The sequence below is a fragment of the Corynebacterium alimapuense genome (assembly GCF_003716585.1).
GTDB classification, from domain to species: domain Bacteria; phylum Actinomycetota; class Actinomycetes; order Mycobacteriales; family Mycobacteriaceae; genus Corynebacterium; species Corynebacterium alimapuense.
The window spans coordinates 115,343-230,685 of sequence record NZ_PTJO01000005.1; the positions used below are offsets into that span (position 1 = coordinate 115,343).

94 protein-coding genes and 1 tRNA gene (2 of these 95 running past the window's edge) are annotated in these 115,343 nt (G+C 56.4%); 34 read left to right on the forward strand and 61 right to left on the reverse strand.

Features of this window, described 5'->3' with window-relative positions; translation table 11 throughout:
- The 3 genes from C5L39_RS07630 to C5L39_RS07640 form a co-directional block, all read left to right on the forward strand.
- Positions 1-390: the 3' portion of a 3'-5' exonuclease gene (locus tag C5L39_RS07630; RefSeq protein ID WP_123048306.1), read on the forward strand. The gene continues 282 nt to the left of window position 1, outside the view; 390 of the gene's 672 nt are visible here — the last part of the coding sequence; the start codon falls outside the window, past its left edge; the stop codon is at positions 388-390.
- A gap of 62 nt (positions 391-452) precedes the next feature.
- Entirely contained in the window at positions 453-1,205 is a 753-nt protein-coding gene (locus C5L39_RS07635) for an ABC transporter ATP-binding protein (protein ID WP_123048307.1), read from the forward strand.
- Complete coding sequence (locus tag C5L39_RS07640; RefSeq protein WP_245974936.1) at positions 1,202-1,939, forward strand: ABC transporter permease; 738 nt, start codon at positions 1,202-1,204, stop codon at positions 1,937-1,939. Before C5L39_RS07635 ends, C5L39_RS07640 begins: the two co-directional genes overlap by 4 nt.
- A gap of 13 nt (positions 1,940-1,952) precedes the next feature.
- Here C5L39_RS07640 and C5L39_RS07645 read toward each other — a convergent pair whose 3' ends face one another.
- Together C5L39_RS07645 and mnmA are read right to left on the reverse strand one after the other, a co-directional pair.
- The gene (locus C5L39_RS07645; protein ID WP_123048308.1) at positions 1,953-2,948 is read right to left on the reverse strand and encodes a uroporphyrinogen decarboxylase/cobalamine-independent methonine synthase family protein; all 996 of its coding nucleotides are present in this window, start codon (positions 2,946-2,948) and stop codon (positions 1,953-1,955) included.
- Complete coding sequence (gene mnmA, locus C5L39_RS07650; RefSeq protein WP_123048309.1) at positions 2,945-4,030, reverse strand: tRNA 2-thiouridine(34) synthase MnmA; 1,086 nt, start codon at positions 4,028-4,030, stop codon at positions 2,945-2,947. The genes C5L39_RS07645 and mnmA overlap by 4 nt, the downstream gene beginning before the upstream one ends.
- A 188-nt stretch (positions 4,031-4,218) precedes the next feature.
- Here mnmA and C5L39_RS07655 point away from each other — a divergent pair, with 188 nt between their 5' ends.
- On the forward strand, positions 4,219-5,064 hold the full coding sequence (locus C5L39_RS07655) for a spermidine synthase (RefSeq protein ID WP_123048310.1): 846 nt from the start codon (positions 4,219-4,221) through the stop codon (positions 5,062-5,064).
- Between the two features lie 73 nt (positions 5,065-5,137).
- Here C5L39_RS07655 and C5L39_RS07660 read toward each other — a convergent pair whose 3' ends face one another.
- The 6 genes from C5L39_RS07660 to C5L39_RS07685 form a co-directional block, all read right to left on the reverse strand.
- On the reverse strand, positions 5,138-6,265 hold the full coding sequence (locus C5L39_RS07660) for a cysteine desulfurase family protein (protein WP_123048311.1): 1,128 nt from the start codon (positions 6,263-6,265) through the stop codon (positions 5,138-5,140).
- Entirely contained in the window at positions 6,265-7,215 is a 951-nt protein-coding gene (locus tag C5L39_RS07665; protein WP_123048312.1) for an electron transfer flavoprotein subunit alpha/FixB family protein, read from the reverse strand. The genes C5L39_RS07660 and C5L39_RS07665 overlap by 1 nt, the downstream gene beginning before the upstream one ends.
- A gap of 42 nt (positions 7,216-7,257) precedes the next feature.
- Complete coding sequence (locus C5L39_RS07670; protein WP_123048313.1) at positions 7,258-8,046, reverse strand: electron transfer flavoprotein subunit beta/FixA family protein; 789 nt, start codon at positions 8,044-8,046, stop codon at positions 7,258-7,260.
- A gap of 82 nt (positions 8,047-8,128) precedes the next feature.
- A complete protein-coding gene (locus C5L39_RS07675) occupies positions 8,129-9,283 on the reverse strand; it encodes a THUMP-like domain-containing protein (RefSeq protein ID WP_123048314.1) in 1,155 nt (384 codons plus the stop codon).
- A gap of 1 nt (position 9,284) precedes the next feature.
- Positions 9,285-10,088, reverse strand: coding sequence for an NUDIX hydrolase (locus tag C5L39_RS07680; protein ID WP_123048315.1), 804 nt, complete (start codon positions 10,086-10,088; stop codon positions 9,285-9,287).
- 62 nt (positions 10,089-10,150) lie between these two features.
- On the reverse strand, positions 10,151-10,987 hold the full coding sequence (locus C5L39_RS07685; protein WP_123048316.1) for an ABC transporter ATP-binding protein: 837 nt from the start codon (positions 10,985-10,987) through the stop codon (positions 10,151-10,153).
- A 113-nt stretch (positions 10,988-11,100) separates the two neighbouring features.
- On the opposite strand from C5L39_RS07685, the gene C5L39_RS07690 reads away from it, so the two are divergent.
- Both C5L39_RS07690 and glgB read left to right on the forward strand, forming a co-directional pair.
- Complete coding sequence (locus tag C5L39_RS07690; protein ID WP_123048317.1) at positions 11,101-13,131, forward strand: maltotransferase domain-containing protein; 2,031 nt, start codon at positions 11,101-11,103, stop codon at positions 13,129-13,131.
- Positions 13,132-13,246: 115 nt separating this feature from the next.
- Positions 13,247-15,451, forward strand: coding sequence for a 1,4-alpha-glucan branching protein GlgB (gene glgB / locus C5L39_RS07695; RefSeq protein WP_123048318.1), 2,205 nt, complete (start codon positions 13,247-13,249; stop codon positions 15,449-15,451).
- Positions 15,452-15,639: 188 nt separating this feature from the next.
- Here glgB and C5L39_RS07700 read toward each other — a convergent pair whose 3' ends face one another.
- Both C5L39_RS07700 and arsB read right to left on the reverse strand, forming a co-directional pair.
- Positions 15,640-16,056: an arsenate-mycothiol transferase ArsC gene (locus tag C5L39_RS07700; RefSeq protein WP_123048319.1), complete on the reverse strand. Its 417-nt coding sequence runs from the start codon at positions 16,054-16,056 to the stop codon at positions 15,640-15,642.
- Positions 16,049-17,134 (reverse strand): ACR3 family arsenite efflux transporter, encoded by a 1,086-nt coding sequence (gene arsB / locus C5L39_RS07705; RefSeq protein ID WP_123048597.1) that lies wholly within the window; start codon positions 17,132-17,134, stop codon positions 16,049-16,051. The genes C5L39_RS07700 and arsB overlap by 8 nt, the downstream gene beginning before the upstream one ends.
- Before the next feature lie 111 nt (positions 17,135-17,245).
- On the opposite strand from arsB, the gene C5L39_RS07710 reads away from it, so the two are divergent.
- Positions 17,246-17,593, forward strand: a complete 348-nt coding sequence (locus C5L39_RS07710) for an ArsR/SmtB family transcription factor (protein ID WP_123048320.1) — start codon at positions 17,246-17,248, stop codon at positions 17,591-17,593.
- Positions 17,594-17,609: 16 nt separating this feature from the next.
- Here C5L39_RS07710 and C5L39_RS07715 read toward each other — a convergent pair whose 3' ends face one another.
- The 19 genes from C5L39_RS07715 to rho form a co-directional block, all read right to left on the reverse strand.
- Positions 17,610-18,536: a tetratricopeptide repeat protein gene (locus C5L39_RS07715; RefSeq protein WP_123048321.1), complete on the reverse strand. Its 927-nt coding sequence runs from the start codon at positions 18,534-18,536 to the stop codon at positions 17,610-17,612.
- On the reverse strand, positions 18,537-18,848 hold the full coding sequence (locus C5L39_RS07720; protein ID WP_123048322.1) for a thiamine-binding protein: 312 nt from the start codon (positions 18,846-18,848) through the stop codon (positions 18,537-18,539).
- Between the two features lie 21 nt (positions 18,849-18,869).
- Positions 18,870-19,187, reverse strand: a complete 318-nt coding sequence (locus C5L39_RS10885; RefSeq protein ID WP_245974937.1) for a hypothetical protein — start codon at positions 19,185-19,187, stop codon at positions 18,870-18,872.
- The gene (gene nucS, locus C5L39_RS07730) at positions 19,188-19,880 is read right to left on the reverse strand and encodes an endonuclease NucS (protein WP_123048323.1); all 693 of its coding nucleotides are present in this window, start codon (positions 19,878-19,880) and stop codon (positions 19,188-19,190) included.
- A gap of 21 nt (positions 19,881-19,901) precedes the next feature.
- Positions 19,902-20,366, reverse strand: coding sequence for a DUF2550 domain-containing protein (locus C5L39_RS07735; RefSeq protein WP_123048324.1), 465 nt, complete (start codon positions 20,364-20,366; stop codon positions 19,902-19,904).
- Positions 20,367-20,548: 182 nt separating this feature from the next.
- Positions 20,549-20,920 (reverse strand): F0F1 ATP synthase subunit epsilon, encoded by a 372-nt coding sequence (locus tag C5L39_RS07740; RefSeq protein WP_123048325.1) that lies wholly within the window; start codon positions 20,918-20,920, stop codon positions 20,549-20,551.
- A 12-nt stretch (positions 20,921-20,932) separates the two neighbouring features.
- Positions 20,933-22,378, reverse strand: coding sequence for a F0F1 ATP synthase subunit beta (gene atpD, locus C5L39_RS07745; RefSeq protein WP_123048326.1), 1,446 nt, complete (start codon positions 22,376-22,378; stop codon positions 20,933-20,935).
- A gap of 3 nt (positions 22,379-22,381) precedes the next feature.
- Positions 22,382-23,359: a F0F1 ATP synthase subunit gamma gene (locus C5L39_RS07750; RefSeq protein ID WP_123048327.1), complete on the reverse strand. Its 978-nt coding sequence runs from the start codon at positions 23,357-23,359 to the stop codon at positions 22,382-22,384.
- Between the two features lie 56 nt (positions 23,360-23,415).
- Entirely contained in the window at positions 23,416-25,059 is a 1,644-nt protein-coding gene (gene atpA / locus C5L39_RS07755) for a F0F1 ATP synthase subunit alpha (protein ID WP_123048328.1), read from the reverse strand.
- Positions 25,060-25,118: 59 nt separating this feature from the next.
- Positions 25,119-25,937 (reverse strand): F0F1 ATP synthase subunit delta, encoded by an 819-nt coding sequence (locus C5L39_RS07760; protein WP_123048329.1) that lies wholly within the window; start codon positions 25,935-25,937, stop codon positions 25,119-25,121.
- A gap of 5 nt (positions 25,938-25,942) precedes the next feature.
- Entirely contained in the window at positions 25,943-26,512 is a 570-nt protein-coding gene (locus C5L39_RS07765) for a F0F1 ATP synthase subunit B (RefSeq protein WP_123048330.1), read from the reverse strand.
- A 40-nt stretch (positions 26,513-26,552) separates the two neighbouring features.
- The gene (locus C5L39_RS07770) at positions 26,553-26,792 is read right to left on the reverse strand and encodes an ATP synthase F0 subunit C (RefSeq protein ID WP_123048331.1); all 240 of its coding nucleotides are present in this window, start codon (positions 26,790-26,792) and stop codon (positions 26,553-26,555) included.
- Positions 26,793-26,890: 98 nt separating this feature from the next.
- The gene (atpB, locus tag C5L39_RS07775; protein ID WP_123048332.1) at positions 26,891-27,676 is read right to left on the reverse strand and encodes a F0F1 ATP synthase subunit A; all 786 of its coding nucleotides are present in this window, start codon (positions 27,674-27,676) and stop codon (positions 26,891-26,893) included.
- A 482-nt stretch (positions 27,677-28,158) separates the two neighbouring features.
- A complete protein-coding gene (locus C5L39_RS07780; RefSeq protein ID WP_123048333.1) occupies positions 28,159-28,617 on the reverse strand; it encodes a Cg1360 family ATP-synthase-associated protein in 459 nt (152 codons plus the stop codon).
- A gap of 36 nt (positions 28,618-28,653) precedes the next feature.
- Positions 28,654-29,835: an MraY family glycosyltransferase gene (locus C5L39_RS07785; protein WP_123048334.1), complete on the reverse strand. Its 1,182-nt coding sequence runs from the start codon at positions 29,833-29,835 to the stop codon at positions 28,654-28,656.
- Positions 29,836-30,495: an L-threonylcarbamoyladenylate synthase gene (locus tag C5L39_RS07790; RefSeq protein ID WP_123048335.1), complete on the reverse strand. Its 660-nt coding sequence runs from the start codon at positions 30,493-30,495 to the stop codon at positions 29,836-29,838.
- Between the two features lie 39 nt (positions 30,496-30,534).
- Complete coding sequence (gene prmC / locus C5L39_RS07795; RefSeq protein WP_123048336.1) at positions 30,535-31,368, reverse strand: peptide chain release factor N(5)-glutamine methyltransferase; 834 nt, start codon at positions 31,366-31,368, stop codon at positions 30,535-30,537.
- Positions 31,369-31,372: 4 nt separating this feature from the next.
- The gene (prfA, locus tag C5L39_RS07800) at positions 31,373-32,446 is read right to left on the reverse strand and encodes a peptide chain release factor 1 (RefSeq protein ID WP_123048337.1); all 1,074 of its coding nucleotides are present in this window, start codon (positions 32,444-32,446) and stop codon (positions 31,373-31,375) included.
- A complete protein-coding gene (gene rho / locus C5L39_RS07805) occupies positions 32,446-34,635 on the reverse strand; it encodes a transcription termination factor Rho (protein ID WP_123048338.1) in 2,190 nt (729 codons plus the stop codon). The genes prfA and rho overlap by 1 nt, the downstream gene beginning before the upstream one ends.
- A 351-nt stretch (positions 34,636-34,986) precedes the next feature.
- Here rho and C5L39_RS07810 point away from each other — a divergent pair, with 351 nt between their 5' ends.
- The 7 genes from C5L39_RS07810 to C5L39_RS07840 all read left to right on the forward strand — a co-directional run bounded on the left by C5L39_RS07810 (position 34,987) and on the right by C5L39_RS07840 (position 43,071).
- A complete protein-coding gene (locus tag C5L39_RS07810) occupies positions 34,987-36,729 on the forward strand; it encodes a long-chain fatty-acid--CoA ligase (RefSeq protein ID WP_123048339.1) in 1,743 nt (580 codons plus the stop codon).
- A gap of 85 nt (positions 36,730-36,814) precedes the next feature.
- Positions 36,815-37,882 carry a GTP 3',8-cyclase MoaA gene (gene moaA / locus C5L39_RS07815; protein ID WP_123048340.1) on the forward strand — a complete coding sequence of 356 codons (1,068 nt, stop codon included), beginning with the start codon at positions 36,815-36,817 and terminating at the stop codon, positions 37,880-37,882.
- 10 nt (positions 37,883-37,892) lie between these two features.
- Positions 37,893-39,137: a molybdopterin molybdotransferase MoeA gene (locus C5L39_RS07820; protein ID WP_123048341.1), complete on the forward strand. Its 1,245-nt coding sequence runs from the start codon at positions 37,893-37,895 to the stop codon at positions 39,135-39,137.
- Between the two features lie 28 nt (positions 39,138-39,165).
- Complete coding sequence (gene moaC, locus C5L39_RS07825; protein ID WP_123048342.1) at positions 39,166-39,642, forward strand: cyclic pyranopterin monophosphate synthase MoaC; 477 nt, start codon at positions 39,166-39,168, stop codon at positions 39,640-39,642.
- Positions 39,642-40,226: a molybdenum cofactor guanylyltransferase gene (gene mobA, locus C5L39_RS07830; protein ID WP_123048343.1), complete on the forward strand. Its 585-nt coding sequence runs from the start codon at positions 39,642-39,644 to the stop codon at positions 40,224-40,226. The genes moaC and mobA overlap by 1 nt, the downstream gene beginning before the upstream one ends.
- Before the next feature lie 60 nt (positions 40,227-40,286).
- Positions 40,287-41,144, forward strand: a complete 858-nt coding sequence (modA, locus tag C5L39_RS07835; RefSeq protein ID WP_245974938.1) for a molybdate ABC transporter substrate-binding protein — start codon at positions 40,287-40,289, stop codon at positions 41,142-41,144.
- A 7-nt stretch (positions 41,145-41,151) separates the two neighbouring features.
- Complete coding sequence (locus C5L39_RS07840; protein WP_123048344.1) at positions 41,152-43,071, forward strand: ATP-binding cassette domain-containing protein; 1,920 nt, start codon at positions 41,152-41,154, stop codon at positions 43,069-43,071.
- Here C5L39_RS07840 and thrB read toward each other — a convergent pair whose 3' ends face one another.
- From thrB to argS, 6 genes are all read right to left on the reverse strand, one after another.
- On the reverse strand, positions 43,072-43,998 hold the full coding sequence (thrB, locus tag C5L39_RS07845; RefSeq protein ID WP_123048345.1) for a homoserine kinase: 927 nt from the start codon (positions 43,996-43,998) through the stop codon (positions 43,072-43,074).
- A 14-nt stretch (positions 43,999-44,012) separates the two neighbouring features.
- The gene (locus C5L39_RS07850; RefSeq protein WP_123048346.1) at positions 44,013-45,356 is read right to left on the reverse strand and encodes a homoserine dehydrogenase; all 1,344 of its coding nucleotides are present in this window, start codon (positions 45,354-45,356) and stop codon (positions 44,013-44,015) included.
- Positions 45,357-45,473: 117 nt separating this feature from the next.
- Positions 45,474-47,768: a hypothetical protein gene (locus tag C5L39_RS07855; protein WP_123048347.1), complete on the reverse strand. Its 2,295-nt coding sequence runs from the start codon at positions 47,766-47,768 to the stop codon at positions 45,474-45,476.
- Positions 47,765-48,421, reverse strand: coding sequence for a response regulator transcription factor (locus C5L39_RS07860; RefSeq protein WP_123048348.1), 657 nt, complete (start codon positions 48,419-48,421; stop codon positions 47,765-47,767). The genes C5L39_RS07855 and C5L39_RS07860 overlap by 4 nt, the downstream gene beginning before the upstream one ends.
- Positions 48,422-48,642: 221 nt before the next feature.
- A complete protein-coding gene (gene lysA, locus C5L39_RS07865) occupies positions 48,643-49,971 on the reverse strand; it encodes a diaminopimelate decarboxylase (protein WP_123048349.1) in 1,329 nt (442 codons plus the stop codon).
- 7 nt (positions 49,972-49,978) lie between these two features.
- Entirely contained in the window at positions 49,979-51,631 is a 1,653-nt protein-coding gene (gene argS / locus C5L39_RS07870) for an arginine--tRNA ligase (protein ID WP_123048350.1), read from the reverse strand.
- Positions 51,632-51,996: 365 nt separating this feature from the next.
- On the opposite strand from argS, the gene C5L39_RS07875 reads away from it, so the two are divergent.
- Positions 51,997-52,069 (forward strand) — tRNA-Arg (locus C5L39_RS07875).
- Between the two features lie 211 nt (positions 52,070-52,280).
- Here C5L39_RS07875 and C5L39_RS07880 read toward each other — a convergent pair.
- A complete protein-coding gene (locus tag C5L39_RS07880) occupies positions 52,281-53,252 on the reverse strand; it encodes a hypothetical protein (protein WP_123048351.1) in 972 nt (323 codons plus the stop codon).
- A gap of 183 nt (positions 53,253-53,435) precedes the next feature.
- Here C5L39_RS07880 and C5L39_RS07885 point away from each other — a divergent pair, with 183 nt between their 5' ends.
- Positions 53,436-53,711, forward strand: coding sequence for a muconolactone Delta-isomerase (locus tag C5L39_RS07885; protein WP_123048352.1), 276 nt, complete (start codon positions 53,436-53,438; stop codon positions 53,709-53,711).
- A 10-nt stretch (positions 53,712-53,721) separates the two neighbouring features.
- On the opposite strand, the gene C5L39_RS07890 is transcribed toward C5L39_RS07885, so the two are convergent.
- Positions 53,722-53,949 carry a PspC domain-containing protein gene (locus C5L39_RS07890; protein ID WP_123048353.1) on the reverse strand — a complete coding sequence of 76 codons (228 nt, stop codon included), beginning with the start codon at positions 53,947-53,949 and terminating at the stop codon, positions 53,722-53,724.
- A 105-nt stretch (positions 53,950-54,054) separates the two neighbouring features.
- Positions 54,055-54,549 carry a MarR family winged helix-turn-helix transcriptional regulator gene (locus tag C5L39_RS07895; RefSeq protein WP_123048354.1) on the reverse strand — a complete coding sequence of 165 codons (495 nt, stop codon included), beginning with the start codon at positions 54,547-54,549 and terminating at the stop codon, positions 54,055-54,057.
- Between the two features lie 239 nt (positions 54,550-54,788).
- On the opposite strand from C5L39_RS07895, the gene C5L39_RS07900 reads away from it, so the two are divergent.
- Complete coding sequence (locus C5L39_RS07900; protein WP_123048355.1) at positions 54,789-55,325, forward strand: YceI family protein; 537 nt, start codon at positions 54,789-54,791, stop codon at positions 55,323-55,325.
- Between the two features lie 58 nt (positions 55,326-55,383).
- Here the strand turns inward: C5L39_RS07900 and C5L39_RS07905 are convergent, their stop codons facing one another.
- From C5L39_RS07905 to C5L39_RS07920, 4 genes are read right to left on the reverse strand one after another with little or no spacing between them, the layout of a single operon-like run.
- A complete protein-coding gene (locus tag C5L39_RS07905; protein WP_123048356.1) occupies positions 55,384-58,038 on the reverse strand; it encodes an AAA family ATPase in 2,655 nt (884 codons plus the stop codon).
- Between the two features lie 5 nt (positions 58,039-58,043).
- Positions 58,044-59,192: a metallophosphoesterase family protein gene (locus C5L39_RS07910; RefSeq protein ID WP_123048357.1), complete on the reverse strand. Its 1,149-nt coding sequence runs from the start codon at positions 59,190-59,192 to the stop codon at positions 58,044-58,046.
- Positions 59,189-60,019 carry an SWIM zinc finger family protein gene (locus tag C5L39_RS07915; protein ID WP_123048358.1) on the reverse strand — a complete coding sequence of 277 codons (831 nt, stop codon included), beginning with the start codon at positions 60,017-60,019 and terminating at the stop codon, positions 59,189-59,191. The genes C5L39_RS07910 and C5L39_RS07915 overlap by 4 nt, the downstream gene beginning before the upstream one ends.
- A complete protein-coding gene (locus C5L39_RS07920) occupies positions 60,020-63,100 on the reverse strand; it encodes a DEAD/DEAH box helicase (RefSeq protein ID WP_123048359.1) in 3,081 nt (1,026 codons plus the stop codon). It abuts the gene before it with no gap.
- Positions 63,101-63,341: 241 nt separating this feature from the next.
- Between C5L39_RS07920 and putP the strand changes: the two genes are divergently transcribed.
- From putP to C5L39_RS07935, 3 genes are all read left to right on the forward strand, one after another.
- Positions 63,342-64,919, forward strand: a complete 1,578-nt coding sequence (putP, locus tag C5L39_RS07925) for a sodium/proline symporter PutP (protein WP_123048360.1) — start codon at positions 63,342-63,344, stop codon at positions 64,917-64,919.
- A 71-nt stretch (positions 64,920-64,990) separates the two neighbouring features.
- Positions 64,991-65,632 (forward strand): HNH endonuclease family protein, encoded by a 642-nt coding sequence (locus C5L39_RS07930; RefSeq protein ID WP_123048361.1) that lies wholly within the window; start codon positions 64,991-64,993, stop codon positions 65,630-65,632.
- 61 nt (positions 65,633-65,693) lie between these two features.
- Positions 65,694-66,164 carry a DUF2269 domain-containing protein gene (locus tag C5L39_RS07935; RefSeq protein ID WP_123048362.1) on the forward strand — a complete coding sequence of 157 codons (471 nt, stop codon included), beginning with the start codon at positions 65,694-65,696 and terminating at the stop codon, positions 66,162-66,164.
- A 265-nt stretch (positions 66,165-66,429) separates the two neighbouring features.
- On the opposite strand, the gene C5L39_RS07940 is transcribed toward C5L39_RS07935, so the two are convergent.
- Positions 66,430-68,550: a DEAD/DEAH box helicase gene (locus tag C5L39_RS07940; protein WP_123048363.1), complete on the reverse strand. Its 2,121-nt coding sequence runs from the start codon at positions 68,548-68,550 to the stop codon at positions 66,430-66,432.
- Between the two features lie 1,861 nt (positions 68,551-70,411).
- On the opposite strand from C5L39_RS07940, the gene C5L39_RS07950 reads away from it, so the two are divergent.
- From C5L39_RS07950 to C5L39_RS07980, 7 genes are all read left to right on the forward strand, one after another.
- A complete protein-coding gene (locus C5L39_RS07950) occupies positions 70,412-75,163 on the forward strand; it encodes a DEAD/DEAH box helicase (RefSeq protein ID WP_123048365.1) in 4,752 nt (1,583 codons plus the stop codon).
- Positions 75,150-76,904 (forward strand): ATP-dependent helicase, encoded by a 1,755-nt coding sequence (locus C5L39_RS07955; protein WP_123048366.1) that lies wholly within the window; start codon positions 75,150-75,152, stop codon positions 76,902-76,904. Before C5L39_RS07950 ends, C5L39_RS07955 begins: the two co-directional genes overlap by 14 nt.
- A gap of 1 nt (position 76,905) precedes the next feature.
- Positions 76,906-80,130, forward strand: a complete 3,225-nt coding sequence (locus tag C5L39_RS07960; protein WP_123048367.1) for a helicase-related protein — start codon at positions 76,906-76,908, stop codon at positions 80,128-80,130.
- On the forward strand, positions 80,130-81,866 hold the full coding sequence (gene drmB / locus C5L39_RS07965; protein ID WP_123048368.1) for a DUF1998 domain-containing protein: 1,737 nt from the start codon (positions 80,130-80,132) through the stop codon (positions 81,864-81,866). The genes C5L39_RS07960 and drmB overlap by 1 nt, the downstream gene beginning before the upstream one ends.
- A 37-nt stretch (positions 81,867-81,903) precedes the next feature.
- Positions 81,904-82,986 (forward strand): DNA cytosine methyltransferase, encoded by a 1,083-nt coding sequence (locus tag C5L39_RS07970; protein WP_197714732.1) that lies wholly within the window; start codon positions 81,904-81,906, stop codon positions 82,984-82,986.
- 325 nt (positions 82,987-83,311) lie between these two features.
- A complete protein-coding gene (locus C5L39_RS07975; protein WP_123048369.1) occupies positions 83,312-84,601 on the forward strand; it encodes an NRAMP family divalent metal transporter in 1,290 nt (429 codons plus the stop codon).
- Entirely contained in the window at positions 84,601-85,398 is a 798-nt protein-coding gene (locus C5L39_RS07980) for a putative hydro-lyase (protein WP_123048370.1), read from the forward strand. Before C5L39_RS07975 ends, C5L39_RS07980 begins: the two co-directional genes overlap by 1 nt.
- On the opposite strand, the gene C5L39_RS07985 is transcribed toward C5L39_RS07980, so the two are convergent.
- From C5L39_RS07985 to C5L39_RS08025, 9 genes are all read right to left on the reverse strand, one after another.
- Entirely contained in the window at positions 85,395-86,015 is a 621-nt protein-coding gene (locus C5L39_RS07985; protein WP_123048371.1) for a GntR family transcriptional regulator, read from the reverse strand. The genes C5L39_RS07980 and C5L39_RS07985 overlap by 4 nt on opposite strands.
- Before the next feature lie 10 nt (positions 86,016-86,025).
- Entirely contained in the window at positions 86,026-87,771 is a 1,746-nt protein-coding gene (locus C5L39_RS07990; protein ID WP_123048372.1) for an acetyl/propionyl/methylcrotonyl-CoA carboxylase subunit alpha, read from the reverse strand.
- Positions 87,768-89,369 (reverse strand): 5-oxoprolinase subunit B/C family protein, encoded by a 1,602-nt coding sequence (locus tag C5L39_RS07995; RefSeq protein ID WP_123048373.1) that lies wholly within the window; start codon positions 89,367-89,369, stop codon positions 87,768-87,770. Before C5L39_RS07995 ends, C5L39_RS07990 begins: the two co-directional genes overlap by 4 nt.
- On the reverse strand, positions 89,366-90,124 hold the full coding sequence (locus C5L39_RS08000) for a LamB/YcsF family protein (protein ID WP_123048601.1): 759 nt from the start codon (positions 90,122-90,124) through the stop codon (positions 89,366-89,368). The genes C5L39_RS07995 and C5L39_RS08000 overlap by 4 nt, the downstream gene beginning before the upstream one ends.
- A gap of 199 nt (positions 90,125-90,323) precedes the next feature.
- A complete protein-coding gene (locus tag C5L39_RS08005) occupies positions 90,324-91,091 on the reverse strand; it encodes an ATP-binding cassette domain-containing protein (RefSeq protein ID WP_123048374.1) in 768 nt (255 codons plus the stop codon).
- Positions 91,088-92,128 carry an ABC transporter permease gene (locus C5L39_RS08010; protein ID WP_123048375.1) on the reverse strand — a complete coding sequence of 347 codons (1,041 nt, stop codon included), beginning with the start codon at positions 92,126-92,128 and terminating at the stop codon, positions 91,088-91,090. The genes C5L39_RS08005 and C5L39_RS08010 overlap by 4 nt, the downstream gene beginning before the upstream one ends.
- Positions 92,125-93,135, reverse strand: coding sequence for a substrate-binding domain-containing protein (locus tag C5L39_RS08015; protein ID WP_165858014.1), 1,011 nt, complete (start codon positions 93,133-93,135; stop codon positions 92,125-92,127). Before C5L39_RS08015 ends, C5L39_RS08010 begins: the two co-directional genes overlap by 4 nt.
- Before the next feature lie 174 nt (positions 93,136-93,309).
- Positions 93,310-94,683: an NAD(P)-binding domain-containing protein gene (locus C5L39_RS08020; protein WP_123048603.1), complete on the reverse strand. Its 1,374-nt coding sequence runs from the start codon at positions 94,681-94,683 to the stop codon at positions 93,310-93,312.
- 542 nt (positions 94,684-95,225) lie between these two features.
- Positions 95,226-96,455, reverse strand: coding sequence for an MFS transporter (locus C5L39_RS08025; RefSeq protein ID WP_123048376.1), 1,230 nt, complete (start codon positions 96,453-96,455; stop codon positions 95,226-95,228).
- 104 nt (positions 96,456-96,559) lie between these two features.
- On the opposite strand from C5L39_RS08025, the gene C5L39_RS08030 reads away from it, so the two are divergent.
- On the forward strand, positions 96,560-97,030 hold the full coding sequence (locus tag C5L39_RS08030; RefSeq protein ID WP_123048377.1) for a hypothetical protein: 471 nt from the start codon (positions 96,560-96,562) through the stop codon (positions 97,028-97,030).
- A gap of 27 nt (positions 97,031-97,057) precedes the next feature.
- Here C5L39_RS08030 and C5L39_RS08035 read toward each other — a convergent pair whose 3' ends face one another.
- The 4 genes from C5L39_RS08035 to C5L39_RS08050 form a co-directional block, all read right to left on the reverse strand.
- Positions 97,058-97,342 carry a toxin-antitoxin system YwqK family antitoxin gene (locus C5L39_RS08035; RefSeq protein ID WP_126268745.1) on the reverse strand — a complete coding sequence of 95 codons (285 nt, stop codon included), beginning with the start codon at positions 97,340-97,342 and terminating at the stop codon, positions 97,058-97,060.
- A 21-nt stretch (positions 97,343-97,363) separates the two neighbouring features.
- Positions 97,364-98,380 carry a serine hydrolase domain-containing protein gene (locus C5L39_RS08040; protein ID WP_165858015.1) on the reverse strand — a complete coding sequence of 339 codons (1,017 nt, stop codon included), beginning with the start codon at positions 98,378-98,380 and terminating at the stop codon, positions 97,364-97,366.
- Positions 98,381-98,418: 38 nt separating this feature from the next.
- Positions 98,419-99,255, reverse strand: coding sequence for a hypothetical protein (locus C5L39_RS08045; protein ID WP_123048380.1), 837 nt, complete (start codon positions 99,253-99,255; stop codon positions 98,419-98,421).
- Between the two features lie 67 nt (positions 99,256-99,322).
- Positions 99,323-100,936: a carboxylesterase/lipase family protein gene (locus C5L39_RS08050; RefSeq protein WP_123048604.1), complete on the reverse strand. Its 1,614-nt coding sequence runs from the start codon at positions 100,934-100,936 to the stop codon at positions 99,323-99,325.
- A gap of 19 nt (positions 100,937-100,955) precedes the next feature.
- On the opposite strand from C5L39_RS08050, the gene C5L39_RS08055 reads away from it, so the two are divergent.
- The 3 genes from C5L39_RS08055 (at position 100,956) to C5L39_RS08065 (ending at position 109,521) form a co-directional block, all read left to right on the forward strand.
- A complete protein-coding gene (locus C5L39_RS08055) occupies positions 100,956-101,774 on the forward strand; it encodes a shikimate 5-dehydrogenase (RefSeq protein WP_123048381.1) in 819 nt (272 codons plus the stop codon).
- Between the two features lie 126 nt (positions 101,775-101,900).
- Complete coding sequence (locus C5L39_RS08060; RefSeq protein ID WP_123048382.1) at positions 101,901-105,641, forward strand: ABC transporter ATP-binding protein; 3,741 nt, start codon at positions 101,901-101,903, stop codon at positions 105,639-105,641.
- 124 nt (positions 105,642-105,765) lie between these two features.
- A complete protein-coding gene (locus C5L39_RS08065) occupies positions 105,766-109,521 on the forward strand; it encodes a multifunctional oxoglutarate decarboxylase/oxoglutarate dehydrogenase thiamine pyrophosphate-binding subunit/dihydrolipoyllysine-residue succinyltransferase subunit (protein ID WP_123048383.1) in 3,756 nt (1,251 codons plus the stop codon).
- A gap of 206 nt (positions 109,522-109,727) precedes the next feature.
- On the opposite strand, the gene C5L39_RS08070 is transcribed toward C5L39_RS08065, so the two are convergent.
- On the reverse strand, positions 109,728-110,369 hold the full coding sequence (locus tag C5L39_RS08070) for a hypothetical protein (RefSeq protein WP_126268746.1): 642 nt from the start codon (positions 110,367-110,369) through the stop codon (positions 109,728-109,730).
- Between the two features lie 75 nt (positions 110,370-110,444).
- Positions 110,445-110,981: a YflT domain-containing protein gene (locus C5L39_RS08075; protein WP_123048385.1), complete on the reverse strand. Its 537-nt coding sequence runs from the start codon at positions 110,979-110,981 to the stop codon at positions 110,445-110,447.
- Positions 110,982-111,117: 136 nt separating this feature from the next.
- On the opposite strand from C5L39_RS08075, the gene C5L39_RS08080 reads away from it, so the two are divergent.
- The 3 genes from C5L39_RS08080 to C5L39_RS08090 are packed head-to-tail and all read left to right on the forward strand — an operon-like array spanning position 111,118 to position 114,125.
- Entirely contained in the window at positions 111,118-112,410 is a 1,293-nt protein-coding gene (locus C5L39_RS08080; RefSeq protein WP_123048386.1) for a magnesium transporter MgtE N-terminal domain-containing protein, read from the forward strand.
- Positions 112,403-112,969, forward strand: coding sequence for a DUF1003 domain-containing protein (locus C5L39_RS08085; protein ID WP_123048387.1), 567 nt, complete (start codon positions 112,403-112,405; stop codon positions 112,967-112,969). The genes C5L39_RS08080 and C5L39_RS08085 overlap by 8 nt, the downstream gene beginning before the upstream one ends.
- A 25-nt stretch (positions 112,970-112,994) precedes the next feature.
- The gene (locus C5L39_RS08090) at positions 112,995-114,125 is read left to right on the forward strand and encodes an Mrp/NBP35 family ATP-binding protein (protein ID WP_123048388.1); all 1,131 of its coding nucleotides are present in this window, start codon (positions 112,995-112,997) and stop codon (positions 114,123-114,125) included.
- A gap of 8 nt (positions 114,126-114,133) precedes the next feature.
- Here the strand turns inward: C5L39_RS08090 and tatB are convergent, their stop codons facing one another.
- The 3 genes in view from tatB to sigE are tightly spaced (at most 54 nt apart) and all read right to left on the reverse strand, a layout consistent with a single transcriptional unit that may run on beyond the window.
- Complete coding sequence (tatB, locus tag C5L39_RS08095) at positions 114,134-114,619, reverse strand: Sec-independent protein translocase protein TatB (RefSeq protein ID WP_123048389.1); 486 nt, start codon at positions 114,617-114,619, stop codon at positions 114,134-114,136.
- Positions 114,620-114,672: 53 nt separating this feature from the next.
- The gene (locus C5L39_RS08100) at positions 114,673-115,092 is read right to left on the reverse strand and encodes an anti-sigma factor family protein (RefSeq protein ID WP_123048390.1); all 420 of its coding nucleotides are present in this window, start codon (positions 115,090-115,092) and stop codon (positions 114,673-114,675) included.
- 54 nt (positions 115,093-115,146) lie between these two features.
- Positions 115,147-115,343 carry the final stretch of an RNA polymerase sigma factor SigE gene (gene sigE / locus C5L39_RS08105; protein ID WP_425453872.1) on the reverse strand. It continues 436 nt past the right edge of the window, so the window shows 197 of its 633 coding nt (coding positions 437-633); its start codon lies off the right edge, out of view; it ends in the stop codon at positions 115,147-115,149.

The window sequence follows — 115,343 nt, forward strand, 5'->3', positions numbered from 1 at the left end:
CTTATTGTGTTCAACGCTAGCTATGATCTGACGGTTCTGCGCCAACTCACCGGTGATTTCACGGTCACCGGCCCGGTGTTTGACCCTTATGTGGTGGACAAAGTCAAAGACCGCTACCGCAAAGGCCGCCGGACGCTGACCGATCTTTCCGCGCACTATGGCGTACGTCTAGACAACGCCCATGAAGCCACCGCCGACGCACTCGCCGCTGCGCGCATTGCCTGGAAGCAGGTCAAACAATGGCCGGAACTATCAAAAATGGATACCGGTGAGCTGATGGAGCTGCAAGCGGTGGGCTACTACGAACGCCAAATGGATTTCGCCAAGTATCTCCAAGGGCAAGGTAAGGATCCCAACACCGTCAATACCAGCTGGCCGATGCAGTCCTGATTGGGCAAAGGTCACCTTCTGGGGCTGTTGCTTGCCCCAGCAACTAGGCGTTCAATGAAGATATGACTCCTTCGAGAGCGCACTCGCAGCACCCAGCGGTATCGGCTAGCGAGATGTCGGTCACCCGTGGCTCTGGGCGACGAGCTACTCAGGTCCTCCATGAGCTCAGCTTCGATATCCCCGCCGGCTCCATCACGGGGTTGCTTGGACCTTCTGGCTGCGGAAAGACCACGCTCATGCGCGCTGTCTCCGGCCTCCAAAAGTTCACTGGTCGCTTGGAGGTCCTCGACCATGCGGCTGGGGAAAAAGATCTACGTGGCCGGATCGGCTATGTGACTCAATCTCCTAGCCTCTACCCAGAACTAACAGTGGAAGAAAATCTGCGCTATTTCGCGCTTCTCTCCGGAGGAGATACCGGCGAGGTACTGACTCGGTTAGGGCTCGAGGAAACCCGCCATAAACAGGTAGCTCAGCTATCGGGTGGGCAGCGCGGAAGGGCCTCCCTGGGTTGCGCTCTGGTGGGGGATCCCGAACTGCTGGTCATGGATGAGCCCACGGTTGGCCTCGATCCAGTCGTCCGGGCCGAATTATGGGAGCAGTTCCGCGAATTGGCTGATGCCGGGGACACGCTGTTGGTCTCTAGCCACGTCATGGAAGAAGCCTCCCATTGCGATCAGCTGATACTCATGCGCAAGGGCTTGATTGTCTGGCAAGGGACTCCGTCCGAACTATTAGCGCAGACCGGTGCGTCCTCTTATGAGGGAGCTTTCCTCTCCGCGATTGAATCCAGCCACGATAGCGAGGGGTCCACATGATCAATCCACGGCTGCTATTGGCTACTTCTGGCCGAGTACTTCGACAGCTCAAAGCCGACCCCAGATCTATGGCCATCCTCTTGGTCGTTCCGACGATGCTCCTCTTGCTGTTTTTCTATATTTATGAAAATAATCGGGAGCTGTTTAGCTTCATCGCGATCGGGATGACTGTTATCCTCCCGCTGTCGTTGATGTTCATCATCTCCTCGGTGACTATGCAGCGCGAACGCGCCAATGGCACTCTCGAGCGGCTTTGGACTACCCGTTTGCACCGAGCCGATCTCATCGGCGGCTATGCCGGTGCCTTCGCACTGCTAGCGGTTATCCAATCACTGCTCCTGGTAACCGTCATGGGCCTATTCCTCGATGTCCATACTCAGGCTTCGTGGTGGACCTTGACGATGATCGCGGTGGTGACCGGCGTGACGGGCCTCTCGCTGGGGCTATTCGGCTCGGCTTTCGCCCGCTCGGAGTTCCAAGCCGTGCAGCTGATGCCGGTGCTCATCATCCCGCAGATCTTATTGAGTGGTCTGCTCATGCCGCGCAATGAACTACCCCAGCTATTGGAGTGGATCTCCAATCTCTTGCCGCTGTCCTATGCCTTCGACGCCGCCACGGAAGCCTCTCGTTCAGGGTTCACCGGGGAGGTGGCCAAAGACATTGCTATTTGTTTGGCCTTTGCCGTTGGATTTCTGGTGCTCGCCTCTACTACGATGCCCCGGCGGACCTCATAAGGATTGTCCGGGGTTAGAGGTTTCCGGCATCGGTGCGCAGCATGGACTCCACGGCGACGGCCATGCGGTAGGCATGCGCGGCGTCGATAAGCGTTCCCTGGTTGATACCAGCGCGAGGATGGACATCGACTCGATCGATGAGCAGCAGGCGGTCTAGGCCAAGTTCATCCCAGAATCTGGCTACCTCCACTGCCCTAGCGCGTGGGCTCTCGCCCAGGGCATCGATGCGGTCAGTGGGATCGGTGATGCCGAGACCAATCCGAACCCCCGCACTCACGGCCTGGCCGAAGCCATCTAATTGCGCGGTGCCACGTACTTTGTCCACGTTCAACAATGTGGTGGATGCGCCAGAGAGCGTAGCTACCTCCCACAATGGGGCGTAGCCGGTCTGATTGAGCAGGACTTGCGGGCGCTCAATGCCAGAGACTACGTGTTCTAAGCGCTCGGCTAAATCTCGCTCATTGACTGGACGAATCGGGTTGAAATCACTGGCCCCCACGAGGTTGCCAGTGTTGATCTCCGCGAGAAGAGGTTCATCTAGCTGCACGACTACTTCGGCGCCGAATCGCTTAGCCACCTCGCGGGCATGAGCATTGGTGCCCTCAATGAGGGCGTCACTGAGATCTCTCACTGCCCCGCGATCAGTAATCACGCGATGACCACTGGCCAGCTCTACTGAGGCCGCCAACGTCCAGGGGCCAGTGACCTGGATTTTCAACGCTCCCAAGGACGTGCCCCAAGCCTCCTCGCACTCATCAAGATCACGAGCCATTTGGTCCCATGCGCGCCGGGTCAGTAGCTGCGGACGATCGCTCATAATCCAGGAGCGCGGCCCGCGATCAAGTGCAATCGATTCCAATAATCCAGCAGTAGCGCCAACAGCATCGGCGCCTAATCCTCTCGTTGGAAGCTGCGGAAGGTGCGGGAGATCTCCAGTCTCGCTGAGGATGACATCAGCTGCCTGCTTAATCGAGCCGCCAGGCAGCGGGCCTAGACCAAAAGCACTCACATGGACTCCGTATCAATGATGGTTCCCGATCCGATGACGATATCTCCCTGCCCATCTGGGTCCGGAAGATAAAGCACTGCCGCCTGACCCCGGGCCACGCCTTGGAGTGGGGAATGCAGGGTCAAGGTCATCGACTCCCCTTCGACTACCGCCCGGCACTCAGCGATGCCACCGTGAGCGCGAACCTGGACGATGGCTTCGAATTCTCCAGTCATCGCCGGGTGCAAGACCTTGAGCCGATCTGCCCGGATGAGGCCCACCGATAACGCTGAACGCGGGCCAACGGTGACTGTGCCCGTGGTGGCATCAATATCGGTAACATAGCGTGGGCGACCATCGCTGGCAGGATTGCGCAGGTCAAGCCCCTTGCGCTGGCCGATGGTGTAGTTAAAAGCCCCATCATGTTCTTTCAACTCGGTGCCATCGCGATCCACGACCATCCCTGGGCGCAAACCAATACGCGCGCCAAGGAAGGCCTGGGTATCACCATCGGGGATAAAGCAGATGTCATAGGAATCCGGCTTGGATGCGGTACTAAAACCATGCCGAGCGGCTTCTTCCCGAATCTGTGGCTTCGGGGTATCACCAATCGGAAATAGGCAGTGCTCCAGCTCCGTGCGGGTGAGCACGCCAAGCACATAGGACTGGTCCTTGTCCGGATCAGTCGAGCGACGCATATGCCCTTCGGCATCGAGAGTGGCGTAGTGGCCAGTGGCCACGGCATCGAAACCTAGCGCGATGCCACGCTCAAGCAGCGCTGCGAACTTGATCTTCTCATTGCAGCGCAGGCACGGATTCGGGGTCTCGCCGATGGCATAGGATTCCACGAAATCATCGATCACCTCCGCCTGAAAGCGCTCAGAGAAATCCCAGACATAGAAGGGAATCCCTAGTTTGTCGCACACCCGGCGCGCATCAGCTGAATCTTCCAAGGAGCAACAGCCCCTCGAAGATTCACGCACTGTCTGCGGATCCCGCGATAGCGCTAGGTGGACACCGATGACCTCATGTCCGGCCTCGACCATGCGGGAGGCTGCCACCGAGGAATCGACGCCGCCACTCATCGCTGCGAGTACACGCATGTTCGCCCTTTCTTAAAAAATATCTTGTCCTTAGAGTCAACACCGCAGAGTAATCGTCTACACCGGCAAGTACGAATCTTCTGCTGCTTGATCCGAGCTGCTTTTTGATACTGGTTCCCTGCTGCCTAGCTCAGTACTCAGGCTTGAGCGCTAGCAGTAGTACCAGGGTATGAGACGATCGAGGGATTATGGCACGCCGAAAATCCTCCCCCGCACCCGTTGCTGGCCTTCAAGCTGGCACTTTCGAGATTTCCACCGGTACCGCGGAGCTGGTGGCCGATGACTTTTATCCCAACGCTTGGACCCTCATGATCAATGGTGTGCCTTCCTCGCATATCCAGATCGGTCGGCCCGAGGAACTGGACTTTGAGTATATGCGCTGGATTGCCGCGATCATGGAGTCTTTTGTTGATGCCCATTTCGATCCTGCGGCACTACGAGTGACGCACTTGGGCGGCGCGGCTTGTTCCCTGCCTCGCTATTTTGCTCAACTCTGGCCCGATTCTCGGCACACCGTCGTCGAGCTCGACGCCAAGCTAGCCACTTTGGTGCGGGAATGGTTCGATATTCCGCGCTCCCCGACGGTAAAAATCCGCGTCGGTGAAGCCGGGGAGGTTACCCGTAGTTTCCTAGCTGGCAGCCGGGATGTGCTCATCCGCGATGTCTTCGCTGGGGCAGTCACTCCCCCAGATCTGACCACCGCCTCGTTTTTCCGTGCTGCGCATTCAAGCTTGGCCGCGGGTGGTCTCTACTTAGCCAATTGCGGAGACCATTCTGATCTCCAAGGTGCGAAGGCTGAATTGGCCGGCATGGCGGAGGTCTTTGAACATCTGGCCGTTATCGCAGATCCGCCGATGCTCAAGGGGCGTCGTTACGGAAATATCATTCTCATTGGCTCTGATCGTGAGCTTCCCGCCGAGGGCAGCCCCCAGGCCAGTGCGATTAGCCGGCGGTTGCTCAAGGGCGCGGTGCCTGCCCAATACAAGGATGAGGCGTGGACCCGGAAGTTCTTTTCCGGTGCCAAGTCTCGCTAGGTGCCAAGTCTCGCTAGGTGCCAAGTCTCGCTAGGTACCAAGTCTCGCTAGGTAGCAACTCTCGATAAAAGAGCTAGCCAGCCATCCCGGCCAAGCGTGCCCGCGTAGCTACCTCAGCAATAACCGCCAGCACCGCGTCCACATCGGCTCGAGTGCTCGTTCGCCCGAGCGTAAATCGCACTGCCCCGCGAGCATCGTGCTCGCTGACCCCGGCGGCTAAGAGGACATGACTGGCGCGATTGACCCCGCTAGCGCAAGCCGAGCCAGTGGAAGCTTCGATGCCAGCATGGTCTAGCAGCATGATCAAGCTATCGCCTTCCGCGCCGGGGAAGGACAGATGAAGGTGCCCGGGCAAGGCTGGCTGCGTGGTGTGGACTAGGACGTTATCGACTTGGGCCACAATCCCGGCGAGTAAATCATCGCGAAGTTGGGCGATCCGGAGCTGTTCGGCTTCCAACTCCCCGACGGCCTCAGCTAGTGCGGCGGCGGTGGCTGCGGCACCGGCCACATCGATGGTGCCCGGGCGGATGCCTCTTTCTTGGCCGCCACCGTGGAGTACTGCAGCGGGTGCCGGAGAGCGTCGCGCCAACAATAAACCGGAGCCTCTCGGACCGCCGAATTTATGAGCGCTGGCGGCCAGGGTGGTGGCCCCCAACTGGTGGAAATCTACCGGTAGATGACCGACGGCTTGCACGGCATCCACGTGGACTGGAGTGCCTGAAGCACTAGCCCGTTCGATGATTTCATGCAGCGGCATGATGGCGCCGGTTTCGTTATTGGCCCACATGCAGGTGGCTAATGCGGCTGGTTTAGCTAGTGGCTCATAGTCATCGACTCGCCCATCACTACCAACTGGAAGTAGCTCAATATCCGCCCCAATCAAGCCTAAAGACTTGATAGTTTCGAGAACTGCCGGATGCTCAACAGGAGTCGAGATCACTCGATTAGATGACCCCGCCTCATAGAGGCCTCGGATGGCAAGGTTATCCGACTCGGTCCCAGAGGCGGTGAAGATGACCTCGACGGGGTCAGCGCCGAGCAAGGAAGCGATGAGTTCGCGGGCGTCGTCAAGCACGCTGCGAGCCTTGCGCCCGGCGGAATATTGCCCGCCTGGGTTGAGCTTTCCAGCATGTTCAATCCAAGCCTCAACCGCCACCTGCCGCATGGGCGAGGTGGCGGCGTGGTCGAGAAAGCGTGACATTAGCGTTGCGCGTTAATCTCGTTGATCAAGGCGGGGACAACCTCGAAAACATCTCCGACGACGCCGAGGTCGGCGATCTGGAAGATCGGGGCATCCTCATCATTGTTGACCACGATGATCTTACGAGCGGTCTGCATTCCGGAGGTGTGCTGGATCGCTCCCGAGACTCCGAGCCCAATGTAGAGATCCGGGGAAACGGTTTGGCCAGTCTGGCCAATTTGATAAACCCCGTCGTAGTACTCCAGATCCACGGCGTCGCGGGTGGCGCCAACAGCGCCGCCGAGAGCATCAGCAAGCTGCTCGGCCAGTGCAAAGCCCTCGGCAGAACCGAGTCCTCGTCCGCCGGCGATGACGACCTTGGCCTGAGTGAGCTCCGGACGGTTGCCGCGGATAGCCGGGGCAAATCCAGTGACGGTGACATCTTTGGTGGTGGCACCCGGCAGAGGGAAAGCAGTAAGCGCACCAGCGGCCGCGACCGGAGCAGCCTCAATAGCGCCGGGACGAACGCTATAAATTGGGCTAGCCCCGCCGACGGCCGCCGAGATCTGGATTGAGTCGCCGAAGACGGATTGTGAGGCGGTGCGGTCGGCATTGATGCCGACGACATCGCAGAGCACACCAGAAGCCAAGCGGGCGGCTAGCCGGCCAGCGATTTCGTTGCCAGTGGGCCCAGCAGCAACGACGATTGGACCTGGGGTGGCAGCGGCGAGCATCGAAAGAGCATCAACCTGCGGAAGAATCAGGCGGTCAGCCAGATCGGCAGCTTCTGCGGCGATGACGGCTTCGGCACCAGCCTCGGCTAATTGTGGAGCCAACGTTCCGGCGATTCCAGGCGCTGCGATGACCACTGCAGTGACCTCCCCGAGGGGACGCGCAGCGGTGATCAGTTCTTTGGTGACATCGGTGATGGTGGCGTCATCGTGCTCGACCAGTACATAAACGGTGGACATAACTGTCGTAGATCTCCCTAATGGTTTCGGGTCGGGCCGGATTTAGAGGAACTTCTCAGCGGAGAGGTACTCGGCCACGCGGCCGGCAGAATCCTCGCCACGGATGACTTCACCAGCTACTCGGGCCGGGCGCGGGGCAGCGGCAGTAACAGCAGTCGCAGAATGCGCAAGGCCAACCTGCGCTGGGGCTACTCCAATAGCTGCGAGATCCAGCACGGTGATCTGGTGCTTCTTGGCAGCCATGAGGCCCTTGAAGTTGGGGAAGCGCGGCTTAGCTGCCTTATCAGTCACGGAGACAATCGCGGGCAAGGAAGCACTGAGCTCGTGCCGGCCTTCGGTGGTCTCTCGTACTGCGCTGAGCATGGTTCCGGAAAGTTCAACCGAGGTGAGGTTGGTCAGTGCCGGAATCTGGCGATATTCAGCCAGGATTCCCGGGACCGCACCCATGGCGCCATCGGAGGAAGCACCACCAGTGATGATGATCTGCACATCCTCGATCTGGTTGAGCGCGTTGGTCAACGTCCACGAGGTGCCTAAGACATCGGAGCCAGCCAGCGCATCATCGAGCACGTGGATCGCATCATCTGCGCCCATAGCCAATGCCTTGCGCAAGGTGGCATCGGCTCCGGCGGCTCCGACGGTCAGTGCGATGACGCGCCAACCGGCATCCGGCTGCGAATCCCTCAACTGGAGTGCTTGTTCCATGGAGTATTCGTTGACTTCATCGATCACGGAATCGACATTGACGCGGTCGAGAGTGTTGTCTGGCTCTAGTGTCTTTGCGGACCAGGTGTCCGGGACATGTTTGACCAGCGCGACGATCGTGGGCATCGGTGCTATGACCTTTCGACGGGGATACTCGGTGTGATCCGACAGTCTACGCTAGGGTTCCACACCGGCGGTAAGGCAAACCTCACTCGGAAAACTCGCGGGCGCTACAGATCAGCGCAACACCCTGACGTCCGATTCTGGTGCAGACCACCGCCATCGGCCTATCCCCCGCTAGCCGGAGCTTTTTCCGCAGCGCATCGGGGTCAATGTCCACCCCGCGAACCAAGATTTCTAGACTGCCGGCACCGTGAGCGTGCAGTGCTGGGCGCAGCTTCTTCAGTGGTACCTGCTCGATGAATCTAAACCCGCTTCGACCCTGCGGAATCCGATCCCCGGTGAGGTAGGCGATGCGTTCGTCTAGCATCCACAGCCCCTCCCGGTGTGCGTAATGGCGCACCAGTCCAGCGCGTACTACTGCACCATCGGGGTCAATAATCCAAGTGCCCGGTGCTGCTGCTGTTACGTCATCCGGACCAGCGTCAGTGATGCGATCGATCTTCTCGCCGGTGATCATCGCAGCCTCCCGGGATGCTCCTTCACTGAGGCCAGGTGTGTAAAGACAAGCTTCTTTGACCCCACCGTCGACGCTGACCAAGCTCACTAGACCATCCCATTCGGAAAAATCCAGCCCTGGTGCGCACTTGACGGCTAGTTCCTTCCCTGCCCAGGCTTTCAGTAGGTCCGGCAGTGGCGGCAGCAATTGGTCGGGGTGCACGATTCTGCGCCCACCTGCCCGGCGCGCCGGATCAGCGACGATTGCTTGTGCCCCGCTACTGATGGGCTCAAGCGCATCGGCTTGCGCCAGCCAAGCACGGTTGCCGAGGTTGTGGCGCGCCATGGCTAGACGCACTCGGTCAAGGTCACTGCCTAGATAAGCCATCCCTGCGGCGCTTATCGACGCCCCCTCTGTCCCCACTGAGCACGTTACGTCATGGATCAGCGCGTCTTGCCCAAGATGGTCCAGCAGGCGTTGTGCACGCAGATCAGCCACCCGAGCCGGGGTAGCTTGCTGCGCAGAATCTACGTCAACAAGCCAAGAGTCAGGCACTTTGCCACGAGCTGACTGCCTGGCTCGGGCTAGTTCAGCGACGGCGCGACCATGTTCACCGAAGATGCCGCGCAAGGCAGTGGCATCGGCGAGCACGGTTGTCGGTTTAAAACTCAGCTCTGCGGTGGCATTGACGATCTCGTCTGCATGAGTGGAAAGAAATCCCACTTCATCAAGAGTGAAAGACATCTCAGATCCGATCGATCGGCCGAGCAGTGAAGTACTCCTGGTAGCGCGGATCATCGATAGGATCGCCTACGACTGGAGTCAGATCAGCTGCCGAAGCCGCGGCAATAGCATCAGCGCTAGTAGAAAACTGAGCCAGGAAGCGCATCTGCGCCCAGGTAGGAATGGCCAATCTCACTAAGCCATGTTTCCATCCCTCCAGCAGCAGTGCGGGAGTAAACCAACCGGCATCATCTGCCTCTGAGGTATCTCCATCTGGGCCTTGACCGGGCGGGGTGACTGCCAAAAAGGAGACGGTGTCGAACCAGTGATGTTCACGCCAGCCGCCGACCCATCTAGCCCAGGGATGCAATAGATCCGATCGCACCCGCAGCCCACGGTTACTCAACATGTCAGTCAAGGAAATGCGGTGGGAGATCAAGTCCTCGCGGTCCTGCTGATAGGGCGAAACATCCTCGATGCTGGAGCCGTCTTCATGGACTGCCAAGAGAATGCCGGTTTCTTCAAACAACTCCCTGACTGCCGCAAAAACGACAGCATGAGTCTGCTCATCGGTCATTTCCAGGCGATCTGACATCTCTTGGAGTGGCGCTCCAGTCCACAGCGCTGCTGGGTCCCACTGCCCCGTGGGACAATCGCGGCGATCGACGCCGCCACCAGGAAAGACCGTCATCCCCGGATAGTTACGCATCGTCGAGACTCGTTCTTGAGCCCACACTTGCAAGGTTTCCGCATGATCTCGAACAAGAATGACCGTGGTCGACAGGCGGGCTTGTCCATGCCCTAAGGGCGCTCCAGGTAAGGGCATATGCCCGCTCGCCTCCTTTAAAAAACTCGTTCGCTGTCCGAAAAAGTGTTGGATCTATCTTTTTAGTCTAGATGTGATCCGCGTCGGTGATTGCCACCCCGACGCACTCGATGTGCGAAGTAGCGATCGCCGATCCGAGAAACCTCAATGGGTTGATGGAACGCTCGGGAGAGATTCTCGCTGTTGAGCACAGAATCAATGAGCCCTTGGGCAACTACTTCGCCCTCATCGAGCAGCAGAGCGTGAGTAAACCCGGAAGGAATCTCTTCCACGTGGTGAGTAATCATCACGATCGCAGGAGCATCTGCATCCATGGCCAGATCACTAAGATAGCCCACCAAGTCCTCTCGCCCACCAAGGTCCATTCCCGCGCCGGGCTCATCAAGAATCAACAGCTCCGGGTTCGTCATCAAAGCCCTGGCGATCAAAACTCGCTTTCGCTCACCTTCTGAGAGCGTGCCCCACTCACGATCCATGAGGTGATAGGCGCCGACCTGCTCAAGGATTTCATGAGCTTGCTCGAAATCAACCTCTTCGTATTCCTCCCGCCACCTGCCCAAAACTGCATAACCGGCCGAGACGACTAGGTCTCCAACTTTCTCTCGGGGCGGGATGCGGTTTCCTAGAGCTGCGGAAGACACCCCAATCATCGAACGCAGATCCCGCATATCGGTTTTTCCCAGGCGCTCGCCCATCACATGGGCAGTACCAGAGGAAGGGAATTCCTCGGCGGCAGCCATCCGGATAAGGGTGGTCTTGCCTGCACCATTGGGGCCGATAATGACCCAGCGCTCGTCTAATTCAACCTGCCAGGACACCGGACCGACGAGGTTTTGTCCACCGCGCCGAAAAGTCACGTCCTGAAAATCGACCAGCAGGTCCTGATTGATCTCATCCATATGTTCAGTCACTCCCCCATTGTGTCCGATTCTCTCAGTCCCCGGTGAAAGTGACACAGCTCGACTAGGATTCGGGAGGACTAGAGAGCCCATACTGTGGAAGGTGAGACCTAATGACCGGTCGACTCGGAATTGACGATATCCGCCCTCAGATAACTGGAGGCCGCTATCCAGCCAAGGCAGTGATCGGCGAGGTTGTTCCGGTATCGGCGCTGGCATGGCGTGAAGGCCACGACGCAATCGCAGCATCATTAATGGTCACCGGCCCCGGAGCTGAGGAAGCAATCGCTATCCGGATGACGCCGGAAGAACTAGACCAGGACCGAGTTCACGCCGTCTTCGTTCCCGATACCGCCGGTGTATGGACTTTCCGGGTTGATGCCTGGTCAGATGTATTCGCCACCTGGACCAATGCAGTAACCAAGAAACGCGCTGCTGGCCAGAGCGTAGAAGAACTGGCCAATGATCTCGCCCACGGCGTCGAGCTCTTTGAGCGGGCTCGCGCGATCGCTCCCGCCGAGGTCTCCGCTAGCCTCAGCGCCGCTGCTGCTGCACTGCGCGGTGAGTCGCTGGATCCGGCAGACGTCGATGGACGCCTCGCCCCAGCGTTATCTGCCGAGGTCACTGAGATCCTTAGCCGCTACCCGCTGCGGGAAATGCTCGAGCAAGGGCCGCAGTTCCAGGTCAAGGTCGAGCGACGCGACGCCTTGGTCAACTCTTGGTACGAGCTCTTTCCCCGATCCACCGGCGGCTGGGATGCAGAAGGCAAGCCGGTCCACGGCACTTTTGCCACCACTGCACAGGCGCTAGACCGAGTCGCCGCCATGGGCTTTGACACCGTCTATTTCCCCCCGATCCATCCGGTCGGCGAGGTCAACCGCAAGGGTCGCAACAACACCTTGACCCCGGAGCCGGAAGATGTCGGCTCTCCGTGGGCCATCGGCTCCGCACTCGGCGGCCATGACGCTTTCCACCCAGAGCTGGGCAACGAGGCAGATTTCCAAGCCTTGCTTGCCCGGGCGAAGGAATTGGACTTGGAGATTGCCATCGACTTGGCCCTCCAGGCAGCTCCCGATCACCCCTGGGCAACTGAGCACCGTGACTTCTTTACTGAGCTGGCTGATGGCACCATCGCCTACGCAGAAAACCCGCCGAAGAAGTACCAAGACATCTACCCACTGAACTTCGACAACAACCCGAAGGCGATCTACGAAGAGGTCTACCGGGTAGTCAAGTACTGGACGGATCTGGGTGTTCGGACCTTCCGCGTGGATAACCCGCACACCAAGCCCGCGAATTTCTGGGAATGGCTCATCGCCCGAATCCACGAGACCGACCCGGATGTCATTTTCCTCGCCGAAGCGTTCACCCGTCCGGCACGTCTCTATGGCCTGGCTAAGGTTGGTTTCAGCCAGTCTTACTCCTACTTCACCTGGAAGATCACGAAGAAGGAACTGACGGAGTTCGCTACCGATATCCGCGACTCTGCGGATATCGCCCGACCGAACTTGTTCGTCAATACTCCCGATATTCTCCACGAGTCGCTCCAAGTTGGTGGCCGAGCAATGTTCGCCATCCGCGCGACTTTGGCAGCGACCATGTCGCCACTGTGGGGTGTGTACTCCGGCTATGAGCTCTACGAGCATGAGGCAGATGCACCGGGCTCAGAGGAATACCTCAACTCAGAAAAGTACGAGCTGCGCCCACGCGATTTCGCAGCCGCAGTAGCTTCCGGAGACTCCTTGGAGCCTTACTTGGCGCTGCTGAATAAGGTCCGCCGAGACAATCCTGCTCTTCAGCAGCTGCGCAATCTCAGCTTCCATGAGGTCGATAATGACCAGATCTTGGCCTACTCCAAGGTTGATCCCATCACCGGCAATACCGTGCTCGTGGTCATCAACTTGGATCCGCGTAATGCCCAAGAGGCTACTGTCACCCTCAACTTCGCTGCCCTTGGTCAGCCGGCCGGAACGAATCTGCAGGTCCACGATGCAATCTCGGATGAGGTATGGACCTGGGGCGAGCGCAATTTCGTTCGTTTGATGCCTTGGGGCGATGTTGCACACGTCTTGGTCCTGCCTGAGGTACCCATCGAGCGTCGAGAAGCAATCGCTTGGCGCGAGATCACAGATTACCGGGCATAATCACACACCAAACTTCCCGCACCCACCCATCACACTCAGGTACCGTCAATGGTGTGATGGGTGGGTTTTTTCCTGCTCTCTGACGGATTGTACTTTCCACTTGTGAGGACTAACCATGAACGACGCCCCTGACGGCATCGACCAGAACCTTCTCATCCCCGGCCAGGACTTGGAGCGCCTGCGTAATTGCCAACACCACGCGCCCCATGACTTCTATGGCTGGCATGCGGTCGAAGGAGGTTCGGTCATCCGCACCCGCCAGATCGGGGCGAGCAAGGTCGAGGTGTTGATCCACAATGAGGAGCTCGAGGCTCACCCGATCGGCGATGATATCTGGGTTCTTGGACTCTCGGATGTCTATTCCCCCGGTTACCGCCTGCGCGTGACCTGGCCCAGTGGCGCCAGCACCTTGGACGCAGATCCTTATCATTTCTTGCCTACCTTGGGCAGCCTCGATCTGCACTTGGTCAGTGAAGGCCGCCATGAGCGCCTCTGGGAAGTCCTTGGCGCCAATGTCCATGCCTATGACACCGTCCTCGGATCTGTCACCGGTACCGCCTTCGCTGTCTGGGCACCCAATGCCTCCGGTGTTGCCGTGGTGGGCGACTTCTGCGGTTGGAATGCCTCTCAGTACCCAATGCGCTCCCTGGGATCTTCCGGAGTCTGGGAAGTATTCATCCCCGGCGTGGGTGCCGGTGAAGCTTATAAGTTCGCCATCCAAACCCCCGAGGGGCATCGCCGCGACAAGGCTGATCCCCTAGCTAAGGCGACTCAAGCTCCCCCAGAGACCGCCTCGGTGATCGTTGACTCCCGCTATGACTGGCAAGACGGTGAGTGGATTGCTGCCCGTGCTGGCAGCAATATCGATACCGAGCCCATGTCGGTCTACGAGGTTCACCTCGGCTCGTGGAAAGTCGATCATGGCTACAAGGAGCTGACCACAGAACTGGTCGACTACGTTGCTGAGCAGGGCTTCACTCACGTCGAGCTGATGCCGGTGGCCGAGCACCCCTTCGGCGGATCCTGGGGCTACCAGATCTCCGGCTACTACGCCCCCACTGCTCGCTGGGGCAGCCCGGACGAGCTGCGTGCGCTGATCGAGGCCTTCCACCTTCGTGGCATCGGCGTGATCGTTGACTGGGTACCCGCCCACTTCCCCAAGGATGATTGGGCTCTGGCGCGTTTCGACGGCCCCGCGCTCTACGAGCATCCCGATTGGCGCCGCGGTGAGCAGAAGGACTGGGGCACCTATGTCTTCGACTTCGGTCGCCACGAGGTCCGCAACTTCCTCGTTGCTAACGCTTTGTACTGGATCGAGGAGTTCCATATTGACGGCCTGCGTGTCGATGCCGTCGCCTCAATGCTCTACCTTGATTACTCCCGCGAGGAGGGCGAGTGGGAGCCTAATCAGTATGGTGGGCGCGAGAACCTCGAGGCGGTGCAGTTCCTCCAGGAGATGAATGCCACCGTTCACAACGCCTACTCCGGTGTCCTGACCATCGCCGAGGAGTCCACCTCTTGGCCTGGCGTGACTGCACCTACCCAGGATGGTGGTTTGGGCTTCTCGCTCAAGTGGAACATGGGCTGGATGAACGACACGCTGGAGTATTTCAAGCTGGATCCGATCCACCGCGAGTACCACCACGGTGAGGTCACTTTCTCCATGATCTACGCCTACTCCGAGAAGTTCGTCTTACCCTTCTCCCATGATGAAGTCGTCCACGGCAAGGGCTCCCTCTGGGGACGTATGCCAGGTGATGATTGGAACAAGGCCGCTGGCCTGCGCGCCCTCTACGGCTACATGTTCTCCCACCCGGGCAAGAACCTGCTATTTATGGGCCAGGAATTTGGCCAGACCGGGGAATGGAATGAGGCCTACTCCATTGATTGGTCCAACCTGGAAGGTTGGGGCCATGAGTTCCACACCGGCATCCAAAATCTAGTTAAAGATCTCCACTATGTTTACCGATCCCACCCCGCGCTCTACACCCAGGATTTCGATTCTTCCGGTTTCCAGTGGATCAAGGGCGACGCCGCCACCGAAAACCTCTTGGCTTATGTTCGCTGGGGCAATGACGGCTCGGCAGTTCTAGCGGTGGCCAACCTCTCGGGTTCCACTCATGCCAACTACACCATGGGTAGCCCCCGAGCTGGCCAATGGGAATTGGTGCTCAACACCGATAGTCACCGCTACGCAGGATCGGGTACTGAGCTTGATGCCACCGTAGCTACCGCAGATATCGGTTGGGATGGCTTCGATCAGTCCCTGAACCTGCACATCCCGGCCAACTCTGTGCAGTGGTACCGCTGGATCGGCTAGCTCTGTGATCTAGCGTTGTCCTCATGTGATCAGGCTGGGGACAATGAGCTTGCTCCCCCGCTGGAGCTCTCGCAGATAGAATGCGAGAGCTCCAGCGGGGGAGGTTTTTGCTTAGCTAACCAGAAAAATATCGCCCACGGAACGCAGGCGAGAGGATTTCTCGGGGTCGGGGGGCAAACCCGTATGGGCTAGCTGTTGAGCGAAGCGATCAGTCCACGCACCCGAGCATCGATGTCGTCGCGTACTAAACGCATGCGCTCAACGCCGGTAATTCCGCGAGTGCTGGGCTCATCGGTTACCCAACGCTCGAGGGTGCCTCGAGCTTCTTCAGGCAGCTCTAGGGCAGCATCAGCGCCGAGGATGACAACTCGATCGGCGTCGATAAGCAGCTGCGGGTCAACGCCCTTGGGCTGGCCGCCGGACATATCAGCACCAATCTCAGCGATGGCGGCGACGGATTCGGCATTGAGCTTGGTACCCGGTTTGGTGCCTGCGGAGTGGATCTGTAGATCCTCACCGGCGTGGTGCGCAGCCAAGGCCGCTGCCATCTGAGACTTACCGCCGTTGCCGACGCAGACGAACAGGATAGAAGGTTTGTTAGACATGGCTGGAATCCTTTTCCATGATGGTAGAAGAAGAAGCAGTTGCGGGGAGAGTGGGATCGCCGGGAAAAAGCTTCGGACCGACCCACAGCATGAAGTAGACCAAGGCCACTAGGACCGGTACCTCGATGAGCGGGCCAATGGTCCCGGCCAGTGCCTGGCTAGAGGTCGCACCAAAGGTACCGACGGCCACAGCGATAGCCAGCTCGAAGTTATTGCCAGCGGCGGTAAAGGAGACGGTGGCTGAGGTGGCGTAGTTAAATCCAGCTAGTCGGGAGGAGATCAGCGCGATAGCAAACATGATCAGGAAGTAGGCCAGTAGCGGTAGCGCCACTCGGGCCACGGTCCACGGTTGGCTGGTGATCTGTTCACCTTGCAGGCTAAAGAGCAAAACGATCGTGTACAGCAGGCCAATGAGTGCGAAAGGGGAAATCCTGGGTAGGAAGGTCGTCTCGTACCAGTCGCGGCCCTTGAACTTCTCGCCGAGCACTCGGGACAGCACTCCGGCTAGGAGCGGAATCCCGAGGAATACCAGAACAGAAATCACGATGGACATGATGGAGAATTCGGCATCAGTGACCGGCAGACCCAGCCAGCTCGGAAGGACTTGCAAGTAGAACCAGCCCAGTGCTGCGAACATGAGAATCTGGAAGACGGAGTTGACCGCCACCAAGACAGCAGCGGCCTCGCGGTCACCACAGGCTAGGTCATTCCAGATCAAGACCATAGCGATACAGCGCGCAAGGCCAACGATAATCAAGCCGGTGCGCAGTTCCGGCTGATCGGGCAAGAACACCCACGCCAGCAGGAACATCAAGGCGGGGCCGGCGATCCAGTTCAGTGCGAGGGATACTGCCATCAGGCGACGATCCGCAGCGATCTCCGAGGTCTTGTCATAGCGAACCTTGGCTAAAGGCGGGTACATCATTACCAGCAGGCCAAGAGCGATCGGCAGGGAGATGCCGCCGACTTCCATGGCTCCGAGGGTGTCGCCGATACCGGGGATAATTCTTCCGATCAGCAGACCGGCAACCATCGCGAGGAGAATCCAGGCAGGAAGCCAACGATCGAGGAAGGACATTCTGGGTGGGTGGTTGCTAGGGGTGGTCACGCGAGACCTTTCAGCAGTTCGATGGTTATCGATATGAAAGATACTCGTGTTATTGATAGTCGTCAATATATACTGGATAGCATGACCACCAGCCCGATCCGCCCGCTCGACGACCCTGCTACCTGTTGCTCATTAGGCTCAGGAGTGTTGAATGCTGAAGAAGCTGCACGCTACACCAGCCTATTCAAAGTTCTCGCGGATCCGGCCCGGCTACGGATCCTCTCCCACATCACCGATGACGGCTGCAATCCGGTCACTGCCAGTGAGCTGACGGTTATTTTGGGGTTGGGCCAATCCACCATCTCCCACCACCTCAAAAAGCTCACCGAGGCCGGGATGCTCGAGCGCCGCCGAGTCGGAAGAACTGTGCAGTACCACGTGCTTCCAGAGCTGTTTGCTGAACTACGGACAGTCCTGCAAACAGACTAAGCAAAAGCACCCGACTCTAGAACAGTGCACTGGCCATCTTCGTCCGCGCGGCGCTGACCCTGGGATCGGCGGCGTCGAAAAGCGCGAATAGCTCCAGCAAACGATCGCGCACCCGGGCCTTTTCTTTACCCGCAGCCGTGGTCATCGATGCAATCAGTCGATCAAAAGCCTGCTCCGGGGTGCCAGCAACTACCTCTGCATCTGCAGCATCCAATTGCTTATCGACGTCGCCTAGGTCCGCATCCGCAGCCATCACCGGATCTTCAGTGCGCCCGGCTGGGTTCAGCCTCTTGAGCAGCTTGGCGGTATCACGAGCCTGTTTGATGTCTGAGTTGCCTGGCTGGGAAGCCAAGATCTCATCATAGGTAGCAATAGCAGCATCAAAATCGCCGGCATTAATGGCGCTAAGCGCGGCCTCAAGCCGAGGGTCGGCTGGCGGTTGTTCTTCTGCTCCCTCATCCTGCTCGGACTCGCTCGATAGACCTTGGAGCTGCGGGCCTACCTGTTCGACCAACGCGCCGACCCATTGCGCGAGCACATCGCTGGGCTGAGCGCCTTCGAATTGCTGCACCGGTTGGCCACCAGCAAGTGCGACAACGGTAGGCAGTCCCTTAATGCCAAAGGCCTGAGCGATCTCCGGAGTGACATCGGCATCCACATAGGCAACGAGAAAAGACAATCCGCCTTGGGCAGACAAACCCTCCAGATCCTGCCGAAGCTGCTCAGAAGCAGGGCTACGGCTGGTTCCTACCAAGACGACGACGGGGACCTGCTTGGAGCGGTGGACGACATCTGATTCGAAGTTATCCGGGGTAACAGTAAAAAAGGCGACAATTCCCGACTGCCCAGCCGGGGCGGCTGCAGCTTTCTCGCGGGCTTCAGCCTTGGCCTTGACCTCAGCTAGATCGATGGCGCCAGAAACATAGCGGTGCGGGGTAGTCATTTAGCGCTCACCGCCTTCCAGTCGATCTTCCACTGAGCGGACCTTCTGGTGAAGCTGATCGCTATGGCCCGGGCGGATATCCGCCTTCAGAACCAGCGAGACTCGTGGGGAGACCGCCAAGACGGCATCGGTGGCAGCCTTGACCACAGCCATCACCTCATCCCACTCCCCTTCCACAAGGGTGAACATGGCATTGGTTTCATTGGGAAGTCCTGATTCACGCACGATGCGCACGGCCTCAGAGACAGCATCTGCCATCTCCGCGTCAGGAGTCGCCGTAGTGGCGGGGGCTACAGAAAAAGCGATAATCATATTTCCCAGGGTACTGAACAATCAGTGTCGTCGGTCCCAGCAATGCCGATGCCAATGACGACGATCTTCCGCTCCCCGGCCACTGTCTTTGGGCCAGGCGACAATATGAGCCACCCCGGGCGGAATATTCTGATTACAGCCAGGGCAGAGATAGAATTTGGTCGCCGCGGCAGCACCCATCAGCCGAAAGAGATAAGGCTCGCCGTGCGTCCATCGTGGTCCCTCAGTGACCTGGGTTCCATAAAAGCCCGCCCCATCGCTAGGCAGAGGGCGTGGGGCCTTGGTCTTACGAGTCTCCCGGCGGCTGCTTGATCTTCCAGGATGATTCTTTCTTCCCATTTAGAACAACCGCAGTTCATTGCTCTCAATGCCACGCAAACCCTGATAATCCAGAATGACGCAGCGGATTCCACGATCTTCAGCCAATGTGCGTGCCTGCGGCTTGATCTCTTGGGCTGCGAAGACACCTGAGACTGGACGCAGCAGCTCATCTCGGTTCAACAGCTCTAGATAGCGGCTGAGCTGCTCGACGCCGTCAATGCCCCCTCGGCGTTTGATCTCCACTGCCACACTCGCGCCATTGGCGTCGCGGGCCAGTAGATCAACTGGCCCGATCGCCGTTGGAAATTCCCGACGGATCAACTCATAACCCTCCCCCAAGGTGACGATGTGTTCTGCAAGTAGTTCTTGGAGATGGGCCTCGACACCGTCTTTAACTAGGCCGGGATCCTGACCAAGTTCCATAGCAATCTCGTGTTCTATCGACTCGAGAGTGATCCGCAACTGTTCGCCCTTGGAGTTCTCCACGATCCATAGTTGCTCACCGGTGTCCTCACCATCAGCGTCAGTGATCGATTGCTCTTTAAGAGTGCAGGGTGGGGTCATCCAGTTCAATGGCTTATAAGCACGGTCATCGGCGTGGATGGACACCGAGCCGTCAGCTTTGATCATGAGCAGCCGATTGGCCATGGGAAGGTGTGCTTCAAGCCGACCAATGTAGTCGACGGAGCAACGGGCGATGACAAGACGCATGGGTTACATGGTAACCGGAAGCTATTTTCCGTTGTGCCCGCGGGTGATCCTGTTGCGCAGACGATTGAAATCGGTGCGCTCTTGGCGGGCACTCGGTGCAGATTCCACCCAGGCAGTCAGCGCCATCAATCCGCGCGGATCAAGGGCCATTTCATAGTGATGACCATCTTGGCACAGGGTGGTAACTGTCAGCCGGGAGGTCATAAACGCGGACTCCGGCTCGGAGATTTGGCGGTTTTCATGAAAGTCCAACGATTGGCGGTTGAGCACTAGATCAGCCACCGGGGAAAGGGAACGAAGCTGGAAAAACTCCAATTCTTCGCCGTTATATCGCACCGAACCATGCCGCCATCCGTGGGCGCCAACAGCGGGCAATCTTCGCATAATAACTGAGGTCCCGCGGGAACGGAACATTAAAAACCGCCACAACGCGAGCGCAATCGCTACGACCACAGCGATAATCAGTACCCAAATCAGGATATCCACAAGTGTTCTCCTTCTGGAATTTAAAGCGCCTCCGAGGAGCGTTAGGTCTAGATTCTAGACCGTTAACCGACGATCGCCTAACAGTTCAATGACTACATCGATCAAACATGCAAAAAACACCGCACCCGCCTTCCAGTTTCTGGGATGGCGGGTGCGGTGTTGAAAAGAGCAGAGACGGTGCTTTAGGCGTCGGCCTTACGGCGTACGGCCCGAAGACCTGCCTCAGCGCGAGAGCGGGTCAGCTCGTCCGTGGACTGCAAGTCAGATTCAGCCACGGAGGAGTCAACCTCGTCGGCCCAGACCGCGTAGTCCGCGAGGATAGTGACCTTCTCCGGGGAAACGGAGAAGAAGCCACCCTGGACGGCTGCAATAAGCTTGTCGCCGTCGACCGGACGAATGGTCACGACCCCGTCCTCGACCAACTGGCCGAGCATGGGCTCGTGTCCGGAAAGCACACCGATCTCACCCTCGGTGGTCTGCGCGGTAACGATGCTGGCCTTTCCAGTCCAGAGCAAACGCTCCACGGAGACCAGTTCCACGGTGATGTCAGCCATGTGCGTCTCCCCTTACTTTTCGGTGAGCTTCTTGTAAGCGGCTTCGACGTCGTCGAGTCCACCAAGGCCGTTGAAAGCCTGCTCGGGGTAATGATCGAACTCACCATCACAGATACGCTCGAAAGCCTCAATGGTGTGCTCAAGTGAGACATAGGAGCCCGGAAGACCGGTGAACTTCTCTGCGACGAAGAAGTTCTGCCCCAAGAAGCGCTCCAGGCGACGTGCGCGCTGAACCGTAATCTTGTCTTCCTCGGACAGCTCATCCATACCAAGGATGGCAATGATGTCCTGGAGTTCCTTGTTCTTCTGCAGAATGCCGATCACGCGCTGCGCCACGGCGTAGTGACGCTCGCCGACGATCGACGGCTCGAGGATACGAGACGTCGAGCTCAGCGGGTTCACGGCCGGGTAGATGCCCTTGGAAGCAATGCTTCGGTCGAGCTCGGTGGTGGCATCCAGGTGGGCGAAGGTCGTCGCCGGGGCCGGGTCGGTGTAGTCGTCGGCAGGCACGTAAACGGCCTGCAGAGAGGTAATCGACTTGCCTCGGGTAGAGGTGATTCGCTCCTGAAGAACACCCATCTCATCAGCCAGGGTCGGCTGGTAACCGACGGCAGAAGGCATACGACCCAGCAGAGTCGAGACCTCAGAGCCGGCCTGGGTGAAACGGAAGATGTTGTCGATGAACAACAAAACGTCCTGGTTTTGAACGTCGCGGAAGTACTCAGCCATGGTCAGGCCGGACAGTGCGACGCGCATGCGGACTCCCGGCGGCTCATCCATCTGGCCGAACACGAGTGCGGTATCCGGGAGAACGCCCATCTCTTCCATTTCGAGGAAGAGGTCGGTGCCCTCACGGGTGCGCTCGCCGACTCCGGCGAACACGGACGTTCCGGAGAACTCACGGGCGATACGGGTAATCATCTCCTGGATGAGGACCGTCTTGCCCACGCCGGCGCCGCCGAACAGGCCAATCTTGCCGCCCTTAACGTACGGGGTCAGCAGGTCGATGACCTTGATGCCGGTTTCGAGGATCTCGGTCTTGCCTTCGAGCTGATCGAAGGCCGGCGGATCGCGGTGGATGCCCCACTGCTCGCCGTCGCGGCCAAGGCCTGGCTCGTCGAGGCAGTCACCGAGGGCGTTGAACACGTGGCCCTTGACGACATCGCCGACGGGAACCATGATCGGCTTACCCGAGTCCACGACCTGGCTACCGCGAACGAGTCCGTCGGTGGGGGCCATGGAGATGGCACGAACGAGGCCGTCACCCAAGTGCTGGGCAACCTCGAGCGTGATGGTCTTTGCGACTGCGGCGAGGGTGACCTCGACAGTCATGGCGTTATAAAGGGCCGGCAGTTCGCCGCGCGGGAATTCCACGTCGACGACCGGTCCAATGACACGCACGACGCGGCCGGCGGTAGACGCCTGCTGCGTGTTCTGCTCTGCGAGAGCTGTAGTCATTTTTTAGTCACTTTCTCCGCTTTCGGCGAGCGCGCCAGCGCCACCGACGATCTCTGTGATTTCCTGGGTGATCTGCGCCTGACGTGCCTGGTTGGCCACGCGCGAAAGGTCCTTGACCAATTCGCTTGCGTTGTCCGTCGCAGACTTCATCGCATTTCGACGCGACGCTGACTCAGAGGCCGAAGCCTCGAGGAACATCGCGAACAGGCTACGGGAGACATACTTCGGAAGCAGCTCGGCGAGCAGAGTATCTGCGTCCGGCTCGAAGTCGTAGTCCGGGCCGATAGTGCTTTCGGCGTCGGCCTGCATGCTCTCGCCCTGCTCGAAGCTCTCATCGATGGGGATCGGCTCGATCGGCAGCAGCTGGTGTACACGAGGTACCTGGCTGAGCATGGACTCGAATTCGGTGTACACCACGTGCACCTGATCGAAACCACGAACCGGAGTGCCCTCCGAGTGCAAGCCCTCACGGTGCTTGGCCTCGGACTTGGAGCTAGCGACAAATCCGTCGACGAGGTGGCGTCGAGCATCATGGGTGGCTTCCCAGGACGGATCCTGGGAGAAGCCGGTCCATGATCCAGCGACAGGGGCCTCACGGAACTTGTAGTAGCCAACACCCTTGCCACCGGTGACGTAGCGAACGACCTCGTAGCCGGACTTCTCGAGCATCTTCTCTAGCTCAGCAGCCTTCTTCAGCACGTTGTGGTTATAGCCACCACACATGCCGCGGTCCGAGGTGATCACCAAAACTGCGGCAACCTTGCCATCCTCACGCTCGTGGAGCATCGGATGGTCGAGGGAACTCGCCGACGCGAGACGCTCCATGACACGGGATAGCTCATGGGCATAAGGCAGTGATGCCTCAACCCGGGCTTGGGCCTTGGTGATACGCGAAGTCGCGATCAGCTCCTGAGCCTTGGTGATCTTCTTGGTCGAGTTGACGGACCGGATACGGTCACGCAATTCGCGAAGATTAGCCATGGTTCACATTCCTCCCTTCCTGATAGTGGACGGTTTCAGATTCGGGCATCAGAGCCCTACTTCTTAGCCGTCTTGCGGGAGACGTTGAGCTGAGACTTCTTGACCTCGGAGCTCGAGAGCGCATCGACATCAGCTTCGTTGATGACGTTGTGCCCCTCGGTGGTCTGGAAGGTACCGGCGAACTCGTGGTTCGCAGCCAGCAGGGCTTCCTTGGACTCATCCGAAAGAACCTTGCCACCGGCGATCTGCTCGTAGACCTGAGGGCAGTTCGCACGGGCGTACTCCTGCAGCTCAGTCTCGTAACGGCGGACGTCCTCAACGGGAACGACGTCGAAGACACCTTCGCCGGCGAGCCAGATCGAGACGATCTGGTACTCAACGTGCTGCGGAGCATTCTCAGACTGCTTAAGCAGCTCGACGAGACGCTGTCCACGCTCGAGCTGAGCCTTGGACGCAGCGTCCAGGTCAGAAGCGAAGGTAGCGAAAGCCTCGAGGTCACGGTAAGCAGCCAGGTCCAGACGCAGGGAACCTGCGACCTTCTTCATGCCCTTGGTCTGAGCAGCGCCACCGACACGAGAGACGGAGACACCGACGTTGATAGCCGGGCGAACACCCTGGTTGAACAGGTCGGACTCTAGGAAGACCTGGCCGTCAGTGATCGAAATAACGTTGGTCGGAATGAAGGCCGAAACGTCATTTGCCTTGGTCTCAATGATCGGCAGAGCGGTGATGGAACCCGCGCCCAGATCATCGGAGAGCTTAGCTGCACGCTCAAGCAGGCGGGAGTGCAGGTAGAACACGTCGCCTGGGTAAGCCTCGCGCCCCGGGGGACGACGCAGCAGCAAGGAAATCGCGCGGTAAGCCTCAGCGTGCTTGGTCAGATCATCGTAGATGACCAAGACGTGAGCGCCCTGGTACATCCAGTGCTGAGCAAGGGCGGCAGCGGAGAACGGTGCCAACCACTTAAAGCCAGCGGAGTCGGAGGCCGGAGCCGCGACGATGGTCGTGTAATCCAGAGCGCCCTGTTCTTCGAGCGTCTTACGGACCGCTGCGACAGTGGAGCCCTTCTGGCCGATGGCGACGTAGACGCAGCGAACCTGCTTCGTCTTATCACCGGACTCCCAGTTGGTCTTCTGGTTAAGGATGGTGTCGATGCAGACCGCGGTCTTGCCGGTCTTACGGTCGCCAATAATCAGCTGACGCTGACCGCGGCCGATCGGAGTCATTGCGTCGATGGCCTTGATGCCGGTAGACATCGGCTCTTCGACGGGCTGACGCTCGAGGACGGAGGGTGCCTGAAGCTCGAGGACGCGGTCCTCTTCAGCCTCGATGGCGCCAAGGCCATCGATGGGGGCACCCAAGGGGTTGATTACTCGGCCGAGGAATTTCTCGCCGACCGGAATGGAAAGGACTTCTCCTGTCCGCTTTACTTCGTCTCCCTCTTTGAGGGAATCGAAGCTACCCAGGACCACGACGCCAATGGAATTGGTGTCAAGGTTCTGTGCGACGCCGATGACGCCGCCCGGGAACTCGAGCAGTTCGTTCGCCATAACCGACGGGAGGCCCGAAACCTGGGCAATACCGTCAGCTGCCGAAATAACCACGCCGACCTCTTCACGGGAGGCCTCCGCGGAGTAGCTCGAGGTGTAGTTCGCTATCGCGCTACGGATCTCATCGGAGGAGATCATCAGCTCCGCCATGTTGTTCCTGCTCTCGGTTGTATCTTCCAGCATTAATAATAACGTTGTTTAGTCGTGTACTAGATCAGGTTCGACCGCAGTCGGGCGAGCTTGCCCGCCAGGCTGCCATCAATGATCTCGTCGTCAACGCGGATAGTCATACCACCGAGGAGGCTGGGGTCGACCTCAGAATGTATGGACACCGCACGACCGTAGATATGTCCCAGCTTGTCGGCGAGCGCCGCCTGCTGGCCATGGTTCAATTCTTCCGCAGAGACGACCTTTGCCACTGACCGATTCTGCAGCGATGCTGCAATATCAACCAAAGCGGCGACGTCGTCGATTGGGTTGTGCTCTGGGCGTCCGATGGCCTGAAGCGCTAGCGCCTCAGTAAACATCGAGACCTTGCCATAGAGCACGCTCGCCAGCAGTTCACGCTTACGCTCCACACCGGTGGTCGGGTCGGAGAGCAATTGAGTCAGCTCGCTTTCCCGATCTAGCAAGCGGGAGAGCCGGAACAGCTCATCTTCGACTTGGCCCAACTGACCTTGTCCCTCAGCGCCACGCAGAAGTGCGCGACGGCCAAGAGCAACCAGTCCCGTGCGGAACTCGCGCGGATTGGACCAAGCACGGACGGCGGCCTCGTCGAGCACCGAAAGAGTGCTATCAGAAACTTTTCCGCCGAACACTGCCCGGATCAATCCGGTACGCTGCTCGGATGCTGCCGCAGGATCAGCGACAGCGACGCGCAGTGGGCGGTCGGCGTCGAGGATTTCTACGGCCTCAAACAGTTCAGTGCCGGTTTTGGCGGACACTGCGACGGCATCGTCTGCACCGAGGACAAGACCGTCCAAGTGCGACTCAACCTGTGCTAGTGCTTCGCGGCTCGCTGCGTGCATGGCGCTCACTTTCCGGCCGGTGCCACGGTATCGAGATCGGACAGGAATGCGTCGATCGTGCCGGAACGCTTGGTGGAATCAGAAAGCTCGCCACCGAGCAGACGCTCGGCAAGGTTGATCGAGTTCTGTCCCATTTCCTGGCGAAGCTCCGCGACAACCTGCTCGCGCTGAGCTACTAGCTGCTTTTCTCCGGAGGCAACAATACGGTTGCTCTCCTCGGCTGCCTGTGCCTTCATATCAGCTTCAATGAGCTTGCCCTTTTCACGGGCCTGCTCACGGATCTCGGCTGCCTCGGCGCGAGCTTCGGCAAGTTGCGCGTTGTACTTCTCAAGCGCAGCCTTTGCTTCGGCCTGTGCAACCTCGGCACGCTGAATGCCACCCTTGATCCGGTCCTCACGCTCGGTCAGGACCTCCTGGAACTTCGGAAGAACGAACTTCCAGAAGATAATCAGGATAACCACGAGCGGAATGATGGACCAGACGATGTCGTAGCTCTTGGGTAGGAGGATTGAGTTGCCGCCTTCCAAAGGAAGGGTCTCAGCCTCCGCCGCAAGATAATTAATGACGTTCGTCATGAGTCTCCAGTCTTAAAGGGATGTTGTTTCCGCTCGGAAACTAGAACAGGAAGCCGGCAACCAGGCCGATGAGGGCGAGGGCCTCGACGAAAGCGATGCCAAGGAACATGGTGGTACGCAGCTGGCCGGCCATCTCGGGCTGGCGAGCCATGCCTTCGAGGGCCTTGCCCACGAGGATGCCGATGCCCAGGCCCGGGCCGATGGTGGCGATGCCGTAGCCAATGGTACCGAGGCCAGAGATGGTGGTGGTGGCGTCCTGAGCCAGGATGATCTCGTTCATGAAAGTCGTTCCCTTTCTTGGTGCCCGGTTCCGTTCACCGGGACTTGAAGTGATAATTCTGTGGGGTTTTTCTTTTTAGCCGCGAGGTTCGCGATTTGTCAGTGCGAGTCCGCATGCAGCGATAGCTCGATGTACACCGCAACCAGCAGAGCGAAGATGTACGCCTGCAAGAAGATGATGATGCACTCGAAGAGAGTGAATGCAATCGCTGCGACGGTGGTCACACCTGCCAACGCGGTCCAGCCGTTGAGCTGCCAGAAAAAGAAGTTCGTGGCGGAAAACAGCAAAACCAAGATGAGGTGCCCCGCAAGGAAGTTCGCCATAAGACGAAGTGCGAGAGTGACCGGGCGCATGACGAACGTTGAGAAGAACTCAATCGGCACAACCAGGATATGAAGTGCTGGTGGAAGATTCGGAATGACCAGCGAGGACTTCATGAATTTGCCGAAGCCATATCGCTTGGAACCCGCGTAGATCATCGTGACGTAGCCCAATACCGCCAAGACGATCGGCATGCCGATACGCGCGTTAGGCGAAATGTTCATACCAGGAATGATCGTCGGGACATTCGTTATCAAGACGATGAAGAAGATCGTGGCGAGCACCGGCAAGAACCGACGCCCTTCCTTCTTCCCCAAGATTTCTTCAGCAATGTTGATGCGGACGAAATCTACAGCAAGTTCTGCGAAGTTCTGCAGACCTGAAGGAACCAGCTTCGGGTTCCGGAAGGCGATAAGAAGAAAGACCGCGAGGATGGCCGTCATCAGCAGACGGATCAAAATCAGTCGGTCCATAGCGAACCACCCGTTGGCGAAACTCTCGAAAAGCATCTCCTCCGGGAAAAATTCTGAATCCAGGTCGGGTGGGTGGAATTCACCTCTCATGGACAGTGTTGTAACGCTCAGCGTTCTCTCCCGTGTTCGGGCCGTGTGGAGAGTCATCTCCTAGCACGGTGCGATGGACGTCTGAAAACTCTTCTGACACCACCACGGACTCCGTCGCACATCAGCGAGGCGGTGACAGGGGATGAACCTCAGACCGAAAGCGCGTCTCCGGAAATTTCCGGTGGATCCCACCAGAAACGCGCTGAACTTACCGGGGTAACCCGGATAGAAGCCTAGCAGGCTCCCGATCGTTTCTCGTGCACGGTTGAGACCTGCTTTCTACCCATCCCAGAACGAGGTTCCACCAATCGCCAAAAATGCGCCATATCAAGCAATTTCATGGTTTCGTAAGGTCAGTCACAAGGTGGCATAAAAGAATCAATGCGGGGGTAACCACCCCCGCAAGAATGCCCGTTAAGGCATAGCTCAATCAGAAACGTATCCGCGGCCTTAGGAATCCTCCCCCGCAGGAATCACAACGATTAGTTGATATAAGTCACCTTGGAGGTGATCACACCCCACACCTCAGTGCTCAGGACCACTACCAGCGCCAAGACCGTAGTTACGAGAAGTGCCGAGCGGTCGTAGAAGGTCAGATCCTGGATCAACGCCAAGACAATGATGAGTACGACAATTTTGAGCAGCCAGCCGCCCAGAACCACCGCTCCAGTGGTAGCTGGGTTGGTAAATGACGTTAAAAGAACACTCATGGCAGTTAGCAGCACGAAGCCACCACCGATAGCTGCGCCGATGAGCACACCCCAGATACCAGGAAGGCCGCTTAACCAACCCCAAATCATCAAAGACAAAACCGTGATCACTAGCAGCGCGATCGAACCAAGTTTCAAAGCTCGTAGGAGGGGACGACGTGGATCGTCATACTTCGAGCGTTCTTCGGGTCCGGCAGGATCAGCGGGTGTGTTGGCAGCAGAGGAAGTCACGACGGAAATCCTACCTGGGATGCTCCCCTACCTAGGTCATGGACCGACTTCCGGCTCTCTGGTGGCGACAATCCGGGTAGGCCGACTGTGTCGGGCTTTCCGCGCTTCTTGCAAGGGAATCCTGGTTACGAGGAAGGCAAGAACCAAACCGATGAGCGTAAACCCCACTGCGAATCTAGTTGGGAAGATGGAAAAGCTCACGGCGCCAAAGGCGACCACGCTCACCCACATGTAGAGGACCAATACCGTTCGCCGATGAGTATGCCCCAGGGAAAGCAGCCGGTGATGCAAGTGCAATTTATCGGCTTTGAAAGGCGAGGTTCCCTGGGCCAACCGTCGAACCACTGCCAAAACCAGATCGAGCACCGGAACAAAGATTGCAGCTGCGACCACGATGACTGGACTCATTAACGCCACAAAGTCCACTGTGCCGTAGAGCGACATGTTGATTTTTCCGGAGGCCGAGGTCGATGCCGCCGCCAGTAATAATCCGATAAACATCGAGCCAGAATCACCCATGAAGATTCGAGAAGGCTCGAAGTTATGAGGCAAAAATCCTAAGCAGGCCCCCACCAGTCCTGCGGCGATAATCGCCGGAGGATAGGCAGAAACTGCACCACCCTGATCATGGAGCACCGTCAATGAGAACAACAAGATGGACCCGCCGGCGATCATTCCCAAGCCAGCGGCCAAGCCATCAAGTCCGTCGACAAAGTTGATGGCATTAACTAGCGCGACGGTGAATATGGTGGTCACGATCGTGGCTTGAACTTGGTCAAGCACCACCGTGGTGCCTTCTCCAAAAGGCAGGTAGACCAGAGTCCACGACAACCCCAATACGCTGAGCAAGATTGCCGATACCACTTGTCCGATGAGCTTGGTGATGGCATCGAGCTCATAGAGATCATCGATGACGCCAACGATCACGATGGCAAATGCCGCCCAGATCACGGCATTCATTTCCGGGGTGATGGGCATGAATCCTCTGGTCAAAGCAGGAAGCTGAGCGGCGAGGAAAACTGCAGCCAAAAAGCCGGAGAACATCGCCGCTCCCCCGAGTCGCGGAGTGGGCTGGGTATGAACATCTCGCTGACGGATCTCGGCCACCCGGCCAGAACGAACCATCACCGAGCGAACGATTCCCGTGGCTAGGTAGGTGATCGCCGCAGCGACCAAAATAACCAGGCCCAACTCCCGCAGCGGGACGCCGGCACCCATCTACTTAGTGCCCCGAATAACCTCCGGAGCGACCTTTAAGACCTCACCGATACGTTCTGCAGAAATTGCCCCTTCCCGCAGCAGGTGCGGTACGGGTCCGGATAGATCAATGATCGATGAGGGTTCTCCGACTGGAGTTTGTCCGCCATCGAGATAGACTGCCACGCTCGTGCCTAGCTGCTGTTTAGCTGCAATGGCAGTGGTAGGCGGCTGGTGGCCGGAGATATTGGCCGAAGACACTGCCATCGGACCGACCTCTCTCAAGAGCTCGATAGCCACCGGATGCAAAGGCATCCGCAACATGACGGTGCCCCGAGTATCTCCCAGGTTCCACGGCAATGAGGGCGCCTGCGGAACAACGATGGATAGACCACCTGGCCAGAAGGCCTCGATCAATGCTCCCGCCTGAGGAGTGAACTCCCGGACCAGTCCTTTGGCGGTGTCCCAAGAGCCAACGAGCACCGGTACGGGCATATCCGGGCCTCGGTGTTTTGCCGCGAGCAAACTCGCTACAGCGGCGTTATCGAAGGCATTGCAGCCGATGCCGTAGAGGGTGTCAGTGGGCAACACCACCAGTCGTCCGCTACCGGCTGCTTCAACGGCCGCGCGGATGCCCTCGGCACGGGAGGCCTCGTCTGCGCAAGAGTGGATACGGCTCACAGGGGCTGTCCTCGATCCTTATTGCTGGGGTTTGGGCTGTCAGACTGACACTTTACTCGCAGTGACAAACCTGGCCCGCCCCGCTAAGTCAGTCAGGACTGTCACAGTGTCGAATCCGCCGTGGGTTAGCAGCGCAGATTGCACCGCATCTGAGGTGGTGTCATCGTGTTCAATACCGACCACGCCCCCTGGAATGAGCAGATTATAGATCAGCGGCAACATGGCATCAATGACATCCATACCCGTATTACCAGCGAAAACTGCTTCGGGCGGATCTAGATAGACTTCTGGATCCAAATCTTGGGTCAGCGGGACATAAGGCGGGTTGGTCACCACAAGATCAACGCTGCGATGCCACTCAGACAATGTGTCTGGGTCAGTAACGTCCCCGCGCAGCATCTCTACCCCAGTGCCCTCTGCGTTGCGAAGCGCCCATCTCAGTGCGTCGTCTTGCTTTTCGACGCCCGCGATCCGCGCCGAAGGGCACGCATCGGCTAGGTAGAGAGCCAAGGCGCCGGAACCAGTACATAGATCGACAATGCGGGGATTCGCGGCGTCGATACGCTTGAGTTGGCCTACCGCCCAGTCCGCGAGAACTTCAGTCTCCGGACGCGGGATGAAGACTCCTTCGCCCACCTGAAGATCAAGCGGGCCGAAAGGCGCGCTTCCGAGAATATGCTGCAGGGGTTCCCGCAGCTCACGACGGCGAACTGCCTCCCAGAAGCCCTCCGGCACCGTGGAACGGCCAAACAACTCCAATGGGCCGACTCCGAGCAGACCTGCGGCAAGCAAGCGGGCGTCAACCTCCGGAGAGGGCACACCTGCCGACCGCAGGATGTCTGCGGCGTCGCGGAGTGCTTGGTTCAAACTCACCTATCTACTCCGCCTCGAGCCGTTCAGCACGCTCAGCGTCCTGCAGAGCAGAAAATAGGTCATCCATGTTTCCATCAAGCACCGAATCAAGGTTGTTGGCCTTGAAACCAATCCGATGGTCGCTGATGCGGTTTTCCGGCCAATTGTAGGTGCGGATCCGCTCGGAACGGTCCATGGTGCGTACCTGTGCGGCACGCCCCTCGGAGGCTTCTGCGTCTGCCTTCTCTCGTTCCATTTGTTCCAAACGCGAAAGCAAAACCTGCATAGCTCGGGCCTTGTTTTGGATCTGAGAGCGTTCCTTCTGACAAGTCACCACGATGCCGGATGGCAAGTGGGTCAACCGGACAGCGGAGTCAGTGGTGTTAACACCCTGACCACCTTTACCGGAGGAACGATAGACATCGACGCGCACGTCCTTGTCATCGATCGAGACGGCTTCCGGTTCCTCGGTCTCGGGAAAGACCATGACCCCGGCAGCCGAGGTCTGGATCCGCCCTTGAGACTCAGTTACCGGTACGCGCTGGACGCGGTGGACGCCACCTTCGAATTTCATCAGGCTCCACACTCCGTCTGGAGAGGGGGACTTCATTCGGAAAGACAAGGTTATGTCCTTGATTCCGCCGAGATCAGATTCGGAAAGACCCAAAGCCTCCCAAGCGATGCCGTGCTTATCGGCAAAGCGTTCGTACATCCGAGCCAGATCGCCAGCGAAAAGTGCGGCTTCCTCTCCTCCGGCACCAGCCTTGATCTCCATGATGACATCATCAGCATCATGAGGGTCACGGGGAGCCAGTAGATCGGCGAGTTTTTCTTCCAGCTCGACGGCTTCTACCTCCAGCCGTTGCGCCTCATCCGCGAACTCTTTGTCCTCGTGTGCCATCTCGCGTGCTGCCTCTAGGTCACCGCGGACCTCAACGAGGTCGTTGTTGACCCGAATGATCGGCTGCAGTGCGGCATAGCGCTTAGAGAGCTTCCGAAACAACGACTGATCGCCAGCGGTGGCTGGATCCGCCATCTGTGCTTCAATGCCCTGATATTCGGAGACAATATCGTCTACTGCCGAGACCCGATTACTCATTAGGAATACTCCTCCTCATTCTGAGTTCCGGCCATCGGCGCGGAAGAGGCGACCTGCATCAGGAACTCGCCATTAGAATTACTCTTCTTGAGCTGCTTGATCAACAGGTCGATGGCCTGCTGCGGGTCCAGCGCGGAGAGAATACGACGCAGCTTGTGCATAACTCGGACTTCGTCCGGAGCTAACAGCAGCTCATCTTTTCGCGTACCAGAGGGGTTAACATCCACGGCCGGGAATACCCGACGCTCGGAGATCTTTCGGTCCAGCTTGAGCTCGGCGTTACCGGTGCCCTTGAACTCTTCGAAGATCACGGTGTCACCAGCGGAGCCGGTCTCCACCATCGCGGTGGCAATGATGGTTAGCGAGCCACCATTTTCGATATTGCGCGCAGCACCCAAGAAACGCTTCGGCGGGTAGAGAGCGTTGGAGTCAACACCACCGGAGAGAATGCGACCTGAGGCCGGCGAAGAGTTGTTATAGGCACGACCCAGACGGGTAATCGAGTCGAGCAGAACCACGACATCCTTACCTTGCTCTACCAGACGCTTGGCGCGCTCAATCGCCAACTCCGCGACTGCGGTGTGCTCCCCCGGCGGGCGGTCGAAGGTCGAGGAAATAACCTCACCATTGACCGAACGCTGCATGTCGGTGACCTCTTCCGGACGTTCGTCAACAAGGACGACCATCAGGTGGCACTCCGGGTTATTGACCGAAATTGCGTTAGCGATATTCTGCATGATCGTCGTCTTGCCAGCCTTAGGCGGAGAAACGATCAAGGCTCGCTGGCCCTTGCCGATCGGCATGATCAAGTCGATCACACGGGTGGTGAGGATGCGCGGATCAGTCTCCAAACGCAAACGCTGGTTCGGGTACAGCGGAGTCAGCTTGGCAAACTCTGGGCGAGCCTTCGCTTCCTCAACGCTCAGTCCGTTGATCGAATCAACGCGGACCAACTGGTTGTACTTCTGGCGGTTACGCCCCTGCCCATGTGCCTGTGCTGGGCCCATCTTGACCTGACCGGTCACTGCATCGCCCGAGCGCAGACCGCTGCGGCGCATCAACTGAATGGGGACGAAGACATCTGCCGGCGAGTTGTGGTAGCCGGTGGTGCGAACGAAAGCGACGTTTTTGTCCACGACATCGAGGATTCCTGCAACATCCTGCAGATCAGCATTGTCGTTGTGCTGATTCTGGTTGGACTGCCGGTTCTGCTGGTTGGACTGATTTCCGTCGTTATTGTTGTTCTCTGTATTCGGACGGTTGCGACGGTTGCGACGGTTGCGGCGACCACGACGGCCCTCACCGTCGTTATCGTTATTGCGGCTGTCATTCGTGCGATTGTCACCGTCACGGTTGTCATTACGACGGTTGTTGTTATTGCGGCGGTTATCCCGGTTATCCCGGTTATCCCGGTTGTCGCGATTGTCGCGATTGTCGCGATTGTCGCGATTGTCGTCATCGCCGTCGTTGTTGTCGCTATCGTTGTTGCGACGGTTGTTATTGCGACGGTTGCTGTTGTCGTTATTGCGACGGTTGTCGCGATCATTGTTACTGCGCTCGTCGCGGTTTCTTTCGTCGCGGTTTCGCTGCTCGTCTCGGTGAGAATCATCGCGCTCGGCGCGCTCTTCACCATCGTTAGTGCCCTGCGACTCTTCGCGGTCCTGAGACTCGGTGCCATCTCCCTGCACCGTGCGTGCTCGGTTGCGACGTGCCCGGCGCGCTGCCGAGCGGGATTCATAGCGCTGGTCATCAGAATCAGAGGCGTTATCTGCGCTCTCGTTTTGCTCCGAGTTCTCAGCACCAGTGGTATCAGTTCCGCGACTATCCCGACGCGGGGATTCATGACGGCGTTGTTGTGCTGCGCCTTCGGACTGCTTACGAGAGTCTGCCTGTGGCTCCGCTTCTTGGGCGGGCTGCTCCGGAGTCTTTTGTTCGGCATTCTCCGAGCTCACGCGCGTTTTAGCGACGGCGGCTGTTTTACCAGCGGTTGACTGCGCCTTAGCGGGCACAGAACCAGTCTGGATCGCGGTGATGAGATCTCCCTTGCGCAGACCGGAGACGCCTCGCAGGCCTTTGTCGGCGGCAATCTTACGCAGATCGCTCAGCTTCAAAGATGCAAGATTCTGCTGAGTGCTTCCTCCCGCGGTGGTACCGGCTGCAGAAGTACTGGCGGTGTCCGTATCAGTCACGGATGTCCTTTCGTTGCTTGACCAGCCGAGTCTGTGGTGATGCTGTGCGGTACGCGCACGACTGGAAGCCTTGTGTGGAGTTGAACAACTCGACGTCTATCTGCCGCAGGTGACAGGCCAATGCCGTCTGCGACACGTGGGAACGGAGTCATACTTCGATGGAGATCAGACCGGACCGGAGCGGGCACCTCACTACGTGCACACAATTATCCAATGAGAAAACTGTGGAGTGTGGGCGGACGCTTAGCCCGGGGAAACGGGGGCTTCGAGAAGCTTCCTCGTTGATCTTCGAACAGTGTAGCGCATAACAGAGCCCCATCTAGCGACACCCACCAGACTAGAGTGTTGGGCATGCTCTCCACCATGCAGAATGTGCCGCTGTCGATCGCGCGGATCCTGGAGTACGGATCCTCCGCCCACGCGACGACCAAAGTGACCACGTGGCGGACCGATTCCGCGGAGGAAACCACCTTCGAGGACATCCGTGCACGTGCCGCAGCCTTCGCCCACGCCCTTCATGACGATCTTGGGATCACCGGCGATCAACGGGTTGGTTCCTTCCTCTATAACTGCGCCGAACATCTAGAAGTACAGTTCGCAGTTCCCAGCATGGGGGCGGTATTTGCCCCGCTCAACAAACAGCTGATGAACGACCAAATTCGGCATATCATCAACCACGCCGATATCGAGATCATCGTCGCTGATCCTCGTCTAGCGGCACCTCTGAGCAAAGCACTCGAGGGCTGCCCAGGTGTCCGAGCAATTGTGTTCACTGGTCAAGGCCTCATCGATTCACTGGTAAAGCAACTCCCCGAAGGTCTAGCAGCATATTCCTATGAGGCTCTCCTCGATGGGCGCTCCACCAGGTATGACTGGCCGGTACTTGATGAGAACACCGCTGCCGCGATCTGCTATTCCTCGGGCACCTCAGGGGCCCCAAAGGGGGTGGCATACTCACACCGATCCCTCTATCTACAGGCGATGTCACTGCGGACCACAGACTCCCTAGCGGTGTCTCATGGTGAGTCTTTCCTGTGCTGTGTGCCGATTTATCACATCTTGTCCTGGGGAGTGCCCTTCGCTGCCTTCATGTCTGGCACTCCCCTAGTGTTCCCGGACTCCGATGTCTCTGCCCCTACGCTTGCTCGTTTGATCTCCGCCACTCATCCCCGAGTTGCCAACGGCGTTCCTACTTTGTGGATTCAGCTCATGGTTCACTACCTGCACCATCCCCCAGAGCGAATGTCCCTCACCGAGCTCTATGTTGGCGGTTCCCAAGCCCCTCCTATCTTGATCAAGCTCTGGGAAGAGCGCTACGGCGTCGATGTTGTCCATCTATGGGGCATGACCGAGACTTCATCCGTTGGTACCGTCGCCCGCCCACCATCTGGGTCTTCGGGAGAAGCTCGTTTCGCCTACCGCGTCAGCCAAGGGCGATTCAGCCCGATGGTGGATTATCGCGTGGTCAATGACGGCCAAGTGGTTTCCTCCACTGACCGCAACCAAGGTGAGATCCAAGTCCGCGGCAATACCGTCACTGGTTCCTATTATCACTCGCCCAATGAGGACAATCACGGAAAAGCCAGCGTATTCCGTGGCGCAGAAGTCACAGTTGTCGAAGAACAGTTCACTGCTGATGGCTGGCTGCGGACCGGGGATGTGGGATCGGTAACCGCCGATGGTTTCCTCACCGTCTCTGACCGAGCCCGCGATGTCATCCGTTCCGGTGGTGAGTGGATCTACTCGGCGATGCTGGAAAACCTCATCATGGATGCCCCAGAGGTCGTCGAGTGTGCAGTAATCGGCTACCCAGATGACAAATGGGGCGAACGCCCCTTGGCCGTGACTGTCCTCTACGAGGAGGTCCCCGCAACCAGCGAAACTGCCGAAAGCCTGCGTGATCGCCTGCGCAGCAATCTTCCTAGTTGGATGTTGCCGGAATACTGGACCTTCGTCCGCGATATCGATAAGACCTCAGTGGGCAAGTTCGATAAAAAGGACCTGCGCAAGCATCTAGCCAATGGCGATTACACCGTTACGGCCCTCAAAGGGCCGGGCCAGAAAAAGAAAGAACCTGAGGAATTAGACTCCTAAAGAGCCTTCAACTCCGATAAGAATCGAGGCATTCCACACGGCGGGTGTTGGCTTTGTCGCCTGAACTTCCTACTATGGACGACTAATGAGCACCAGACTTCCTCTGCCGACCACGCCTCCCAGGATCGAAGGCAGCACCACCCTCGCTGATGCCTACGGCCGAGTGGCCCGTGACCTACGTGTCAGCCTTACCGATCGATGCAATCTGCGCTGCACCTACTGCATGCCGGCCGAGGGTCTCGAATGGCTGCCTACCGCCGACACTCTCAATGATGATGAAGTCATCCGCCTGATCACCATCGCAGTGACTCGTTTAGGCATCCGCCAAGTCAGGTTTACTGGCGGTGAACCGCTGCTGCGGAAATCTCTGGCGCCGATTATCGCAGCGACCACTGCCCTACGCAGCGATCAAGATAAGCCCATCTCTACGGCTCTCACTACCAACGGTCTAGGGCTGGTCCACCGCATCGACGAATTGAAATCAGCCGGACTTGAACGAGTCAATATCTCCCTCGATACCCTTGATCCGGTGCGCTACGCACAGTTGACCCGGCGCGATCGTCTCGCTGATGTCCTATCAGCGATCGAAGCCGCAGTGGCGGCTGGTTTGTCCCCGGTCAAAGTGAATTCGGTAGTTATGCCGGGAGTCAATGAAATTGACATCGTCCCGCTAGCTCGCTTCTGCCTGGAGCACGGAGCGCAACTGCGCTTCATCGAGCAGATGCCCTTGGGCCCACGAGATCGCTGGGATCGTTCTGGAATGGTCACCGCGGAGGCCATCCTAGAGCGGCTACAGGGTGCTTTTGAACTGACATCGGCAGCTGAGGCAAGGGGTGCCGCCCCAGCCGCACTGTGGGAGGCCACCGCAATCGACAATCCTGAGGTACACGGGAAGATCGGAGTCATCGCCTCGGTTACCCGTCCGTTTTGCGGAGATTGCGATCGGACCCGGTTGACCACCGATGGGGCTATCCGAAACTGCTTGTTCTCTCGTACCGAGACCTCTCTGCGCGACCTCATGCGTGCTGGGGCAACCGATGATGAGTTAGCGGGTGCTTGGGCGAGCGCAATGTGGGGAAAACTCCCCGGCCATGGCATCGACGATCCAGGTTTCCTCCAGCCCGAGCGGCCTATGTCCGCCATTGGTGGCTAACCTCATAGCTATGTCCCCCCGCTCAGTTTCTGACCATCTCGCGGCAGTTGTAGAGCATGCGCTACCCAGATCGCCTATTTCCCTGGACCTGTCCAAGGCTCACGGGCTCGTCTTGGCCAGCGATGCTCAAGCCTCCTTGCCCGTGCCGCCCTTTTCTAATTCGGCGATGGATGGATTTCTAGTCCACACGGCAGAATTGGTCGGAGCTGGCCCATGGAGTTTTCCGGTGATCGGCGATGTACCCGCCGGAGCTAGCCCAATTGAGCTACCTGATAATGCGGCAGTGCGCATTATGACTGGAGCGCCAGTTCCCGAACCTCACCACCAGCTACGCGTGATCCCAGTGGAAAATACCAATATCACCCCAGGCCCGGGCCCGCTGCCGGATTATGTCACTATTAACCGCGTACCTGGCGAACGCACCCATATCCGGAGCGCAGGAGAGAATATCTCCCCAGGTCAAGCGGTCATGAGTGCTGGTAGCCGCATCGATGCTGGCGCGGTTGCTGCCCTAATCTCCGCCGGAGTCGACCAAGTAAGTGTGTATCCACTGCCCCGAGTCGCCGTAATTTCCTCCGGTGATGAATTGGTTGAGGCCGGAGTCGCCCCAGGTGCTGGCCAGCTACCCGATTCCAACCGGCCGATGATCGCCTCGCTGCTGGCAGAACTGGGTATCAAACACGTCACGCAGTTTCATGGCGATGATCAAACCGGTGATTTTCAAGCCCTGTTAGCGCAGGTTTGTGACACCCACGAGCTAGTGATTACTACCGGCGGGGTCTCGGTTGGTGCCTTCGACGTCGTCCGCGCCGCCACTGATGGCAAGGACATGTGGTTTGGTTCGGTCGCTCAACGCCCAGGATCTCCTCAAGGTTTAGGGACTTGGCACTCCACTACCTTGATGTGTCTGCCCGGAAATCCGGTCGCGGCCTTTGTCTCTTTTTGCCTCTATGGCCCGCCATTGCTGTGGGCTATGTCTGGATCTACACCCCAAGCTGGGCTCTGGGAGCGCCCCTATGTCGTGGCCCAGCTGGCGGCGGGAACGGAGCTTTCTGGGCCACCAGCTCGAACGCTGCTAAGCCCAGTGCGCCTGAACTACTCCGCTGCTGGAATCACCGCGACTCCCTTCCATCACCGAGGACCCGGCTCCCACTTGGTCGCCTCACTCGCGGATACTGATGGCATCGCAGTACTTGATCCCGGCGCGGATACCTCTGCTGGTGACCCGGACATCCGTGTTCTACTCCGCCCCTAATTTTTCCTCGATTTAGAAGGTAGCCTTCATGAAATTCACCCATCTCAACGCCGCAGGAACTGCCTACATGGTGGATGTCACTGATAAGACCCCCACGGTCCGGGCGGCCACTGCTCAAGGCGAGGTGGCTTGCTCATCAGAGGTACTAGCTGCGTTGCGCGATGGCACCGTGCCCAAGGGAGATGTGTTGGCAGTAGCCCGCATCGCTGGCATTTCCGCAGCGAAGAAAGTCCCGGATCTACTGCCGCTAGCCCACACCATTGGGGTCCATGGCTGCGCCGTCGATCTGGTCATCGAAGATGACCACGTGGCTATTGAAGCTACCGTGCGCACTGCGGATCGCACCGGAGTAGAAATGGAAGCCCTAACAGCGGTAACGGTGGCGGCGCTAGCTGTCGTCGACATGGTCAAGGGAGTCGATCGTTCCGCGTATCTCCGCACCTGCGGCATCACTGCGAAATCTGGTGGCCGATCGGGCGATTGGTCGCGGAAGCTGCCACGTTAATGCTCTCAGTCATCATCTTGGCCGGTGGCCGCGGCACCCGGATGGGCGGGGTCGATAAGGCTCAAGCCACCGTCAACGGCACACGGCTCATCGATGTGATCTTTGATGAGCTATCGGCGTTTTCTCCACACCAGGTCGTTGTCGTATCTTCCCGCGCTCCCGAAGTAGCCGCAGAGGTCACGGTGGTCTCCGAGGATCCGCCCTTTGGCGGTCCGGTGGCCGGAATTGCCGCCGGAGCTAACGCTCTACCGAAAGAGGGGCTCGTCGCTGTTCTTTCCGTCGATGCGCCAGCTTCCCCAAAACTACTGCCACGCCTCATCGAGGCTCTCGAGTTAAACCCTTCAGCTAAGGTCGCGGTAATCCGCGCCGCCGATGGATATCTCCAACCACTCTGCGCACTTTGGCGATCCCCTGTCCTAGCTAACGCACTCAGTGGCCTGGGCGAATGCGATGGTGCCTCAGTACGACACCTGCTCGGCGCCGTCGAGCAGGTCATTGAGGTACCCGGCGATGGTTCTGAGCAAGACTACGACACTGTGGCAGAGCTCAACCGGTTTGCTCAATCGCAGATTAGCGGGCACTAGGCCAGATATCTCCACGGCTTCATTTTCAATCCGCACCTTTAATTTTTCAGGAAGATCCAGATGATCATTGGCATTCTCGTGCTCTTCGTCCTTGGTCTGCTCATGATTGCGCTGGTCAACAATGGTGTTCTTGCCAGCTCCGCTCGAGTTGCTTCCGGCGCTCAATCACAGCGGGAGCACACTCGCCGCAGATGGGCCGCTCCCCTATCAATCATGGTGCCGATCATCAGCATCGGGTTAGTGAGCTCGTGTGCCAGTCCGCAGACCAGCGGCATCACCGTATTGGGTGCTGCCTCGACTCGGGTGCTCAATGATGATCTTGAGACGCTTTCTGAGCAACCTCTCGCCTTCATCAACGCTGGCTCTTCCACCTTGGTTCAACAGCTTGCCGACGGCGCCCCCGGCGATGTCCTGATCACCGCTGATCAAGCCAGCATGGATATCGCACTGGCCCAAGATTCCATAAGCCAACCGCAAGTGCTGGCCACCAATTCTCTGGTCATGGTCGTTCCCGCCGGCAATCCCGGCGAGATCGACTCAGTGACGGATCTACCAGGGACAGTGTTAGTTCTTTGCGATGTTCAAGTCCCCTGTGGGGCGGCTTCAGCTGCACTTGCCCAAGACAACAACATCGAGCTTGCCCCCTCGTCTCTCGAGCATTCGGTGTCAGATGTTCTAGGAAAAGTAGTCTCTGGTCAAGCAGACGCTGGCTGGGTTTATCTCACCGATGCGGCTGCTGCAGGGGACGCGGTAGAAGTCATCGAGATCCCAGGCGCAGATCATCATCACACCGAGGTCGTCGCAGCGGTAACTACCTCAGCCGAAGATGTCGCCGGAGCCAACCGCTTCCTGGATCTTCTCACCTCTGCTGAGATGTCCCAGGTATGGCTCGATCATGGTTTCGGCCCGGTAGATTAGCTTGTCAATGTCCACTACCTCTTCTGCCCCTGCACCAGTAGCCGCCCCTAGCAGGGTGCCGCGGATTGTCTCCGCTCTAGCGCTAGTGTCGCTGGCATTGATCCTGGGGCCAGTGATAGCACTGAGCATTCGAGTTCCCTGGGCGCATTTTGGAGAGGTCCTCACCGATTCCGCTACTCAGGAGATGCTGAGGGTCACGCTGCCTGCTGCGTTGATCTCCACGCTGATCACAACCGTGCTGGGGGTTTGCCTAGCCCTATTTATCCAGCGACTTCGTCGTGGTGGTCATCTCCTGCGACTGTTGGTCCTACTGCCATTAGCGATGCCCCCGGTAGTTGGCGGTCTGGCGTTGACGGCGGCCGTCGGCAGGCGGGGTCTGACTTCACCGCTACTTGACGCCCTAGGTTTAAACTTCGCCTTCGCTTTCCCCGGGGTGGTCCTGGCACATGTGTTCATCGCGCTGCCCTTCGTCGTGGTTACCGTCGATGCGGCGCTGCGCCAGATCGACTCAGAGATCCTCCACAGCGCCGCGGGAGTGGGCATGCGCCCCGGGGAGGTCCTTCGTCGCGTGGTTCTGCCAGCATTGTCACCGGCGGTTGCCACCGGCGCAGGATTAGCCTTCGCTCGCTCCCTAGGCGAGTTTGGAACCACCTTGACCTTTGCTGGTTCCATGCCCGGAGTCACTCGCACCATGCCACTTGGGATTTATCTCGAACGAGAAATCGATCAGGATCGTGCCTTTGTCCTCGGCGCGATCTTGATCCTGCTAGCAGTAGGTGTCCTAGCTCTGGCGGCTGTGCCCACGCTGCTGCGCCGCGAACCAGTCCCCAGCCCGCGGCCCATTGGCCCACTCGATGCCGATCGTCTGCGCGCGCTCACCGCAGCGAGGGCTGGCGGTGTCGAAATATCAGTCTCGGGGACAAAGTTCCCGGCCAGGGTAATCACCGCCGTCGTGGGTCCCAATGGTTCGGGCAAAAGCACTCTGATGGGGGTCATTGCCGGACGATTGTCTGGACCAGAAGTCGCGATAGCTGGACGCGCTGTAGCTGGAGTCGGTGTGAAGTTCTGTCCTCCTGCACAGCGCGGGGTGGTACTGCTGACCCAACGGCCCGGACTTCCCCGCACCGCTACTGTCGCCCAGGCAATAACAATGGCCACTCGAGATCAAGCACTAACTACAGAGCTTCTCGACGCCGCCGGACTGCGCGAGCTCACCGATGTTGCCGTTCCTGCGCTTTCTGGCGGACAAGCAGCCCAAGTCGCGCTGGTGCGGGCACTGGGAGTTCGGCCAGCTGTGCTCATCCTTGATGAGCCATTGGCGTCGATAGATCATGCTTCCGCTGCTAGGTGGCGGCGATTGCTCCAGATAGCAGCTGCTGATCGCACCACTATTTTAGTCACTCACGATGCCCTTGATATCGCGGGCCTTTCCACCTACTTAGTCGTGCTCGAAGATGGCGAGGTCTTCGCCGATGGTCCAACAGCGGAGTTATTAGAGCTTCCCCCCAATGACTTTGTTTCCGGACTGGTGGGACTCAATCGACTACCGGGAATCATCACCAGGAAAGAGATTGACACCGTGACCCTGCATACCGGTGAGCTAGAGATCACCGGTATCAGTGTGGATCACCAGCAGGCTGTTTCGGGTAAACCTGCGGTGGCTACTTTCGAACCAGAGGCGGTCACGTTGAGGCTTGGCGGTAGTAGACCGCACACTCAGCAATCCGCACGCAATAGCTGGCCGGGAGTAGTCGAATCGGTTTCTGCTGCAGCAGTGGGCTCCGGGACAATCGTCACCGTAGATATCGGGCCTCACCTGCTTAAAGTTCCTATCACCCGCAGCTCCGTGCTGAGTCTAGGAATTGCACCCGGGGTGGAGCTTGATTGTGTTGTCAAAGCAACAGCAATCACTATCCACCCTGTGTGATCAGGCGGTGGAGACCTCCACGCGAACCGGACCGGCTACCTCAAGCTCGATGACTCGAAGTTCTGCTTCTCGTGCTTGTTCCAGAATCTTCTCCTCCACGGGACCGGTGGACAAGACCATGATGGTCGGCCCAGCACCAGAAAGATAAGCAGCATAGCCACGGTTGCGCAGCCGGTTGACCCATTCAGCCGTTACCGGCAATACCTCTGCACGGAAGGTCTGATGCAGCCGATCCCTTGTGCCCTCCCAGAGCAGTTCTGGATGGTTTTGCAGCGCGACGGTCATTACGGCAGTGCGGGAGACATTAAAGCGCGCGTCGGTATGAGTGACATGACTGGGTAGAACGCGCCGCACTGCTTGGGTGGACGCATGAAAATTCGGTACCAGCGCAGTCGCGCGGATGCGCGGATCAACCGGCAAAGGAACTGCCCGGTATTCCGGCTGGGAGCCATCAACCGGCACGGTTGTCCACGACACAACCGCAGCACCAAGCACGGAGGCTGACGCATTGTCTGGGTGTCCCTCAAAAGCCGAGGACAGCTGCACCACTTGTTCGGTGGTTAGCGGGGAGCCTGCCAGCGCATTAGCCGCGACGACACCTCCCACAGAAGCAGCCGCCGAGGAGCCCAAACCACGCGATTGCGGAATGGAGTTGGTGCACACTACGCGCAGACCAGGTGCCTCAACATTGGCGGCTTTCAGCCCAGAGCGGATGGCTTTGACCACCAAGTGGGAGCCATCGCGAGGAAGGTCCTTTTCCCCTTCGCCATAGACCTCAACCTCAAGGCCAGAGTCAATGACCTCGACTTCGATGGTGTCGAAAATGCTCACAGCTAAACCCAGGGTGTCAAACCCCGGACCAAGATTGGCTGAAGAACCGGGGACGGTGACGGTGGCCTTGGTACCCACCTCGAGCTGAATGCTCACTGGTTAATCTCCTGCTAGAACAGTCGGATGACGCTGTTGACAGCCTTGACATCGGGGGAATTGGTCAGTTCATCGACCGTGGCGGACAGATCGGATTCCAGGGCGCTATGGGTGACCACGATGAGCCGGGAGTGCTCACCGGATTCTTCCTGGCGAACGGTTTTCAAAGAGATCCCACGCACAGCGAACTTCGCTGCCAATTCAGCAAGCACGCCGGTACGATCAACGACATCCATGTCGATGTGGTAACGGGTATGCACTGCGCCAAAGTCGGCCACCGGCAGGTTGGCATAGGTGTTCTCGCCTGGAGCACGGCCACCGTGGACCTTGTTGCGGGCGGCGCCAACCATGTCGCCGAGCACCGCGGAAGCAGTGGGTGCTCCACCGGCACCGTTGCCGTAGAACATCAGGCGACCAGCTGCTTCGGCTTCAACGAAGATGGCATTGTAGGACTCGTTGACGCTAGCCAAGGGATGTTCCTTGGGAACCAATGTTGGGTGCACGCGGGCAGAAACAGCCTCGTTGCCTTCCGCATCAGTGATGCGCTCACAGATAGCCAGCAACTTGATGACATAGCCAGCGCTGCTGGCTGCGGAGATGTCATCCGCAGTGATCTTCGAAATGCCTTCGCAGTGGACGTCATTGAAATTGACTCGGGTGTGGAACCCCAGGGAGGCGAGAATCGCAGCCTTGGAGGCAGCGTCGTGGCCTTCGACATCAGCAGTCGGGTCAGCCTCGGCATAGCCCAAGCGGGTGGCCTCAGCCAATGCGTCACCGTAGGCGGCACCAGTGGACTCCATGGCATCCAAGATGAAGTTAGTGGTGCCGTTGACGATGCCAGAGATTCGCTCGATCTGGTCACCAGCGAGGGAACGGCGCAGCATGCCTACTACCGGGATAGCGGCGGCAACAGCAGCTTCAAAGTAGAGGTCAACATTTGCGGCATCAGCCGCTGCAGCGAGTTCATCAGCATGAGCGGCCACGAGTGCTTTATTTGCGGTGACCACAGATTTACCCGCTTTGAGGGCGGCCAAAACCACCCGGCGCGGGTAATCGATACCGCCGATGACCTCAACGACGATGTCAACGTCATCGCGGTTAATCAGGGTCATCGCATCATCGGTGAGCAGTTCTCTAGACACTCCGAGGCGAGGCTTCTCCAGATCTGAGACGGCCACTCCGCGCAATTCCATCCGGCCACCGATTCGGTGAGCCAAAGAATCGGAGTGCTCCTCCATCAGGCGCAGAACCTCTGAGCCAACGGTGCCGTGGCCAAGGATGGCGATACCGACGGCCTCACCGTCTCCCCTCCCTGGGTTATGAGTAGTGCTTTCAGGGTGAGCGGTGCTCGAGGTCATGATTCTCCCGTGGTTATCGTCCGTCTACTGGTAACTGATATCTATCTAGGCCAGCCTACCGGCCCAGTCATCTCCGGCCATTGTAGACCACTCGGTTCATCTTGGCTTCCCTACGGTTCAGTCAAAGACTTCACGGCGTGAATCATCTTCCCCAGCGATGACAATGGTGGCGTAGTTCGCACGGCCGGCCGGGACGATGCGGGCAGTGATTGACCCATGGGAACAAGAGTCCAAAATCTCTTGGAGTCGCAGATGAAGGGCAGCGAGCCGCGGATCGGCACCTACCCGATTAGGAAGGCTAAGCCCTGAATAGCGATCGTCGAGTAGCCGGACGTTCACTCCTCTAGCACGTGCCTCCCAGACCGCACGATTGACTGGAGTGACATCGAACAATGGAGAACGAATCGAATCCCGCAGCCTAAGCTCCAGCACATGGGCATTGCTCCGGCACACCTCTCCGTCGAAACTAGGATCAAGCACTGCCGCGACGCGGGAATCAATCCACTCCCTGGAATCAGTCAGGAAACGACGCTGGGTAGCCGCCACCTGCAACGCCATGGCCTGGCTTTGATCAATAGACAAACCCAAGGGAAGTCCCCTCGTGGTCACTTTGAATAGGCGAGAAATGAGCATTGCCGGTAGCAATACAATGCTCTTAGTAGCCAGATAGGCAGCACCGACTTCTGAAGGACCGAATCCAGACCTGGCCATCATCTCCGCCAAAATTAGACAACCTCCCCAAAGCGCCCAGGCTTCCCAAACCCTGTCCCGAATGGCCAGGTACGTACACATCAAAATAAGTACCCACGGGTACCACAGTTCAGGCCAATAGCTGACGGCTGGAGGATTATCTACTGATGCAGCAAGGAAAAAGACCACTACTGAACCCATAGTTACCACAGTGGGCCTGGCTGGCAGAGTCAATTCTTGACCTCTCAACAATGCCCACACCCCCACTGATACAGCCAGCAATGACACCACGTAGAAGAAGGGGCGAGGATGACTATTGTTCAAGCTCATTGCCAAAAAAAAGATAAGTACGGCAATTGCACTGCTTGGACGGAAGATCCTGTCTATTCCGACCATCTCGTAGGCGGAGGGAACCGCAATGTGGCCAAAGTCCGGTGGTTCATCCTCGCCTGTCGTTTCATGCCAGACCAGAGCAACTGAAGTTCCTTGCCCTGGCGCGGTCTCAATGTCTACGCTGCATCCATCAACAACCTGCATCCTTCCGGTGATAGCCACGCGGACCCCTGCCCGGCTACCAGGGATGCGAGCTAGGTCGAATCCAGGCCCATCGTCTCGGATAACTACGCTAACCCCCTGGCAGACTCCTTCAGAGGATTCCACCGAAAGCTGGCAGTCTACCTGGGCACCAGGCGCGTGAGAGGTAGTATTTGACGCTGCTTCTAGAGCAGCTTCCGACAAAGCAGCTGCCACATCAGCGGAAATCGTCGCGGTTTCTGGCAAGCTCTCTGGAGCAGTGATATCAATGTTCGGCGCGACCATCCGCAGCTGAGCTACTAGGTCGTGGAGCACTCCTGCCAGCAACAACCTGCGGGAATTCCTTGGGATCTCTGGAGTGAGTATCTTGACTCTGGCTGCGGAATCAGCTGGCGAAATCACTCCGCGACTGACGCCGTCTAGGTAAGTCAAAACCCGATCATGGACATGACCCAGGAAGCTAGTTTCTACTTCGTGCAAGGTTTTTAATCTAGCTACCTGTGACGCACTGTTTCGAGCGCGAGAGGCCGACTCATCGATAGCATGCGAGGCCTTAATCCCAGATTGCAATAGCACCAAAAAAGGGAGCATAAAAGCCAACGAATGGGATATCTCAAGCACAGTATTAAAACCCAGCGGGGTTCCAAGATTGACCACGGCGCAGGCTCCGATAACCACAATAGCCAGCAGCAACCCCCAGGTAGTAGGAAATACCATGATGAGCATGACCATCGGGATTCCGACAAAATCACCCAAGTAGATTTCGGTCAACGGAGACTGCCCAAAAATAGCCAGCAAGAGAAGGTGTCCAGCCACAACGACCACAAAACTCAAGCTGGCAAACCCCATGGCCAGCTGGTAAACCCGCTCACGGTGAATGAACCCTGCTGCGAAAACTCCAAGTATCGCGACAGTAAAGAGCAACGACACCATTGACTGAAGAGATTGGGTAGGCGAGACCAGCCCGCTCCGATAGTATTCCGAGCCATTGGCTCCGATAGCCATGAGCAACAGCCACGTCACGCTCGTTGCGAAAGCAACAATCCGCAGCATCGCCAGCGTGGCAATGGGCGAATAGATCTGTGATGTCGGTGCCTCTAGCTCGGAGCTTCTGGATGAGTGGATTGGGGCTGGCCGGTGAAATCCTGCGGGTAGAAACTCACTACTGACTGCAGTGGAGAACATCATCCCTCCCGTGGACCGGGAATGAAACCATCTTCCTGAGCCCTGCGGAATAGATCCACTTTGGTGTTGGCAGGACGTCCAGCCAGTGCGTATTTGCTCCGAATTCGACCGAGATAGTCCTGCACTGTGTCGGTGGATAAACCCGTCAACCGGGCTACCCGTTTAGCGGATTCCCCCATCGCATAAAGCTCGAGGACTTCTCGTTGACGCTGGGAGAGATTCACTGCGTGAAGCACTGGGTCGGAATCAATAATCCCAGCCCAGTCGGCGGTGGCATAGATCTGACCTTGCGCTGCCATCTGGATGGCGGTCACTAGATCTTCACACCGTGAAGACTTCTCTACTAACCCAGCTACTCCGGCGTGAAGCGCGCGCCTAATAAGAAAAGGGCTCTCTAAAGAGCTATAAACCAAGACACGCACTCCTGCTTCCTGGAGCTGGGTGGCGTTGACAAAGGGGTCACTGGCATCTGCAAGCCGTAGATCAAGCAGAACCACATCAACTGTGGGTTTAGCTGGACCCTTGATAAAAGAAAGAACCTCACCCACAGTGTTGTAGGTACCGACGAGATCAATCTCCTCGGCTGCGGCGAGCAGTTGTCCGAGTCCAAGAAGGGCAATCTCGTGGTCATCAATGGCGACCACATTTAACTTCATTTTTATGAATCTAACAGTTCGCACTAGCCATTATCGATGGAAATGACATGAAAAGCTCAAGCACCCCCATTTCGTTATGACTCCCTGAGAACCTTAAATAAAGTCCTACGTCAGTTGAGTGAAGCCAGCAGCTCTAGCTGCATAGGATTATTCGACACCGCAAGTACTCAGGCCATGGGTTTCAAAAACAAAACTATCAACCAGCGCTGCTCCGGCAGTTACTAGTCTTCCAAGGACAAAATGTCCTCGATGGTCTCTCGACGTAGCATCTGCCGAGAGCGACCGGCGCGGACGCTGACCACTGCCGGACGGGTGAAGGCGTTGTATCTGCTGGACATGGCGTAGCAATAGGCGCCAGTAGCAGCCAGCGCCAAGTAGTCACCGGTGGCGATGTCATTGGGAAATTCAGCATCCCGAACGAGGATGTCTCCGGATTCGCAATGGGAGCCGACTACTCGGGTAGCTATCTCGTCGCCTTCGCTAAACCGGGAGATTAGGCGAGCGTCATACTCTGATCCATAAAGTGCCGGACGAATATTATCCGACATGCCGCCATCCACGCTGAGGTAGCGGCGAGTGGTCTTCTCATCAACCGTGACATCCTTGACGGTGCCAACCTCATAAAGAGTCACTCCGGCGGGGCCGGCGATCGCACGGCCGGGCTCAACTAGGACCACGGGGGCGTCGATACCCAGCTCAGCTGCGGTCTTGGCCACGGCACTGAGCAGGTCGTGGGCGACCTCATCAACGTTGAGCGGCTCTTCGTCAGCGGTGTAGGCGATGCCATAGCCACCGCCTAAGTCCAGCATCGGTAGGTCAACGCCCAGCTCATCGTGGATCTTGGAATAGAGCTCAAGGACACGCTCAGCTGCGAGAGTAAAACCGGTGGCCTCGAACACCTGGGAACCGACGTGGCAATGCAGGCCAATCAGCGTGAGGTTCTCGGCGTTGGTGGCCGCTGCGGCTGCTCTAAAAGCAGAACCCGAGGCCAACGAGAAGCCAAATTTCTGATCTTCATGGCTGGTGGCAATAAATTCGTGGGTATGGGCCTCAATGCCCGGCTTGACCCGGATGAGCACCTCTTGGCAGATGCCTTCGGCAGCGGCGACGAAATCCAACAGCTCCAGCTCTTGCTCGGAGTCGAGCACGATATGCCCCACGCCTTCTTTCACACAAGCACGCAAGAAGTCGACGCTTTTATTGTTGCCGTGGGCGGTGATGCGTGCAGCAGGAAATTCAGCTGCCAGAGCAATGCGCAGCTCACCGATAGAGGCGACGTCGAGAGACAACCCTTCTTCATCGACCCAGCGAGCCACGGTCTTACTCAGGAAGGCTTTGGAGGCATAGTGAACATTCCCGGGATTCCCGAAGGCCCGAGCCATGTCTTGGCAGCGGGAGCGAAAGTCATCTTCGTCGATGACAAAGACTGGGGTGCCATATTCTTCGGCGATCTCTGGCAGTGGGACACCTGCAATGGTGACCACTCCGTCTTCTTGGCGTACGGCATTGCGCGGCCAGACATGGGCTGGGAGTTCGTTGAAAATCGTCATCTATCCCTTACATCCTCTCCGGGGCGTTCACGCCAACCAAAGCTAACGCATTGGCGAGAGTCTGTCGGGTGGCAGCAGCCAGCGCCAAGCGTGCCGAATGAATAGGCGCGGCAGTTTCATCCGACTTGGGCAGAATCTGACAGGTGTCATAGAAGCGGTGGAAAGTACCGGCGAGTTCTTCGGCGTAGCGGGCTACACGGTGCGGCTCACGCAGCTCTGCGGCGGCATTGACCACTGCGGGAAACTCACCCATGGTGCGAATGAGATCGCCTTCGCGGTCTTCGGTAAGCAGGGAAAGATCTGCCCCTTCAATCGAAACACCCACTTCAGCGGCCTTGCGCGCCAAAGAGCAGAGACGGGCGTGCCCGTATTGGACGTAGTAGACAGGGTTATCTGAGGACTGAGAGGCCCAAAGTGCCAAGTCGATGTCGAGAGAAGAATCCACCGAGGAACGGATCAGCGAGTAACGGGCAGCATCGATGCCAATAGCCTCAACCAGATCGTCGAGGGTGATCACCGTGCCGGCGCGCTTGGACATCCGCATGGCCTGGCCATCACGCACTAGGTTAACCATCTGACCGATCATGACCTCAACCTGCTCGGGGTCATAACCCAAGGCTGCCGCGGCAGCCTTCAGACGGGCGATATAGCCGTGGTGATCAGCACCAAGCATGTAGATGCACAGGTTGTGGCCGCGGTCGAATTTGTCCTTGACATAGGCGATATCGCCAGCGATATAGGCGGCCTGCCCATCGGACTTGATGACGACGCGGTCTTTATCGTCGCCGAAGTTAGTGGAGCGCAGCCACCAAGCGCCCTCGGACTCATAGAGGTTGCCGTTGTCTTTCAGGGTGGTTACTGCACGCTCGACTGCGCCGGATTCGAATAGCGAGTTCTCGTGGAAGAACACATCAAAGTCGGTGCCAAATTCGTGCAAAGAAGACCTGATGTGTTCGAACATCATGTCCACACCAATGGCGCGGAAGGTCTCTTGGACCTGCTCAGCGCTGCCGGTCAGTGCATCCGGCTGCTGAGTAAGAATCGCTTCGGCGATCTCTCCGATGTAATCCCCACCGTATCCATCCTCTGGGGTCGGCTCCCCCTTGGCGGCAGCTACCAAGGAACGCGAGTAACGGTCGATTTGTCCGCCATGATCATTGAAGTAGTACTCACGAGTAACCGTGGCACCCGCAGCAGTGAGCACACGACCAAGCGAATCGCCGACGGCTGCCCAGCGGGTTCCGCCGAGGTGGATCGGGCCGGTCGGGTTCGCGGAAACGAACTCCAAGTTGATCCGCTGATCGGCAAAACGCTTCGAGGTGCCGAAGTTGGCGCCTTCTTCGAGGACTTTGCCCACGATCGCGCCTTGTGCGGCCGCTGCCAGGCGGATGTTAATAAAACCGGGACCAGCGATCTCAGCGGTCTCGATGGCGGCATCCGTAGCCAATGCCTCGGCTAGCCAGGTAGCTAGCTCTCGAGGGTTAGTACCGACCTTCTTGGCCACCTGCAGGGCCACGTTGGTGGCATAGTCGCCGTGTTCAGGATTACGCGGTCGCTCGACGACCACCTTCGACGGAAGCACGGAGGTATCTAGGTCGCGGGAGGCGAGAACGCCGGTGGCGGCCTGGTGAATCAGGGTCGCGAGATCTGCAGGTGTCATGGCGGTCAAGTCTAGTGCACACCTAGCCGCTACCCACATCTGACCGGAGCTGTTATTGAGCAACTAAAAGTTCAGAACCAGATCGACCCTAGTGAGATTTCGACGAGAACCTGGCAATGTACGCAATGCACCTTGCTGGCTAGACCAGCTGCGGGCGTGGTTTTTGCCCAAAGCGTCGGCGGTTAGCTAGCTCACAGTGAGGCTTCTGCGACCTTCTGATCCGCAAACCTCATGATCTAGAATGTGGTAATAAAATGGCGCTCACCAGCTAAAAATGGACAGTAACCCCCGGCGATTCGGTTGCTATGATGGCGAGGTGTTAGACTCTGCACGTTGTCATTAACGGAGCAATCCTAGTGTGACGGGTCTTCGTAGCTCAGGGGATAGAGCATTGGTTTCCGGTACCAAAGGTCGCAGGTTCGAATCCTGTCGAGGACACATTTTTGGGCAATACTAGCCTATTTGCCCAGCTGGTACTACAAAAAAGCGACTCTGTTGTGAACTACTAAATGTAGCCACAACGGGGTCATTTTTTATCGCAAAGAACATCACTCCCCCTGCAACGGTGAAATGACTCCGCGGGCAAACTCCCGCGCGAGATTCTGCTAGCTGACTACCTGAGCAGACTAGCCATAGATTCGGCTCAATCTCAGTCGTTGACCTGATAGTGAGATCCCAGCAGCAGTGCTTCCACCCCATTGGCAGCGTCATAAACTAATGCCCACCGGAGGTCTTCTGGCGCTGGAATCTCCGGCGACATCAGCCAGTCTGTAGCCGCTGGCCCTGGAGAAACCTCCACGCGCAAGCGCCTAGCGGCCAACCACACAATCAGATCGAGCTCAAGTGGACTGATCTGTGCCTCAGGGGTGGCTTCGCCTTCCTCCTCATATCTTTCCTCCTCAGCTTCCCCACTCTCGTTTTCTGCATCCAGCACACCGGTTAGATAAAGCACGGTCAGTTGAGCGACCATACCCAGCACCAGCTGCATTACATCCTCGTTGCCAGTATCAAGGTTGACGTTGAGGAGGAAGAGAATCTCACAGTCATAGAGCCCAGTGCCCAGCACGTCCTCGGCGTCAAAATTTAGCTCACAGGATATTCCCTCAGCCAAACCTAAATCCCAGCGCACGAGACCACCAGATTCTAGGATCTGGCCAAACATCTTCCGTTCTTGGACTCCCACATGGTCAGCAAATTCGGAGAACTCTGGAACCGAAATCTCTGGCGAGCGAACTTCTCGATGTTCGATTGGATCGATCAGGTCATCCAGAGCAGCCCCAGTTATATCCTCGGCCAAAAAGAGCTCCACCGGTTGCCCATGAGAGCTCGGCACCACGATGGGACGGGCACCGTCTGCCAGCCAGCATGCAGAGATCGACCACTCAACTTCCGGATACAGCGGCCTCCGACACAACTGATCCCATGTGAGCTCGTCCGCAATCACCTCGTACCCATAGCGCTGCGCGAGTTGCCCAGCTGCCACCATGGCCTGATTGGTACCGAGTCCGACGTTTTCCGCGGTGTACTCCAGTATCCAACGCTCGACTGCAGCTCGATGCGCCGGTTCCGCGATCTCCCCGATCTCTCGGGCAGCCGCTACGAGACTTTTCACCATGTCCATGAGCGTGATTCCAGCACACGCACCCGACATGAGCTGGATATATCCCCTAACAACACCGAACACACATGCGCTAGAAGTGCCCCTTTTTATCCGCCGAGGATGAAAGAAGAAATCAACCACTCACAACTGTGAGACTAAACTAGCCGATTGCCCCGTTCGACGCGCAACAGACAAGGCCACACCATGCTTTTCCTGGCACACCTGGATGTATCATTACCCGAATCTCTGGCTCCAGAGCTATTCGAAGACTTTCAACTCCGGGAGCAGAAGTATGCCCGAGATCTGCAGGGGGCTGGCATTATCACGGGGCTGTGGCAAGAAGTGGGCCAAGCCTCGAGTTATTGCCTCATTGAGGTATCAGATACTGATCAGTTGCAAGAAGTCCTCAGCGGATTTCCGCTCTACAGATACTTTGATGTCCAGATCACGCCTCTGACGCAACACCCCAACGCAGTCTAAAGGGGTCAATTCAGCTACGCGGCATAATCAGCCACGCGATGATATAGGCAATAAACTGCGGGCCAGGAAGCAAAATCGAGGCGATAAAGATCAATCGAACGAGAGTGGAATTCCACTCATAGGTCTCAGCGATGCCACCGAGAACACCCGCGACGTATTTATCAGTCGTCGACCGGTGTAGTCGGCGCTGTTGCCTCGGAATGCTGATATTTTCATCGGGATTATATGGGTTAGCCATGAGAGATCTCCTGCAGCATTGAGACAGTGGACTGGTACTTAAAGTCCATTGTCCCCCATTTAAGGCTCCAAGGGCATCGGGGTTTCCCCTGAAACAATCCCAAGTTTAGCCCTCAGGGTGGGAACAAAAATCTGGCTCTCCAGGCAGATTATTAACATCAAGCACGCCTTGGCAGAAGTCGCGGAGACTTTCAAACTGCTCTCGACTCATGTGGTCGAATACCACCCGTCGAACGCTTTCGACATGGGCAGGAGCTGCGGACTCTAAGCGCTCGGCGCCTTCTGGGGTCAGATAAACCTCTACGCCTCGGGCATCGCAGGCACTTGGGCGTTTACCCACTAGACCGCGGCGTTGCATGCGGGTGATCTGGTGGGACGCTCTAGACCTGTCCCAGTCCAACATGCAGCACAGATCACGCAACCGCAGCACCTGTTCGGGAGCCTCGTTCAGCGAGACTAACACCGCAAACTCCGGCGTAGAGACCTCACTATTTGCTAGCAGGGTCTCATCCAAGATTCGGTCAATCTTCCGGTTCGCTGCAAGCATGAGCCGCCAAAAGGCCTGCTCTTCGTCATTGAGCCAATGCGGTTGAGTAGCCATGCAAAAACTATAGCCGGTGAGGTTGTGACATCAACAATCCTCGAGTCTTCTGTAGCTTGCCGTGGACCAATTTTTCTGACCCACAATCTGGACCCACTACCAGCAGATTCAATATTTGAATGCACTTCAATCACAATATATGTTGACGCGTCACCAACTTGTGTTAGGGTCTCCCTCAACAACGAAGGCATCGGGAATTCCCGATTCCGCAAAATCAACTACCTAAGGAGCTTTTTTCCATGAATAACCTCAACGGCACCTGGATCCTCGACACCTCGCACACCGCGATTGGCTTCAGCGCCCGCCATGCCATGGTCACCACCGTCCGTGGCCGCTTCGCTGAATTCGACAGCACCGTGGTCATTGACAACGAAAACCCAGCAGCCAACTCGGCCACCGCCGTTATCAAAACGACCTCGATCGATACCGGCAACGCCGACCGTGACGGCCACGTCCGCAGCGCTGATTTCTTCGACGTGGACAATCACCCGGAGATCACCTTCGCGGCTAAGGGATTCGACATCGACGCAGACGAGGGCACCGTTACCGGTGACCTAACGATTAAGGGCATCACTAAGCAGGTCACCCTGGACGTCGAGATCGCCGGCGTCGAGGAGGATCCCTTTGGCAACCTGCGCATCGGTTTCGAGGCCTCCACCAAGATCAACCGCAAGGACTTCGGCATCGATTTCCAGGCCCCACTGGGCTCCGGCGGCATCTTGGTTTCCGAGAGCATCAAGATTCAGATCGATGGTTCCGGTATCAAACAGGACTGAGACTGCACTAACATACACCTCCCATTGATCGCTCAACGATCAATGGGAGGTGGTCTTCTTAAAGCAGCCTGCCGGTAGCTTTAAGGTCCGCGATCGCAAATTCCTGGCGCCCGACAACTCGGTCATAGCGCTGGGGCACGCAAGTCAAAACAATAACCTGGCTAGTTTTTCCCATCTCGCTAAACAGAGTTGCCATCAGCTGTAAGCGCGAGGGATCAGTAGAGCCCAAGGCATCATCGATGACCACCGGTACTGGTACCTGCCCATCATCGGATTCTCGAGATACCAATCCGGCGATGGCGAAACGAGTGAGAATGGCCAGCTGTTCTTTGGCACCTCCGGAGAGACTCTCCAGATCGACGGTGCTAGCGCCAATACTGCGGTGAGTCACCGCCAAGTCTTCTGAGAGTCCGAACTCCACATCATGGCCGAAGACGGTGCGAGCCAACTGCGAGAGCTGATCTGCAAACGGCTGAGCGTAGCGGGCACGCACGATATCTCGGTGACGGTGCATACTCTCTCGCAAAAGCCTCGCTGCCTCCGCGCGGCGAGTCACCGAATCCAGCCGATGGGTCGCTGCCTCAAGTGCAGATTCTGCTTTCTCCAAGCGTTCAGCCGCACCAGTAGCAAGACCAATACCGCCGCTGAGCTTAGCCAGCTCGTTGTCGCAGCGAATTACCGAATCTCGCAGACTAGCTACCCGAGCTAGCGCACCTTCATGAAGATCACTAGCCAACTTCGGATCAACAGCAGCCACCTTCTCCTGTGCCAGAGCCAACTGCGCGATCAAATCATCATGAGCCAAGCTGGCTTTCTCTACTCCCGCAGCCAAGTCCTCGGCGCTGGCTTTAAGATCGGTGGCCGCCAGCCGCCGCTTTGCCACAGCCAAGGTCTCCTCCGCCGCCTCAATACGAATCTTGAGCTCGCTATACGCTTGAGAATGGCGTCGCTGACGAAAGGGACTCAGCGCTGCAGCTAAGGTGGCGGCTTCCTCACCAGCGGCATCTTGTTCTTGTTCAGCCTTGGCCACCACTACCGCGGCAGCCGCCGCATCGAGGTCTTCCGGTAGTTCTGCGTCTTGGTCTAGATCGGCGAGTAACCGCTTGTGCTCGGCAGCCAGTTCCTCTGGATCTTTCCCCGACAACAAGGCAGACCGTTGCCTATTGAGCGCTGCAAGCTGCTCTGTTGCCTCGCGCGCTGCATCTCGCAGGTCCCGAACTCCCGCTAAATCCTGAGCTCCGAAGGTCTCCAGCAGCTCCTCGAGCACATCTTGGGCGCTAGCCACCAGATCTGCACCGGAGCCAGACTCAGACAAACCGGCCAGATAACGGGCACTGACTCCAGCAATGACCACTTCCATGCCATCTTTTAGCTCTACTGCCACCGATTCTTGGCCAAGCTCTACTGTTTCACCATCGACGGTGATCGAGGTGCCAGTAGTCGCGGTTACTTCTAGCTTGGCAGCAGCCTGGGCGTGCAGCTGTTGCTGGACTAGGAGATCCGAGGAGGCCTCTTCTACTTTGCGAACATCATCATCGGTGACCTGATAACCACTGGACTGTACTAATAACCGCTGAATGTCTTCATTAAGCTCATCTAACTGAGCCAGTTGATCGGCCAAGTCATCCCGGCGCGCGCTGGCTTCAAGCAGACGGGCCTGCTTTCTGGCCAGGCGTAGATCAGTTCCTGCTTTGTGCTGCCTAGTGTGAGCATCGGCTAGTTGTTTTTCCAATAACTCCAGTTGAGCGCTTTCCTGCTCAGCGGCGGCAGCTGCTTCTTCCAACCCGGAGGTCAGCTCAGCTAAGCCCTCATTAGCCGTGTCGATCTCTTGGGCCAGCAGTTTTCGGTTGGCGATGAGCTCTTGGGCGTGTGCTAGATCTTCGGCAGCACGTGCTACCTCCGCACACAAGGCATCCGCCTGCGCTTGTGCTTTGGCCGCTAGCTCGGCCTTCTCGCCTAGTTCTGTGGCCTCTGCTTCGGCGGCCGGAAGCTCATCCTTGGCCAACTCCCGGTCCCGAGTCATCCGATCAAAGCGAGAGACAAACTCGTTGAGCTCGGCGTTATCCGCCGCTGCTTGGCTCCATTCCTCCTGCGCGGCCTCGCAAATCTCGCGTGCCTTCTTTAGTTCACCGGTCTCTTTGCCCGCAGCTGCGGTGAAATAGCGCAGGTATTGCTTTTCCACCGCTGCCATGAGAGCTAGATCCTCGGTGCCGGGGGTGTCCTTAGTAGCAGAGCTCCCATCAAGCGCCTTGCTTAAAGTAGGTATTCCGGCTGCTGCCACACTCGCCCCGAGATCGTCTTGGCGCAGAAACAACGTGGAGAATAAATCTTGGTCAAGGTGTTCACTAATGATCTCCTCAAGCCTGGCTTCGGCTTGTTCGCCGGTGAGACTCTCGCGTTGCGGTGAGGTGATCTGAAGACGTGCACTTTTTCCTTTGAACCACGTCTTTTCAATGGTGAAGCTCACCTGCCCCATGCTCGCGCTCAACGAAACGGCTGGAGAGGCATCGCGGTGGACCGGCCGGAGAGGTTTGGTGTACTTATTGTTGGCCCCATGTTTCTGGGTGAGCACGATATTGATCGCATCCAGGATGGTGGATTTACCCTGCTCATTGTCACCATGGATGACAATGACCCCGGTGGCCGGCAGCTCAGTGAGCTCCAAATGCTCGATGGCGCGGACGTTATCGATGGTCAAAGAGTGAATACGCATCAGCTTTAAGCCTCCTTGGCCAGTCGAAAGAAGAGATTGACAGCATCGCGAGCAGTTGGATCGGTTTCTGCTTGCTGAGCCAACTCCGCCAACGCGGCGGCCGGGTAGCCGCCAATGCCCAGATCAGCGAGCTCTTGCTCGTCTGGTTCCAAATGCAGATCATTGAGCCGCTCACGCTCAAAAAGCGCAGCAAATACTGGGCGATGTGTCTCCAAACCTTTTTCCAGCGTCCTGGTTGCCGCAATATCGAGGGTGCCGCGCAGGCTGTATTTAATGACCGTTCGATCTTTATGCGGGTAAGCCTCAAGGGCAGTGAGAAATTCCGCTACGTCTTCGGCGGATCCTAATTCCCGGTCAATCGCCTCAAAAACCCACTCCCCCACGGCCACTTCATCAACCTCTACGGTTGCATCCAGTGTCGCCGTTTTAGTCACAGTGACTATCAGTGCGTTGCCCGAGTTATCCTCACCTCCAGTGTCGCCTGCGGCTAGATCATGGAAATCGGTGGTCTCCGGTGCCCCAGAAAACCACACCCGCCCAGAGTTACCCACCGGCCGAGCAGAGTGAGTATCACCCAGCGCCAGGTAGTCCACGGTTCCTGCTGCCAGAGCTTGCTCAACATAGGACAGGTCAATCAAATCGGGATGATGCTCATTGCTGCGGGCTTCGGCCTGCCCATGTCCGACGAGAATGCGAATATCAGCAGTAGGTTCCAACGGCTCCAATGCCTGACGAACTAGATCCGTGGTCGCGTGTTTGCTCAACAGCGGAGCCCCGACTATTTCTACGCCTTCACTCACGGCTACCGGAGTGCTATCTCCTAAAATATGCACCCCAGCAATATCTCTGGCTTGATAAAAGATCGAATCCGCCACCAGTGGATCGTGGTTTCCCGGCAGCAAAAACACTGGCACAGGCAGTGCACGTAGCCGTTCTTTCACCCGGCCAGTTACTCGTTGTGAAAGCGAATTATGTTCAAATACATCACCGGCGATGACGATGAAGGCGCAATCTCGCGCCTGAGCGATCTGCCCCAACCGGTCAATGGAGCGCAGACGAGCATCATCGAAACGGCCCTGGGCTTCATCATCAAGAAACCAGCGGGTCATCCCTAACTGCAGATCAGAGGTGTGCAGGAAACTAATCGAGGTCATGGTTCAAGATCTAGCACGCCACCCCGACACAAATGATCATAAAGATCCTCCAAGTCCGATACTGCTCGCAGCTGTTCGATATTGGTATAGGAAATAGTGCGCATCGCTTTGTGTAAGAGATCGAGGTCCGAATCCTCTAGAGCTGGCGCTACCTTCGGATTAGGTAGGTCTGGAAAATCTCGGCCCGTCCAGAACTTCTCCGGGTCTGATTCAGATTCCCGGGAGGCATTCTGAGCTTGCGCCATCACCGCTTGTTCGAGGGAGACTAAGTTCATCCCGCGCAGCTCAAAGAGCATGAGCGGATCAGCGTCGATCTTCGCTGCCAGCTTTTCGACGACCGCGACCTTGTGTTTACACACCGGTGCAGAATCCGGGCAATCACACAAGAGTCGAATATCATCCAGATCCTCGGCTAAGAGGACTTCCAACAAGCTCTCCGAGACTTCTCCCTGCCTGGCGCGGCGCAGCCCATTAGGTGTGCGGGCTAATTCTGCTGCCACCCCGGCAATATCATCGGTTGAGCGATAGGGCAGCTGGATTGTGACATTAAAGGGCTCGTTTTGCGAGCCTGCGACCTGACCGTGGACTCTCCCAGAGAGAATCTCCAGGGAGACCACGTGCCCACCGGTGGCATATTGCCGACCACGGGTCAGCCGGCCGGAATCGGCGCGGTTAGTCACGACGTCGATAAGCAATTGGGCAGCTGGTGCCATCGCCGGTCGCGGGCGTCGCGGAGTGGACTTGGATACCTCTGTCGGCCCAGAGACCCTGGTGCGCGAGCCGAAATTGGCGTAGATGACATTGTCTTCTTGTGGTCGCTGCGACATCTACTTCTCCATTCCGCGGTAGCTCATCAACTCGGCCAGCTGATCTGGGCCGAGCTCCGTGATCCAGCCTTCGCCTTCACCGATGACCGCACCTGCTAGTTCGGTCTTGCCATCCAAAATATCCTGGATGGATTCCTCCAGCGTGCCGGCAGTAATCATCTTGTACACCGCGACGTTACGCTCTTGGCCGATCCGGAAGGCGCGGTCGGTAGCCTGGTTTTCCACCGCGGGGTTCCACCAGCGATCCATGTGCACCACGATGCTTGCAGCGGTGAGGTTGAGTCCAGTACCACCAGCTTTGAGCGAAAGAATCATCGCTCGAGGACCATCATCAGCTTGGAATCCAGCCACCATTCGATCACGCCCGGTCTTACTCACCCCACCATGTAAGAAAGGAATGCGCTCCCCGAGTCGTTCGGAAAGATAGGGTGCCAAAAGGTCACCGAAGGCTCGGTACTGGGTAAAGATGAGCATCCGCTGATCAGATTCAACAGCCGCATCAATCAGGCGGATCAATTCTTCGACCTTGCCCGAGCGATGTCGCCCCTTCAGCGTCACGGAGGACCCATCCCCCAAGTAATGCGCAGGGTGATTACAGATCTGCTTGATTCTGGTGATGGTAGCCAGCACTAGCCCGCGCCGAGCCATGCCGTGGCGCTGCTCCAATTGCAATTGCACATCATCAACCAGAGCTTTGTAGAGAGCAGCCTGCTCAGCGGTCATCTCGACGGTGATAATCTCCTCGTTTTTCTCCGGCAGATCATCAATGATGGTGGGATCAGTTTTCAATCGGCGCAGAATAAACGGCGCCGTAAGCTGGCGCAGCCGCCCCGTCATCGCTTCGTCTTGTTCACGCTCAATGGCCTTGGCAAAGTGATTACGGAAGAAACTGGTGGATCCGAGCACCCCTGGGTTACAGAAATCGAGGATCGAGCGCATCTCACTGAGTCGGTTTTCCACCGGAGTACCAGTCAGCGCAATGCGATGCCGGCTAGGCAGCGAGCGCACTGCCTTAGATGAACGGGTAGAAGAGTTCTTAATAGCCTGAGCTTCATCGAGGACCACTCGGTCCCAGTTGATCTCGCCGAGCTCTTGAAAATCCCGACCCACCACTCCGTAGCTGGTGACAAATAAATCAGTCTGAGCCAATGCCTCAGTCAACTGCTCACCGTGGAGGCGGTCGGGACCATGATGGACCAACACGCGCAGGGAGGGAACGAAACGAGCTGCTTCCTTGGCCCAGTTGCCCACCACCGACGTCGGAGCCACCACCATGGTGGGAGCTGGGGCTTCACCGCGATCATGTTCAACTGCCAACATGGCCAGAAGCTGCAGTGTTTTGCCTAGCCCCATGTCATCTGCCAGCACCGCGCCGAGATTATTGCGTGACATCCAGTAGAGCCAATCCACTCCGCGATGCTGGTAGTCACGCAGTTGCGCATGAACCGTATCGGGCAGGTCAATCCGCTCTGGAGCTGGTGCAGATGTCCCGCCGAGCAAGGAGGAATGCCAGCCTGAGCCGGTAAATTCCACTGGTTCCTCGGCCATTGCTTCCACGGCTAATTGGCGCAGCTCAGCCAAAGTGACCTCGCCAGCCTCGTGCTGACCCGAGAAGTCTTGATTGAAGTCCTCGCGGCGGGCATCAACATCGGCGACCAAGGCTTCCCAACCTGGTTGCTCGGCCACCCGTGCGCGTTCGGCCACCGCAGCAGATTGCTCTAATTCCTTGAGCCGGCGTTTCCGGGAGGTAGCAGCCAGCTCATCCATATAGCCGGTAATTTTGCCCAGGGCCGTGGCATCTGCCATGACCCATTCTCCGCGAAGTCGAATCAGCCCAGACTTGGAGTTGACCAGCTCAGCCATCTCCTCATCACTGAGCTCAACATCGCCGACCGATAGCCGCCAGTTGTATTCGACCAGCTGATCGAGCCCGATATGCGCCTTGGTCGCGGCTACCGCTGGGTCACGGATTTCGGAAGTCTCCAAGTGCGCCTTGGTCTCATAGCTCGACCACGCCTTGGGCAACATCACATTAAAACCAGCGGCCTGCAGGCGAGCAACATCCCGCGAGACCAAATCGACGATCTCAGCGGTGGTCAGGTGAACGTCCCAATCACCGGCCTGGTTGCTGTGATATTCGGCAAACCGAGTCCGCTGCGCCGGATCAAGCAACTCGCTCACCGCGATTGCTCGGCGTTGTGATTCCCGCAGCTTTTCGACGCTCGCTCGGTCAAGCTCCTCAACTTTGATCGGCCGCGGTGCGTCAGTGCCCGAACGAACCTGCACGCGCAACGGCCAGGTTGCATCATCGGCGTCGGTGATCTCCACGGCATTTTTTGGTGGTTCCTCGACGATGATCACTAACTGGAGATCAACGGAGGTAATCGAGTCCTTCCACTCCTTGATCGAGCGAAGCAAGGTTGGCCCACCACGGCGCAAGGGGGTGGAATGCAGAATCGAATCAGCAAAATCATGCCAAGGATAAGGACGAGTGGAATCTGCTACTTCAGACAAGAGAGCTGAGGCGTTCCAATGAATCAAACTGTCAGCGATCTCATCGAGACGACGATTATTAGCTGTCAGAATCCCTGGCGCGGCAGCGATCATTTCCGCTAGCCAGCCCCGCTCCCCCAATCCGGAGGCCAATTGCCACTGCGGCCACCACTGGCCGTCTTCAAAAGCGAGCTTGGGCACCACTCGGCCAGCGGCGGCAAACCGGGTCATCCCCAGATTCATGCGCACCAACCATTCCAGATCCGGCGCGATGCTCTTTCGCTGCGACTTCGTTGCGGCAGCACCCGGTTCTAAGAGAAAAGCTAGCTGGCTTAAGACTGTCACTGCTTGTTCTGGGGCATAGGCCGCGGTGGGGATACCCAGAGTGACTTCTTTGCCCTTGGGAGTGCGCAGCTGCACGCGCAGGGGATGACGGAACGAACGATCGTCGAGAAGCGAACGCGCAGCGGGAGGGAACGCATCCTCAGGTGCAGAAGAAGGCAAAATCACGCGGTGGCCTTGTACCTGCTCGACCCAAAGGTGGAGACCAGAGGTCATCCAGAGGCCGTGCAAGAGGAAAGAAGGCATAAGGATAGTTCTACCACCCGAGCCCTCAAAGGCCACGGCGCGGACCAAACCTTAAGAAAAATCGCCTTCGTTATAGTTTTGTTATTACGAAGGCTACTCCCAGGTTACTGCCCGGATATTCCAATGTTTGTTCCGAATGTTCGACAGAAATCAGCCTTTTTGAGGTTGGGCAGCGGGCCTAGGCACGTTAACGTGCGGTAAATACCGGAATGTACAGACTCAACCAACTGGAGGATCGGCTATGACCGAAACAACTTGGTTCATTATTGCCATTGTGCTTTATATGGGGTTGATGCTTGGCATCGGCTATTGGAGCTTTACCAAAACAGATAAGTATGACGACTATGTTCTAGCCGGCCGTGGGCTCAACCCATTCGTGGCGGCGATGTCAGCCGGAGCCTCAGATATGTCTGGCTGGCTACTCATGGGCCTGCCAGGTGCACTCTTTGTCACCGGCTTTTCGGAACTCTGGATCGCCATCGGCTTGCTGATTGGCGCTTGGGCAAACTGGAAGTGGATCGCGCCTAGACTGCGTGCCTACTCTGAGGTAGCCAATAACTCCATCACTATTCCCAGCTTCTTCGAGAACCGACTCAATGACCGTTCACGCGTCCTGCGCATCGCGGCATCGGTCATCATCATCATCTTCTTCACTTTCTACGTTTCCTCCGGCATGGTCGCTGGTGGACGCTACTTCGAGGCCACCTTCGGCGGCGCTTACATCAACGGCCTGCTCATCGTCGCAGCCGTCACCGTTGCATACACCTTCATTGGCGGCTTCCTGGCCGTGTCCTACACCGATGCGGTGCAGGGAACGATCATGTTCGCTGCCCTGATCATCGTGCCGATCATGGCGCTGCTGACCTTGGACAACCCTTCCGATATCTTCTCGTGGGCTGCCAGCAACGACTACGGCCCCTACACCGAAGGTGTTGGCAACCCGGGCTACTTCAACATGATCGCCGGTGTTTCCGCTACTGCAATTATCGGCAACATGGCCTGGGGCTTGGGCTACTTCGGCCAGCCCCACATCCTCGTCCGCTTCATGGCACTGCGTAGCCCGGCTGAGGCTAAGCAGGGCCGCTGGATCGGTGTTGGCTGGATGTTCCTGTGCATCGTTGGCGCTACCTTCACCGCCATGATCGGCACCGTGTACTTCTCCCAGAACCCGGATATTGCCATCACCGACCAGAGTGCCTTCGAGACCATCTTCCTGGATATGGGTCGCATCCTGTTCCACCCGCTGCTGGCCGGCTTGGTCCTGACCGCCGTGCTCGCGGCCATCATGTCCACCATGTCCTCCCAGCTGTTGGTTGTCTCTTCCTCCCTGATCGAGGATCTGTACAAGATTGTGTCCAAGAACCTGCCGGGCGAGAAGGTCCTGATCAACCTCTCGCGCTCCGCAGTGGTTGCTGTCGCCATCATCGGCGGCGTCTTGGCTGTGAACCCGAACGACTCCATTCTTGGTCTGGTTGGCTTCGCTTGGGCAGGCTTCGGCGCTGCCTTCGGCCCGCTGGTAATCGCTTCGCTCTACTGGAAGCGTCTGAACGTACCGGGTGCTATCTCCGGTATGGTCACCGGTGCTGTGGTCGTCATTGCTTGGGGCAGCTCGGCTGCCGGCGACATCATCTACGAAATGGTCCCAGGCTTCATCCTGGCCACCATCGTGATGGTCGTCGTTACCTTGGCTACCAAGAAGCCCTCCGATGAGACCGTCGAGGTCTTTGACCGCGCTTCTCACCTGTCGGATGTCTCCGCTAAGCACGAAGACCTCGACATTGAGACTGCAGCTGTCAAGGCTGATCGCGGCGAGCTCTAGCTTGTAGTAATCCCCTCCCCCAAGCACCACCACGGGGAACCGAAAGGGGCCTTGCACCAGTCCAATCTGGTGTGAGGCCCCTTTTTTGGTACCTAATCCTGCTTACCGTCGCCACCCTAGCGCTACTGCTACCCCACCTCCTTCCGCGCTCCGGGCCTGGACTGCCTGCTCTCGACGCCGCCTTGATCCAGGTCCCCGTGAGCCCTCAGCGTGCTCGAGTACTCGGTTATGAGCGCTCTGAATTCGGCCCCGGGTGGGCACACTCCGGTGCCTGCAGCATTCGCGAGGAGATGATTGTCACCCACCTTCAGCATGCCCAGCTTGAGGACTGCCGCGCGGTGGGCGGGATGTTGCATGATCCCTACACCGGCCACCAGGTCATCCTCCCAGCGCCAGTGGAGATCGACCATATCTTCCCACTCGCTGCTGCCTGGGATCTAGGGGCTCATACGTGGTCAGATAGTCAGCGTGTGGCCTTTGCCAATGATCCGGCCAACCTGGTGGTCACCGCTCAAGCGGCCAACCGCGAAAAGTCCGACCTACTGCCGGCCGAATGGCTGCCACCTGATCGCTCCGCCAGATGTTGGTATTCCCACCGTCTGGCGGTGGTAGCCGGATCCTATGGTCTCGCACTGCCTGACGAGGACATCTCCGCTATGAGGGGAAGCTGCCGGGGGTTATTGGAATGGACGAGTCTCGACACCACTGGATAGGCTAAGCGGTGAAATCAGCTAGTTTCTACCGCGTTTGTACTGAAAGGTACCCACCACACCTATGATCACGATCCTCATCGTCCTCCACGTACTAGCCGCCGTGTTGTTTATCGGCCCAGTCACCGTGGCAGTCTCCAGCTTTCAGGTTCAAGCCACCCGTGCCCATGAGGGTGATAGCAGCGCCGCTGGTGCCGCCACGGTCCTACACAAGATCACCACCACCTATGGTGTCTTGGCAGCCTTGGTCCCGCTGTTTGGTGTGGCCATCATGTTCCTCGATGGTGGTTATTGGCGCGAAGGCCGCTACCATGCTGCCATCGCCCTCGCGGTGATCGCTTGGGTCTTGCTACTGCTGGCTATCATTCCTCGCCAGAAGAAGATGATGGGCGCCTTGGGTCTACTCGATGCCGGCGACTTCGATCCAGAAAAGGATGCGGTGGCCAATTGGGCCAAAACCAAATCTCAGCTGTCCATGTTTGGCGGAATCTTCTCCCTGCTCTGGATCATCATGCTCGTCTTGATGTACCTCTAAGCTCTCCGCAGTCTTAAACCCACAACGCGGGCCTCGCACTCGTACCTAAGTTCCTCTTGGAACTTTTAGGTGCGTGCGGGAGCCCGCGTTTTGCTATCTCTCGGAATTTCCACCGAGATAGCTTGGGCGATCTCAAGCTCGAACAGCGTAGACAGGTCTCAGCCTTCCTTTTCCAGCGGACCTAGACATAGCAAAAGACCTCCACTGCCCGATCTCGCATCTGCGAGTCAGAAAGTGAAGGTCTTTGAAAAGACAGCGCTAGTGGCTAGTTCTGCCAGCCGCCACGGTCGTTGTTGCGTCCGCCACGGTATCCACCGCGGTCGCCGCCACGATCGTTGTTACGGCCGCCACGGTATCCACCGCGGTCGCCGCCACGGTCGTTGTTGCGTCCGCCACGGTATCCACCGCGGTCGCCGCCACGATCATTGCCACGAGGCGGGTGCACAGCACCGGAATCTGCCTCGATGTTGATCAGCTGACCGGAGATGCGGGTATCAGACAGGCGGTCCAGAACGGACTTGTCCATGCTCTTGGGCAGCTCGACCAAGGTGTGGTCAACGGCGATAGTGATACGGCCGAAGTCCTTGCTGGTCAGGCCACCTTCGTTAGCAAGTGCACCAACGATAGCGCCCGGGCGAACGTGCTGGCGCTTGCCAACCGCGATGCGGTAGGTAGCAAAGTCACCATTGCGCTCGAAGCGAGCACCGCGGTCGGGGCGATCTCCGCGATCGTTACGGCCGCCACGATCATTGCGGTCGAAACGGCCGCCACGATCATCACGATCACGACGACGCTCCGGCGGGAGATCCTTCATCAGGAAGTCCGCGCCAGCCTGCGCCTGGGAAGCCAAAGCAGCTGCGACGTCCTCGATCGGAACCTCGTGCTCATCGGCGTACTGCTTAACCAAGGTACGGAACAGGTTAATCTGCTTCGATTCCAGGGAATCGGTGATGGAGTCAGCGAACTTAACCTTGCGGGATTCGTTGACTGCATCGACGCTCGGCAGATCCATCTCGGTCAGCGGCGCATTGGTGGCGCGCTCGATGGCCCGGAGCATACGACGCTCACGAGGAGTGACGAACAAGATTGCCTCGCCGCTACGGCCTGCACGGCCGGTACGGCCAATGCGGTGAACGTAGGACTCGGTGTCATTCGGGATGTCGAAGTTCAGCACGTGGCTGATGCGATCAACGTCCAAGCCACGGGCAGCAACGTCGGTGGCAACCAGGATGTCCAGCTTGCCGCTCTTGAGCTGATCGACGGTGCGCTCACGCTGGTTCTGCGCGATATCACCGTTGATGGCGGCCGCAGAGAATCCACGGGCGCGCAGCTTCTCGGCGATTTCTTCGGTCTCGTGCTTGGTACGCACGAACACGATCATGGCCTCGAACTCAGTGACCTCAAGAATGCGAGTAATCGCATCGAGCTTGTTGCGGTGCGCGACGTTGATGTAGCGCTGGGTGATGTTAGAGGCAGTGCGAGTCTCAGACTTAACTGAGATCTCCTGCGGGTTGTTCAGGTACTGCTTGGAGATCTTGCGGATGCCGTTCGGCATGGTCGCAGAGAAGAGAGCGACCTGCTTCTCATTCGGGGTGTCCTCAAGGATGCGCTCAACATCCTCCTGGAAGCCCATGTTCAGCATCTCATCGGCCTCATCGAGAACCAGGAAACGCAGCTTGGAGATGTCCAGGGAGCCCTTGGACAGGTGATCGATGACGCGGCCCGGGGTGCCCACGATGATCTGGGAACCACGGCGCAGGCCGGAAAGCTGAATGCCATAAGCCTGGCCACCGTAGATCGGCAGCACCTGAATGCCACCGAGGTGATCGGCGAAAGACTGGAAGGAATCTGCCACCTGGAGAGCGAGCTCACGGGTGGGAGCCAGCACAAGCGCCTGGGGGGAACGCTCCTTGGGGTTAACGCGGGCGAGGATCGGCAGCGCGAAGGCGGCCGTCTTGCCGGTACCGGTCTGGGCGAGGCCGACGACGTCGTTGCCCTCCATCAAAACCGGGATGGTCTGCTCTTGGATAGCGGAGGGGGTTTCGTAACCCACCTTTTTCACCGCTGCGAGGACGGCATCGGGCAGTCCAAGGTTCTCAAACCCGTTACCCTTGTCGGCCTTCTTCGAGGCTTTTTTGTCAGTGTTGTCTTCAGTGTCCGCGACCTTGGTGGTCTTGGAGTCGCTTTCCTGGGATTTATCCGCTTCCCTGGTGTCCTGTTCCGCCTGGGCCGGAGCATCGGAACCATTAAGGTCCTCGATGGTCAGTGGCTTGGCAGAGGAGGAAGCAGCTTGCGCTGCGTCACCTTGCGGATTTTCCTGGGTACTCGACGTGTTAAGGTCAGCCGGCTCGTTCACGCCGCCGGTGGCGTTATCGGTGATGCTCATTATCGTGCCAATATACGGCAACTGAGCCCGAAACACCATTTGATCGGGCGTGTTCTGTGTCGCAGTGGCTATATCTGCTGCCGATCCAACGACATGAGACTCATTCGAAATTGTCGACAATGGACAGAACCAAACCGCCTCAAGCCCAAAATCCACTTCAGACGGCCGAAGCCCTAGAGATAATCGCGTCGGCTGAAGAGTGCTCAGATGCTAAGAGAGACCCTCAAGCATTGGGTCAAGATCGATAGCACAATGCAATATCCGCCTATAGTCTTCGACTGAGATCTTGCGGACGCCCGAACTAAAATAAAGCCCCACATGTTCCAAATGATCAGCCCTACTTTCAAAATACAAATTATCGGCATCCTTTAGTGGGACCTCTGCTGGGAATCTGATGGTCTGTAGAGTTTCGCACCGCAGCAGTCGATATCTGCTCGATGTCTCGCCAGTGTCCCAAACGCCCCCGATGACACCTGCCCCTAGATATCGCGCCTCTGATTTTCCTTGAAATAGTCGCTTACCCGTATAGAACAGCACCCGAACCCCTGGAGTTAAAATTTTCTGATACCGACTAGGGAAACTATACGAATTCCATAGATCATCGTCATAGTCATGTCCAGACTCAGTCAGATTAGAAAAGGTTATCACGGCAGGCATGAGCTTAACTATACTCATAATTGAATCAGTTCGAGCTAATATTGTTGAAGCTTTTTTATACCATCTTCTAGGTCAATCATTGAATTCATACCATAACTTATAAATTTTCAAATGAAGAGCAACTAAATCTAAATAGTGCTCATACATAGATGACAACGATTCACACCTGTTGCCGAACATTGTCAAATCCAGTTTCAGAGATGCAACATTTCAACTGGACAGACGACTAATTCCCTATGGGAAATATCAAGATATCCACCCACAAAGGCTTTCAACAACTTAGTCATCATTTGGCAACATGCCTCTACTCAAAGATGACATCGTGAGCTATTCCACACTCCAGGCCACTATGACCAAAATCCCCGTGACGCGACCATCATCAGCAGACTATTGAAACTTTAGATACATGAACATGGCTTCCCCATACAGCAAGGGAAAAGTAGCTATCTCCATCTTTGCCCTCATGGATAGTCACCAATCTAGCAACATTCAACACGATCGAAGCAGATATCAAAAGAGCCTCTCGAATGCTTGGGCAAATCATTAGCTAGATTCCGTTCAGATCCCCGAAAAAACCCTACTCCCAGCTAACACCGCTGGTGCGCCTTTTGCCGTTGAATAGCTTCCACGCGAATGCAGGCCGCTTCCGTCGCTTTCAGAATGTGTATCTTGCGATCCGACCGCAGATTCAGGGAAAGGCCCGGGCTACCCAAAAGGAGTTTGATTAGCATTTCTGCATATTAAATGAGTCAATCGAGTACGGATCGACACAAAGACGACCCCCACGCTCGATCTGCGGTTCCTTGAGTAATTTCGGAAGACCTAGGAGCCCTACGGGGTCCTTAGTCGCTACACCAATCGAGGCAAAATGTAGAAGCTGTACAAGTCTACTGGAGCTGACATCGAGCGCCAACGCAATCAGAGTGTCGAGCAAGGTTTCGAAACGCCCGCTCGAATGAGTTCCAGAGCTGAGACGAATACCGACTACGAAAGAAGCCTGTCGGGGGTAACCTAAATGCTCGGTCTCCCCCTACCCGTATCGAAAAACTCGTCGATCCAGTCTATTTTCAAAATAGTCGTGCTACATGCAAAAACGAACAAAAATGACTCAACTATCGAACAAGTATGCGTAATGTCCTGCTGTGTGCAGACATTATCTGCTACCTATTAAGCAACATGATTCAGAACTAGTGAGGAACGAAGAATGCAAGACTGGAACGATCCCGACCTAGAGCTCCTTAACCTCGTCGACGAGTACAGAAATCGATGTGTAGAGGTCTATCGAAATGACTCAAATCGCATCGAAGAGGACGCCCAGAAAGAGGCCTCGATTGCGGAAGGCGGGTACGGCCGCAAGCAGATCCAAGAGTTGATTCAGAACGCTGCGGACGCGATGCACGGAAGCAAGGGCAAAATTGAGGTTCTTTTGACCCCCAAAGCCCTGTATGTCGCCAATGAAGGGAATCCATTCGTAGACGAGGGCGTCCGAGCACTCCTCTATCACCATCTTTCAGATAAGAAGGGTGATGAGATTGGTCGTTTCGGCCTAGGATTCAAATCAATCAGCGGTGTCTCAGATGGGCCGATGATCCTCAGCCGATCAGCCTCTTTCCAGTTCGGCAGAAGTAAAACTGCAGAATTCCTTAAGGATCAACTCGGCTATGAGTGGGACAAGAGTGCCGTGCCGGCTCTACGCATAGCGTGGACTGTCAATCCAGCTGAGGCCTTCCTAGACGATGATACTTTGCGGTCACTCAGCAAGTGGGCAACTACGATCGTCAAAGTACCCATTAAAGACGGCGCGCTAGATGGCCTCGAGTCTGAACTAGATGACTTCGATCAGTCCTTTTGCCTTTTCGTACCCCACGTAACAGAACTACGGCTGACTTCTACACGAAAGAACTCCGATAAGAGATATCAAACCAAGACTAGCGGAAAACGAGTCTTCTTGGTTGATGCAGCAGGGAGAAAGTCTACGTGGGTTGTTGTCCACAAAGACCATGTCCCCTCACGAGAGGCACTGAATTCAGCAGGTCAGTCAGCACGCCGCGACTCAATCACTGTCAGCTGGGCTGTTCCGCTCGATGGCGGAGCAGGTACAGGTAGGCTCTCCGCCTACTTCCCAGTGAAATCTGAGCTCTCATTGAGCGGCTACATAAATGCTCCTTGGAAGCTCTCCGACGACCGCATCAATGTCATTGAAGGCAAATTCAACTCTGAGATTCTCACGGAAGTAGTCCCTCAGCTTGTTGTAGACGCAAGATCGGAATTGATTAGCGGAAACCCTACGGCAAAAGACAACGATGAGAAACGATTTGGTCGCTACCTCGATGTGCTGCCAGCACGAGGCCGAGAAGCGAAAAGCTGGGCTGACCGTGAAATCAACAAGCCGATCTATCAAGCCTTGCGGGAAGTCCGCAGTCTTCCTAATGCTGCCGAAGAGCTAAGAACACCGCAGGGTCTAAAAATGCTCCCAGCAGTCATTCCCGATCGCCTCCAAGCTGACTGGATCGAGCACGCGGTCGATAAAGAGGGCTGGTTACATCCCCAATGCTCGTCAAACAGGGACCGACGCTCCAAGGTCGTCAGATTGATGACGAAAGACGACCGGGAACGCACAAAAGAAGAGGAAGGCCGCTTTAGCAAGAGTATAACCACCTGGCTAGAGAGCTTCATCGATGCTGAAGCGAGAACGCCAGATCCAAATCAGTCGCTCAGGGCACTAGGCTATGCAGCGCTTCTACTGGGAGAAGTAGATCCCTCAGAAGAGGATTGCGAGGCCGCTATTCAGGAGTCAAATATTGTACTACTTGAAATCGGCATCTATGTGCAACCGATTGCAGGCCGTTGTTTCATCAGGAATTCTTCGGAAGACAGTGCTCCAGGAATCATTGATCCCCGAGTGACTGACGTTCAAGATGGTTACATCGCACTAAAAATCCTTGGCATCAGTGATTACGCGCAGACCGGAAAGCTCATGGAGACGCTCTCTGAGCTTAAGACCACTGCAGTAGGGATCAATTGGGAAAATCTCTGGGCGGTGTTGCGTCAATCCGATCTAGAAGACATCAAAGAAGCTTTCAATGAACTATTTAACGGAAAGCAATCTCATGTCGTCCGAATTAAAAATGGCAAAGGTGAATGGGTTCTTCCCGCGAGCCATTATATTCCAGGTAAAGTAATCCAAAATATTGTTGCAGATTACGAGTATCTCGTTGATTCAAAGTTCCATGCAGCTGATCACAGTGTACTTGATCTATTAGGTATACAAGATCACCCTTTTCGCAGTCAGCACGAGAATACAAAATGGCTTACTGAGTATAAGAAGGAACATCGTCAGGCTGCTGGGCTCGAGATGAAGATAGTACGACCAGAATGGGAAAATATTGATTTCAACGAGAGCCCATTATTACTAGGACCTTTAGATAATTTCACAAAGCTTAGTGATACCAACCGAGCAGCGATCACGCAGCATATCCTTCATTCTTCGACCCATCCTTGGGTAACTCCTTCGTACAAAACTCGGAGATCTTCCCCCATCCTCCAGCCTGAGTACTGGCTGGTGAAAAAATATGGTCTCCTCCAAACAACACTCGAATTCGCTCCTATCGAAAAATGCTTTGTCATCGACGATGACGATCAGGATATTCGAGACATTGTTCCTGTCATTACGAACCTCGATCTCACTGATGATATGAAAGATGCTCTCGGGTATCACTTGAACATGGAAGAATTATCTCAAGATGAGTTCACCGAACTAGTTGAAACTCATGTCAAAAGAGACAACGAACTAGCAGTCGGGAAAAGTTACTCCTGGTGGTGCTATATGTCAAGAGACACTGGATTTGTACCTTCGCATATTCACGTACAGGACTCAGGCACATGGGTCCTGCTGGATCCTAAAACAGTTGCAGTCACTGCAGACCATGAAAAAGAGGAAGAATTCGAGAAACTTGGCATTCCGACGCTGAAAGTCAGTAGTCCAGACGACAGCAAAGAACTTAGTGACAATTGGAAGCTCATGGACGGATCCACCATACCTATCGAGTTTGAGTATAGGACAGGTGGAGAAGCTCAGTCGTTGCAATTCCGATATCCTTCACTTAGCACTCTAGAAATTGATCGAATTGAAGAACTATCGGTTCAACCTTGCGAAAGTATTGAGATGACGACCGCTATCGAAGGCAGGCCAAAATCAAGAATTCCCGTGGAATACGGAAGAAACGGTAACACCATCCTCTCCACCGGCGCTACCGAATCCGAAGAGCTGATACAGATTCTTCAATCGCTCGAATGCAACAGCGAGCCAGATACTGTTGAATATCTATTAGAAACCACACACGCAAATCGAAATAGCAAGGTTCGTACCAGAGCCAGAAACGCAAGCAGCGATGCAGAACGCCTATTCCTCATTGCAGGTGAAGATCATCTCTATTCTCTTATTTCAAATTCTGCTATTGAATTCTTGAAGAGGACCAATGGCCAAGAACCAAAAGGAATCCATCTAGCAGAGGTCTGTATCAAGATGCTGGGAGTAAATGCGCTCCGCAAAGCCTGCGAACAGGCAAAAGGAAGCCTCCAGGTTGGCCCGCCTCCCGGTACGTGGAATGGAAGTCATGCGGCACGCAAATGGGTTCGCGACCTAGGTTTCGACGAAGTTTGGGCTGGCAACAAACATGTTGAGAAAAGTAAACCTACTGACTACGTGGACGGGCCGATCGAAGCGGAAACTTTCCACGACTATCAGCAAAAGGTTTCTGACAACCTATATAAAATGCTCGATGGAGACGGCCCCAACCGAGGTCTGGTGACACTTCCCACTGGAGCTGGCAAAACCCGAGTAGCGGTTCAAACCATCATTGAAGCAATCAAGAATGATTGCTTCTCTGGCCCCGTACTATGGCTAGTTGACAGTGCAGAGCTTTGCGAACAGGCCATCGATGCATGGGCATTCCTATGGCGCTCAAGTGGAAGTATAGGCACTAGGCTGAGCATCAGTCGTCATTGGAAGAACTATAGTGCGACAGAGGAGACTTCAGGCGTCCAGGTTATTGTCGCCACCTGGCAAAAAATGCTCCACACACTGGATAAAGAAGAATATGGTTGGCTTCAGGAAGCTCCTCTGCTGGTCATTGACGAAGCTCACACTGCGCTTTCTCCTTCATACACCAAGATCCTCAAGTGGGCTGGTCTTACTCACACGAAGCGCAATAAACTCCTACTCGGCTTAACTGCGACTCCCTTTCGTGGCCGGCAAGACTCAGATGAAACTACTCGCCTAAGGAATCGTTTCGACAACAATATGTTGGATGCGGGGGTCTTTGGTGATGAGAACCCTATGAAGTACCTTCAGAGAGTCGAAGTACTGTCACATGTCACGATGGAGACGATAAGAAGCGACAACTTTGTCTCACTGACCCCAGCAGAAATACATGACTTCAAATCACTGAATTGGCTCCCAAAGTCTAAAGAGCAAGAACTGGGTCAGGATCTAGTTCGAACTCAGCAGATTATTGATTCTATTAAGAGCAAACCTCAAGAATGGTCAATTTTGGTATTCGCAACCTCTGTCGCGAATGCAGAGACTCTTGCTACTTTGCTCACGCTCGAGGGAATCCCATCCGCCTCAATCAATGCGAATACTTCGCAAACTGATCGCGAGCTGGCTGTCGATCGATTCAAGAAAGGTGAAATTCGAGTTCTGACAAACTATTCGGTCCTGACTCAAGGATTTGATGCTCCGAAAACAGAGGCTGTCTATATCACTCGCCCTACCTCTAGCGAAGTCCTCTATCAACAGATGATTGGTCGTGGACTTCGTGGACCGAAAAATGGCGGAACCGAACATGTACATATTGTGAACCTTCTAGACAATATTACTGAGTTCGACCTTTCGATCAACTACAAATCATTTGAACGTCTCACTGACAAAGGAATACTAGATGAGTCGATTTAGTCTTGATGAAAGTCAGCAAGCCGTAGCTAATCTTCATTACGCAGACTGCCGAGTGGTTATCGCAGGTCCTGGAACAGGTAAAACTACGACGAGTGTTGCACTACTCGAAAAACTAGACTCATCGGTCCCCAACCCAGAAGATCATTCCGTTCTCTATATATCATTTTCACGTTCAGCTATCCAAGCAGCTTTTTCTTCTACAGAGCATATGATTGACAGTCTAGATATATCTGTAGACCAGCGCACTGTTGATTCTCTGGCGCTGGAGATAGTCAACGAATTTGAGCCGCGAACGGAGCACTTACCTGATTTTGAGGCCCGGATAAAGAGAGCCACGTTCTACCTTCAGGAACATGGTAGCGACCTCACTTATGATATTTGCCACGTAATCGTTGACGAAGCACAGGATATCAGCGGGTGCCGACGGGAGTTCTTGTGCGAGCTGATGAGGCAGGCTCCTGATGATTGTGGGCTTACAATATTTGCGGATCCGGCACAGTCTATCTACAGCTTTCTTGATACCGCTGACGAATACTCAGAGCAACGCTCTATAGATGAGAGCTGGATAGAGTTTATTGATGAGCTCTCTTCCATACGCCAGATTGAAATCATCCATCTCAGAGGCCAGTATCGTGCACAGAATGAAAGATTGAAAAGCATTTTCAGTCACCTTGAGAGTGCACGGTCTATCGAAGGTTATTTAGATAATCGACTAGCTCTCGACGAGCTTCAGTCTGAGATACCGGCAATCAATCTAAAACATCTTAGCAAAATGGTCGATAGTTGGCACGGAAGCACAGCATTATTGACTTCTGGTAATGCAGAAGCCTTGCAGATTTTCCAGATTCTCCGTAATGAAGGAATTGAAGTAGAAATAGTATTGAAGTCTGAACTATGTCCTTGCCTTCCATCTTGGCTTGGTGAGTGGGCTATACTATCAGATTCAAGGTCTGCTTCCTTCTCATCCGATCAGTTCCGCAAATTCTCCCGCAAATTACCTAACTTTCAAGAAGAGGATGCTCTCAGTCTAGGGATCCACCTCGACTCATCTTCAGAACTATATTGGAATGACATCAGCAAACAAGCTGCAAAATTGGTGCACACTCCTCACAAACGTACGCTAAGCAGCGGTTTTACAATCAGTACTATTCACCAGTCTAAAGGCTTAGAATACGATAATGTCTTAATCTACGACCCAGAAGCACTAGTTACACCTTCAAAGCGATCTGATTCCAGCCTCGAGATGCTATTTGTAGCCATTTCTCGTGCTCGACGACGCTTGCTAGCTGTTCTCCCGTCTGAATCTATAGAAAAAGTCTATACGAAATTCGGTCGATGGATTATTCCAACTTTTCGCAGGCATTCCCCAAAAGCCATCTACATTGACTCTCAGGATATTCGAAACGATAAACTCTTTGGAGGCAGAGACGGCCAGTTGGTTTTGACTAAGGTAGATGCTCAATCTAAACTTTCCTTTCGACTTCTTGACCTAGATCAAGAAGTCCCTATTTATCGTTGTTATATAGACAATCAGCATGTTGCATTAACAACAGAAGAATTTGGCAAAACCGTAAAACGGTTGACTAATTCTACTTCTGCAAATTGGCCCTTGCTTGGGCCAGTTCCCGTCCAGGGGACAGAGTCATCGATCAATTTTTTAGTTGATGAGGGGCGCCCTTTTCTAATTCCCAGACCATTAGGTTTTGCTTCAATCAGTTTCTCAAATAGAAAAGGATATTGAGATGTCTCGAGATCTAGAATCTTGGTATAAAGCAAGGAAAGATGTAATCTCATTTGTTACTCAAGAATTAATGGGACCAGATGGCGAACTTCTTGACAGCGCTCCCCTCAATCGCATCATTGTTGGTGTTCTTTTTCCACAAGAGGATCAGAATGATTCGAAGAATCCGGATGGCACTGACGCTAGTATCTCTCTAGTCCCAGAGTTGAAGCAGTCTGGGATAAACACAGATGAACAGCCTGAGCAGGATGTTTCTATGTCCAATCAGTCGCTTCCTTCATCTATGGGACTAACCTTCTCGCTTCCATCCAGGAATCACTGCGATAAGGTTCTGGTTTATCCCTCCGCAGTACAATACGAGTTTTCAAGTGATGAGACACATTGGACGCCAAAACGTGTTTCACCTAGTGAACCTATCTCTATCCCCATCGATGAACAAATTGATACTCTTGATGTGAAACGACATACGGTCGAAGGATCTGATGGAAAACTCGAATTGATATCGGTTGTCAGACCTCCCTTTGGTGATCGTGTGAGAATTACTGTCACGCTTGTTAATCTCAATAAGAAAAGTGAATTTAAAGGCAAGAAAGATGCCTTCTCCTGGTTTCGTCCAAAACTTCGCGTTGTTTCTCCATCGCTACCCTTTGTCGATAATAGAGGGAACTCAGATGTTTTTGCCGAGGATACTGATTCAGTTTCTACAGCATTCTTATATCGAGCTCAGGCGAATATCGCCCAGGGACATGGCTGTGCTGCTACATGGGAAGATAGTATTTCAGGCGTATTTGAAATCCAGTCAACCTATATTCCTGAACAGAGTGTTCCACTGTCAAGTGCTGCGGCAGGGACAGAAGGAGATCCTTTTGGTGAGTATGACCTCAATATGGGTAAAGTTGCTCGACCTTCTGGCCGTGAGGAACTTCATGGATTAGCTGACTCTTACGAGAAGTGGATTGAAGAGCAGTATCTAGATTTAGATACTGAAGATGATCTCTCTGATCAGTTCCTTAAGGAGGGTAGAAAGAACCTTATCCATGCCACAGAGTGCCTAGAACGCATTCGAAGCGGTATCGACTCGCTAGATGATTCTTCAATGTCTCAGGCTTTCGAACTCATGAATCTGGCGATGATCCAACAACGAGATGCTCAAGATACCGCCCGGGCATCCAATGGTTCTAAGATCCGAATGGATCCAGAGAACTTATACATCACAAAGCAGGCATGGCGGCCTTTCCAGATGGCATTCATCCTCATGAATCTTCCTGCCCTAGGGGACCGTCGCCATCCAGAACGTCATCTGGCCGATCTCCTCTGGTTTCCTACGGGCGGAGGTAAGACTGAAGCATATCTTGGTTGCATTGCATTTAGTATTCTCTACCGGCGGATTCTTGATCCAAAAGCTGGTGGAGTCTCAGCAATCATGCGCTATACTCTCCGTATTTTGACAACTGACCAGTTTACTCGAGCGGCTGGTCTGATTTGCGCCCTTGAGATTATTCGCCGACGTCACTTACCAAACACTGAACTGGAGATATCACTAGGATTATGGGTTGGTGATTCTACAGTTCCTAACCGAATTAGTCTCGCAAAGATTGAACTAAAGAAGCTAAAGTCTGGAAGCAAACACGATCGAGATTCAAACCTGATTCAAGTAAAAAGATGTCCAAACTGTAGCTACAGTTTATCTTCTGAGAACTATTACATAGAAGACTCTTCAGGATTATCTATCTGTTGCCCTAATATTTATTGTGAATTTCACGATTCTCTGCCGCTATATATTATCGACGATGACCTCTATGAAAAGCGACCTTCGCTGATTATAGGAACTGTTGACAAATTTGCTCAAATGACCTGGCGGAGTGAAGTTTCTCACCTTTTAGGTACTGATGGAAAGCACCCCACTCCCGATCTGATAGTTCAGGATGAACTGCATCTGATATCAGGACCACTCGGAACCATGGTTGGATTGTACGAATCTGCCCTCGATCTAGCTCTCTATAAAGCGAGTGGATCCAAGGTAAAGGTGATCGCGTCTACCGCCACTATCCGTCGCGCAGATGAGCAAGTTCTAAGTGTTTTCGATCGAAAGGCAGCACAATTCCCGCCTGCTGGCATTTCGCCATCAGACAACTATTTCTCTAAAGAAGCATCTCCAGATGAGATGGGTGATCGCAAGTATGTGGGAGTAGTCGCCCCAGGCACTTCGCAAGCCACTCTGCTTGTTCGGCTATACGCTGCTGTCCTTCAAGCTGCGGAGAGTATTCAGACAACAGATGAAGTTCGTGATGCCTACTGGACTCTTCTAGGATACTTCAACAGCCTGCGAGTGCTTGGATCAACATATCTTCAGGTCATCGACGACATCCCAGACAGAGTGACTGTGATAGCCAACCGTCGTGGAGAAAAGCCTCGTCAGTCATCAGGAAACGAGCCGCTAGAGTTAACATCCCGTCGCTCTGCTGCAGAAATCTTGTCCATGCGTGAACAAATGGAAGTTTCCATAACCGGCCCTACACCTGCAAACAGCCCGGATGTCGTACTTGCTACGAACATGATTTCTGTTGGACTCGACATTGATCGCTTAGGCCTTATGGTCGTCGCAGGTCAACCACAAAATACTTCAGAATATATTCAAGCCACCAGCCGGGTGGGTCGTAAACACCCTGGTCTGATATTTGTCGCATTTAATGCTCAGCGATCCCGAGATGTCTCCCACTTCGAGGCTTTTGTACCGTTCCATAGATCACTCTACCGTTCTGTAGAAGCGACGACTGCAACTCCATTTTCTGCACGCGCGCGTGATCGCGGAGCGCACGGAGTCCTCGTGGCTGCTACCCGCATGGCAATTGATGAGATGAGGGCTTCCAATGCAGCTGGTGAAGCTCATGTATTCAAAAACGAGATTTATAATAGGGTAATTGTTCCGCTCGTCGATCGGTCGTCCCGGGTTTCTGAACCTGACTCAAAGCCCTTTATGGCACGATTAATCAAACTACTTGATACGTGGGAGGCATCATCCGAGCGTGATGAAATTTCCGAATATGGACAAATGTATATTAAACCGGGAGGATCTCCTGACGGCTGGTTGATTCGGCCAAGTGGAAGTTCAACAAATCCTGGCAGATTCAATGCCGTTGAGTTTCCGATGGAAACTTTGACTAGCTTGCGTGATGTCGATGCAGAGACGAAACTAACTATCTATAAACCTAGAAGTAGGAAATAATGGTACGCGGACGTGCAAGGAAGCAAAAATTTGTTCAACCGATTTCTTCGGTCCGACGGTCACAGCTAATTACGACCTACGGTATTGGTTCACTAATTCCAGTTGCTTCCGAGAGTTTCATTATGCTTGGTCAGGATTATTGGTATGCTGACCATTCGAATAGGCGTGAGTTTGAAATTAGTGAGCCCAATTTGGCGCGCGCACTCAACGTTCGTACTTTCCTGCAGCCTCCTTCAGGCGACCGAGACACGCTCCAAATTGCCCGCTTTCCCGAGTGGGTGACGTGCCCTAATTGCAACCGTTTAGACAAGTGGTACAAGCTGGCTCGTAAGAACAAAGAAGGCGAACGAATCAACGAATGCCGGTACTGTCCGGGAAAAAGCCTGGTGACATCACGTTTTGTAGCTGCTTGCAGTAATGGACATATCCAGGACTTTCCATATTGGCGTTGGCTCCACAAGGGTTTCAATGGAGAAGAAGGCTCCAACCATGAAATCCGGCTTCAGGTGGACGGCGGAGACGATTCATTGCGCGGAATACAGCTAACTTGTTCCTGTGGTGCCGCACGCACGATGGAAAATGCTCTGGGACGTGGATTTCTTCAACTTCAATGTGAAGGTGGTACCCCGTGGCTTCCCTCGCTGGATAGTGCGAGCTGCGATGAAAGGCTCACGGGTCTTCAACGAGGTGCTTCGGGAGTATGGCGTTCTAAAGTTCGCGCTGCTATCAGCATTCCGGCACCCGAATCCAAAGCTCTGTCCGTAATTCAGGATAAGTTTGACTATCTGGCAGGAATGCCAGAAGATCTACGCAATAGTAACTTTGACTATATAGCAAAGCTTGAGGGGCTATCTATTCCTGAGCTCAAGAAAGCATTCCTTGACATGCAGATTCCAGATGCCTCTAAATCCACTGAAGAGATGTTGCTCGATATACTCGATGGCGAGTATGCAGCCTTCCAAGAAACTGCAGAGGAGGTGGACGGGGACGAAGAGTTTGTTTGCTACGTGTACGATCTCGAGCAATCCTTAGCTCGTAACTCTGGAATTATTTCAGTGTCTCAGTTGCCTCGACTCCGAGAAGTGCGGGTTCTCACAGGCTTCTCACGTCTAGAACCTGATGATAAGCAAAAGAGCCGCAATGAGAATCTACTCTCAGAGAAACCTATGAATTGGCTTCCTGCAATCGAAGCTTTCGGAGAAGGAATTTTTGTGCATCTGGATCCTGAAAGACTGAGTCAATGGGAGTCCACGAAGTACGCAATTGACCGCGCAGCAAAGATTAACAACGCTAAGCCAGTATCAGGAATCACACCTCGAGAATTGCTGCTGCATTCCCTCTCTCACTCGCTTATGGACCAGCTAGCACTAGTAACCGGCTATCCTGCCTCTTCGATCAAAGAGCGGATTTATGCCCGCGGGGACCAGGCTGGGATTCTTTTTTACACCTCGACTTCTGACTCAGCTGGCAGCTTAGGTGGCCTAAGTGCACAGGGCACCGTCGCCAATATCCTCAAGGTAATGACGGGTGCTGTCGAGCATGCTCGATGGTGCACCGCTGACCCTGTGTGCATCGAGTCGAACGTCCGAGGCGTTGATAATTCCAACTTGGCAGCCTGTCACTATTGTATGTTGGCCCCTGAAGTTTCTTGTGAAGCGCATAATCAGTTTCTGGACCGCGCATGCCTGATCGGTTCTCCAGAGTTCCCAGGAGCAGGATATTTCGGAGAACGGTGACTTCCAATAAAGATCCAGGTCAGGTAGCATTCTTCAAGTGATTGACTCTCCATCAGGTATCCGGGTGACGGATCTTTTTGCAGGTGCCGGCGGGTTGACTGCTGGCCTGACTGCAGCGGATCCCAGGCTCTCCCCTTTCCAAGCGGTGGAATGGGATCTCGACGCTGCGGCATCTTACTCAACCAATTTTCCTGAAGCTGATGTGGCTAACGTCGATATCGTATCCTGGGCGACTTCCGGCGCAGCTCGAGACACCGATGTAGTGGTGGGCGGCCCACCCTGCCAGGGATTCTCAACACTCGGTAGGCAGGAGGAGAACGACGAAAAGAACTTCCTCTGGGAGCAATACGCTCAAGTTGTAGCAGATACTTCACCGCGCTACTTCGTGATGGAGAATGTTCCTCAGTTTCAAAAATCTCAACAGAAGGAAGTTTTCATTAACGAACTGGCTACCGGCCAGCTTCGAGACTACGTCGCCTCTATTTGGACCGTGAACACAGCAGACTATGGTGTTCCGCAATCTCGGAAACGGATGATCATTCTCGGATCCCGACGTGACGTTCCTGTGCTCAAGCTCCCGGCGCCAAGCTCATCAGGTAAGAACGATTACCGCACGGTTCGCGACGCCTTTAATGGTCTCGAGCCGGTTGTCACTTCCACTGATCTTCCTGATCGTTCAATCAGTTTTAATGGTTCGGTTCGCCCCGGCCCTTTCCGTTCCTTCGAGCTTCATTTAGCCCGCAATTATTCTGATCTCTCACTACAGCGATTCGCCACCATCCCAGCCGGAGGCAACCGATTCGATCTACCAGATGAGCTTAAATCGCCCTGTTGGAGATCCCATACTTCAGGATCTGGAGATGTCATGGGGCGAATGTTCTGGGATAGGCCGTCAGTAACCATCCGGACTGAATTCAACAAGCCTGAAAAGGGTAGGTATCTTCACCCCGAGCAGCCTCGCGCGATCACTCACTTCGAGGCAACACGTCTCATGGGATTTCCTGATAACTATCTGTGGGTAGGGACGAAAACTTCAATTGCGCGTCAGATTGGAAACGCCGTCCCTCTCGAACTTGGAACAGCAATCGGCCGCCAGATCTCTCAGCTGATCCCTGGCTGAATTCTAGGCCGAGACTATCTCAGTCTAGCCATTTAGCCAGACCTGCTAGAGACATCGTTGACCAGCAGTTTAAGCAAGATCATTTAGGATCTCCGCAACGCTCCCCGAGAGCATCGACTCTTTGAGCCGAGCCAACCTGCACCATTCCCGGACCGCTGCTTGTTTCCCAGCCCGCTCCCCGAGATACCACAAGCCCCCTCCGACATCAAATACCTTCCAATCGACAGAAATTTCTCAGAATCGCTTCCACATTGTTCAACAATCCCCTAGACTGCCCTACATCACATTTTTCTATGGCATACGACTGAAAGGTAGGGCCACCGTGATGGGCACCTCAACACCAGATTCTGGCGATCAGAATCCCACCAGTCCGGTTGCCAACTCTGGCGACACCGAATCCACCGACACCACGACGAGCCGTCTGAAGCACGCTCCTCGTCGCACAGCCATCCTCGGCGCGATGTTCTTGATGGCCACCAGCGCCATCGGCCCGGGTTTCCTCACCCAGACCAGTGTGTTCACCGCACAGATGGGCGCGGCTTTCGCTTTCGCCATCTTCATCTCAATCCTGTTGGATATTGCTATCCAGCTCAACGTCTGGCGGGTGCTGGGAATCTCCGGCTTACGCGCCAATGAGTTGGGCAATACCGTTGTCCCCTACCTCGGTTGGGTGATGGCAGCCTTCGTATTCACCGGCGGTGCCGTATTCAACATCGGCAATATCGCCGGCACCGGCTTAGGTCTCAACGCCATGATTGGTCTTGACCCTCGAATCGGCGGTGCTATCTCTGCTTTGGTCGCCATCTTCATCTTCATGTCCCGCAAAGCTGGGCTGGCACTAGACCGCATCGTCGTTGGCCTCGGCGCGATCATGATTCTCTTGATGCTCTATGTCGCCATCGTTTCCTCCCCACCCGTCGGTGAGGCACTGCGCAACACGGTCCTGCCTGACGAAGTAGATTTCTTGGTGATCACCACGTTGATCGGCGGCACTGTTGGTGGCTACATCACCTTCGCTGGCGCACACCGGATGATTGATAACAAGATCACCGGCCCGGAAAACCTCAAGGAAATTACTCAAGGTTCCGTCCTAGGTATCGTCGTCACCGGCATTATGCGAGCCTTGCTGTTTCTTGCGGTACTCGGCGTCGTCTCCACGGGCGTAACGCTCTCCCAAGACAACACTGCTGCCGATGCCTTCTACAACGCTGCCGGCGAGATCGGTCTTCGCCTCTTCGGTGTGGTGCTCTGGGCTGCTGGCTTGACCTCAGTCATCGGTGCTTCTTATACCTCGATTACCTTCGTGACCACGCAGAATACTGCACCGCGGGTGCGCACCATGCTCACCGTCGCTTTCATTACGGTCTGTGCCGCGATTTTCGTGACCCTCAACGCTGCACCGCAGGCACTGCTGATCTTCGCTGGCGCCTTCAATGGCTTGATCCTTCCGATCGGCTTCGCCATCGTGCTTTGGGTTGCTTGGCGGCGCACGGACCTGCTCAAGGGCTACCGCTACCCCAAGTGGTTGCTGGTTATCGGTGCCCTGGCATGGGTGCTGACGGTATTCCTCGGCTATAAGTCCTTCTCCGGTATTGCCGCCCTGTGGGGAATGTAATGACTACTGAGCTCAACAACCGGGCGGGTCTCAGCCCGTCCCAGGCCAGAGAACTCTTCCGAGCCGGCACCGTCGTGCCCACTTCTGGGTTCTCTCATGGTTTTGCACAGGCCAACCTGTTGTCACTGCCTAAAGAGGATGCGTTTGATTTCCTCCTTTTCGCCCAGCGCAACCCCAAGCCCTGCCCATTATTGGGGGTCTTGGAGCCAGGCCAGGTATCTTCGGAGCTGCTCAACGGCGGCGATATCCGGACGGATATTCCTGCCTACCGGCTCTTTCGCGATGGTGAGCTAGTAGAGGAAGCAACCGATGCCACCGCATGGTGGCGTGAAGATATGGTCTCTTTCCTTATCGGCTGCTCATTTACCTTCGAGGCCGCGCTCTTGGACAACGGAGTCCCAGTTGCCCATATCGCTCAAGAGCGCAACGTGCCGATGTATCGCACCACCATCCAGACCAACCCAGCGGGACGATTCGCTGGTCCACTGGTGGTCTCCATGCGTCCGATACCGGCTGGGCAAGTCGCAGATGCGGTGCGGATTACCTCACGCTACCCAGCAGTCCATGGCGCGCCGGTGCATGTCGGAGATCCTGCGGCCATTGGCATCGAAGATCTTGGGGCACCGGACTTCGGCGAATCAGTAGCAATCGCTGAGGGCGAGATCCCGGTGTTTTGGGCTTGTGGGGTGACCCCGCAGGCGGTGGTGATGGATTCTCGTCCCACGCTGGCCATTAGCCATAGCCCTGGTCATATGTTGGTCACCGATGCTCGGGACTTGGCTTACCAAGTTCCTTAAGCTTCCAATAGCTCCTGGATCCGCTGTCCTGTGTGTACGAGAGAATCGTGCAAGAGGGCGGCGGCTTCGGCGTTTTTGCCCTCGACCATTAGATCAACTAGCCGGCGATTAGATTCCACATAATCATCGTGAAAATCGGGCTGCTTTTTTAAGACCTGCAAAAACACTAATCTCATCTGCGCCAACAATCGATCCATGGTCTCATTCAATAGACCAGAGCCCATCCCGGCGACTAATTGCCGGTGAAAGCGTTGATTCAGCTCCGCTACTTGGTCGGTATTGCCCCGTTCTAGGAGCCACTCGGCTGTGCTTACTAGCTCAGCGAGCTTATCGACGTCGTGTTGGCTGCCCCAGCAGATCGCCGCCGGCTCAATCGCGGCTCGTGCCAAAAAGAGATCCTGGCCATCATGAGCGCTGGGGCTAGCGATGAACACGCCCCGATTTTTAATACGGACCAGAGAGCCATCTGCGATGAGCGTGGCAAAAGCCTCCCGCAAGGTATTGCGGGAGACTCCAAATCGTTTAGCCATATCTACTTCAACGAGCTGTTCACCTGGTTCAAAATCGCCAGCTGAAATAGCCCGAAGGATTCCACTGGCAGTTGTATTGGCACGCATTCCTCCGAGTCTAGGAGATTTGGCCCAAGACATCTCCCTTGGTGATTTTCTCCCCCGGCGACACGGTCAAGGCGATGGTGCCAGCGCTCGGGCTAGTAACTACCGATTCCATCTTCATCGCCTCGACGGTTGCTACCGGCTGCCCTTCCTTCACGGTCTCTCCATCGGCAACCTTCCAAGCCACCAAAGAGCCGGCAAAAGGTGCTAGAACTGCACCGGCAGCGGTTTCGGGTTCTGCCCGGCGCGAATGCGCAGGTGTTTCAGTTGGAATAGCTGCTCCCCTGCCAAGAATTCCGGTAGGGATACCAATCTGGTGCAAACGCCCGTCAATCTCAATGACGAGGGATTCCCGCTCGGTATAGGCATCTTCGATGTCTGCAATCCCGGTGGCTTGTCCGGGAACATAGTCTTGATCGACCCAGGTGGTGTGAATACCCAAATGGTCACCGCAGAAATCGGGGTGCGTGACCAGATCACGATGGAAGGGCACCACGGTGCGGACCCCGGAGATCTTAAGCTCTGCTAAAGCTTGTTCCGCGCGTCGCAGTGCCACCTGGCGATTGGGACCCCAGACAATGAGCTTGGCCAGCAGAGAATCATAGAATCCGGGGATCTGTGAGCCCGATTGCACACCGGAGTCGACGCGGATTCCAGGTCCGGTGGGAGGTGCAAAGGTGGTAACCGTGCCGGGGCTGGGGACGAAACCTTGGGCGACGTCTTCGGCGTTGAGGCGGAATTCGAAGGCATGGCCATGTGGCTGAGGATCGGTCTTAAGCTCAAGCTCTTGACCATCAGCGATGCGAAATTGCTCGGCGATGATATCGATTCCGGTGACAGCCTCAGTAACGGGATGTTCGACTTGGACACGAGTATTGACTTCGAGGAAAGAAACCGTGCCGTCTTCAGAGACGATGTATTCCACGGTTCCGGCGCCAACGTAACCAGCTCTGAGGCAAATATCGCGGGCGCCTTCGATAATCAGCTGGTTTTGAGCCTCGCTGAGAAATGGTGCGGGGGCTTCTTCGATGAGCTTTTGGTAGCGGCGCTGGGTCGAACAATCTCGGGTGCCTAAGACTCGAACATTGCCGTGGGTATCGGCGAGTACTTGGGCTTCGACGTGGCGAGGGCGGGTGAGGAATTTCTCCACGAAGCACTCTCCCCTGCCAAATGCCTCTCTGGCCTCGCGTCCGGCAGAGAGAAAAGCATCCTCAATGTCTGCAGCATTTTCCACGACTTTCAGGCCGCGGCCGCCGCCGCCAAAAGCTGCTTTGATGGCAATGGGCAGGCCGTATTGCTCAGCAAAGTCCTGTGCTTCTTGCCAGTCTTGGATGGGCTCCGGGGTACCCGGTGCCAACGGAGCGCCAGCTGCGAGGGCAATAGCTCGAGCCGCGACCTTATCGCCGAGGGTCTCGATGTTCTCTGGAGTTGGGCCGATCCAGGTCATTCCTGCTGCGGTCACCGCGCGAGCAAAGTCAGCGTTTTCGGAGAGGAAGCCATAGCCTGGGTGGAGGCAATCGGCGCCGGCGCGAGCGGCGACGTCGAGAAGCGCAGGAATATTGAGATAGGTATCGGCGGATTCAGACCCGGGCAGGGCATAAGCCTCGTCGGCGATCAGGGTGTGCAAGGCCCCAGCGTCTGGTTCGGCATAGACAGCGATGGAACGAATACCTAAGTCACGGGCGACTCGGGCGATACGTACAGCGATCTCGCCGCGGTTGGCGATGAGGACGGACTTTAGGGAGGTGGGGGCGCTCATTGGTCCTTTTCTGCTTCACAATCGGAGGTGGTGGGGGCTAGTGTTTCCGGGTCTAGCGGGATAAAACGCACGGTGGACCCTGGCGGGAGTTGTCCGGCGATGTCGAGGTCTTCGGCGATGACGGTGGCTACCACCGGATATCCGCCGGTGGTGGCGTGGTCACGGAGAAAAACCAACGGCAATCCATTCGCAGGAACCTGGATGGATCCGGCGACGATACCTTCGCTGGGAAGTTCACCATCGAAAGACCGATCCAATTCCATTCCGGTAAGGCGTAGCCCGACCCGGTTGGATTCTCCGCTGACCTGCCAGTCTTGAGAGCACAGCGCAGCCATGCCTTCGTTAAACCAATCATCGCGTGGTCCTGGTACGCAGCGCAGTTCACCGTGGGTACTGCCCTGCTTTTTCGCTACTCGCAGTGGGTTAGCCACCGAGGCTCCTACTGTGCCTTGGGGCAAAAGTGCGCCGTTGAGATCTACACCGGCATCTCTCAGCGGCACCGGTCCAAGTCCAGAAAGCAGATCAGTGGCCGCTGATCCCAGGGTTTGTTCTGCCACAAAGCCACCGCGTACGGAGACATAGGAGCGCAAGCCCGTGTTAGCTTCCCCAACTTCTAGGGTCTCGCCGGCGCTGATCCGCGCAGGGCTACCCAGGCTAAGAGGGCGATCGTTAATGCTGACGGTTGCTTGTGCTCCAGTGACGGCGACGACGGTATCTGCCAAGGCGCGCAATTTCAGCCCGCCGATGTTTTCTAGCACCGCTGCCGCGGAGTTATTTCCGACGGCCGCGTTGGCCGCGCGCGCCGATGCCTGATCGGCGGCGCCGGATTCAGCCACTCCAAGGTCGCCGTTTCCCGCTCGGCCCAGATCTTGAATGAGGGTGAGCAATCCAGGGTCGGTGAGCTGCAGGATGGGCCGAGCGGGGACTTGGTGCTCAGCATGCTTAGTGGAGTGATCACTGATGTGGATGTGTTCGCGCACTGCTCGGTAATTAACCTGATCGCCAGGTGCCACCAGTGCGGGAGGATCTATCGTGCTATCCCACATCGGAGTCGTGGTGGTGCCGATCAGCTGCCAGCCTCCGGGAGATTGTCGCGGATAGACTGCAGAAAAGTCCCCGGCGAGTGCGACGGCACCAGCGGGCACTGCGGTACGTGGGGAATCTCGGCGCGGCATAGTCAGCGCGTTGGCAGGGTTGGCCGGCACACAATAGCTAAATCCTGGGGCAAAGCCACCGAAGGCACCGACCCAATCAGTATCGGTATGCCACGCAATCAGGCTCTCCGGGCTCATTCCGACTAATTCGGCCGCTAGGCTCAGGTCTGCTCCGTCATAGACGACGTCGATGCTGACCTGCTTGGCCTGCTGTGAAAGCGCTGCGGCTGGATTAAAAGTTCGGAGGCGCTGGGCAGCTTTTAGGGCTGAGCGTGGAGAATCCGTGCTCAGCAAAAGAGTGCGAGCAGCGGCGATGATATCGATCTGGCCAGGCAGTGGGCAGCGTGTTAATTCACTATGCCAGGCCATGACGCTTGCTAGATCCGGTAGATCAACCAGCACGCTGCGAGAGCCAATGGGTCTTATTAACGGAAGCTCTGTCATAGGACGCTCCTAATTGAGACGCCCTCGGCAGCCAAGCGATCGACAATCGATTTAGTCATCGCGACCGAGCCTGGGGAATCACCGTGGACGCACACCGAGGTGGCATCCACATTCAATAGGGTTCCATCCACCGCGGTGATTGTGCCTTCGGAGGCAATCTGCAGCACTCGATCCGCTACCTGGTCCGGATCGCTGATCACTGCATCTGCTCGCTGACGAGAGACCAGTGTGCCATCGGGCTGGTAGTTACGATCAGCGAAGGCCTCAGCGATGACCTGCATTCCGGCCTTGTGCGCATAATCCATGGCCACTGCCCCAGGCAAGAGCATCACTGCTAGATCGGGGTCGAAGGCCCGGATGCCATCGATGACAGCCTGAGCTTGAACTTCGTGGTGGACGATGGCGTTGTAGAGCGCGCCATGAGGTTTGACGTAGCGGATAGTGGTGCCGTGTTTTCTCGACAATGCTTCGAGCGCACCGATTTGATAGAGCACTTCATCAGCTAGTTCGGTCGGTGCATAGTCCATGAATCGGCGACCGAAGCCGGCTGAGTCACGGTAGCCGACATGGGCGCCGACGGTGACTCCGCGCGCGACGGCAGACTCCACTGTTCGAGCAATATCATGGGGATCGCCGGCATGGAAGCCGCAGGCAATGTTCGCGCTCGAGACGAGTTTAATCATCGAGGCATCGTCGGCCACCGGGTTTCCGGCGGTGGTCTCGCCAAGGTCGGCGTTGAGGTCGATGGTTACCATCTCGCACTCCTTCTCAGATTGTTGAACAATCTTCAGTGTAGCGAGATAAACCCCCGGAGTGAAGGGGGTCATAGATATTTCTTGGCTACCCCTACCCCACATTCCTCGCCAGATCTTCCGAATCTAGCGTGGGTTGCAGGCTTAGGTGACAAGCATGCAAGGTCCAACCAGCACGATGATTTTTAGCCCTACGCTTTCGTTAAGCCTGCAGCTCATGGCTCAAAGTCTCTAGCTCTCCTCCACCAGCCATCTGCGAGGTCAGCTCTTCGAGTGAGACTTCTTCCACGGTGGCATCGAGTACCTGATTACCTAGGTTGAGCAGGATGAATCGGTTGCCCACCAAGTAGGCATGATGCGGATTATGAGTAATGAAAATGACCCCAATACCGCGGTCACGAGCTACGGCAATAAAGCGCAGCACCATGCCAGATTGCTTGACTCCCAATGCTGCGGTGGGCTCATCCAAAATGAGCACTCGGGCACCGAAATAGATTGCGCGGGCGATAGCCACTACCTGACGCTGTCCGCCGGAAAGGGAATCCACGGGAACGTCAACATTGCGTAAGTCAATGCCCATTTCTCGGAGCTGCCGGTCCGCGATGTCTTTCATCTCTTGTTCTTTGAGCCGGCCCAATAGTCCGGTGAGTTCCTGACCGAGGAAAAAGTTACGCCACACACTCATCTGCCCCACCACTGCTAGATCTTGGTAGACAGTCGCAATACCGGCATTGAGGGCATCTCTGGGGGAGCTAAACTCCACCGGTTCCCCAGCGACATACATCTGTCCGCTCGAGGGCGCATGCAACCCAGCTAGCACCTTGATGAGAGTGGATTTTCCCGCACCATTGTCCCCCAGCACGCACGTGACTGCGCCAGCATCCACCGAAAGTGATATCTCCTTGAGCGCATGGAAGGCACCATAGTTTTTGGAGATATCCTCCAAGCGGATTAATTCCTGCCCACTCATGAACGCTCCTGGTTGAATTTAGCGAAACGATTATTGGTAATCACGGCAAAGAGCAGCATCGCGCCGAGGAAGAACTTGAACCAATCGGGATTCCACCCGGCATAGACAATGCCCTGGTTAGTCATCCCGAAAATCAGCGCGCCGATTCCGGTGCCAATGACGGTGCCGCGGCCGCCGGTCATGGCACAGCCACCGATAACTGCGGCGATGATGTAGAGGAACTCATTGCCCACACCCTGGCCTGCTTGGATGGAGTCGAACATAAATAGGTTATGCATGCCGACAAACCACGCTGCGAAACCAACAAACATAAACAAGGTGATCTTGACGCGCTTGACCGGAACACCGACCGCGCGGGAGGCCTCTTCATCGCCTCCCACGGCAAAAATCCAATTGCCAAACCGGGTCTTGTAGAGCAACCAGCTACCCAGCCCAATAAATAGTAGCCACCAAAACACCGTGATTCGGACGTTAACTCCGAAGATCGGGATGCTGCTGGCAAAGACCGCCTGAGCGGAGGAAAAACCCTCCATATCGGAGATAATCGGAGTAGCCACCTGCCCGGTAATCAGTTTGGTCACCGCCAGGTTGAGCCCTTGGAGCATGAGAAATGCTGCCAAGGTGATCAAGAAGGAAGCGATCTTGGTTCGAACCACTAGGTAGCCGTTGAGAAAGCCGATTCCGAGGGAGATTCCCAGTGCGAGCAAGGCGCCAACCCACGAGTTGAGCCACAGGTTGTAGTTGAGCATCGTCGCAGCCAAGGCTGCAGTGGTCACAGCTACGCCGGAGGATAGATCAAACTCATTTCCGATCATCAACAGCCCCACGGCTATCGCCATAATCCCAATGGTTGAGCTGGCATAAAGCACCGTGGCGAAGGCGTCCCAGGACCGAAATGCCGGCGCGACGATCATAAAGAGCACGAAAATAATCAGTGCACCTAGGAGGCTGGCCAATTCAGGCCGACGGCTCAGCGCTGTCAATTGCTCAAGGACTGGCCGTGGGTTGGCCTTCGGAGATGTCTCTGTCGCACTCATCGAAGACCGTCCTTGGCTGCCTCAGCAATAGTCTCGACGTTGGTGGAGTCAATAAAACTCGGGCCGGTAAAGACCGGCTGGCCGCCGCCGACGGTGCTGCCGTTGCGGTGGGCAAGCCAGATCGCATCCACCGCCAGGTAGCCCTGCAGGTAGGGCTGTTGGTCGATCGCCCATTGAATCTCACCATCACGAACGGCATCGACCAATTGGGAGTTGGTATCAAAGGTCGCGATTTGGGCCGCGGATCCCGATGCCTGAACTGATTCAACGGCAGTCAGTGCCACCGGGGTAACCAGACCCATGACCCAGTCGATCGACTGATCTTGAGAGAGCTTGGCCTGCAGGGTGGACTGCACAGAGGTCAGGTCCATTCCGTTGACGTAAATTGTCTCCAATTCGGCGGTACCGGCTAGTCCTTCTTCGACTCCGGCACAACGGTCTTCCTGCGTGGAATTGCCCTGCTCATGAATCACACACAGCACATGTTGCGCCCCGTCTTGGGCCAAGCGCTCGCCCGCTTGAGTACCGGCCAGGCTTTCCGATTGTCCGAAAAAGCCGCTGAGCCCAAACTCTTGGTAGCGATCCATGCCAGCGTTAAGCCCTACCGTTGGGATACCTGCCTCGACAGCTTGCTGAGCAACCGGCCCGAGAGCATCCGCGTTGGGCATGGTGACGGCTAAGCCATCAACCTCGGCGTCAATGGCCGATTGAATGAGGTTGGCTTGATTCGGCGTTTGTGGGTCAGCTGAGTAACGCAGCTCAATATTGCTTTTACGAGCGGCGTCTTCAGCCCCCTGGCGGACTAAGTCCCAAAAGGTGTCCCCTGGTGCGCCGTGGCTCACCATCGCGACCACGATGCGTGGCGTATCGACGGTCCCGCCGCCTTCCCCGCCCGCACTATCACGGGGGGCTCCTCCGGTGGCAGAGCAACCGGTCAGCACCAAGGCTGCGCTCAGAGTTGCGGCAAGGGCTGACAACAGTCTGCGAGAAGTCTGAAAGCGTTTCACTCAACAGAGTCAACGCAGGTCACGACAACAAGTCAAACTAACTCTGCCCGTTCAGAATCGATTAAGACGGTCTCTGCTGCACTGATAGAACAAACCCCGCCTATCGATGCCCACCTTCAGCAGGGCGAGCGTCGATAAGCGGGGTGTGTCTATCACAAACCTAGAAATCAGGATCTAGACGCTAGTGGCCCCGGACTCAGCTGACTCCGGAACAGCCAAGTACGTCGCCAGACTGTCATCGAGCGCATCCAGCCACTCGGTGTGGTGCTGAGCTGCCATGGTGCCGGTGAGCACGGAAGGGTAAACGGCGTTGCGGTAGCCCATAATGTCGCGCTTTTTATCATGTGTCCAAGACTTGAGAATATCGGCGACCTCGACCAAATCGAACATCGGGTAATCGGTCTGCTCGATGAGCTTACGGACGTAATCGCATTGGAAATCAATGTCATCGTCCTTGCCCGACAGAGCTAGGAAACGATCCTTCCACTGATCCATGTGCGCACGCTGGGTCGCAGCATCGGGCAGCTCGATACGGCCAAGGATGATATCGCGAACGAACCAAGCCTGGGCATCGAACATGTTGAAGGTCAACCACTGATCTTGAGCGCCGAGGTAGAACAGCTTGTTATTGGCCTCAGAGACCACGCCCTCATAAAGGTGATCTGGGTAGATCGTGTTCGGCGAATCCAACGCCAGATCAGAGGGCAGGAATGGGTAGTGGTGCAGGTAGCCGGTGCACAGAATAATGGCATCGAACTCCTTGGAGACTCCATTGCTGAAGTACACAGTGGAGCCGTCGATGTGATCGACCAAGGGCTGCTCGTCAATGCCTTCCGGCCACTGGTAGCCCATCGGCTGGGTCCGGTAGCTCATGGTCACCGAACGCGCACCCATTTTATAGGCCTGCGATCCGATATCCTCGGCAGAGTAGCTCGCACCGATCATCAGCACGTCTTTGTCTGCGAAGCTCTCAGCACCGCGGAAATCATGGGCGTGGTTGATGACCCCGGGGAAGGTCTCAACGCCATCGAAGTCCGGAACATTGGGGAAGGTGAAGTGGCCCGAGCCGACGACAACGTAGTCGAAGGTATTCGACTCAGTTTTGCCGGTCCGCAGGTCTTCTACCGTCACGGTGAACAGCTCGGTGTCCTCGTTGTAGTCAACCCAACGCACGACGGTAGAAAAGCGCACCATCTTCTTGACATCCGACTGCTGAACTCGGCCGTTGATGTAATCCCACAGCACCTCGCGGGGCGGGTAGGAAGAAATTGGCTTCCCGAAATGCTCATCAAACGTGTAATCAGCGAATTCTAGAACTTCTTTCGGCCCATTCGACCAGAGATTGCGATACATGCTGGAGTGAACCGGCTCGCCATAGCGGTCCGTACCGGTGCGCCAGCTGTAGTTCCACTGCCCGCCCCAGTCATCCTGCTTTTCAAAACAGACGATCTCTGGGATCTCCTGCCCCTTCTTCTGGGCGGACTCAAAGGCCCTCAACTGGGCCATGCCACTGGGGCCTGCTCCGATAATCGCAACGCTCTTGCTCAAACGTACCTCTCCGGCCACAAGGGCCTTAATCTCCGTCGCGTGGCGGAGCAGGGCGTGTAATCAATCCAACGCCGAGCCACACACCACGCGGATTTTTCGGACATACTCACTGCCACTCACAGGCCAGCACACGAGGTTATCCTCATGCCGGCCCGGACAGGGGCGCCACCAGATAGCGGCACATTTTCCGAAAAACTCTCGTCCTATGTACATAGTCATGACCTTCGGATGCGCCAAAACCACATCACGGGCAGACCGAAAGACTGCTCCCGCCACGCTTAAATCCCTCGAGAAAATTCTCGGGGCATAAGAGGCAGAAACGACCATCATTTAAGGTGCGCCACAACGGGAAAACCCGCGCTACGCCTTTCGATCAGATCCATTCCCAAGTTCCAACATTAACATTTCCTGCCATCAAACAGATAATTCTTCGGCAACCAATCTCAGCCGAAACGGCTATCTAGATAGCGCTACTACCGGGCATAATCTGTCATAAGCGCTCACTAATGAGCACATGCTTGGACACGGAATGGACTCTCCACCTAGCTTGCCGGCTCTGTTGATACCGGATTAACTTCTAAGCTCTCCCGACCCAAGCTCCATACCGCTGCGGCCACTAGACCAATAACCCCACAGAGCAGGAAACCGACCTGGAAGCCATAGGCTTGCGCGACCATTCCGATAATGATCGGCCCGGTAATCGCACCTAAATCCTGACTCATCTGAAAATTGGCCAGGACCTTGCCGCCTGAGCGTTCACGACCAATAACATCGGCCAACACCGCTTGCTGGGCTGGATTGAGCAGGCCAGATCCTGCCCCAGCTAAGGCAGAGAGAATCAGCAGCGACCAATATCCTTCGGAAAACCCTAGTGCGCCGGTAAACACTGCATTGACCACTAAACCAGTCATCACCATGGGTTTGCGTCCAATGGTGTCTGCCAATCGTCCAGAAAACTGCAGCATAACCGCATTTCCAGCAGCAAAGGCTGCCATGGCCAGACCTGCGATCGCGCCACCGTGGTGAAATATTGCGGCGGCAAACAAGGGCAGGGTGGCCACCCGCACTCCAAAGTTGATCCAGCCATGAGCAAACCCGGAGACCAGAATTGACCGGTAGGCGCTATCCCGGATAGCCACTCTAAAGGTCAATGGCGGTTGGGTGTTGCGATGCAGTCCCGCATTGTCGGTATGTCGTGGCATCTTCCACCAGACGACAAAAGCTGCCATTGCCACGGCTACTCCGTAGATAACAAAGGGCGCCCGCATTCCCAACGTGGACAAAACTGCGCCAATAACGGGACCAATGACGTTGCCCACGAGGAAGGCGGTGCCATAAACGGCAGAGGCCCGCCCTCTTCCTGATGGCGGGGCAAGCTTGACGATAAGCCCCATCGCAGAGACCGTAAACATCGTGGAACCGATGCCAGCGATACCGCGCAGCAGCAGGATGTGCCAGTAGGCCTGCGCTCCAGCGACCAACGCAGTTGCAATGGCCACTGTAAGCAAACCAGTGAGATAGACCTTGCGGGAACCAAGTGCATCGACCAGGCGTCCAGATACCGGGGCAAAAACCAACCGCGAAGCCGCAAAGATAGAAATTACTGCTCCGGCAGCGGCCATCGAGACATCGAAGCTCACCGCAAACTGAGGAATAATAGGCGCTACCAGGCCATACCCTAAGGCGATAATAAACGCGGCGGCCACGAGGACCCAGATTTCGGTGGGCAGTGTGGGCGTTGCCGAGCGTTGCTTTTTGGTCATAACTCTCATCAGACTAATCCCCTCCCCTCAGATGAGTGAACATCGGTAGCAATCGCACGCATGTTCGATAGAATCGAACGTATGTGTTACTTCAATTCTCTAGACTGCCAATCATGAACACCACCTCACCTGCTCGCATTGCCCACCATCTGCGCAACACCCGAGCCGTCGAATTGGCGGATGTGCGCTCGATCATGCACCATCCCCGCAGCCTGGCTCGCCCAGTACCTCAATGGCGGCCGCCTTCTAAACACCTGCCGGGAATCTTTGGCACTTCCCCACTGACAGTAGCTTTGACCCGCCATCGGGTCGGCGACCAAGTAAGAGCCCAAGTACGCGACTTTGGCCAACAGCGCCAGCCTGCCTACCTAGTCACCCTCCGCATCACTGCCACTAGCGGTGGAGCGCTTGACCCGACGGTGTCAGAAGGTTGGGTTCGAGCTCTCCTCGACAATGATCTAGTGACCGCCGTCCACGAAGTGGCAACCGGCCACGCCCCGACCTTCGTATGGCTAGTTGATGGCCACTATCAACCGGTGCCGTCCCCGGCGTCACTGTTTAGCGGATTTAGCGCGGCAGCCTGACTTTTCCGGGTCGGATTCAATAGCCGATCAAGAAATCCTTCGGCCATGTTCAAATACTTGGGCCACCTCTACTGATCCATCCTCGCGGTAGCGAGTCCAGTCCCCGTGCTTGCGGGAATCTTCATCAAAATTTCCTATATTCCACAGGAAACCAGCCTTCTTAAAAAATTCCCATCTACCCACCATTCGAGCTGGGTCATCCGCCACGATCCGACCACGTGCTTTGGTTTCTCCACCAGAGTGAAAATGAGTCAGGATATCGCCCTTAATGATCATTTTCGGATGTCCGTTGGCGTATTTATTCCGGTCCATGGTGCGAATACTAGACGCGGTTCACAGCGCCCGCAGATAACGCTCAATCAGGTCAAACGGTGAAACCAATAAGGCGTTGATCGTGCCGGCAATCAGCGCCTGCTTCTCCGGGCAGTAGAACGCAAATGACCCAGGCACTCCCGAATGACCATGCAACGTCAACGCCTTCGACCACGGAGTACGTAGATGCTGGATCGACATCATGCCAGCGCCATAGCGTAGCGGACGGTATTGAATCCGACGCATCAGCGGATCGATGATGTGCACAGGGCTAAATAACTGACCACCAAAAAATGCTCGAGTAAAAGTCATCAGATCATCCGCAGTGGTGATCACCCCGCCTGCCCCCAGGGAACTCGAGAAATAACGAGAGAGACGCACCGGATGCTTGGAGGTATAGATATCTGCATACTCCTCCTGCCCAGGAACAGCGAAGGAGCTCCGAGTCATCCCCAAAGGCTCAAGGAATACCTCTTTAACCAGCTCTGAGAACTCCTGACCACTGACTTGTTGGGCAATCTGGGCTAATAGCTCGGCATTGAGATCTGAATAATGCGCCCGCTGACCAGATCCTGGCGGGAATTTCGCACCGATCCGAGCACTAGTTTCCATCTGTTCATCAACATCAATGACTCGATCCCAGTCCACGATCTGCTCGAGAACCGTCCGACGAGCAGGATCCCGAGCATCCTCCCAGCTGGCTAGACCGGAGGTCTGATCAATGAGATGGCCGACATTGAGATCCGCCCCAAAATCTTGACCTCCGACCACGTGCAAACCCGCCAGCGATCCGCCAGCCACCAAAGAAGAAACGGGCGTGTGATAACTCAGCTTGCCTTGATCAATCAGGCGGAAGATCAAGGCATGAGTAAACAGCTTGCTCACCGCTCCCGCCGCAAAACGACTTTGAGCCGACATCGCATCGGTGTCGAAGTGATGACGGACCGATCCATCAAGTAGCTCGACGGATACGGTGGTTGCCCCGTGGTCAGGGATGGCTGCCACCTTGGTGTCAACCTCTAAGAGGCGTTCTGACACAGGTGGTTTCGGACGGTCTCGGAGCATCCTCCGACTACCTACCTTTCCTCGACGACCTCATTATCCTCTTCGTGGTCGTCATCATCGTCATCATCAAAATCTTCGTCTTCTTCAACTCCGCTTTCGTCGCCATCGTCAGCGCCAAAGATGTCGTAGACATCAGGCTCATCCTCGGTGATCTCAACTACGGACAGCAACTGAGCTTCCCAGTCATCTGCCTGATCCGCGGCAAGCGAAAGGATGTCAAAGAGACGATCGAAATCGGTAAAGGTGCCCAGGTCCAGAACTTCATCAGTGGCCAGTTCTGCATCAGCATTAAGATCCGCAAACAAGCGCTGACGGTCTTCGTCGCTCAGCTGTGCATCACCATCGGATTCCCAAAGTTCATCGATAGCTTGGTCAATGAGATCCTCGAAGGATTCTCCTACGGCCACGAATTCCACCGCTGCAGTGGGAACTCCGTCGACGACCTCGACCATAACCTGCAGTTCTGAGTTCTCCCCCACCTCTGCGCGAACCAGGGTCGCGTTGAACGCATCCTGGTAGAACTCCAAGTCCCCGATCCGCTCATCAGTGCCCTCAAGCAGGTCACGCAGCACGGTCACGACCTGATCAGTGGCGACATGGCGATCAACCGTGGCCACCGCGTCTTCAACTGAGAAAACTACCGAGACCAACACTGCTTCAAAGTTCTCATCATCTTCATCCACGTCAGCGGCGGCGATATAGACATTGGCTGCCGGAAGCAGCACATCAATTTCCATGAACTGGATCTCTAAGTCCGAGGTAATGGGCACGAACATGATGTCATCGTTGACGCGAGACTCAATTCCCTCGGCGTCCAGGGCAGCGGCAATATCCTCGAAGAAGCTCATGGCTGGGTGTCCTTCCAATAAAACCGGTACAAGAGGTAACAACCGCTATCGGCGATCCGGACCCAGCCTAGCCTCGCGCGCGATCTCCTGCCCAGCGATTGGAATCACCTCCTAATTCATCGCCAATCATCAAACCGAGATTTTCTAATAGCTCTGGTCGACCATTGCCCCACTCGATCATGCGGTAGTCTTCCCAGGCTCGACGACGAGCGGCCTTCGGGTCATAAACCACTCGCAAGCCGTCATCAAATATGGCAGTAGCCCGTCCCGGGGTGTCATCGGTGGGACGGCGATAAGCTGGCCATTCTGAGCCTGGATGGCCGTGATGAATGAACTGTCCCCAGTGGTATTGCATCATCTGCGTCAGCTCCTCAAGACCATCCATCCCACCCAAGCGAGCAAAGCCGTTGGTCCTCGAGGCCGCTGGGTCGCCAAAGACCGCTGAAAGCTCCAGCGAGTGCATCGCACCAATCCCCAACCAGCGCAGGGCCGCTGGCGCGTAGTCAAAGCGATACATCCAGGTCGGTGCCATCTGAGAGTGATCAGAGGCCAGCCGGATCGAAGGCGCCCAGAAGAGGGCGTCGGCAAGCAGTTCGGCAAATTGAGTGCGCTCAGTAGCGCCGTCATAAGCTGCCAGCACTCGCGGGGCATGCTCGGGGTCAAAGGCGGTCAATAGTCGCAGCGCTGCCCGCGAGCGAGCAACCGTGCGCATATAGAAGAGCTTGGAAAAGCTCGCCTCATCGGAGTTGGTTCCGATCAGTAGCGGAACCTGGGCCTGTTGCCCAGCTTGGAAGATATTCATCGGATGATCGGGAACCACCCCGCCGTCGACAGTAGGGGCATAGCAAGAGTTCAGATGTAGTAGTTCCCCACCTCTCCACATCATCGACTGCCCGGCGCGCACGAGGTCAGCAGCCTCCATCTGGCGTAGATCCGAGAGGGTGGTTTGCCTGGGCAAGGCCATGCGATAGACCAATTCCCTGGCCCACAGTGTCGCCTGCGCACGAGAATGTAGAACGCTGATCGGCGGCGATTGGGCGATTGCACGGTGGAATAGCCCACGAGTGGCAGATACTCCCATCAGCGTGGTTACTGAGGCCCCACCTGCGGATTCACCCATGAGGGTGACATTGTCAGGATCACCGCCAAAGGCAGCAATATTGGATTGCACCCATTGCAGTGCCAGGATTTGGTCGCGCACCGCGGGGTTGGCCACGCAATCTTCGCCAATGCTGCGCAAGTCGAGATACCCCAGCGCGCCTAGTCGAAAGTTGATGGCCACATAGACAACCTGCATGGTGGTGGCCAGATGATAGCCGCGCAGCATGCGCTCGTGTGAGGCGCCCATGATGAAGGAACCGCCATGTAGATAGACGACCACTGGGAGCTGATCATCGTTGTCGGGTCGAACGATGTCCAGATTTAGGCAGTCCTCGGAGCCGATGACGCGGTCGGTCCAGGAGTAGGTCGGCTGTGGGGCGCGCGGGCCAAACGCGGTGGCATCTTTTACCCCGCGCCATTCATTCGGAGGTTGCGGGGCGCGGAAACGCTGGGAGCCAGAAGTATCGGCCCCGAAGGGCACTCCCCTCCAGGTTTGGATTCCCAGTTCTCGATCCACCAGGCCGCGGACCACGCCAGCGGTGGTGGTGATCTCGGGACCCGGGGTAGCGGACTCATTCATAACTACTACGGTAGTGAGCATGGTTAACTACGTCGACCGCAATACGACACTCTGCGTTTCATTGGCTGCCCGCCCTTCGAATCATGGAGTGCGTTTCCACAACTGGCTCTACTCCGAACTGAACCTTAATTTTCTCTATCAAGCGTTCTCCCCCGTAGACATCACCGCAGCGGTGGCTGGCATGCGTGGTCTGGGTATCCGTGGTGCCGGGGTTTCTATGCCCTTCAAGCAAGACGTCATCCCGCTTATCGACGCCCTCGATGCCTCTGCCGAGCGCATCGGTTCGGTCAACACGATCGTTAATACTGATGGTGAGCTGGTTGGATACAACACTGACTACGTCGCGGTAGCCATGCTGCTGCGTTCACATGAGGTGGATCCTTCCCTCCCAGTGGCCGTCCTGGGATCCGGTGGAATGGCCAATGCGGTAGTCGCTGCGGTCGCTGATCATGGAATGACCGGAACCGTTGTGGCCCGTAACCAAGAAACTGGCAACGCTTTGGCGGCCCGCTATGGCTGGGATTACGCCACCGAAGTACCCGAAGATGCCCAGTTACTCATCAATGTCACACCGATGGGAATGAACGGCGGCGATGAAAAAGCCCAGGCATTTAGTGACGAACAGATCACCCGCGCTGCAGTCATTTTCGATGTCGTCGCTTTCCCAGTAGAGACCCCATTGATCAAGGCCGCTGCGCGACTGGGCGTACCCAGCATCAACGGCAGTGAGGTCGTCGCCCTCCAAGCGGCAGAGCAATTCGCTCTTTATACCGGAGTCACGCCCACCCCTGCCCAGGTCATCGCGGCCGAAGACTATGCCAATAACCCCGGGTACTAACACTTAAAAACACGCAACAAAATAGCCAAGGAAACAGCCATGAACTTCCGGTCCACGCGACGCCGAGCTCTTTCTCGCTGCGTGTGTAGCAGCTGGGTTTCCCTTGTTCTGAGGATTGGTTACTAGGTGGCTCGTAGCGCTGGCACCCGAGAGCTACTCGCCGCTCTGCGGCAGCGCCGGGGCATTACTCTTATTACGATCATCGCCACGGTCAGCGCCGTGTTGTTTGAGATCGCTATTCCCTTATTGACGGGTTCCGCAGTAGACGTGGCTACCGGAGCCATCGATTCGACTGCGGCTACCCGGCTGCTGCCTGGCTTGGCTCCGTTGCAGGCGATCGTGACGGTACTCATTGCAGTGGCAATTCTGCGCTTTCTGAGCCAATTTGCCCGCCGATATACCGCAGGTCGGCTCTCTATTGATACCCAGCACACCCTGCGAGTAAGAATCTTGCAGACATTGCAACGGCTGGATGGGCCGGGCCAAGATGGCATCGTCACCGGGCAGATCGTCTCTCGTTCTATCTCTGATCTCAACGCCACTCAAGGGTTGGTGGCGATGGGCCCCATGGCGCTGGGATTGCTCCTGCAATTGGTGATCACAGCTGTGGTCATGTTGACGGTCTCTCCCCTGCTGACGGTCATCGCTCTGGCATTTTTACCCGTGATCGTGCTGATCGCGGTCTTGTCTCGCCGCTCGGTTTATGCGGCTACGTGGGTCTCCCAACAAGCCACTGCGGACCTGGCTACCCATGTCGAGCAGACTGTCACGGGTGTCCGCGTAGTCAAGGCTTTCGCCCAAGAAAATCGGGAAGTCGAACGCCTCGACCGATTGGGCAGAGTGCTCTATTCCACCAAAATGCGCGCGGCGAAACTGATGTCGCGCTTCCAACCACTGCTGTCGAACATTCCGCAATTAGCGCTAGTGGTCAATATCTTGCTCGGTGGCTGGCTGGTGTTGCGTGGGGATATCACGGTGGGCACTTTCTTCGCTTTCTCCGTCTTTTTGACCTCCCTGACGCAAATCGTAAGCATGCTTTCGGGACTGATTGTGACCCTGCAAATGGGCATGGCGTCCCTCGACCGCATCGCCGAGCTCCTCGATATCTCACCTGGCCGCGAAGACCTGCCAGTGCCCGCTTCCCTCCCCGAGGGTCCCTTGGGTCTGCGGTTATCCGAGGTATCCTTCGCCACCTCCGAACAAACTGTCCTGGACGGATTGACTCTCGATGTCAGCCCAGGTGAGACCCTCGCGTTGATCGGCCCACCGGGCTCAGGTAAATCCATGGCGGTCCAACTCATCGGCGGCTTCTACGCCCCTGATTCCGGGGCAATCGAGCTTATCGACGCCCGCGGCAATCCCGTAGACACCTCTAATCTGACCGGCGCCGACCTACGTTCTGCCGTGACTTGTGTCTTTGACGAGGCTTTCCTCTATTCATCAAGCATCCGTGAGAACATCGCCATGAGTTCCGGAGCCTCCGATGCTGAGATTATCCACGCGGCTGAGCTTGCCCAGGCCGCTGAGTTCATCGATGACTTGCCCTCCGGTTTAGATACCGTGGTCGGGGAACGCGGGCTCACATTGTCAGGAGGACAGCGCCAGCGCATCGCCCTAGCACGTGCACTGCTGGCACGTCCGCGCATCCTCGTGCTCGACGACGCCACCTCTGCTATCGATTCTTCTACCGAGGCGCGCATCATCGCCGCTCTGCGCGCCGAATTGAGCGAGGTCACCGTCTTGGCCATCGCCCACCGGCAATCCACCCTAGATCTGGCCGAGCGCGTCGCCATTGTTGACCAAGGACGAGTGACTCTCTCCGGTGAGCTAACTACGCTCCAGGATGATCCCCGTTACCGAAAGCTCATGAATCCTGATCCCGTCCCGGAGCTAGCGCGGGAAGAACTTATCGCTCCGGCACACGAAGTCCTCTGGCCCGAGCAAGTGACCCATTCGCGCACTGAGCACATCACCAACGCCACCGGACAGATCGGTGGGCGGCCAGGTGGCGGCGGTGGTGGAATGGGCGGACGTGGAATGGGCGGGATGTCGAATATCACCGCCACCCCAGAGCTGTTAGCCCGAGTCGATAGATTGCCACCAGCCACCGAACAACCCACGCTTGATCCAGACGAGTTACGCGCCGACCATGCAGATTTTCGGGTGCGAGATCTCTTCCGCACCGTCTCCCGCCTGATCGTGGGACTGATCGGACTGCTCATCGTCGGCGTGCTCACGAGCTTGGCTTTCCCCACTCTCATGCGCTGGGCCATCGACGATGGCGTTGGGCAAGACTCCTTGCAAACCCTCTGGGAGATCGCTGGCTTAGGAGTGCTGGTAGTACTTATCAGCTGGATTGCTGCGACCGCGTTGGTGGTGCTGACGGCTAGGACCGGCGAGCGCCTGCTCTATGGACTACGACTGCGCAGCTTTGCACATCTGCAGCGACTGAGCATGGACTACTACGAGAAGAACGTCTCCGGCCAGATCATGACCCGGATGACCACCGATATCGATACCTTGAGTTCTTTCCTGCAAACCGGGCTTGCCCAGGCGATCGTGTCACTGGGAACGCTCGGAGGCATTATCACCATGCTTGCGTTCACCGACGCCAGCCTGTCGCTGGTTGCGGTAGCAGCCATCCCGATCATTGGTGCCGCCACCATTGTTTTCCGAAAGATCTCCTCTCAGCTCTACACTGCCGCCCGCGAGCAAGTCAGCGCAGTTAACGCCGCGTTCCAAGAAAATATCAACGGTCTCCGGGTTGCCCAGATGCACGGGAAAACTGAACAGGCCTTAGCTGCGTTCACCGCTGATTCCGAGAATTACCGACGCCTGCGTACCCGCGCGCAAGCCGCTGTTGCTTTGTATTTCCCCGGTATGAATGCCATCTCGCAGATCACCACCGCCATCGTGCTCGGCGTGGGCGCTAGCCGAGTAGCTGATGGCAGCCTCAGTGCTGGCATCCTCATTGCCTTCGTCATGTATTTGGCCCAGCTCTACGGTCCCATTCAGCAGCTTGGCCAGATCTTCGATTCCTGGCAGCAAGCCACCGTCGGTTTCCGCCGCATCACTGACCTGCTGGCGACCCGTCCTTCTGTGACCGATCGCGGAGTGCGTGACGACGCCGCCTTAGCTGCCCAAGGCTCCCTAGACTTCGACCACGTCTCCTTTTCTTATGCAGCTGACTCAGCACTGATCGTCCAGGATTTAGATCTTCGCATCACGCCGGGAACGACGGTCGCGGTCGTCGGTCCTACTGGCGCTGGAAAATCGACCGTCGTCAAGCTGTTGTCTCGGTTTTATGATCCAGTCGCTGGGTCAGTCACCGCCTCGGGCACAGATATCCGTCAGTTCCCATTAGCCCACTGGCGCCGGACTATCGCGCAAGTCCCCCAGGAAGCACACCTGTTTATCGGCACTGTCGCCGAAAACATCTCCTACGGTTGCCCAGGCGCTAGCCAGGAAGAAATTGAAGATGCCGTGCGCAGAATCGACGCCATCGGCATCATCGCAGCCATACCCGGTGGTTTCAATGGTCTCGTTGGTGAACGTGGCCGAGGCCTTTCTTCTGGGCAGCGTCAACTGATCGCGCTAGCCCGAGCAGAGCTATTAAAACCAGATGTCATGTTGCTCGATGAAGCCACCGCAACCCTCGACCCGGCGACAGAAGCAGCGGTGCTAGAGGCTGCCGACAAGATCACCCAGGGACGGACCTCGGTGGTAGTAGCGCACCGTTTAGCCACTGCTGCCCGGGCCGATCGGATCATCGTGATCGATAAGGGACGTATCATCGAGGACGGAACCCATTCCGAGCTTCTGCACCGCGAAAGCGCCTATGCCATGATGTGGCGGGCACACCGGTAATGGGGGTGGAAAATGCCCCCAGGCGGTGCCGGACGTGGGGCGAGAACACGGTACCCTGTAGAGAACAATTATCGTGTGAGCTAACGACCACATGAAAATCAAGGAAATGAGGCGAGCACCTGCCGTGAGCAGCGCAAGTACTTTCGGTCCGAACGAGTGGCTGGTAGACGAGATGTTCCAGCAGTTCCAAAAGGACCCACAGTCCGTGGATCAGGAATGGCGGGAGCTGTTCGAGAAAAACGGCGCACCCGTCGCTTCGGCAAAAGCAACCGGCAAGCCCACCAAGGCTCCGGAAAAAGCACCAGCCAAGGCACAGGCAAAGGCACCAGCCCCCAAGGCCAAGCCTTCCGCAGATACTGCTGCAGCAGGCTCCACCGGCGCTAAGGATTCCCCCGCAACGGCCCAGCCGGCCGTTAAAAAGCCGGCTTCTGCCGCTCCTGCCCGGAAGAAGCCGGTCTCTCCAGTCGACCGTGCGGCGGCTAAAGAGCAGCCAACGGCTGGCGCTAAGGCACTCAAGGGCATGTTTAAGGCGATTGCCAAGAACATGGATGAATCTCTCGAGGTCCCCACCGCTACCTCGGTTCGTGACATGCCGGTCAAACTCATGTTTGAAAACCGTGCCATGGTCAACGATTATCTCAAGCGCACTCGTGGCGGAAAGATCTCGTTCACCCATATCATCGGCTACGCCATGGTCAAGGCCATGATGGCGCACCCAGATATGAACGTCTCCTACAAGGTGGTCGATGGCAAGCCCTCCATCGTCGTGCCGGAGCATATCAACCTTGGCTTGGCCATCGATCTTCCCCAGAAGGACGGCTCCCGCGCTCTCGTGGTCGCTGCCATCAAAAAGACCGAGAACATGGCGTTCGATGAGTTCATCGAAGCTTACGAAGACATCGTCTCTCGCTCCCGCGTGGGCAAGCTGACGATGGATGATTACCAGGGCGTGACGGTCTCTCTGACCAACCCGGGTGGAATCGGCACTCGCCACTCTGTCCCGCGTCTGACCAAGGGCCAGGGCACCATCATCGGTGTCGGTTCCATGGATTACCCTGCTGAGTTCTCCGGTGCTTCCGAGGACCGCCTTGCTGACTTGGGCGTGGGCAAGCTGGTAACCATCACCTCTACCTATGACCACCGTGTCATCCAGGGTGCAGAATCCGGCGAGTTCCTGCGCACGATGTCGCAGTTGCTGATTGATGACAAGTTCTGGGATCACATCTTTGATCGGATGGGTGTCCCCTACTCCCCGATGCGTTGGGCCCAGGATCTGCCCAACCGTGGCATGGACAAGAGCACCCGGGTCATGCAGTTGATCCAGGCCTACCGTTCTCGTGGCCACCTCATTGCGGATTCCAACCCGTTGAACTGGCGTCAGCCCGGAATGGCTATTCCGGACCACCGGGATCTAGAAATCGAGTCCAACGGTCTCACCATCTGGGATCTGGATCGTACCTTCCACGTCGGCGGCTTCGGCGACAAAGAAATCATGACCCTGCGCGAGGTGCTCTCCTGCCTGCGCGCCGCCTACACCCTCAAGGTCGGCTCTGAGTTCACTCATATCCTCGACCGCGATGAGCGGGAGTGGCTGCGTGACCGTCTTGAGGCCGGAATGCCCAAGCCGACCAACGCCGAGCAGAAGTACATTCTGCAGAAGCTCAACGCCGCAGAGGCCTTCGAGAACTTCCTGCAGACCAAGTACGTCGGTCAGAAGCGTTTCTCCCTGGAAGGCGCCGAGGCGCTGATCCCGCTGATGGATGCAGCCATCGACACCGCCGCTGGCCAAGGCCTCGACGAGGTCGTCATTGGTATGCCGCACCGCGGACGCCTCAACGTGTTGTTCAACATCGTTGGCAAGCCACTGGCCCAGATCTTCAACGAGTTTGAAGGCAATATGAAGCAGGGCCAGACCGGCGGCTCTGGTGACGTGAAGTACCACCTCGGATCCGAGGGACAGCACATCCAGATGTTCGGCGAAGGTGACATCAAGGTCTCCCTGACCGCCAACCCCTCGCACCTCGAGGCCGTCGACCCCGTCATGGTCGGTATGGCACGCGCCAAGCAGGACCTGTTGGACAAGGGCGAAGACGGTTTCACCGTCATGCCGTTGATGCTGCACGGCGATGCGTCCTTCGCTGGACTCGGCATCGTTCAAGAGACCATCAACCTGGCTGGTTTGCGCGGCTACACCGTTGGCGGCACCGTCCACGTCGTGGTCAACAACCAGATTGGTTTCACCACCACTCCGGATTCCTCCCGCTCCACCCATTACTCCACCGACCTGGCCAAGGGCTTCGATTGCCCGGTCTTCCACGTCAACGGCGATGATCCGGAAGCCGTAGTCTGGGTCGCCCAGCTGGCCACCGAGTACCGTCGTCGCTTTGGCAAGGATGTCTTCATCGACTTGATTTGCTACCGCCGCCGCGGACACAACGAGGCCGACGATCCGTCGATGACCCAGCCGCAGATGTACGACATCATCGGCGACCGCAAGTCCGTTCGTGCTCGTTACACCGAAGACCTAGTTGGTCGTGGTGACCTCTCCGCTGAGGATGCCGAAGCAGCCGCACGTGACTTCCACGATCAGATGGAGTCCGTCTTCAACGAGGTCAAGGAATCCGGGAAGGCACAGGCTCAAAAGCAGACCGGCATCACCTCTTCCCAGGAACTCACCCGAGGACTGGATACGTCGATCACTCGCGAAGAGATCGTGGAAATCGGCCAGGCCTATGCCAACGCACCGGAAGGTTTCCAATTCCACCCGCGCGTGGCTCCAGTGGCTAAGAAGCGCGCTGCTTCGGTCACCGATGGTGGCATCGATTGGGGCTGGGGCGAGCTCATCGCTTTCTCCACGCTGGCTAACTCCGGCAAGTTGGTCCGTCTGGCAGGTGAGGATTCCCGTCGTGGCACCTTCACCCAGCGCCATGCTGTGGCCTATGATCCGCGCAACGGCGACGAGTACAACGGCATCAACGAATTGGCACAGGAAAAGGGCGATGGCAAGTTCCTCGTCTACAACTCCGCGTTGACCGAATTCGCCGGTATGGGCTTCGAATACGGCTACACCGTCGGCAATGAAGAGGCCGTCGTGGCATGGGAGGCACAGTTCGGCGACTTCGCCAACGGCGCCCAAACCATCATCGATGAGTACGTCTCCTCCGGTGAAGCCAAGTGGGGTCAGAACTCCTCGATCATCCTGCTGTTGCCGCACGGCTACGAAGGCCAGGGTCCGGACCACTCCTCCGCCCGCATCGAGCGTTTCCTCCAGCTGTGCGCCGAAGGTTCTATGACTGTGGCTCAGCCTTCCACCCCGGCTAACCACTTCCACTTGCTGCGTCGCCATGCACTCGGCACCATGCGCCGCCCATTGGTCGTCTTCACTCCGAAGTCGATGCTGCGTAGCAAGGATGCGGCTTCCTCCGTGGAAGACTTCACCGAGGTCACCTCGTTCCAATCGGTCTACAACGATCCGAACCTGGTTAACCTAGACGGCGAGGTAATCGGTGACACCGAGAAGGTCACCTCTATCCTGCTGTGCTCCGGCAAGATCTACTATGAGCTGGAAAAGCGCCGCGCCAAGGATAAGCGTGATGACGTTGCCATCGTCCGTGTGGAGATGCTGCATCCGATCCCCTTCAACCGTCTACGGGATGCCTTCGAAAGCTACCCGAACGCTACCCAGATCCGCTTCGTCCAAGACGAGCCGGCTAACCAGGGTCCGTGGCCGTTCTACAACGAGCACCTGCGTAACCTCATCCCCGATATGCCAGAAATGGTTCGGGTTTCCCGCCGTGCGCAGTCCTCGACTGCCACCGGTGTGTCCAAGGTTCACCAGCTTGAGCAGGCGAACCTGATCGACGAGGCATTCGCCAAGTAGCACCGCTTTACTGGACGCCACACGCTTTTCTGTGGCGGGTCAACGCAACTCCCGTTCCTAGCTTTCATGGCTAGGGGCGGGAGTTGTTTATTTGTCTAGCCGGAGATTGCAGGCTTGAAATGCGATCAGAGCGTGCCCCAGGAAATCCCGGGACACGCTCTGTTACGCAAGGTTTGATCACTAAACGTCACCAACTGCAGGTCTTGCTACACCTGCAGCCATTCCTCCACCGCAGCTGAAACGGAGGACTTCTCTTCTGCTGCGGCCTTGAGTTCTTCAAGATCGAGCGAGGTCAGCGCTCGAGTGACAGACTCAAGCGCTTCAAGCTCATCTCGCTCGAAGATCTGCCGGCTAAATACTGGCACAATATTCTGTGGTAGATCACTATCGCCTTCATCAGCGCAGCCTTGGGCAGAAGACGGATTAGTGGTGGTCATAAAACCAGGAAGGGAACCGATAAACTCCGCGTGCGTCTGATCCATTCCTACCGCAGAATTTGGCCCCTCATCGAGTGCTGCCAGCGACTCCGAAAGCTCGGCTGCTCCCGAGGGATCTAGATCGCTGAGAAAGGACCCCGTACAACCAACCACTAGATCCGCTTCACCTGAATACAAGCGATCGATTCGGTTATCCGGGTCAAAAGCAGTCTCGGTTTGCAGGAGTGCGGACCTTCCTTGTTCCAGCAGCGTCTGACGATAGATTTCACCAAGGATCGCTTGTTCCAAGGACTTCGTATCCACCGAGACAACCACCGGTTCGATCAACTCGCTGGATTGTTCTCGGTCAGGTTGTTCTTTCACACAACCGCTCAGGACAGCAAGCGCCCCAACCAGAAGAGCAGCTGTCACGGTGCGGAGGCTCCGACGTCCGAGCATAAGGCTCCTCTGTAGGTCTCGATAATGCAATTGGGTCTGAAGGGCATACTACCTTGCGTTGGAATCTCCACTGATGTCTCGCTCAGAACCTCGTCCGCCACGAATAAGACCAGATTGAGCAATAATCTCGGCAGCTTCAGAGGCACGTTCTGGTTCACAAAGCACGTCATAGCGACCAGCGACGATCTGAGTTTGAGAAGTAAAATCCCGCTTGCCATTGGAAATGGCATAGGGAACCGCCGTCATAATCAGGCCAAAGACGATGCCCATGACAATTCCGGTAGCCAGCGGATAAAGGTAGCCGCCGCCGAGAATACCGATGAGAAGTCCGAAGAAAAGACCAATCCACGCTCCAGAGATCGCTCCCCCAATCATCACTCGCGGCCACGTCAGCCGGCCAGTTACGCGTTCAACCTCCATCAGATCCACGCCGACGATGGTCAGCTGGGAGACTGGAAACTGCATGTCGGAGAGCTTATCGACGGCCGCCTGAGCATTCGAATATGACTCAAAGCTGCCCACCGGCCAGCCAGTCGGACGGGGACGCAAAGTTGCGGCTTCACGGGCAGAGGGCTGAGTACTCATGGGATGTTCCTTCGGAGAGTCTTGGTCTGATTACTGCTAGAACATCCGGATGCATCCGGAAATTTCCAGTCGGCCTCGGATATATCCGGAAACTCTCGGGCGGTATTGCCTGCAAACGGGACTAGACTTATTCACTATGAGTATAGTCTCCCGCGTGTATGCCGGTCGCCTGGCTGGTCTCCAGGTCCGAGGCCCTAATTTCGATCCAATCGGACGTGTCCGAGACGTCGTGGTCAACATCCGGCCCGAAGGTCAGCCGTCTCGAGCGCTGGGGTTAATTGTAGAGCTGGTCAATAAACGTCGTATCTTCGTCCCGATGCTGCGAATCGCCGCAATCGAACCGGGAGAGATCACCCTGATCACTGGCTCAGTGTCGCTGCGCACCTACCAAGCCCGCGCTGGCGAACTCACCGTCATCGGTGACTTGGTCGGCTCTAAAGTCCATACTGATGACCCAGAGCTGGAACAATTCCATGGCCGTGCCATCGAGATCGCCGATGTCGAACTGGAACGAAACCGCACGAGGGATTGGGTAATCTCCCGGATGGCGGTGTTCGGCACCCGGCCAAAATTCGGCCGCGCACCTGAGCTATTCACAGTCCCCTGGATCTATGTTCACGGTGTTACCGCTGCAGGAGCCGGGCAAACCGACACCCTGGCAGAGAAAATCGCTGAATTCGATCAGATGCGGCCTGCAGATGTGGCCAATTACCTTCACACTGTCACTCCACAGATGCGTCATCAATTAGCCAAGGAATTCAAGGACGAACGTCTGGCCGATATTCTTCAAGAGCTTCCTGAGGACCATCAAACCGAGCTGCTGATAGCGCTCGATATCGAACGTGCAGCTGACGTCCTAGAAGAAATGGACCCAGATGATGCGGCGGATATTCTCCAAGAGCTACCGGGGACTACCGCGGAGGTTTTGCTGGAGCTGATGGACCCGGAAGAGTCTGCTCCGGTGCGCCGCCTGATGAGTTTTTCTCCAGACACCGTCGGCGCACTGATGACTCCTGAACCACTCATTCTCACCCCCCAAACCACGGTGGCCGAAGCCCTAGCGCTGGCTCGCAACCCAGATCTTCCGACGTCTCTAGCCTCGATGGTCTTTGTTGTTCGACCCCCCACGGCCACTCCCACTGGAAAATACTTGGGCTGCGTACATTTACAGAAACTGCTGCGGGAACCACCTTCGTCCCTAGTCTCTGGCATCTTGGACCCTGATCTTCCCCCGCTGTATGCAGATGATGATCAAGAAACCGCCGCCCGCTATTTCGCCACCTACAACTTGGTCTGCGGACCAGTACTAGACGAAGACAAACATCTCCTTGGAGCGGTGGCAGTCGATGACCTGCTCGATCACCTGCTCCCTGAAGACTGGCGTGCCACCGGGCTACGCCCACTGACTAAGAAGGTGAACAATGGCTGATTTCAACCGCAGTGATCTCGATACCCCGCTCGGCGTCCGACGCCGCCAAGTACTGCGCTTTGACGATGACGCTGTAGGAGCTGCCGCCGAAAGAGTCGCCCGCTTCTTTGGTACTGGCCAGTACCTCATGTGGCAGACCGTCATGGTGATTATCTGGATCAGCCTGAATATTGGTGGATTTTGGTGGAGTTGGGATGCCTACCCTTTCATCCTGCTCAACCTGGCCTTCTCTACACAGGCAGCTTATGCCGCCCCCTTGATTCTGTTGGCGCAGAATCGCCAAGAAGACCGAGACCGAACCACCGTCAACGCAGATCGACGTCGAGCGGAAGAAACCAAAGCTGATACCGAGTTTTTGGCCCGAGAACTAGCCGGTGTTCGCTTAGCCGTCGGCGACATGGTCTCCCGCGACTACCTGCGTCGTGAACTCGATGACCTGCGATCATTGATGGAACGGATGGAAGCCAAACTCGATGATATCTCGGCGGATGTCATCGAAACCGCTGGAGAACTCTCTGAGCCAACCCAAGGCGACTTGGCCGAGGGTCACGAGCGTTGACGGGCATATTACTATTGAGCACGTCATGACTTTAATCACCGAATCCGCTGTCCGCAGCGCGCTCTCCCGCGTAGAGGATCCTGAAATCGGCAAGCCCATTACCGAACTGGGAATGGTCAAGTCGATCGACATCAACGGCTCTAGTGTGGCGGTCGAGGTTTATCTGACCATCGCTGGATGTCCGATGAAATCCACCATCACAGACAACACCAAAGCTGCCGTCGAGGAGGTTGAAGGTGTTGAAGCTGTCACAGTAACCACCGATGTGATGAGCGATGAACAACGTCGTGAATTACGCACTTCCCTGCGTGGGGAAGGCACCGAAGCAGTCATTCCCTTCGCTCAGCCAGAGTCGACGACTCGGGTGTACGCGGTCGCCTCAGGTAAGGGTGGCGTCGGTAAGTCCTCGATGACAGTAAATCTAGCGGTCTCTCTGGCTGCACAGGGTTGGAAGGTCGGCGTCTTGGACGCCGATATCTACGGCCATTCTGTACCCAGCCTCCTAGGCTCTGAACAACGGCCCACCGCAGTCGATGACATGATCATGCCTCCAATTGCCCACGGTGTGAAGATGATCTCCATTGGCCATTTCGTCGATGGCAACGCACCCATCGTCTGGCGTGGACCGATGCTGCACCGAGCGATCCAACAGTTTCTCGCAGATGTCTTCTGGGGTGACCTCGATTTCCTCTTCATGGATCTGCCCCCCGGAACTGGCGATGTCGCTATCTCGGTAGCTCAGTTGGTGCCCAATGCCGAACTGTTGATTGTCACCACTCCCCAGTCCGCAGCTGCCGAGGTTGCTGAGCGCGCAGGTTCGGTTTCTCAGCAGACTCGCCAACATGTGGCCGGAGTTATCGAGAACATGTCCGCGATGGTGCTGCCCGACGGCACCGTCATGGAGGTCTTTGGTTCCGGTGGTGGAACACAGGTAGCCGAGCGACTCTCTGTCTTGACTGGAGCGGAAGTACCACTGCTCGGCCAGGTTCCCTTGGATCCGCAGCTACGATTGCACGGTGACGATGGTAATCCGATCGCCATCTCGGAGCCGGAATCCCCAGCCGGAAAAGCGGTAGCTGCTATCGCCGAGAAACTGGTAGTCCGCCGCGGATCACTAGCCGGAAAATCTCTCGGACTTGGTGTAACTCGCTCCTGATCAATCGCTCAGGTGATATCTGACCAAGAGAAGCCTTCACCACTGAAGTCGCCTTTTTCTGGTCTTTTATCACCAGCAGCGGGCGGGGTCGGTGGGGGCGTCGGAGCCTTCGGTGGTGGGTCCTGATGTACTCGGCCTTGTGATGGCTGTGGGGAAGGTCCAGAAGCTTGCTTGCGAGGATTTTCTTCCATCATCTTCTTCGGGTCAAAACCATCAAGGAAAGAATCATCGTCGTCGAACAAGGCCTTAGTAATAGCAGCTTTGGGCCCTAGCCTGGTGTACTGCGCCACTTGTTCCATCGGTTTGCGGAACTCATCGAGCCCGGGATCAAATTCCTCGTTGAGCTCTTTTTTAGCATTATTAATGGCACGCCGCGCAGCAAAGATCGCGGCGCGGACGTCCTCGATCAGCCCGGGCAAACGCTCCGGGCCGACAATAATCAACGCCACAATCAGCAGCGTGAAAATCTCCAACCAACCGATGCTCTCAAACACACATCCACCTTAGTCCTGAAGGCTTGAAGGAGAAGAAACAGACACCCTTCGGATCACCGTTGCTGGGTGCGTTTAACCGCCCGTAGGAGCATTTCAACTTTGTCCAGCAGACCTTGCGGAGCTGGCGTGGGGATGGCTTCCGCATCGGGTCCAGGCTTTTGTGGATTGGCTGCGATTCCAGCGAGTCGAGTCAAAAGATCCTGCGGGGCGCGGACTTCCTCCGTGATATTGGATCCGCGCAACCACTCCGAAGCATTACGCTGACGATGGACCTCCCTCCGACACTCAGCGCAGTGGACCAAGTGGACACGCACTCGATGAGCAGCAACGGCAGTTAACTCACCATCGACGAAAGCGGCGACGGCTTCTAGGCTGATGTGCTCAGTGGAGGAAAATTCGCGCGGACAACGAACTCGACGCCTTTTGGTACCAGAACGCCGATATCGCCCTGAGGATAGATTCAGATCATTCATCTCAACAGCTGGCCTCCTCGTCCCTCATTGCCTGCCAGGATACCTATAGTTGAGCTATCGAGTACGGATAAGCAGCTTAGCGCCCTCGTCCTGAGTGGCAGCGGCTTCAAGTGAGGCCCGTAGCTGGGAGCGCCCACGGTGGATACGCGAGCGAACGGTGCCCATCTTTACACCCAAGGTGTCCGCGATCTCGTCATAGCTCATGCCCACAACATCACAAAGAACAACTGCGACGCGGAAATCTGGGCCTA

Coding starts and splice junctions, on each gene's coding strand:
- glgB (WP_123048318.1), top strand. CDS start 13,247: ATGAACGACGCCCCTGACGGCATCGACCAGAACCTTCTCATCCCCGGC.
- C5L39_RS07885 (WP_123048352.1), top strand. CDS start 53,436: ATGCTTTTCCTGGCACACCTGGATGTATCATTACCCGAATCTCTGGCT.
- C5L39_RS08100 (WP_123048390.1), bottom strand. CDS start 115,092: ATGAATGATCTGAATCTATCCTCAGGGCGATATCGGCGTTCTGGTACC.
- C5L39_RS07975 (WP_123048369.1), top strand. CDS start 83,312: ATGGGCACCTCAACACCAGATTCTGGCGATCAGAATCCCACCAGTCCG.
- C5L39_RS07940 (WP_123048363.1), bottom strand. CDS start 68,550: ATGAGCATCACCGATAACGCCACCGGCGGCGTGAACGAGCCGGCTGAC.
- C5L39_RS07750 (WP_123048327.1), bottom strand. CDS start 23,359: ATGGCTAATCTTCGCGAATTGCGTGACCGTATCCGGTCCGTCAACTCG.
- C5L39_RS07905 (WP_123048356.1), bottom strand. CDS start 58,038: ATGCGTATTCACTCTTTGACCATCGATAACGTCCGCGCCATCGAGCAT.
- C5L39_RS10885 (WP_245974937.1), bottom strand. CDS start 19,187: ATGGGAAGAAAGAATCATCCTGGAAGATCAAGCAGCCGCCGGGAGACT.
- C5L39_RS08045 (WP_123048380.1), bottom strand. CDS start 99,255: ATGAGCTTCTTCGAGGATATTGCCGCTGCCCTGGACGCCGAGGGAATT.
- C5L39_RS07985 (WP_123048371.1), bottom strand. CDS start 86,015: ATGCGTGCCAATACAACTGCCAGTGGAATCCTTCGGGCTATTTCAGCT.
- C5L39_RS07670 (WP_123048313.1), bottom strand. CDS start 8,046: ATGCCCACGATCGTCGCGCTGGTCAAACATGTCCCGGACACCTGGTCC.
- C5L39_RS07950 (WP_123048365.1), top strand. CDS start 70,412: ATGCAAGACTGGAACGATCCCGACCTAGAGCTCCTTAACCTCGTCGAC.
- C5L39_RS07840 (WP_123048344.1), top strand. CDS start 41,152: ATGTCCACTACCTCTTCTGCCCCTGCACCAGTAGCCGCCCCTAGCAGG.
- C5L39_RS07680 (WP_123048315.1), bottom strand. CDS start 10,088: ATGCCCTTACCTGGAGCGCCCTTAGGGCATGGACAAGCCCGCCTGTCG.
- C5L39_RS07850 (WP_123048346.1), bottom strand. CDS start 45,356: ATGACCTCGAGCACCGCTCACCCTGAAAGCACTACTCATAACCCAGGG.
- C5L39_RS07675 (WP_123048314.1), bottom strand. CDS start 9,283: ATGTCTTTCACTCTTGATGAAGTGGGATTTCTTTCCACTCATGCAGAC.
- drmB (WP_123048368.1), top strand. CDS start 80,130: ATGGTACGCGGACGTGCAAGGAAGCAAAAATTTGTTCAACCGATTTCT.
- C5L39_RS07900 (WP_123048355.1), top strand. CDS start 54,789: ATGAATAACCTCAACGGCACCTGGATCCTCGACACCTCGCACACCGCG.
- putP (WP_123048360.1), top strand. CDS start 63,342: ATGACCGAAACAACTTGGTTCATTATTGCCATTGTGCTTTATATGGGG.
- atpD (WP_123048326.1), bottom strand. CDS start 22,378: ATGACTACAGCTCTCGCAGAGCAGAACACGCAGCAGGCGTCTACCGCC.
- modA (WP_245974938.1), top strand. CDS start 40,287: ATGATCATTGGCATTCTCGTGCTCTTCGTCCTTGGTCTGCTCATGATT.
- C5L39_RS07760 (WP_123048329.1), bottom strand. CDS start 25,937: ATGCACGCAGCGAGCCGCGAAGCACTAGCACAGGTTGAGTCGCACTTG.
- argS (WP_123048350.1), bottom strand. CDS start 51,631: ATGACACCTGCAGATCTCGCGACCCTGATTCACCAGGCCGCCACCGGC.
- C5L39_RS07665 (WP_123048312.1), bottom strand. CDS start 7,215: ATGTCCACCGTTTATGTACTGGTCGAGCACGATGACGCCACCATCACC.
- C5L39_RS07980 (WP_123048370.1), top strand. CDS start 84,601: ATGACTACTGAGCTCAACAACCGGGCGGGTCTCAGCCCGTCCCAGGCC.
- C5L39_RS08055 (WP_123048381.1), top strand. CDS start 100,956: ATGGTTAACTACGTCGACCGCAATACGACACTCTGCGTTTCATTGGCT.
- C5L39_RS08030 (WP_123048377.1), top strand. CDS start 96,560: ATGAACACCACCTCACCTGCTCGCATTGCCCACCATCTGCGCAACACC.
- C5L39_RS07880 (WP_123048351.1), bottom strand. CDS start 53,252: ATGGACATGGTGAAAAGTCTCGTAGCGGCTGCCCGAGAGATCGGGGAG.
- C5L39_RS07855 (WP_123048347.1), bottom strand. CDS start 47,768: ATGATGTTCTCCACTGCAGTCAGTAGTGAGTTTCTACCCGCAGGATTT.
- C5L39_RS08085 (WP_123048387.1), top strand. CDS start 112,403: ATGGCTGATTTCAACCGCAGTGATCTCGATACCCCGCTCGGCGTCCGA.
- C5L39_RS08010 (WP_123048375.1), bottom strand. CDS start 92,128: ATGAGTGCGACAGAGACATCTCCGAAGGCCAACCCACGGCCAGTCCTT.
- C5L39_RS07770 (WP_123048331.1), bottom strand. CDS start 26,792: ATGAACGAGATCATCCTGGCTCAGGACGCCACCACCACCATCTCTGGC.
- C5L39_RS07715 (WP_123048321.1), bottom strand. CDS start 18,536: ATGACTACCCCGCACCGCTATGTTTCTGGCGCCATCGATCTAGCTGAG.
- C5L39_RS08075 (WP_123048385.1), bottom strand. CDS start 110,981: ATGAGTACTCAGCCCTCTGCCCGTGAAGCCGCAACTTTGCGTCCCCGT.
- C5L39_RS07710 (WP_123048320.1), top strand. CDS start 17,246: ATGACCACCAGCCCGATCCGCCCGCTCGACGACCCTGCTACCTGTTGC.
- C5L39_RS07990 (WP_123048372.1), bottom strand. CDS start 87,771: ATGAGCGCCCCCACCTCCCTAAAGTCCGTCCTCATCGCCAACCGCGGC.
- C5L39_RS07660 (WP_123048311.1), bottom strand. CDS start 6,265: ATGTCACGCTTTCTCGACCACGCCGCCACCTCGCCCATGCGGCAGGTG.
- atpA (WP_123048328.1), bottom strand. CDS start 25,059: ATGGCGGAGCTGATGATCTCCTCCGATGAGATCCGTAGCGCGATAGCG.
- C5L39_RS07635 (WP_123048307.1), top strand. CDS start 453: ATGACTCCTTCGAGAGCGCACTCGCAGCACCCAGCGGTATCGGCTAGC.
- C5L39_RS07860 (WP_123048348.1), bottom strand. CDS start 48,421: ATGAAGTTAAATGTGGTCGCCATTGATGACCACGAGATTGCCCTTCTT.
- C5L39_RS07720 (WP_123048322.1), bottom strand. CDS start 18,848: ATGATTATCGCTTTTTCTGTAGCCCCCGCCACTACGGCGACTCCTGAC.
- C5L39_RS07920 (WP_123048359.1), bottom strand. CDS start 63,100: ATGCCTTCTTTCCTCTTGCACGGCCTCTGGATGACCTCTGGTCTCCAC.
- atpB (WP_123048332.1), bottom strand. CDS start 27,676: ATGAGAGGTGAATTCCACCCACCCGACCTGGATTCAGAATTTTTCCCG.
- C5L39_RS07995 (WP_123048373.1), bottom strand. CDS start 89,369: ATGACAGAGCTTCCGTTAATAAGACCCATTGGCTCTCGCAGCGTGCTG.
- C5L39_RS07785 (WP_123048334.1), bottom strand. CDS start 29,835: ATGGGTGCCGGCGTCCCGCTGCGGGAGTTGGGCCTGGTTATTTTGGTC.
- C5L39_RS08000 (WP_123048601.1), bottom strand. CDS start 90,124: ATGGTAACCATCGACCTCAACGCCGACCTTGGCGAGACCACCGCCGGA.
- C5L39_RS07640 (WP_245974936.1), top strand. CDS start 1,202: ATGATCAATCCACGGCTGCTATTGGCTACTTCTGGCCGAGTACTTCGA.
- C5L39_RS07960 (WP_123048367.1), top strand. CDS start 76,906: ATGTCTCGAGATCTAGAATCTTGGTATAAAGCAAGGAAAGATGTAATC.
- C5L39_RS08050 (WP_123048604.1), bottom strand. CDS start 100,936: ATGAATGAGTCCGCTACCCCGGGTCCCGAGATCACCACCACCGCTGGC.
- C5L39_RS07935 (WP_123048362.1), top strand. CDS start 65,694: ATGATCACGATCCTCATCGTCCTCCACGTACTAGCCGCCGTGTTGTTT.
- prfA (WP_123048337.1), bottom strand. CDS start 32,446: ATGAGTAATCGGGTCTCGGCAGTAGACGATATTGTCTCCGAATATCAG.
- C5L39_RS07700 (WP_123048319.1), bottom strand. CDS start 16,056: ATGTCTAACAAACCTTCTATCCTGTTCGTCTGCGTCGGCAACGGCGGT.
- C5L39_RS08025 (WP_123048376.1), bottom strand. CDS start 96,455: ATGAGAGTTATGACCAAAAAGCAACGCTCGGCAACGCCCACACTGCCC.
- C5L39_RS07915 (WP_123048358.1), bottom strand. CDS start 60,019: ATGTCGCAGCGACCACAAGAAGACAATGTCATCTACGCCAATTTCGGC.
- C5L39_RS08080 (WP_123048386.1), top strand. CDS start 111,118: ATGAGTATAGTCTCCCGCGTGTATGCCGGTCGCCTGGCTGGTCTCCAG.
- C5L39_RS07895 (WP_123048354.1), bottom strand. CDS start 54,549: ATGGCTACTCAACCGCATTGGCTCAATGACGAAGAGCAGGCCTTTTGG.
- mobA (WP_123048343.1), top strand. CDS start 39,642: ATGCTCTCAGTCATCATCTTGGCCGGTGGCCGCGGCACCCGGATGGGC.
- C5L39_RS08035 (WP_126268745.1), bottom strand. CDS start 97,342: ATGGACCGGAATAAATACGCCAACGGACATCCGAAAATGATCATTAAG.
- C5L39_RS07655 (WP_123048310.1), top strand. CDS start 4,219: ATGGCACGCCGAAAATCCTCCCCCGCACCCGTTGCTGGCCTTCAAGCT.
- nucS (WP_123048323.1), bottom strand. CDS start 19,880: ATGCGTCTTGTCATCGCCCGTTGCTCCGTCGACTACATTGGTCGGCTT.
- C5L39_RS07765 (WP_123048330.1), bottom strand. CDS start 26,512: ATGACGAACGTCATTAATTATCTTGCGGCGGAGGCTGAGACCCTTCCT.
- arsB (WP_123048597.1), bottom strand. CDS start 17,134: ATGTCCTTCCTCGATCGTTGGCTTCCTGCCTGGATTCTCCTCGCGATG.
- C5L39_RS08090 (WP_123048388.1), top strand. CDS start 112,995: ATGACTTTAATCACCGAATCCGCTGTCCGCAGCGCGCTCTCCCGCGTA.
- C5L39_RS07740 (WP_123048325.1), bottom strand. CDS start 20,920: ATGGCTGACATCACCGTGGAACTGGTCTCCGTGGAGCGTTTGCTCTGG.
- C5L39_RS07955 (WP_123048366.1), top strand. CDS start 75,150: ATGAGTCGATTTAGTCTTGATGAAAGTCAGCAAGCCGTAGCTAATCTT.
- C5L39_RS07910 (WP_123048357.1), bottom strand. CDS start 59,192: ATGACCTCGATTAGTTTCCTGCACACCTCTGATCTGCAGTTAGGGATG.
- mnmA (WP_123048309.1), bottom strand. CDS start 4,030: ATGCGTGTACTCGCAGCGATGAGTGGCGGCGTCGATTCCTCGGTGGCA.
- C5L39_RS07690 (WP_123048317.1), top strand. CDS start 11,101: ATGACCGGTCGACTCGGAATTGACGATATCCGCCCTCAGATAACTGGA.
- C5L39_RS07810 (WP_123048339.1), top strand. CDS start 34,987: ATGCTCTCCACCATGCAGAATGTGCCGCTGTCGATCGCGCGGATCCTG.
- moaC (WP_123048342.1), top strand. CDS start 39,166: ATGAAATTCACCCATCTCAACGCCGCAGGAACTGCCTACATGGTGGAT.
- C5L39_RS07685 (WP_123048316.1), bottom strand. CDS start 10,987: ATGGATGAGATCAATCAGGACCTGCTGGTCGATTTTCAGGACGTGACT.
- C5L39_RS07820 (WP_123048341.1), top strand. CDS start 37,893: ATGTCCCCCCGCTCAGTTTCTGACCATCTCGCGGCAGTTGTAGAGCAT.
- C5L39_RS07890 (WP_123048353.1), bottom strand. CDS start 53,949: ATGGCTAACCCATATAATCCCGATGAAAATATCAGCATTCCGAGGCAA.
- moaA (WP_123048340.1), top strand. CDS start 36,815: ATGAGCACCAGACTTCCTCTGCCGACCACGCCTCCCAGGATCGAAGGC.
- C5L39_RS08005 (WP_123048374.1), bottom strand. CDS start 91,091: ATGAGTGGGCAGGAATTAATCCGCTTGGAGGATATCTCCAAAAACTAT.
- lysA (WP_123048349.1), bottom strand. CDS start 49,971: ATGACGATTTTCAACGAACTCCCAGCCCATGTCTGGCCGCGCAATGCC.